This is a genomic window from Streptomyces mobaraensis, assembly GCF_020099395.1.
In the GTDB taxonomy this organism is placed as follows: domain Bacteria; phylum Actinomycetota; class Actinomycetes; order Streptomycetales; family Streptomycetaceae; genus Streptomyces.
This window is the reverse complement of the sequence record NZ_CP083590.1, coordinates 1,366,697-1,479,124: the sequence shown is the minus strand read 5'-3', so window position 1 is coordinate 1,479,124 and position 112,428 is coordinate 1,366,697. Positions and strand designations below refer to the sequence as shown.

Annotated in this window: 100 protein-coding genes, 4 pseudogenes and 1 CRISPR repeat array (2 of these 105 only partly in view); of the genes and pseudogenes, 52 read left to right on the top strand and 52 right to left on the bottom strand. The window is 72.7% G+C overall.

The features are described from left to right. A protein-coding gene (locus tag K7I03_RS06240) for a group-specific protein (protein ID WP_185945488.1) crosses the window boundary here: on the bottom strand, positions 1-63 show its 5' portion. The gene continues 1,767 nt to the left of window position 1, outside the view; only the first 63 of its 1,830 coding nucleotides appear in the window; the start codon lies at positions 61-63; its stop codon lies beyond the left edge, outside the window. A gap of 94 nt (positions 64-157) precedes the next feature. After that, on the bottom strand, positions 158-313 hold the full coding sequence (locus tag K7I03_RS06235) for a hypothetical protein (RefSeq protein WP_185945489.1): 156 nt from the start codon (positions 311-313) through the stop codon (positions 158-160). Positions 314-608: 295 nt separating this feature from the next. On the opposite strand from K7I03_RS06235, the gene K7I03_RS06230 reads away from it, so the two are divergent. Both K7I03_RS06230 and K7I03_RS06225 read left to right on the top strand, forming a co-directional pair. Beyond that, positions 609-1,787: a YcaO-like family protein gene (locus tag K7I03_RS06230; protein ID WP_224346916.1), complete on the top strand. Its 1,179-nt coding sequence runs from the start codon at positions 609-611 to the stop codon at positions 1,785-1,787. Further along, positions 1,784-3,178 carry a TfuA-like protein gene (locus tag K7I03_RS06225; RefSeq protein ID WP_185945491.1) on the top strand — a complete coding sequence of 465 codons (1,395 nt, stop codon included), beginning with the start codon at positions 1,784-1,786 and terminating at the stop codon, positions 3,176-3,178. Before K7I03_RS06230 ends, K7I03_RS06225 begins: the two co-directional genes overlap by 4 nt. An 11-nt stretch (positions 3,179-3,189) precedes the next feature. On the opposite strand, the gene K7I03_RS06220 is transcribed toward K7I03_RS06225, so the two are convergent. Both K7I03_RS06220 and K7I03_RS33760 read right to left on the bottom strand, forming a co-directional pair. After that, positions 3,190-3,858 (bottom strand): response regulator, encoded by a 669-nt coding sequence (locus tag K7I03_RS06220; RefSeq protein ID WP_185945492.1) that lies wholly within the window; start codon positions 3,856-3,858, stop codon positions 3,190-3,192. After that, positions 3,842-4,627 carry a sensor histidine kinase gene (locus tag K7I03_RS33760; RefSeq protein ID WP_185945493.1) on the bottom strand — a complete coding sequence of 262 codons (786 nt, stop codon included), beginning with the start codon at positions 4,625-4,627 and terminating at the stop codon, positions 3,842-3,844. The genes K7I03_RS06220 and K7I03_RS33760 overlap by 17 nt, the downstream gene beginning before the upstream one ends. Positions 4,628-4,965: 338 nt before the next feature. On the opposite strand from K7I03_RS33760, the gene K7I03_RS06205 reads away from it, so the two are divergent. The 7 genes and pseudogenes from K7I03_RS06205 to K7I03_RS06175 all read left to right on the top strand — a co-directional run bounded on the left by K7I03_RS06205 (position 4,966) and on the right by K7I03_RS06175 (position 14,833). Then, the gene (locus K7I03_RS06205; protein ID WP_185945494.1) at positions 4,966-5,736 is read left to right on the top strand and encodes a response regulator transcription factor; all 771 of its coding nucleotides are present in this window, start codon (positions 4,966-4,968) and stop codon (positions 5,734-5,736) included. A 770-nt stretch (positions 5,737-6,506) separates the two neighbouring features. Next, entirely contained in the window at positions 6,507-8,483 is a 1,977-nt protein-coding gene (locus tag K7I03_RS06200) for an APC family permease (protein ID WP_185945495.1), read from the top strand. A gap of 120 nt (positions 8,484-8,603) precedes the next feature. Then, positions 8,604-8,786, top strand: coding sequence for a hypothetical protein (locus K7I03_RS06195; RefSeq protein WP_185945496.1), 183 nt, complete (start codon positions 8,604-8,606; stop codon positions 8,784-8,786). A 19-nt stretch (positions 8,787-8,805) separates the two neighbouring features. After that, positions 8,806-9,738 (top strand): annotated as a pseudogene (locus tag K7I03_RS06190) (alpha/beta fold hydrolase); the annotation flags it as partial. Continuing rightward, complete coding sequence (locus K7I03_RS34020) at positions 9,736-13,329, top strand: carboxymuconolactone decarboxylase family protein (RefSeq protein ID WP_317988287.1); 3,594 nt, start codon at positions 9,736-9,738, stop codon at positions 13,327-13,329. The pseudogene K7I03_RS06190 and the gene K7I03_RS34020, both read left to right, overlap by 3 nt. 4 nt (positions 13,330-13,333) lie before the next feature. Continuing rightward, on the top strand, positions 13,334-13,978 hold the full coding sequence (locus tag K7I03_RS06180) for an MBL fold metallo-hydrolase (RefSeq protein WP_185945501.1): 645 nt from the start codon (positions 13,334-13,336) through the stop codon (positions 13,976-13,978). A gap of 75 nt (positions 13,979-14,053) precedes the next feature. Beyond that, a complete protein-coding gene (locus tag K7I03_RS06175) occupies positions 14,054-14,833 on the top strand; it encodes an exodeoxyribonuclease III (protein ID WP_185945502.1) in 780 nt (259 codons plus the stop codon). Positions 14,834-14,905: 72 nt separating this feature from the next. Here the strand turns inward: K7I03_RS06175 and K7I03_RS06170 are convergent, their stop codons facing one another. Beyond that, positions 14,906-15,421, bottom strand: coding sequence for a MarR family winged helix-turn-helix transcriptional regulator (locus tag K7I03_RS06170; protein ID WP_185945503.1), 516 nt, complete (start codon positions 15,419-15,421; stop codon positions 14,906-14,908). A 71-nt stretch (positions 15,422-15,492) separates the two neighbouring features. Beyond that, positions 15,493-15,981, bottom strand: a complete 489-nt coding sequence (locus tag K7I03_RS06165; RefSeq protein WP_224346915.1) for a MarR family winged helix-turn-helix transcriptional regulator — start codon at positions 15,979-15,981, stop codon at positions 15,493-15,495. On the opposite strand from K7I03_RS06165, the pseudogene K7I03_RS33755 reads away from it, so the two are divergent. From K7I03_RS33755 to K7I03_RS06155, 3 genes and pseudogenes are all read left to right on the top strand, one after another. After that, positions 15,871-16,275, top strand: a pseudogene (locus tag K7I03_RS33755) (NmrA family NAD(P)-binding protein); the annotation flags it as partial. The gene K7I03_RS06165 and the pseudogene K7I03_RS33755 sit on opposite strands and share 111 nt — an antisense overlap. Before the next feature lie 124 nt (positions 16,276-16,399). Beyond that, positions 16,400-16,984, top strand: a pseudogene (locus K7I03_RS33750) (NmrA family NAD(P)-binding protein); the annotation flags it as partial. A gap of 29 nt (positions 16,985-17,013) precedes the next feature. Then, positions 17,014-17,463: a MarR family transcriptional regulator gene (locus K7I03_RS06155; protein WP_224346914.1), complete on the top strand. Its 450-nt coding sequence runs from the start codon at positions 17,014-17,016 to the stop codon at positions 17,461-17,463. A 94-nt stretch (positions 17,464-17,557) separates the two neighbouring features. Here K7I03_RS06155 and K7I03_RS06150 read toward each other — a convergent pair whose 3' ends face one another. Further along, a complete protein-coding gene (locus K7I03_RS06150; protein WP_185945544.1) occupies positions 17,558-19,414 on the bottom strand; it encodes an SGNH/GDSL hydrolase family protein in 1,857 nt (618 codons plus the stop codon). A gap of 149 nt (positions 19,415-19,563) precedes the next feature. Between K7I03_RS06150 and K7I03_RS06145 the strand changes: the two genes are divergently transcribed. Continuing rightward, a complete protein-coding gene (locus K7I03_RS06145) occupies positions 19,564-20,004 on the top strand; it encodes a DUF6278 family protein (RefSeq protein ID WP_185945505.1) in 441 nt (146 codons plus the stop codon). 227 nt (positions 20,005-20,231) lie between these two features. Here the strand turns inward: K7I03_RS06145 and K7I03_RS06140 are convergent, their stop codons facing one another. After that, entirely contained in the window at positions 20,232-21,032 is an 801-nt protein-coding gene (locus K7I03_RS06140; RefSeq protein WP_185945506.1) for a GntR family transcriptional regulator, read from the bottom strand. A 347-nt stretch (positions 21,033-21,379) separates the two neighbouring features. On the opposite strand from K7I03_RS06140, the gene K7I03_RS06135 reads away from it, so the two are divergent. The 4 genes from K7I03_RS06135 to K7I03_RS06120 are packed head-to-tail and all read left to right on the top strand — an operon-like array spanning position 21,380 to position 24,618. Then, complete coding sequence (locus K7I03_RS06135) at positions 21,380-22,123, top strand: amino acid ABC transporter ATP-binding protein (RefSeq protein WP_185945507.1); 744 nt, start codon at positions 21,380-21,382, stop codon at positions 22,121-22,123. Between the two features lie 16 nt (positions 22,124-22,139). Beyond that, complete coding sequence (locus K7I03_RS06130) at positions 22,140-23,108, top strand: glutamate ABC transporter substrate-binding protein (RefSeq protein ID WP_224346913.1); 969 nt, start codon at positions 22,140-22,142, stop codon at positions 23,106-23,108. Beyond that, positions 23,105-23,749: an amino acid ABC transporter permease gene (locus tag K7I03_RS06125; protein WP_185945508.1), complete on the top strand. Its 645-nt coding sequence runs from the start codon at positions 23,105-23,107 to the stop codon at positions 23,747-23,749. Before K7I03_RS06130 ends, K7I03_RS06125 begins: the two co-directional genes overlap by 4 nt. Next, positions 23,746-24,618 (top strand): amino acid ABC transporter permease, encoded by an 873-nt coding sequence (locus K7I03_RS06120; protein ID WP_185945509.1) that lies wholly within the window; start codon positions 23,746-23,748, stop codon positions 24,616-24,618. The genes K7I03_RS06125 and K7I03_RS06120 overlap by 4 nt, the downstream gene beginning before the upstream one ends. Before the next feature lie 14 nt (positions 24,619-24,632). Here K7I03_RS06120 and K7I03_RS06115 read toward each other — a convergent pair whose 3' ends face one another. Further along, positions 24,633-25,823, bottom strand: a complete 1,191-nt coding sequence (locus tag K7I03_RS06115; protein WP_185945510.1) for a globin domain-containing protein — start codon at positions 25,821-25,823, stop codon at positions 24,633-24,635. A gap of 98 nt (positions 25,824-25,921) precedes the next feature. After that, positions 25,922-26,392 (bottom strand): RrF2 family transcriptional regulator, encoded by a 471-nt coding sequence (locus K7I03_RS06110; protein WP_185945511.1) that lies wholly within the window; start codon positions 26,390-26,392, stop codon positions 25,922-25,924. Between the two features lie 648 nt (positions 26,393-27,040). Between K7I03_RS06110 and K7I03_RS06105 the strand changes: the two genes are divergently transcribed. Further along, positions 27,041-27,931 carry an SGNH/GDSL hydrolase family protein gene (locus K7I03_RS06105; protein ID WP_185945512.1) on the top strand — a complete coding sequence of 297 codons (891 nt, stop codon included), beginning with the start codon at positions 27,041-27,043 and terminating at the stop codon, positions 27,929-27,931. Positions 27,932-28,047: 116 nt separating this feature from the next. Continuing rightward, complete coding sequence (gene ggt, locus K7I03_RS06100) at positions 28,048-29,877, top strand: gamma-glutamyltransferase (protein WP_185945513.1); 1,830 nt, start codon at positions 28,048-28,050, stop codon at positions 29,875-29,877. 101 nt (positions 29,878-29,978) lie between these two features. Here the strand turns inward: ggt and K7I03_RS06095 are convergent, their stop codons facing one another. Then, on the bottom strand, positions 29,979-30,530 hold the full coding sequence (locus K7I03_RS06095) for an isochorismatase family protein (RefSeq protein WP_185945514.1): 552 nt from the start codon (positions 30,528-30,530) through the stop codon (positions 29,979-29,981). A 246-nt stretch (positions 30,531-30,776) separates the two neighbouring features. On the opposite strand from K7I03_RS06095, the gene K7I03_RS06090 reads away from it, so the two are divergent. The 4 genes from K7I03_RS06090 to K7I03_RS06075 are packed head-to-tail and all read left to right on the top strand — an operon-like array spanning position 30,777 to position 35,426. Beyond that, a complete protein-coding gene (locus K7I03_RS06090; RefSeq protein WP_185945515.1) occupies positions 30,777-31,619 on the top strand; it encodes a nitrilase-related carbon-nitrogen hydrolase in 843 nt (280 codons plus the stop codon). 44 nt (positions 31,620-31,663) lie between these two features. Further along, positions 31,664-33,004 carry an aspartate aminotransferase family protein gene (locus tag K7I03_RS06085; RefSeq protein WP_221903576.1) on the top strand — a complete coding sequence of 447 codons (1,341 nt, stop codon included), beginning with the start codon at positions 31,664-31,666 and terminating at the stop codon, positions 33,002-33,004. After that, positions 33,001-34,401 (top strand): dihydropyrimidinase, encoded by a 1,401-nt coding sequence (gene hydA / locus K7I03_RS06080; protein WP_185945516.1) that lies wholly within the window; start codon positions 33,001-33,003, stop codon positions 34,399-34,401. The genes K7I03_RS06085 and hydA overlap by 4 nt, the downstream gene beginning before the upstream one ends. Positions 34,402-34,424: 23 nt before the next feature. Next, positions 34,425-35,426, top strand: coding sequence for a TIGR03842 family LLM class F420-dependent oxidoreductase (locus K7I03_RS06075; protein ID WP_185945517.1), 1,002 nt, complete (start codon positions 34,425-34,427; stop codon positions 35,424-35,426). 8 nt (positions 35,427-35,434) lie between these two features. Here the strand turns inward: K7I03_RS06075 and K7I03_RS06070 are convergent, their stop codons facing one another. After that, on the bottom strand, positions 35,435-35,815 hold the full coding sequence (locus tag K7I03_RS06070) for a winged helix-turn-helix transcriptional regulator (RefSeq protein ID WP_185945518.1): 381 nt from the start codon (positions 35,813-35,815) through the stop codon (positions 35,435-35,437). Between the two features lie 143 nt (positions 35,816-35,958). On the opposite strand from K7I03_RS06070, the gene K7I03_RS06065 reads away from it, so the two are divergent. Then, complete coding sequence (locus K7I03_RS06065; protein WP_185945519.1) at positions 35,959-36,582, top strand: NAD(P)-dependent oxidoreductase; 624 nt, start codon at positions 35,959-35,961, stop codon at positions 36,580-36,582. A 22-nt stretch (positions 36,583-36,604) separates the two neighbouring features. Here the strand turns inward: K7I03_RS06065 and K7I03_RS06060 are convergent, their stop codons facing one another. From K7I03_RS06060 to K7I03_RS06035, 6 genes are all read right to left on the bottom strand, one after another. Next, on the bottom strand, positions 36,605-37,315 hold the full coding sequence (locus K7I03_RS06060) for a type I-E CRISPR-associated protein Cas6/Cse3/CasE (protein WP_185945520.1): 711 nt from the start codon (positions 37,313-37,315) through the stop codon (positions 36,605-36,607). After that, positions 37,312-38,217, bottom strand: coding sequence for a CRISPR-associated protein Cas5 (gene cas5 / locus K7I03_RS06055; RefSeq protein WP_185945521.1), 906 nt, complete (start codon positions 38,215-38,217; stop codon positions 37,312-37,314). Before cas5 ends, K7I03_RS06060 begins: the two co-directional genes overlap by 4 nt. Then, on the bottom strand, positions 38,214-39,566 hold the full coding sequence (locus tag K7I03_RS06050) for a type I-E CRISPR-associated protein Cas7/Cse4/CasC (protein ID WP_185945522.1): 1,353 nt from the start codon (positions 39,564-39,566) through the stop codon (positions 38,214-38,216). The genes cas5 and K7I03_RS06050 overlap by 4 nt, the downstream gene beginning before the upstream one ends. Next, positions 39,563-40,138 carry a type I-E CRISPR-associated protein Cse2/CasB gene (gene casB, locus K7I03_RS06045; protein WP_185945523.1) on the bottom strand — a complete coding sequence of 192 codons (576 nt, stop codon included), beginning with the start codon at positions 40,136-40,138 and terminating at the stop codon, positions 39,563-39,565. Before casB ends, K7I03_RS06050 begins: the two co-directional genes overlap by 4 nt. Beyond that, the gene (locus tag K7I03_RS06040) at positions 40,135-41,736 is read right to left on the bottom strand and encodes a type I-E CRISPR-associated protein Cse1/CasA (protein WP_185945524.1); all 1,602 of its coding nucleotides are present in this window, start codon (positions 41,734-41,736) and stop codon (positions 40,135-40,137) included. The genes casB and K7I03_RS06040 overlap by 4 nt, the downstream gene beginning before the upstream one ends. Positions 41,737-42,393: 657 nt before the next feature. Next, positions 42,394-42,573, bottom strand: a complete 180-nt coding sequence (locus tag K7I03_RS06035) for a hypothetical protein (protein ID WP_185945525.1) — start codon at positions 42,571-42,573, stop codon at positions 42,394-42,396. Positions 42,574-42,749: 176 nt separating this feature from the next. Here K7I03_RS06035 and K7I03_RS34240 point away from each other — a divergent pair. After that, positions 42,750-42,956 (top strand): annotated as a pseudogene (locus K7I03_RS34240) (helix-turn-helix domain-containing protein); the annotation flags it as partial. Positions 42,957-43,904: 948 nt separating this feature from the next. Next, a complete protein-coding gene (locus tag K7I03_RS06025; protein ID WP_224347756.1) occupies positions 43,905-46,217 on the top strand; it encodes a hypothetical protein in 2,313 nt (770 codons plus the stop codon). A gap of 30 nt (positions 46,218-46,247) precedes the next feature. Here K7I03_RS06025 and K7I03_RS06020 read toward each other — a convergent pair whose 3' ends face one another. Beyond that, complete coding sequence (locus K7I03_RS06020; protein ID WP_185945527.1) at positions 46,248-47,303, bottom strand: lipoate--protein ligase family protein; 1,056 nt, start codon at positions 47,301-47,303, stop codon at positions 46,248-46,250. Between the two features lie 1,607 nt (positions 47,304-48,910). Here K7I03_RS06020 and K7I03_RS06015 point away from each other — a divergent pair. From K7I03_RS06015 to K7I03_RS06005, 3 genes are all read left to right on the top strand, one after another. Then, positions 48,911-49,732: an inositol monophosphatase family protein gene (locus tag K7I03_RS06015; protein ID WP_185945528.1), complete on the top strand. Its 822-nt coding sequence runs from the start codon at positions 48,911-48,913 to the stop codon at positions 49,730-49,732. A gap of 192 nt (positions 49,733-49,924) precedes the next feature. Continuing rightward, a complete protein-coding gene (locus tag K7I03_RS06010) occupies positions 49,925-51,346 on the top strand; it encodes a phytoene desaturase family protein (RefSeq protein WP_224346912.1) in 1,422 nt (473 codons plus the stop codon). Positions 51,347-51,780: 434 nt separating this feature from the next. Then, positions 51,781-52,239 (top strand): RICIN domain-containing protein, encoded by a 459-nt coding sequence (locus K7I03_RS06005; protein WP_078587674.1) that lies wholly within the window; start codon positions 51,781-51,783, stop codon positions 52,237-52,239. Positions 52,240-52,348: 109 nt separating this feature from the next. Here K7I03_RS06005 and K7I03_RS06000 read toward each other — a convergent pair whose 3' ends face one another. Both K7I03_RS06000 and K7I03_RS05995 read right to left on the bottom strand, forming a co-directional pair. After that, positions 52,349-52,954: a Clp protease N-terminal domain-containing protein gene (locus K7I03_RS06000; RefSeq protein WP_185945530.1), complete on the bottom strand. Its 606-nt coding sequence runs from the start codon at positions 52,952-52,954 to the stop codon at positions 52,349-52,351. A 6-nt stretch (positions 52,955-52,960) separates the two neighbouring features. Then, positions 52,961-53,185 (bottom strand): hypothetical protein, encoded by a 225-nt coding sequence (locus tag K7I03_RS05995; RefSeq protein WP_004939468.1) that lies wholly within the window; start codon positions 53,183-53,185, stop codon positions 52,961-52,963. A 119-nt stretch (positions 53,186-53,304) separates the two neighbouring features. On the opposite strand from K7I03_RS05995, the gene K7I03_RS05990 reads away from it, so the two are divergent. Both K7I03_RS05990 and K7I03_RS05985 read left to right on the top strand, forming a co-directional pair. Further along, on the top strand, positions 53,305-54,840 hold the full coding sequence (locus K7I03_RS05990; RefSeq protein WP_185945531.1) for a DNA-3-methyladenine glycosylase 2 family protein: 1,536 nt from the start codon (positions 53,305-53,307) through the stop codon (positions 54,838-54,840). Positions 54,841-55,580: 740 nt separating this feature from the next. Continuing rightward, positions 55,581-56,111 (top strand): methylated-DNA--[protein]-cysteine S-methyltransferase, encoded by a 531-nt coding sequence (locus K7I03_RS05985; protein WP_185945532.1) that lies wholly within the window; start codon positions 55,581-55,583, stop codon positions 56,109-56,111. Between the two features lie 41 nt (positions 56,112-56,152). On the opposite strand, the gene lanKC is transcribed toward K7I03_RS05985, so the two are convergent. The 6 genes from lanKC to K7I03_RS05955 all read right to left on the bottom strand — a co-directional run bounded on the left by lanKC (position 56,153) and on the right by K7I03_RS05955 (position 64,852). Next, positions 56,153-58,945 carry a class III lanthionine synthetase LanKC gene (lanKC, locus tag K7I03_RS05980; RefSeq protein ID WP_185945533.1) on the bottom strand — a complete coding sequence of 931 codons (2,793 nt, stop codon included), beginning with the start codon at positions 58,943-58,945 and terminating at the stop codon, positions 56,153-56,155. Between the two features lie 109 nt (positions 58,946-59,054). Next, positions 59,055-59,258, bottom strand: coding sequence for a hypothetical protein (locus tag K7I03_RS05975; protein WP_185945534.1), 204 nt, complete (start codon positions 59,256-59,258; stop codon positions 59,055-59,057). 251 nt (positions 59,259-59,509) lie between these two features. Continuing rightward, the gene (locus K7I03_RS05970) at positions 59,510-60,235 is read right to left on the bottom strand and encodes an SIR2 family NAD-dependent protein deacylase (protein ID WP_224347393.1); all 726 of its coding nucleotides are present in this window, start codon (positions 60,233-60,235) and stop codon (positions 59,510-59,512) included. A gap of 168 nt (positions 60,236-60,403) precedes the next feature. Then, on the bottom strand, positions 60,404-61,726 hold the full coding sequence (locus K7I03_RS05965) for a radical SAM protein (protein WP_185945536.1): 1,323 nt from the start codon (positions 61,724-61,726) through the stop codon (positions 60,404-60,406). A 281-nt stretch (positions 61,727-62,007) separates the two neighbouring features. Continuing rightward, the gene (locus K7I03_RS05960; RefSeq protein ID WP_224346911.1) at positions 62,008-63,057 is read right to left on the bottom strand and encodes a MerR family transcriptional regulator; all 1,050 of its coding nucleotides are present in this window, start codon (positions 63,055-63,057) and stop codon (positions 62,008-62,010) included. An 85-nt stretch (positions 63,058-63,142) separates the two neighbouring features. Then, positions 63,143-64,852, bottom strand: a complete 1,710-nt coding sequence (locus K7I03_RS05955) for a BCCT family transporter (protein ID WP_185945537.1) — start codon at positions 64,850-64,852, stop codon at positions 63,143-63,145. Positions 64,853-65,030: 178 nt separating this feature from the next. On the opposite strand from K7I03_RS05955, the gene K7I03_RS05950 reads away from it, so the two are divergent. Beyond that, positions 65,031-66,146, top strand: coding sequence for a glycerate kinase (locus K7I03_RS05950; protein WP_185945538.1), 1,116 nt, complete (start codon positions 65,031-65,033; stop codon positions 66,144-66,146). Positions 66,147-66,175: 29 nt separating this feature from the next. Here the strand turns inward: K7I03_RS05950 and K7I03_RS05945 are convergent, their stop codons facing one another. The 8 genes from K7I03_RS05945 to ccrA form a co-directional block, all read right to left on the bottom strand. Further along, positions 66,176-67,441, bottom strand: a complete 1,266-nt coding sequence (locus tag K7I03_RS05945) for an IS110 family RNA-guided transposase (RefSeq protein ID WP_398856255.1) — start codon at positions 67,439-67,441, stop codon at positions 66,176-66,178. A gap of 443 nt (positions 67,442-67,884) precedes the next feature. Continuing rightward, the gene (gene pssA, locus K7I03_RS05940) at positions 67,885-68,739 is read right to left on the bottom strand and encodes a CDP-diacylglycerol--serine O-phosphatidyltransferase (RefSeq protein WP_004945535.1); all 855 of its coding nucleotides are present in this window, start codon (positions 68,737-68,739) and stop codon (positions 67,885-67,887) included. Beyond that, entirely contained in the window at positions 68,726-69,382 is a 657-nt protein-coding gene (locus K7I03_RS05935; RefSeq protein ID WP_185943551.1) for a phosphatidylserine decarboxylase, read from the bottom strand. The genes pssA and K7I03_RS05935 overlap by 14 nt, the downstream gene beginning before the upstream one ends. A 191-nt stretch (positions 69,383-69,573) precedes the next feature. Then, the gene (locus K7I03_RS05930) at positions 69,574-70,779 is read right to left on the bottom strand and encodes an acyl-CoA dehydrogenase family protein (RefSeq protein WP_185943550.1); all 1,206 of its coding nucleotides are present in this window, start codon (positions 70,777-70,779) and stop codon (positions 69,574-69,576) included. Positions 70,780-70,786: 7 nt separating this feature from the next. Continuing rightward, positions 70,787-71,299 carry a MaoC family dehydratase gene (locus K7I03_RS05925; protein ID WP_185943597.1) on the bottom strand — a complete coding sequence of 171 codons (513 nt, stop codon included), beginning with the start codon at positions 71,297-71,299 and terminating at the stop codon, positions 70,787-70,789. Between the two features lie 5 nt (positions 71,300-71,304). Further along, on the bottom strand, positions 71,305-72,279 hold the full coding sequence (locus K7I03_RS05920) for an HpcH/HpaI aldolase/citrate lyase family protein (protein WP_224346910.1): 975 nt from the start codon (positions 72,277-72,279) through the stop codon (positions 71,305-71,307). Further along, complete coding sequence (locus K7I03_RS05915) at positions 72,276-74,291, bottom strand: protein meaA (protein WP_185943548.1); 2,016 nt, start codon at positions 74,289-74,291, stop codon at positions 72,276-72,278. Before K7I03_RS05915 ends, K7I03_RS05920 begins: the two co-directional genes overlap by 4 nt. Beyond that, the gene (gene ccrA, locus K7I03_RS05910; RefSeq protein ID WP_185943547.1) at positions 74,291-75,628 is read right to left on the bottom strand and encodes a crotonyl-CoA carboxylase/reductase; all 1,338 of its coding nucleotides are present in this window, start codon (positions 75,626-75,628) and stop codon (positions 74,291-74,293) included. Before ccrA ends, K7I03_RS05915 begins: the two co-directional genes overlap by 1 nt. Before the next feature lie 505 nt (positions 75,629-76,133). Here ccrA and K7I03_RS05905 point away from each other — a divergent pair. From K7I03_RS05905 to K7I03_RS05890, 4 genes are all read left to right on the top strand, one after another. After that, positions 76,134-76,778, top strand: a complete 645-nt coding sequence (locus K7I03_RS05905; protein ID WP_185943546.1) for a dihydrofolate reductase family protein — start codon at positions 76,134-76,136, stop codon at positions 76,776-76,778. Between the two features lie 167 nt (positions 76,779-76,945). Then, a complete protein-coding gene (locus K7I03_RS05900; protein ID WP_185943545.1) occupies positions 76,946-77,524 on the top strand; it encodes a class I SAM-dependent methyltransferase in 579 nt (192 codons plus the stop codon). A gap of 242 nt (positions 77,525-77,766) precedes the next feature. Continuing rightward, positions 77,767-78,675, top strand: a complete 909-nt coding sequence (locus tag K7I03_RS05895) for a zinc-binding dehydrogenase (protein ID WP_185943544.1) — start codon at positions 77,767-77,769, stop codon at positions 78,673-78,675. 26 nt (positions 78,676-78,701) lie between these two features. Then, a complete protein-coding gene (locus tag K7I03_RS05890; protein WP_185943543.1) occupies positions 78,702-79,619 on the top strand; it encodes an AraC family transcriptional regulator in 918 nt (305 codons plus the stop codon). 224 nt (positions 79,620-79,843) lie between these two features. Here the strand turns inward: K7I03_RS05890 and K7I03_RS05885 are convergent, their stop codons facing one another. Continuing rightward, complete coding sequence (locus K7I03_RS05885; protein WP_185943542.1) at positions 79,844-80,830, bottom strand: alpha/beta fold hydrolase; 987 nt, start codon at positions 80,828-80,830, stop codon at positions 79,844-79,846. Positions 80,831-80,974: 144 nt separating this feature from the next. Between K7I03_RS05885 and K7I03_RS05880 the strand changes: the two genes are divergently transcribed. Further along, positions 80,975-81,580, top strand: coding sequence for a helix-turn-helix domain-containing protein (locus K7I03_RS05880; protein ID WP_185943541.1), 606 nt, complete (start codon positions 80,975-80,977; stop codon positions 81,578-81,580). Between the two features lie 244 nt (positions 81,581-81,824). Here K7I03_RS05880 and K7I03_RS05875 read toward each other — a convergent pair whose 3' ends face one another. From K7I03_RS05875 to K7I03_RS05850, 6 genes are all read right to left on the bottom strand, one after another. Further along, on the bottom strand, positions 81,825-82,700 hold the full coding sequence (locus tag K7I03_RS05875; protein ID WP_185943540.1) for a geranyl diphosphate 2-C-methyltransferase: 876 nt from the start codon (positions 82,698-82,700) through the stop codon (positions 81,825-81,827). Between the two features lie 15 nt (positions 82,701-82,715). After that, the gene (locus K7I03_RS05870) at positions 82,716-84,110 is read right to left on the bottom strand and encodes a family 2 encapsulin nanocompartment cargo protein terpene cyclase (protein ID WP_185943539.1); all 1,395 of its coding nucleotides are present in this window, start codon (positions 84,108-84,110) and stop codon (positions 82,716-82,718) included. A gap of 82 nt (positions 84,111-84,192) precedes the next feature. After that, positions 84,193-85,608, bottom strand: a complete 1,416-nt coding sequence (locus K7I03_RS05865) for a family 2B encapsulin nanocompartment shell protein (RefSeq protein WP_185943538.1) — start codon at positions 85,606-85,608, stop codon at positions 84,193-84,195. A gap of 499 nt (positions 85,609-86,107) precedes the next feature. Next, positions 86,108-86,302, bottom strand: coding sequence for a DUF397 domain-containing protein (locus tag K7I03_RS05860; protein WP_185943537.1), 195 nt, complete (start codon positions 86,300-86,302; stop codon positions 86,108-86,110). Between the two features lie 15 nt (positions 86,303-86,317). Further along, positions 86,318-86,449: a DUF397 domain-containing protein gene (locus K7I03_RS05855; RefSeq protein WP_224347392.1), complete on the bottom strand. Its 132-nt coding sequence runs from the start codon at positions 86,447-86,449 to the stop codon at positions 86,318-86,320. After that, positions 86,406-87,362 carry a helix-turn-helix domain-containing protein gene (locus tag K7I03_RS05850; protein ID WP_185943536.1) on the bottom strand — a complete coding sequence of 319 codons (957 nt, stop codon included), beginning with the start codon at positions 87,360-87,362 and terminating at the stop codon, positions 86,406-86,408. The genes K7I03_RS05855 and K7I03_RS05850 overlap by 44 nt, the downstream gene beginning before the upstream one ends. Before the next feature lie 173 nt (positions 87,363-87,535). Here K7I03_RS05850 and K7I03_RS05845 point away from each other — a divergent pair, with 173 nt between their 5' ends. The 3 genes from K7I03_RS05845 to K7I03_RS05835 are packed head-to-tail and all read left to right on the top strand — an operon-like array spanning position 87,536 to position 88,096. Then, positions 87,536-87,718: a hypothetical protein gene (locus K7I03_RS05845; RefSeq protein ID WP_185943535.1), complete on the top strand. Its 183-nt coding sequence runs from the start codon at positions 87,536-87,538 to the stop codon at positions 87,716-87,718. Then, positions 87,711-87,929: a hypothetical protein gene (locus K7I03_RS05840; protein WP_185943534.1), complete on the top strand. Its 219-nt coding sequence runs from the start codon at positions 87,711-87,713 to the stop codon at positions 87,927-87,929. The genes K7I03_RS05845 and K7I03_RS05840 overlap by 8 nt, the downstream gene beginning before the upstream one ends. Continuing rightward, a complete protein-coding gene (locus K7I03_RS05835; RefSeq protein ID WP_185943533.1) occupies positions 87,923-88,096 on the top strand; it encodes a hypothetical protein in 174 nt (57 codons plus the stop codon). Before K7I03_RS05840 ends, K7I03_RS05835 begins: the two co-directional genes overlap by 7 nt. A 164-nt stretch (positions 88,097-88,260) precedes the next feature. On the opposite strand, the gene K7I03_RS05830 is transcribed toward K7I03_RS05835, so the two are convergent. Continuing rightward, complete coding sequence (locus K7I03_RS05830; protein WP_185943532.1) at positions 88,261-88,989, bottom strand: SDR family NAD(P)-dependent oxidoreductase; 729 nt, start codon at positions 88,987-88,989, stop codon at positions 88,261-88,263. A gap of 111 nt (positions 88,990-89,100) precedes the next feature. Here K7I03_RS05830 and K7I03_RS05825 point away from each other — a divergent pair, with 111 nt between their 5' ends. The 3 genes from K7I03_RS05825 to K7I03_RS05815 all read left to right on the top strand — a co-directional run bounded on the left by K7I03_RS05825 (position 89,101) and on the right by K7I03_RS05815 (position 92,176). Further along, entirely contained in the window at positions 89,101-90,132 is a 1,032-nt protein-coding gene (locus K7I03_RS05825; protein WP_224346909.1) for an Lrp/AsnC family transcriptional regulator, read from the top strand. A 135-nt stretch (positions 90,133-90,267) separates the two neighbouring features. Further along, positions 90,268-91,728 carry an MFS transporter gene (locus tag K7I03_RS05820; RefSeq protein WP_185943530.1) on the top strand — a complete coding sequence of 487 codons (1,461 nt, stop codon included), beginning with the start codon at positions 90,268-90,270 and terminating at the stop codon, positions 91,726-91,728. A 52-nt stretch (positions 91,729-91,780) separates the two neighbouring features. Next, positions 91,781-92,176, top strand: a complete 396-nt coding sequence (locus K7I03_RS05815; RefSeq protein WP_224346908.1) for a DUF6193 family natural product biosynthesis protein — start codon at positions 91,781-91,783, stop codon at positions 92,174-92,176. Positions 92,177-92,570: 394 nt separating this feature from the next. On the opposite strand, the gene K7I03_RS05810 is transcribed toward K7I03_RS05815, so the two are convergent. Next, positions 92,571-93,428 (bottom strand): TetR family transcriptional regulator, encoded by an 858-nt coding sequence (locus K7I03_RS05810; protein ID WP_185943529.1) that lies wholly within the window; start codon positions 93,426-93,428, stop codon positions 92,571-92,573. Between the two features lie 595 nt (positions 93,429-94,023). Next, positions 94,024-95,868 (bottom strand): 3-hydroxyacyl-CoA dehydrogenase family protein, encoded by a 1,845-nt coding sequence (locus tag K7I03_RS05805; protein WP_185943528.1) that lies wholly within the window; start codon positions 95,866-95,868, stop codon positions 94,024-94,026. A gap of 442 nt (positions 95,869-96,310) precedes the next feature. Between K7I03_RS05805 and K7I03_RS05800 the strand changes: the two genes are divergently transcribed. Then, positions 96,311-96,949 (top strand): HEAT repeat domain-containing protein, encoded by a 639-nt coding sequence (locus tag K7I03_RS05800; RefSeq protein WP_185943527.1) that lies wholly within the window; start codon positions 96,311-96,313, stop codon positions 96,947-96,949. Positions 96,950-97,640: 691 nt separating this feature from the next. On the opposite strand, the gene K7I03_RS05795 is transcribed toward K7I03_RS05800, so the two are convergent. Further along, positions 97,641-98,156 carry a GNAT family N-acetyltransferase gene (locus K7I03_RS05795; RefSeq protein WP_185943526.1) on the bottom strand — a complete coding sequence of 172 codons (516 nt, stop codon included), beginning with the start codon at positions 98,154-98,156 and terminating at the stop codon, positions 97,641-97,643. A gap of 171 nt (positions 98,157-98,327) precedes the next feature. Between K7I03_RS05795 and K7I03_RS05790 the strand changes: the two genes are divergently transcribed. Both K7I03_RS05790 and K7I03_RS05785 read left to right on the top strand, forming a co-directional pair. After that, complete coding sequence (locus K7I03_RS05790; RefSeq protein WP_185943525.1) at positions 98,328-98,774, top strand: SRPBCC family protein; 447 nt, start codon at positions 98,328-98,330, stop codon at positions 98,772-98,774. Positions 98,775-98,977: 203 nt separating this feature from the next. Continuing rightward, entirely contained in the window at positions 98,978-101,554 is a 2,577-nt protein-coding gene (locus K7I03_RS05785) for an MFS transporter (protein ID WP_185943524.1), read from the top strand. Positions 101,555-101,578: 24 nt separating this feature from the next. Here K7I03_RS05785 and K7I03_RS05780 read toward each other — a convergent pair whose 3' ends face one another. The 3 genes from K7I03_RS05780 to K7I03_RS05770 all read right to left on the bottom strand — a co-directional run bounded on the left by K7I03_RS05780 (position 101,579) and on the right by K7I03_RS05770 (position 103,320). Further along, entirely contained in the window at positions 101,579-102,058 is a 480-nt protein-coding gene (locus K7I03_RS05780; RefSeq protein ID WP_185943523.1) for a DUF6314 family protein, read from the bottom strand. A gap of 64 nt (positions 102,059-102,122) precedes the next feature. Then, positions 102,123-103,034: an NADP-dependent oxidoreductase gene (locus K7I03_RS05775; RefSeq protein ID WP_185943522.1), complete on the bottom strand. Its 912-nt coding sequence runs from the start codon at positions 103,032-103,034 to the stop codon at positions 102,123-102,125. A gap of 85 nt (positions 103,035-103,119) precedes the next feature. Then, positions 103,120-103,320, bottom strand: coding sequence for a hypothetical protein (locus tag K7I03_RS05770; protein WP_185943521.1), 201 nt, complete (start codon positions 103,318-103,320; stop codon positions 103,120-103,122). Here K7I03_RS05770 and K7I03_RS05765 point away from each other — a divergent pair. The 6 genes from K7I03_RS05765 (at position 103,319) to K7I03_RS05740 (ending at position 109,117) form a co-directional block, all read left to right on the top strand. Then, entirely contained in the window at positions 103,319-103,627 is a 309-nt protein-coding gene (locus K7I03_RS05765; protein ID WP_185943520.1) for a hypothetical protein, read from the top strand. The two genes, K7I03_RS05770 and K7I03_RS05765, sit on opposite strands and share 2 nt — an antisense overlap. Positions 103,628-104,090: 463 nt before the next feature. Beyond that, positions 104,091-104,876, top strand: a complete 786-nt coding sequence (locus tag K7I03_RS05760) for a 2,3-dihydro-2,3-dihydroxybenzoate dehydrogenase (protein WP_185943519.1) — start codon at positions 104,091-104,093, stop codon at positions 104,874-104,876. Positions 104,877-104,915: 39 nt separating this feature from the next. Beyond that, positions 104,916-105,566 (top strand): isochorismatase family protein, encoded by a 651-nt coding sequence (locus tag K7I03_RS05755; protein ID WP_185943518.1) that lies wholly within the window; start codon positions 104,916-104,918, stop codon positions 105,564-105,566. A gap of 203 nt (positions 105,567-105,769) precedes the next feature. Then, positions 105,770-106,699: an SAM-dependent methyltransferase gene (locus K7I03_RS05750; protein WP_185943517.1), complete on the top strand. Its 930-nt coding sequence runs from the start codon at positions 105,770-105,772 to the stop codon at positions 106,697-106,699. 63 nt (positions 106,700-106,762) lie between these two features. Beyond that, entirely contained in the window at positions 106,763-108,034 is a 1,272-nt protein-coding gene (locus K7I03_RS05745; protein WP_185943516.1) for an FAD-dependent monooxygenase, read from the top strand. A gap of 96 nt (positions 108,035-108,130) precedes the next feature. Beyond that, entirely contained in the window at positions 108,131-109,117 is a 987-nt protein-coding gene (locus K7I03_RS05740; protein WP_185943515.1) for an aldo/keto reductase, read from the top strand. 115 nt (positions 109,118-109,232) lie between these two features. Then, a CRISPR array of direct repeats spans positions 109,233-110,360; the repeat unit is 29 nt; unit sequence GGGACCACCCCCGCGTGCGCGGGGACCAC. Between the two features lie 118 nt (positions 110,361-110,478). Here the strand turns inward: K7I03_RS05740 and cas2e are convergent. The 3 genes in view from cas2e to cas6e are tightly spaced (each overlapping or abutting the next) and all read right to left on the bottom strand, a layout consistent with a single transcriptional unit that may run on beyond the window. Continuing rightward, positions 110,479-110,844, bottom strand: coding sequence for a type I-E CRISPR-associated endoribonuclease Cas2e (cas2e, locus tag K7I03_RS05735; RefSeq protein WP_185943514.1), 366 nt, complete (start codon positions 110,842-110,844; stop codon positions 110,479-110,481). Next, positions 110,841-111,797 carry a type I-E CRISPR-associated endonuclease Cas1e gene (gene cas1e / locus K7I03_RS05730; protein WP_185943513.1) on the bottom strand — a complete coding sequence of 319 codons (957 nt, stop codon included), beginning with the start codon at positions 111,795-111,797 and terminating at the stop codon, positions 110,841-110,843. The genes cas2e and cas1e overlap by 4 nt, the downstream gene beginning before the upstream one ends. After that, positions 111,794-112,428, bottom strand: partial view of a type I-E CRISPR-associated protein Cas6/Cse3/CasE gene (cas6e, locus tag K7I03_RS05725; protein ID WP_185943512.1) — the 3' portion only. It continues 91 nt past the right edge of the window; only the last 635 of its 726 coding nucleotides appear in the window; the start codon falls outside the window, past its right edge; the stop codon is at positions 111,794-111,796. Before cas6e ends, cas1e begins: the two co-directional genes overlap by 4 nt.

Below are 112,428 nucleotides of genomic sequence, written 5' to 3'. Positions count from 1 at the left end.
CGCGGCACCGTCGACGGTCGGCGCGTACCGCACCTGCGGTGCCAGTGTCAGTCGGCGGCCCACGGCCGGCTTCCTCCCCCAGATCTGTGGGCGGTTCGGGAGTGCGAGGCCGGGCCCCGGCGGCGCGTCCTCCGCGCCGCCGGGGCCCGGACCGGTATTACGACAGCGCGCAGGAGCTGCTGGCGCTGCGACAGCAGGCGTACGCCCAGGCGGCGTTGTCGTCGCTCTCGACAGCGTCGTCCCGCACGACCTCGAACATCTCGTCGCCGAGCTGCTCCAGGTCGAGGAGGGCTGCGTTCGCTGCGTTCTCCATGGACCGCTCCTTTCGTCCGATCAACGATGAACAGCGCATTGATAACCCGGGACGCGCGACAGCAGCCACCCATGCCGCATACTCGCGCGCCCCACCCCGTACTCGCCGCCGCACCCCATCCGACCTGCGTATTCACCGACGCCAACCTCCCTGCTTTCCCTACGCCTTCGATTCCTCTCACCTTCGCCTCCCGCACTTTTTCGGCAGTCTTCATGGCCCTCTTCCCGTCGCCTTCCATCACGTTGCGGTGCCGCGTCCGATGCTGAAGGCGGACCACCGAGCGGAGGAGGGCCGGGTGAGGAAGGTTCATTTCGACGGCACGCACCGGGTGCGGCGCCCCGAGGAGACGTGGGCCGTCATCGACGGCCGGCGGGGCGCCTTCGGCGTCACCCGGGTCGCCGACGTGACGGGGCTGGACCGGCTGGGCGTACCGGTGGTGATGGCGGTCCGCCCGGCGGCGAAGACGCTCACCGTCTCGCAGGGCAAGGGCACCTCGCCGCTGCTGGCCCGCATCTCCGCCGTCATGGAGAGCGTGGAGCTGTGGCACGCCGAGTACGCCTGCCCGGCCGCCGAGATGACGCGCGTCCCCGCCCGCGAGCTGGAACTGCCCTACGCCGTCACGGACCTCCAGCAGCACCACGGCAGCCTGCTGGGCGAGCACACCCCGCTGGACTGGCTGACCGGCAGGAACGCCGTGACCGGAGCGCCGACCTTCGTCCCCCGGTCGTACGTCGCCATGGACTACCAGGTGTCCGACGCCTGGGAGCCCCCGTTGTTGCACGGCTCGACCAACGGGCTGGCCGGCGGCAACAGTTATGACGAGGCCGTCACGCACGCGCTGTACGAGGTCGTCGAGCGCGACTGCACGGCGGCGATCGGCTCGGTGCCCGTCAGCGAGCGGCGGCACGTCGACCCGGCGAGCGTCGACGACCCGATGTGCGCCGGCGTCCTGGAGCGGATGGTCGACGCGGGGGCGTGGGTGGAGATCGTGGACGTGCCCAACCGCTGGGGGCTGCCCTGCTTCGTCACCTACGTGTGGTCCGAGGACTTCCCCGCGCTGGCCGTCGGCTCGGGCGTGCACAGTTCCGCCGCGGTGGCCCTCAGCCGGGCGGTCACGGAGTCGGCGCAGAGCCGGCTCACCGCCATCGCCGGCAGCCGCGACGACCTGGCCGACGCGCTGTTCCCGCACGAGCCGTCCGTCCCCGGTGAACCGCCCGTCACGGCGGGGGAGATCGTGCCGTGGAAGGACGTCTCCGCTGCCGGGCCCGACTTCGCCGAGGACACCGAGGAGACGCGGTGGCTGGCCGAGCGGGTGCGGGAGGTGACCGGCCGGCCGCCGGTGGTGGTCGACCTCAGCACCGAGGAGGACTTCAGCGTGGTCAAGGTGGTAGCCGCCGGGCTGGAGTTCGACGGACGGCACGAGATCACCCGACCCCTGTCCGCCCCCTCGCCGCTCCTGAAGGAGGCATCGTGACGATCCATGTGTTCCTCGGCCCCACGCTGTCCCCGGAGGAGGCCCGGCGGGCGGTCCCCGGCGCGGTCGTGCACCCGCCGATCCGCCACGGCCACCTGCTCGCCCTGCACTTGGGCCCCGGCGACACCGTCGTCGTCATCGACGGGGTGTTCCACCAGACCGCTCCCGTGCGGCACAAGGAGATCACCGACGCCCTGCGCCGCGGCGCGCGGGTGATCGGCGCCTCCAGCATGGGCGCGCTGCGCGCCGCCGAGCTGTGGCAGTGCGGCATGGAGGGCGTCGGCCTGGTCTTCGGCATGTACGCCCGGGGCGACCTGGACGCCGACGACGAGGTCGCCGTCGGCCACCTTCCGTCCGGCGACCACCGGGCGCTGACGGTACCGCTGGTCAACATCCGCTGGACGATCGCCAACGCGGTCGCCGAGGGCGCGCTGACCGCCGGCGACGGCGACGTGCTGCTGGAGGTGGCGCGTTCGCTGCACTACACCCAGCGGTCCTGGGGCGCGCTCGTGTACACCGCGCGTCGGACGCACCCGGAGGCGGCCGACGCCGCCGTCGCCCTGCGCGCGTTCGCCGAACGCCGGCCCGACCTGTCCGACCTCAAGCGCAGGGACGCCCTGCTGGCCCTGGCGCACGCCCGCGAGCCGCGCCCCGACGGACCGGTCCCGGCCGACATCCCGGCCTCGCTGGTGCCCCGGACGATGTACCTCGAACGGTGGCGCGCCCTGCACCGCCCGGCCACCGCCGCCCACGGCGGGCAGGTCGCGGACGTGGGCGAACTGGATCAGCTGCGCTTCCAGCAGCTGTACGCGCCGGACTTCCCGGGGCGCTACCGGCGGTTCGCGCTGCGCCGCATCGCCGGCGGCGGGGCGGCGCACGCCGACGTCGCGTCGACGGACGACGCCGCGCTGGCCGACGCCGCCCTCAAGGCGGCGGAGGAGCGCGGTATCACCGCCGACCGCCTGCCGGACGGCGTCTGGGCCTCCTGGCTCACGGAGGAGGAACGGGCCTCCGGCGACGCCCGGAGCCGGCTGCTCACCCTCCTCGTCCGGTCGTTCCGCGTCGGGCCCGGAGCCGCGCCGTTCAACGACGTGCCCGCCGAGCTGCGGGACGAGGACGGGGCGTGGGCGCTCAGCGCCGGCGCGGTGGCCGCCGCCGACCGGCTCAACGCGCGGATGGCCCGCACCGGCAGACGGCGCACCCCGCGGCACCTGCCCGGCGCCCTGGTGCGGCGCCACCTCGCGGACGTCTGGCGTGCCACCGGCCCGGACGGGCTCGCGGCCGCCGCCCACGACCGGGGCTTCTTCTCCCTGGAGGAGGCCGAGGAGGCCGCACGGCGCTTCGTCCTGCTGCACCGCGTCGGGGCCGAGCCCCGCACGGCCGCCGGCTGAGGGCCAGGGTGTCAGGTCCCGTCTCTCCGCAGGGGCGGCGGGATGAGGGAGGAGGTCACGGCCTTGTTCACCGCGTCCATGCGCGAGACCGCGCCCAGCTTGCCGTAGATGCTGCGCAGATGGCGTTTCACGGTGCCCTCGGCGATCGACAGGCGGCGCGCGATCTGGGCGTTGCTCAGCGCCTCCGCGGTCAGGGCGAGCACCTCGCGCTCCCGGGCCGACAGGCTCTCGCCGGGCGCCCGGTCGAGGCGGTCGAGCCCCTGCCGGGACACCGACAGGATCACGTGGCCGGGGCCCCGCTCGACCTGGACGCTGTGGATGGCGGCGATCAGCTCGTGCCGCGTCGACCCCTTCACCAGGTACGCCCCGGCGCCCAGGCCGAGCAGCTCCCGGGCCAGCGCGACGTCGTCGTGCATGGTGAGCACGACGACGCGGCAGCCCGGCGCGACGGCGCGCAGCTGCGCCAGCGTCTCCCGGACGCCCTGGCCCGGCATCTCGACGTCGAGGAGGACCACGTCGGGGCGCAGCTCGGCGGCCTTGTCGCACGCGCCCTTGCCGTCGTGGGCCTCGCCGACGACCTCCAGGCCGGGCGACGCGGCGAGGATCTCGGCGACGCCCTCGCGGAACAGCGTGTGGTCGTCGGCCAGCAGGATCCGGACGGGCCTAGCCGCGCTCGCCACTGGCGTTCCCGTGGGGCCCGTCGAGCGGGGCGAGCGGTACGCGGAGCCGGACGCGGGTGCCGTGCCCGGGGCGGCTGTCCACGGTCAGGCTGCCGCCGAGAAGCGCCGCACGCTCGCGCATGCCGAGGAGACCGCCGTGCCGGCCGGACGCGGCGGGATCCGGGTCCTGGAAGCCGCGGCCGTCGTCCTCCACGCCGGCGCGCACCTCGGCCTGGGTCACCTCCACGGTGACGGTGATGCGGCCGGCGTGGGCGTGGCGCAAGGCGTTGCGCTGGGCCTCGCGGAGTACGAGGCGGACCTCGCGGGCGGTGCGGGACGGCATCAGGGACTCGTCGCCGGTGACCAGGACGCGTACGGTGCCGGGGGTTCGGCCCGTGGTGCCGAGGTCGCGGGCCAGAGCGGCCGCGAGGGGGAGGGCGTCGGGGGTACCGGCTGTCGTGCCGGCGCCGGGCGTGTCGGCCTTGCCGGCCGTGCCGGCGGTCCGTGTGGTCCCGGTGGGTTCGGCAGGGGCGCGTAATCCGGCCATGACGGTGCGCAGGTTCTCCAGCGAGGCGCGGACCGCGTCCCGGGCCGCCGCGAGCTTGCGTTGTGCCAGCTCCGGGCGGGTGTCGCGGTACATGTCGTACAGCTCGAAGGAGGTGAGGGCCGAGCCGAGGCCGGCGGCGACCTCGTCGTGCAGATCCCGGGCGACGCGACGGCGTTCGCCGGCCAGGGTCCCGGCCTCCGTCGCGGCGTCCGGGGAACGGTCCACGAGGCGCTCCGTCACCATGCCCGGCACCCCCGCCACTCCGTACGCCCGCAGCCTTCCCGGCCTGAACTTCTGTTCGATCTGCGCAGCGTACCCCGCTGTCCGTGGGGGTGTGTCAGGAAACCGTCAAGATCACGCCATTGTGGTGGCGGCCTGTCCGGAGGGCCGGTGTGCGCCGAAAGAGGCACGTCCCGTTGTCCCCCTCGGTGCCGTCGGAATGCCCCGCGTTGAGCCCCGCCCGCCGGCTTGATAGACAGCGCTTCCGGAAACAATTGGGAAGCGTGGGGCGGGAGTTCCAGCGCACCACGGCGTGTCCGGGATAACGGCGGGGTGGTCCGTCAGCGGGGGAGGCTGATCGAATGAACGTGCTGATCGTCGAGGACGACGACGGAGTGGCCGAGGCGCTGGAGCGCACGCTGGCGGCGCACGGTTACGGGACGCACCGCGTCGGCACCGGCGCAGAGGCCCTGGACCGGCTCGGCGAGGAGCAGTTGGTCCTGCTCGACCTGGGCCTGCCCGACCTGGACGGCTTCGAGGTGTGCCGGCGGATGCGGAAGGCGTCCTGCGTACCGGTGATCGCCCTGAGCGGCCGGAGCCGGGAACTCGACCGGGTGCTGGCCCTGCACCTGGGAGCCGACGACTTCGTCGCCAAGCCCTTCAGCCGCTACGAGCTGGTGGCCCGCATCGAGGCCGTCCTTCGCCGGGCCGCGGGCTGCGTCCGGCACGGCACCGCGCCCGCCGTGGAGACGGCCCCGGACGCCGCCGCGCCGTCGGCCACCTGGTCGGGATCCGGGTCCGGGCCGGGGGCGCGCCGAGCCGGGGCCGACCCGCTGGAGGCCGGCCCTCTGCGGATCGACCCGCGCACACGGAAGGTATTCGTCCGCGACCAGGAGGTGCGGATCACGCGCAAGGAGTTCGATCTGCTGCTCCTGCTGATGCAGGAGCCCGGCACGGTGATGGAGCGCCAGGAGATCATGTCCCGGGTGTGGGACGAGAACTGGTTCGGCTCCAGCCGCACCCTCGACGTCCACGTGCGCTCCCTGCGCGGCAAGCTCGGCGACCGGCAGTGGATCGAGACGATCCGCGGCGTCGGCTACCGGCTGGCCGTGCCGGCGGCGGCCCAGGCGTGAGGCGGGGCGCCCGGGATGGACGGCGCGGTGTGCGGGGGCGCCGCCGGGGCGTACGCCTCGCCGGGGTCTCCGCCGGGGTCTCCGCCGGGGTCTCCGCCCGGGTCTCCGTCCGGGACCTTGACCGGGTCTCCGTCCGGGACCTTGACCGGGTCTCCGCCCGGGGCCTTGACCGGGTCTCCGCCCGGGGCCTTGACCGGTGCCGCCCCGGGCCGGAAGCACCGACGGCACGGAACCGGCCACGGAGGCCGTCGGCGCCCAGCCGGCCACCGGCCGCACCCGCGGCGTACGGCTCGGCCCGGACGGGAGCGCTGCCGTGGCCAACGCGGTCCACGCGGGTCGACGTCCTGCCCACAGCACCGCCCACGCCACGCCGGCCGGCCACGAATCCCCCTCGCCGTGCGGACCGCCGAACCGCGGGTACACGTGGCCATGTGCGACAGGGGGCCCGGCAGCACCGCCGCGGAGACCGCCCGCGCCCGCGCACCGTCACGGCGGCAGTGCCGCGGCCGGCCGGGCCCGGGTCCCGGCCCGGGCATCGCGGCGGCCCTCCCGCCTTCCCGCGGCGGCCACTTGGGGCTGGGCCGCGCCGCAGCCGGAAGGCCACGGGCGGTCGCGGGGATGCCGCTTCCGCGACCGGCCGGCGCCGCCCGCACGACGGGCCGGACGATGACCGGAAACGAAGCCGACCGGGCGTCGAACCCGGTTCCGGCATGGTGAATACTCGCTCCTCGTTGCCTCCCCACAGCGCGAAGAACGGCAGGGAAAGAGCCATGACTGTCACGCCGGTGAAACCCGCTCATACCGAGTCGGAGCGGCCGGTCCGCCGCCGCTGGCGCGCCTGGTTACTGGAGGGTCTGAGCGAGCAGTCGGCACGTCATCCGGGCCCCCACGGCACACCGCCGGAGGAGCACGAGGGACACAGCTGGTGGCGCGTCATGTGCCTGACCGGTGTCGACTACTTCTCCACCCTCGGGTACCAGCCGGGCATCGCCGCGCTCGCCGCCGGCCTGCTCTCGCCGCTGGCGACCCTCGTCCTCATCGCCCTCACGCTGCTGGGCGCGCTCCCCGTCTACCGCCGGGTGGCCAGGGAGAGCCCGCACGGCGAGGGCTCCATCGCCATGCTGGAACGGCTGCTGCCCTGGTGGGCGGGCAAGCTCTTCGTCCTCGTCCTGCTCGGCTTCGCCGCCACCGACTTCATGATCACCATCACGCTGTCGGCGGCCGACGCCTCCGCCCACGTGGTGGAGAATCCTTTCGCCCCGTCGTGGATGCGGCACGCCAACGTCTGGATCACGCTGCTGCTCCTTACCGGCCTCGGCGCCGTGTTCCTCAAGGGCTTCCGCGAGGCGATCCGGGTCGCCGTCCTCCTCGTCGGCGTCTACCTCGTGCTCAACCTGGTGGTCCTGGCCACCGCGGTGTGGCACGTGGCGGCCGGGCCCGAGGTGGTCGGCGACTGGTGGCGCTCCCTGACCACCGACTACTCGTCGCCGTTCGCCATGATCGGCGTGGCGCTGCTCGTCTTCCCACGGCTGGCGCTCGGCATGTCGGGCTTCGAGACGGGCGTCGCCGTGATGCCGCAGATCCGCGGCGGCACCGGCGACACGTACGACGACCCCGCCGGCCGCGTCCGGGGCACGCGTCGGCTGCTCACCACCGCCGCCCTGTTCATGAGCGGCTTCCTCCTGGTGAGCAGCCTGGCCACCACGTTCCTCATCCCGGCCAAGGAGTTCGAGAAGGGAGGCGAGGCCAACGGCCGCGCGCTCGCCTACCTCGCGCACCGCTACCTCGGCGAGGTCTTCGGCACGGTCTACGACGTCTCTACCATCGCCATCCTCTGGTTCGCCGGCGCGTCCGCGCTCGCCGGCCTGCTCAACCTCGTACCGCGGTTCCTGCCGCGCTACGGCATGGCCCCCGAGTGGACCCGGGCGGTGCGGCCTCTGGTGCTGCTCTTCATGGCCGTCTCCATCACGATCACCATCCTGTTCGACGCCGACGTCGACGCGCAGGGCGGCGCCTACGCCACGGGAGTGCTCGTCCTGATCCTCTCGGCGTCCTTCTCCGCGACCATCGCGGCCCGCCACCGCGGGCATACGGCGGCCACCGCCGGATTCGCCGTGATCACGGCGGTCTTCGCGTACACCCTGGTCACCAACGTCATCGAGCGGCCCGACGGCCTGAAGATCGCCTCGTTCTTCATCGCCGGCATCCTGCTGTCCTCCCTGGGCTCGCGGATCAGGCGCTCCTTCGAACTACGGGCCGTGAACGTGACGTTCGACGAGGGGGCCGAGCGCCTCATCGACGAGGTGGCCTCCGCCGGCCCGCTGCGGATCATCGCCAACGAGCCGGACGAACGCGACGAGGCCGCGTACCGCGAGAAGGAGTACAGCCAGCGCGAGGAGACCCACATACCCGACGGCTCGCCCGTCCTGTTCCTGGAGGTGACGGTCCAGGACTCCTCCGACTTCACCGCCGACCTCAAGGTCACCGGCGAACACCGCCACGGCGCGCGCATCCTGCGCGTCGAGGGCCCCGTCGTGCCCAACACGATCGCGGCCGTCCTGATGGAACTGCGCAACCGCACCGACCGGGTGCCGCACGCGTACTTCAACTGGACCGAGGGCCACCCGCTCAGCCACCTGCTGCGCTTCCTGGTCTTCGGCGACGGCGAGGTGGCCCCGGTCACCCGCGAGGTACTGCGCCGCGCGGAACCGAACCTGTCCCGGCGCCCGCGGATCCACGTGGGGTGACAGGTGGCGTGACGAGATCCGGTCAGGGGGCGTCGCGCGGGCCCGGGTCACGGCCGGGGCGCCGGTTCCGGTGACCTTGAGTGGTCTCCGTCGCGTACGCCTGTACGATGCCCGCGCCGCATGCCTCACGTACTCGGCGAACAAGGCGTGTTGGATCACATCCTTGCCCGGTGGGCCGGCCACACGAACGCCAAGACGACGAAGAAGTGGTACGTGAAGCCGGGCGTGGATGGCCTCCCTCCCGCGGCGGAAGCCTGGGGCGGCTTGGTGGAGGCCAGTACCCCCTTCCGTGAGATCGTGTGAGATGTGGGAGCGTGAGCGGGTGAGTGAGAGTACGCCGAACACCCTGCAATACCGCTTTGACGGGCCAGAAGACGCCCCCGTCCTGGTCTTGGGCCCAGCGTTGGGTACCACATGGCACATGTGGGACCGGCAGGTGCCGGAACTCACCCGCCAGTGGCGCGTCTTCCGCTACGACCTGCCGGGGCACGGCGGCGCGCCCGCCCATCCGGCGGCCACGGTCGGCGAGTTCACCGACCGGCTGCTCGCCACCCTCGACGCCCTCGGCGTCGAGCACTTCGGCTACGCGGGCTGCTGCATCGGCGGCGCGATCGGCGCCGACCTCGCCCTGCGCGGCCCGGAACGGCTCGGCTCCCTCGCCCTGATCGGGGCGGCCGCCCGCTTCGGCACGGCGGACGGCTGGGGCGTACGGGCCTCCGAGGCCCGTTCCCACGGCCTCGACCCCGCGGCGCGTGCCGCGCCCGAGAACTGGTTCAGCCCCGCCTTCGCCGCGGCCCAGCCCGCCATAGTGGACTGGGCCGTCCACATGGTGCGCACCACCGACGTCCCCTGCTACTCCGCCGCCTGCGAGGCGCTGGCCGCCTTCGACGTCCGCTCCGGCCTCGACCGGGTGGGCGTGCCCACGCTGGTGCTCGTCGGCGCCGAGGACCAGGTGACGCCGCCCGCCGACGCCCGCGTCCTGGTCGCCGGCATCCACGACGCCCGCCTGGCCGTCGTCCCCGGCACCCGCCACCTGGCCCCCGTCGAGCAACCCGCCGCCGTCACCGACCTGCTGGTGAGCCACTTCACGGCGGACTGGCAGCGGCGGGCCCCGCGGGGACGCGGCGCGGGTACGGGCCCCGGTACGCCGCCGGGCCCGGCGACCGATCCCACCGCTGTCACCGCCGCTCCCGCCCCCGCCGCGAGCGGACCGGGCGCGCCCGCCGGTCCGTCGGAGCCGGGCGGGCCGGGTATGCCTTCCGCCGGGGGTACGCCCGGCGGTTCAGCCCTGCACGCCGGCCCGTCCTCGATCCCTCCGGCCACGTCCACCGGCGCGTCCGCGGCCGGCGCGGGCGGTCCCGGGGGCCTGTCCTCCTCGGGTGCCTCGGGTCTGTCGACCGGCGCGGCCTCGGTTCCGCCGGTCGCGTCCAGCGGCTCGTTCGCGGCCGGCGCGGGTGCTTCCGCCGGCCTGTCGGAGCCCGGCGGGCCGGGCGTGCCGTCCGCTGGGGGTGTGGCCGCCGGTTCGGCCATGCACGGCGGTTTGTCGGTCGGCGCGGCCTCGGCTCCTCCGGCCACATCCACCGGCCCGTCCCCGGCCGGTGTGGGCGCCCCCGCTGGTCTTTCGGTGCCCGCGGGCGCGTCTGCGGCGGCCCCGCCCGGCGCGCCTTCGGCCGGGTTGGCTGCCACGGCCTCGGACTCCGGTGGGCCGTCTTCCGCGCCCCCGCCCGCGCCGCCAGGCGAGGCGCCGACGGCGCTGTTGCCGCCGATCGTGCTGGGGGACGGGCCGGTGCCGTCCGCCGCCTTCACCGAGGGGCCGCCCGCCGGCTGGCCGCCGTCCCGCGGCGCGGACGTGCCGCACGGCGTGTTCGGGCCACCTCTGGCGGGCGGCATACCGGGCCCTGCCCCGGATCCCGTGCCCTTCGGCGCGGCCCCCGACCCCTTCGGCCCCGCGAACGGCCCCCGGCCGGCCACACCCGCCACGCCCCACGGGCCCAAGGCCATGCTCCGTAACGGAACGCTGCGGGCCGACGTCTTCGGCCCGGTCGGCCCGCCGGTCGACAGCCCGTACGCGACGGCGGCCCCCGCCGCGGGCGCTTCCGCGGACGCGGGCGGCCCGAGGGCCGAGGGCGCGCCGACGGCGTACGGTCCTTCCGTCCCCGGCCGCGTCGAGGCCGAGGGGGGCTTCGGACCCTTCCCGGGTTCGTCCCCGGCAGGCGCGCCTACCGCAGCCGGCCCGGGCGAAGTCGCGTCCCAAATGCCTTATGCCGCAGGGGCCTTCGGTGCCCCGACCGCTCCGGTCCGGCCCGCTCCCGGCCCGTTCGCGGAAGCGGGCGGCAGCGGCGCCCAGGGGCCGGGAACAGGTTCTCGTACGGGCGCGGGGGCACCCCCGGCAGGACAGGGGAGCCCCGCACGGGTGGACGTGCCGACCACGGACATGTCCCCGGTGACCCCGTCCGTCCCGGGACCGCGGCGGTCCGAGGGCACCGGCATCGCGGCGGAGGGCTCGTCCTCGTCGACCGCCCCCGACCCCTCGGTCCGCCCGGGTGCTGGTGCGGCGACCTCCGCAGCGGGCGGGCCCGTCCCGGACCGGGCACGGGTGGACGTGCCGACCACGGACATGTCCCCGGTGACCCCGTCCGTCCCGGCACCGCGGTCCGGGGGCGCCGGTACCCCGGCGGAGGACTCGTCCTCGCCGACCGCCCCCGACCCCTCGGTCCGCCCGGGCGCTGGTGCGGCGACCTCCGCAGCGGACGGGCCCGTCCCGGACCGGGCTCGGGTCGACGTGCCGACGACGGACATGTCCCCGTTGACCGCATCGGCTCCGGCGAGCCGTCGCGAGGCCACTGCGAAGGTGAGTGGTGACGCGGTGGCGGATTCCGCTCGTGCGGACGTGCCCACCACCGACATGTCCTCGTTGTCCGCGCCCGATTCGGCGAGCCGTCATGGCGCCCGGTCCGGCGCGAACGGGAAGGCGGCGGCCCAGGCGGGTTCCTCCGGTGGATCCGGCGGGGACGCGCCTGCCGCTGACACGTCCCCGATGGGCGGGCGCCCCACGGCGGCGGGCGGCGACGAGGCGACGGCGCCGGGAGCCGGCCGCGTCGATGTGCCGACGACCGACATGGCGGTGCTCCCCGTGCCTGGTTCGGTGACGGCCGTCGCGGAGGCGCCCGGTGCGGGCGGCTCCACTCCGGACGTTGCCCGGGTGGACGTGCCGACGACCGACATGTCCGTGCTCTCCGCGCCCGATCCGGTGGCGGCTGCCGGCGGGGCGCCCGGCGCGGCTGGGCCGGCCCCCGACATCACGGGGGCGGACGCGTCGGCCGCCGACACGTCCGTGAGGTCCGCACCGGATACGGCGGCCCGTTCCAAGGAGGGTGCGTCGGCTCCGGAGCGGGCGCATGCGGAGGGGACCGTCATCGACGGGTCCACTGTCTCCGCACCGAGTGCGGCGGCCCGCTCGGGTGCCGCGGCGCCGATCGCGGAACGGGTCCGGGCGGACGTGCCCACCACCGATATGTCCGTCGTCTCCGCACCGAGTGCGGCGGCCCGCTCGGGTGCCGCGGCGCCGATCGCGGAACGGGTCCGGGCGGACGTGCCCACCACCGATATGTCCGTCGTCTCCGCACCGAGTGCGGCGGCCCGCTCGGGTGCCGCGGCGCCGATCGCGGAACGGGTCCGGGCGGACGTGCCCACCACCGATATGTCCGTCGTCTCCGCACAGAGTTCGGCGGCCCGCCCCGGCGCCGCGACGTCGGCCGCGGAAGCAGCCCGGGCGGACGTGCCGGCCAGTGGTGTGCCCCTGGGGGCCGCACCGGATGGGGCCGTCCACCCCGGTGCCGGAGGGCCAGCCGGGGAACGGGTCCGGGAATATGTGCCGCCGACTACCGACACATCCACGGCGTCCGCACCCGGTTCGGCCGTCCGCCCCGGCGCCGGAGCGCCGGCCGCGGAGCAGGCCCGCGTGGACGTGCCCACCGCCGGCACTTCCTCGGCCACCACCGCCACCGACCGTCCGAGTACTCGCCGCACCGCCGGGAGGACCGGTATCGGGGTGGGCGTGGGCCGGCAGGCCGCCTTCGGGGCGAGGGGGCCGGAGGCGGGGGCGGGCGCCCCTGGGGGCGACGGACGGCCCACCGGGGCGGAAACCCGGAGCCATACCGGCACCGGCCCTGACACCAGCACTGGCGTCGGCAACAGCCCCAGCAGCGACGCCCCCGCCGAAGTCGCCCGCCGGGAGGACGTCCGGCCCGCCGGTTCCGCGACCCTGCCCGCCGCCGCCACCACGCACGGAACGGAGGCGGCCGTATCCACCGGCGTACCCACCGACGTACCCACCGACACGCGCGCCCCGCGCGCCCGCCACCGTGCCGGAGGCGCGTACTCGGCGGACGCCCTGACCGTCGTCGAGCCGGGGGCCGACGCCGGGGGCGCGGGCGCTCCGGCGGGGGCGCTCGACGTGCGGCGGCGGGCGCTGGGGGAGGCGCACGGGGAGGCGTACGGTCAGGCGGCCGGCGCGGCGGATCCGTTCACGCGCGAGTTCGAGGACTTCGCGGCCCGCGTCACCTGGGACGAGAGCTGGTCCCGGGCCGGCCTCGACCCGCGGACGCGGGCGCTGCTCACCCTGACCGCGCTCACCGCCGGCGGCCACGTCCAGGAGCTCCCCGGCCACGCCCGGGCCGCGCTCCGGCTGGGGGTCACGCCGGGTGAGATCCAGGAGGCCCTGCGGCACACGGCCCTCTACGCCGGGCTGCCCGCCGCCCGGGCCGCCTTCGCCGCGATCCGGCCGGTCATGGGGGACGGGCCGGGCCGGCCGGACTCGTCCCCCGAGGGTGGCGCGTCATCATGAGGGCATGAAACTCACCAAGTACGGTCACGCCTGCGTCCGTCTGGAGAAGGAAGGCCGCGCCCTCGTCATCGACCCCGGCGGGTTCACGGAGGAGGACGCGGCCCTCGGGGCGGACGCCCTGCTGGTCACGCACGAGCACCCGGACCACTTCGACGCGAACCGGCTGCGGGCCGCCCTGGAGGCCAACCCGGCCGCCGAACTGTGGACGCTGCGGAGCGTCGCCGAGCGGCTCTCGGCCGCGTTCCCGGGGCGGGTGCACACCGTCGGCGAGGGCGACGCCTTCACGGCCGCGGGGTTCGACGTCGAGGTGCACGGGCAGCTGCACGCCGTGATCCACCCGGACCTCGAACGGATCACCAACGTCGGTTACTTCGTGGACGACACGCTCTTCCACCCCGGCGACGCCCTCACCGTCCCCGGCCGGCCGGTGGACACGCTGATGGTGCCGGTGATGGCGCCGTGGAACAGGGTCGGCGACGTCATCGACTACCTCCGCGAGGTCGCGCCGCGCCGGGCCGTCGACGTCCACGACGCGCTCCTCACCGACCTGGCGCGGCCCGTCTACGACCGCATGCTCGGCCCGGACGGCCCCGGCGTCGGCGGGGCGGAGCACTCCCGGCTGGAGTCGGGGGAGAGCGTCGAGCTCTGACGTCCACCAGCCTGAGGAACACCCCTCCCACCTGCGGAAACGGGCGTTGTCAGACCCTCCCGTTAGGGTGGCCGCATGCGCATCGCCACCTGGAACGTGAACTCGATCACCGCCCGTCTGCCCCGGCTGCTGGCCTGGCTGGAGAGCAGCCGTCCGGACGTGCTGTGCCTTCAGGAGGTCAAGTGCGCCGCGGACGCGTTCCCGTACGAGGAGCTGCGCGGCCTCGGCTACGAGGCCGCGGTCAACGCGACCGGCCGGTGGAACGGCGTGGCCGTGCTCTCCCGCGTCGGCATCGCCGACGTGGTGACCGGCCTCCCGGGCGGTCCCGACTTCGAGGGCGCGCAGGAGCCCCGGGCCATCTCGGCCACCTGCGGGGCCGCCCGCGTCTGGTCGGTCTACGTGCCGAACGGCCGGGACGTCGAGCACGACCACTACGGCTACAAGCTCCGCTGGTTCGAGGCGCTCCGCGACGCCGTGGCCGCCGACGCGACGGGCGACCGCCCGTTCGCCGTCCTCGGCGACTACAACGTGGCGCCGACGGACGACGACGTCTACGACCCGGCCGTCTTCGAGGGCGCCACCCACGTCACCCCGGCCGAGCGCGCCGCCCTCGCCGCCCTGCGCGACACCGGCCTGTCCGACGTCGTGCCCCGGCCGCTCAAGTACGACCGCCCGTACACCTACTGGGACTACCGGCAGCTGTGCTTCCCGAAGAACCGGGGCATGCGCATCGACCTCGTCTACGGCAACGCGGCGTTCTCCGGCGCGGTCAAGGACGCGTACGTCGACCGCGAGGAGCGCAAGGGCAAGGGCGCGTCCGACCACGCGCCGGTCGTCGTCGACCTGGACGTCTAGGTCCTGCCGCTCCGACTGGATCCTGTGGCCCCGATTGGATCCAGTCGGGACGTCGGCCGCGGCCCGGCCCGCTCAGGCGAGGTGGTCGGTGACGCGCCGGAGCACGGAGACCGCCGTCGCGTACTCCTCCTCCGTGATGTCGCCGACGATTTCCTCGCGCACCCGGGCCATGCGCTCCTTCGCCGTCGCGAGGCCCGCGAGGCCCCGGTCGGTGAGGGTCAGCCGGCCGTCGGCGTCGGCGGCGAGCCAGCCCCGGTGCACGAGCGCGTCGGCGGCGTGGGCCGTCACCTCGGTGCCCATGCCGTAGGGCACGTCTACGGCGCGGATCTCATCCCTGGTGAGGCCGTGCTCGGCCCGGACGACGTTGTTGAGCGCCCACCACTGGGGCTGGGTCAGGTCGATGCCCGCCAGGGCGGCCTGGGAATGCCGCAGGATCGCTTCCGTGGCGCGCGAGGCGACGAGGGCGATGGGCGGCTGGGCGGGTGCGGTGGGCGCGGCGGGTGCGGCGGTGCCGTTCCGCGAGGTGTTCACGGAGGCGTTCGCCGGGGTGTCCGCGGAGGTCTTCACGGAGGCGTTCTCGTGCGTCATGATCAAGAAGCTAGGACCTCAAGTGCGGTTGAGGGCAAGCCCCGCCCGGCCTCCGGCCCCCGCCCCTCGCCTCACTCCGGTTTCGGCCGCGACCGCAGGTACCGCATCTGCGCCTGGCTGAGATCGTGCGCCTTCCGCATATGGCGGGTGACCACCTCCAGTTCCTCCTCCGTGTGCTCGTCGAGCAGTGCCCGCCAGGCCCCGCCGAGGTCGTCCCACACCGCTTCGACGCGGGCGACCCGCTCCGGCACCGGGGTGACGAGCACCTTGCGGCGGTCCTTCGGGTCCGGGGTCCGGGCCACGTAGCCGTCCCGTTCGAGCCGGTCCACCAGCCGGGTGGCCGATCCCGTGGTCAGCCCCGTCATGTCGGCGATCTGCCGGACGGTGAGCGGCTCGGTCCCGGCCGTGAGCAGGCTCAGGCACTGCACGTCCGTCGGGTGCAGGCCGAGGTGGTCGGCGACGGCCTGGTTGAACAGCACGTACGCCGCCATGTAGCGGCGGGACTCCGCCGACAACTCCTCGTACAACCGGGCCCGTCGAGGGTCCGTCACCTGGATCACACTCCAAATCGCTGCGCGGCGCAGCAATATCCCGTAATCTCCTGCGTGGCGCAGCGACTGCGTCATGCAGCAAGTTTACGTGATCCACCACCCGTACCCCCGTCAGGAGAACCCGTGCCCACCATCGCCGTCACCGGAGCCACCGGAGCCCAGGGCGGAGCCACCGCCCGGGCCCTGCTCGCCGCCGGCCACCCCGTGCGCGCCCTCACCCGCCGCCCCGGATCGTCCGCCGCCGAGGCCCTCCGCCGCCTCGGCGCCGACGTCCGCCACGCCGACTTCGACGACCGCGCCTCCCTCGACGCCGCCCTCGCCGGCGCCGACTCCCTCTTCGCGGTCACCACCCCGTTCGGCACCGACGGACACCGAGACCCGGCAGGGCAGGACCCTCGTCGACGCCGCGGCGGCCGCCCGCCTCGGGCACGTCGTGTTCACCTCCGCCGCGCACGCCGACCGCGGCACCGGGATCCCGCACTACGAGAGCAAATACCTGATCGAACGACACCTGCGCGCGTCCGGTCTGCCCTGGACCGTGATCGCCCCGGCGGCCTTCATGGACAACTACGCCAGTGGCTGGACCCTCGACGGGCTCAGGGACGGCGTCTTCGCCTGGCCGATGCCCGCCGACCGGCCGCTCACCCTCATCCCCGCCACCGACATCGGCGCCTTCGCCGCGCTGGTCCTCGCGCGGCGCGAGGAGTTCGCCGGCCGCCGCGTCGACATCGCCTCCGACGAGCTCACCCCCGCCCGCATCGCGGAGACCCTCGCCGCGGCCGCCGGCCGCCCGGTCGTCCACCGGGAGGTACCGCTGGACCGGGTCCGGGAACACTCCGCCGACCTGGCGGCCATGTTCGCGTACTTCACCACCGCCGGCCTCGACGTCGACGTCGCCGGGCTGCGCCGCGCCTACCCCGAGGTCGGCTGGCACGGCTTCGCCGACTGGGCCGCCGGCGAGGACTGGGCGGCCCACCTGGCCGCCGACCCCGCGCCGGCACACCACCACTGACGACCACCGCATCGCTGAGGGAGACCCCCGTGACACTCGACGGCATGAAGCCCATCGGCTACTGGCTCAACCGCACCGACCGGGCCCTCACCCGCGCCATGGACGGCATCCTGGCGGAGCACGGCCTCACCAGGACCGCCTGGCAGATCCTCAACGTCGTCCGCGCCGGGCGCGGGACCGTCGCCGACGACGAGGTCCTGTCGGTCCTCGCCGCGAACGCCGACGCCGCCGCGCTGCGCGCCGCCGTCCGCGTCCTGCTCGACGACGGCTGGGTGAACCGTCCCGCGCCGGGGCGGCTCACCCTCACCCCGGAGGGCAACCGGCGGCTGGCGGCGGCCGCCGAACGCGTCGACGCGTTCCGCGCCGCCTCCGCCGCCGGCATCTCCCGGGACGAGTACCGCACGGCCGTCCTCGTCCTGGAGCGCATGACCCGCAACGCCGAGGGCCTCGGGGCCGCCGCGGCCCACGCCGGCCACTGAGCCCGCCGGCGGCCCCAGCCCGGCGGGCCCGTGCCCGGTTGCCTCTACGGAACCCGATCTCTACGGAACCCGATCTCTACGGAACCGCCGCTCCTCACCCCACCAGCCGCCGCAGATCCACCGCGTCCGCGAACGCCTTCATCCCCGCGTCGTTCGGATGCAGATGGTCCCCGCCGTCGAAGCGCGGCAGCATCCGTTCCGGGTGTTGCGGGTCACGGACGGCGGCGTCGAAGTCGAAGACCGCGTCGTACACGCCGCCGTTCTGCCGGATGTGCCGGTTGATGGCCGTCCGCTGGGCGTCGGCCGTCGCCGTGCAGTCGTAGAAGCCGCCGCAGGGCGCGATGGTCGCCGCGATGACCCGCAGGCCGCGTTCGTGCGCCCGTTCCGCGATCGACCGCAGGGCGGCGATCACCTGGGTGGCGGTGGTGCCGGCGCGGATGTCGTTGACGCCCTCGAAGACGATCACGGTCCGGGCCTGGGACTGTGCCAGTACGTCGCGTTCCAGCCGGTGGCCGGCGCTGACGCCGCTGAGCGTGGTGCTCGGGCCGCTGCCCTGGTAGCGGTCGTCGACCACCCGGTTGCCGGAGATCCCGCTGTTGAGGACGCCGTACGCGGGGACCGTGTGCTGGGCGCGCAGCCGCCGGGACAGCAGGTCGGGCCAGCGCCCGTTGGCGTCGGGGGTGGACCGTTCGCCGTCGGTGATCGAGTCGCCGAGCGCGACCACCGATCCCGGGCCGCCGCCGACGTCGACGCCGGTGAGCAGCGGCCAGGTGGCGAGCGTCCCGGTGTACGCGCCCGCGTCCCGGTCGGCGGTGCGGTCGCCGCCGCCGTCGGCGGTCAGGTAGGACCGCTGGTTGGTGTAGTTGTGCACGGGCAACGCCCGTACGGTGCCGGGCAGATGGATGCTCACCAGCAGGCTGGTGTCCGGCGGCACGGTGAATCCCAGCGGATCGCTGAACCGCTGGGTCCCGGCCGGCAGGACGGCCGCCTGCTTTCCCCCGAACGTGAGCGTCCGGGGCGCGGCCGCGGCCGTCGCGCCCTTCCCCTGTACGGCGACGGTCGCGTGGCCGATCCGCACCGGCTCGGCGGCGAACGTGTTCTCCAGCCGGATCCGGGTCCGCGGCCCGCCCGCGCTGCCGTGCACCACCAGCCGCAGCGTCCGGTCCTTCCACGGCCCGACGGCCGTGTACCCGGACGTGGGAGCCGCCCAGCTGCCGGTCCACTCGTTCGTGGGAGCGCGCAGCGCCATGGAGAAGACGTGCAGTCCGGTCGCCGCGCGGGGGGCCTGCGGCAGGACGACCGACTCCACCTCCCGGCCGCGGGCGACCGGCACGGTCACCGCGTGCAGCCGGGTGGTCTCCGTCCGGCGCCCGCCGGGGGTGTTGAGGTGGGGGAGGCCGACGGCCTTGGTGGTCAGCGGGCCGCGCCGCCAGTCGGGGGCGGTCAGCCGGTACGTGCTGCGGGAGCCGTCGAGGTAGCGGACGGTCCCGGTGCCGCTGACGTCACCGCCCGGCCCGGCGGCCGCGCTCCCCGCGACGAGGAAGGTGAGCGCGTCGCCCCGGCCGCGCAGCCGGACCGTCTGCCCGGCCGCGCGGACGTTGTCCGGCGTGCCCGGCGCGGAGCGCGGCCAGCGCAGCGCGGCGCCGTCGATCGGCAGTTCCTTGCCGGGGGTCCAGCCCGCCGCGGCGAGGTCCTGGGCGGAGAAGGAGCCGCCCGCTCCGTCGAAGTCCGCCTCCCGGGGCCGGGCGTCGTCGCTCACCGCCTTGTTGTCGAAGAGCCGCTCCAGAGGGAGCGGCTCCTTCGCCGGTTCGGCCGGTGCGGCGGGGCGGGCGAGCGCCGGGGCGTTCGCGAAGGCGACGGCGCAGACCGCCCCCACCACGACGGTTCCCGCCGCCGCCCGCCGTCTGTGCCGCCGTTCCGGGTGTGCCGTGCCGTGCGCTGTCCGGAGCATGCTTCTCATGCCTCCCGTGATTCCCCACGCCGAATGTGGCGGGATGAAGTTAGGGAGACCACGGAACCACGTCAAGGAGGCCGCCAGGTCACGTCGTCCCGCCGCGTGCGGGTGGTGGGGCCATCTGCACGAGTGCGATCCTTGCCGGTATGAACATTCCCTTTTTGGACGGCTGGCGCAGGCGGCACGACGCGGCACGCGGGGGCGTCGCGCACGGCACGGCCGACTGGGACCCGGAGGGCCTGGCCGAGCTGCTGTCGGAGTGCGAACTGCTGCGCGCGCAGGCGGAGTCGGCGGGCGTGGCGCTCGACGACGGGCCGTCCTCCCTGGAGGCCCTCGACCAGTTGCAGCCGCGCTGGCGCGGCGACGAGGAGCTCCAGTCCTGGCTGGGCAACGACGCGGGGCTGTACCTGGGGACGGTACTGGTCCGCACGGTCGGCGGCGCGGCCTGGCGGATCCGCTCCGACGGCCAGCCGGTGGTCCTGCTCGCCGGCGGCCGCGAGGTGGACGTGGTCGAGACCGGACACGCGTGGGCGGAGGACGGCGCCCCGGAGCTCTCCCAGGTGTACGCGGAGTTGTCCGAGAACTGAAGGCGGGGTGTGGAGCGTAGGGCGCGGGGCGCTGGGCGCTGGGCCTTGGAGGCTGGACGTGCGCTCCCGGCCGTCGTGGGGAACGTCTGTACTGGACCGTCTGGGAACGTCCGTACTGGACCGCCTCCTGCCCCCGCCTGCCGGCCGGCGCTCTGCGCGGCCCCGGCCGAGGTCGCCCCGGGCCGCCTCACCCGCCTCACCCGCCTCACCTGCCGGGAACCGGCCCCTCACCCCGTGAACGGAATCACGTACTCCAGCCGCCACCGGTCCGCCCGCACCACGATGTCCGACGTCTCCACCGCCCGTCCGTCCCCGTCGAAGTGCGTCCGCTCGACGACCGTCACGCACTGCCCGGCCGTGCAGCCCAGCGCCTCCGCCTCCGGTGTGGTGGCCGGGCGGGAGCCGACGAGTTCGCGGGCCCGGACGACCCGTACGCCGATGGCCGCCAGCCGGCCGCGCACGCCCCGGCGGGCGTACGGGCCGCGCTCGGGGTGGACGACGTCGGTGCCGGCGGTGACGGCCAGCGGCTCCCAGCTGGTGGCGAGCTGCACCGGGCGGCGGTCGGCCAGGTACTCGTACTCCGTGCACAGCACCGGGTCGCCCGCCGCGATGCCCAGCCGCTCGGCGATCCGCGCCGGCGCGGGCGCCTCGGCGGAGGTAGCCTCCCAGGTCAGCGCGGTTCCCTCGGACGGGCGGCCGCACGGCGGGTGCGGGTCCCTGATCGAGTGGTGGTCCCGGGCGGTGTGGATCTCCGCCGCGAACGGGGTGTCGACCGCGCCCGTGGTCCGCAGCAGGGTGCCCAGCGGTGCCCGGTCGGCGACGAACACCCCGCGCCCGAACTGCCCCTCCGCGTACCCCGCGGCCTTGAGCACCCGGACCGCCCGGTCGACGGTCTGGTCGCTGGCCGCGTAGGCCCGTTTGAGCTCGGAGCGGGAGGGGATCCGGGCGCCGACGGTCAGTGAACCGTCGTCGATGCGCCGCCGCAGGTCGTCCGCGATGCGCAGATATACGGGCCTGCTGTCGCCCACTCCGGGCTCCCTTCCCCCTGGTTCCCCCATTCGGACCCACAGGCTAGGTACCCAGGCTGGGTCTGTGTACCTAGGAAAGCCCAGGTGGACAGCGGGGAGGAGCGCGGAGGAGCGGGGGAGCGCGGCGGCCCCGCCGGAGGAAATGCCGACCTCGTACCGTTCCGTACGCGTGTCGGCGGTGACGTCCCGGAACGCCCCTGGATAGGTTGCTCCGACCGGCCGGTGCGGGCCTCCGGACTGGGCGAGCCTCCGGGCGCGACGAGCCTTCGGTTACGACGAGCCCCCGGGCACGACGAGCCTCCGGACAGGGCGGGCCTCCGACAGGGCGAGAGTGAGTTGGGCAGAGCATGGCCGTCGATCCGCTGATCGAACTGCGTGGTGTCAACAAGTACTACGGGAAGCTGCACGTCCTCCGGGACATCGACCTCACGGTCGGCCGGGGGGAGGTGGTGGTGATCATCGGTCCCTCGGGCTCCGGAAAGTCGACGCTGTGCCGGACGATCAACCGGCTCGAACCGATCGACTCCGGGACGATCACCCTGGCCGGGCAGCCGCTCCCGGCGGAGGGCCGGGCGCTCGCCCGGCTGCGGGCCGAGGTGGGGATGGTCTTCCAGTCCTTCAACCTGTTCGCGCACAAGACCGTCCTCGCCAACGTCTCGCTGGCCCAGACGAAGGTCCGCGGCCGGGGCAGGGAGGAGGCCGACCGGCGCTCCCGCGAACTCCTGGAGCGGGTGGGGCTCCTGGCCCACGCGGAGAAGTACCCGGCTCAGCTCTCCGGCGGCCAGCAGCAGCGCGTGGCCATCGCCCGCGCGCTGGCCATGGACCCCAAGGCGCTTCTCTTCGACGAGCCGACCTCCGCTCTCGACCCCGAGATGATCAACGAGGTGCTGGAGGTGATGCAGCAGCTCGCCCGCGAGGGCATGACGATGGTCGTCGTCACCCACGAGATGGGCTTCGCCCGCTCCGCCGCCAACCGCGTGGTCTTCATGGCCGACGGCCGCGTCGTCGAGGACCGCGTCCCCGAGGAGTTCTTCACGGCCCCCGAGAGCGACCGGGCCAAGGACTTCCTCTCCAAGATCCTCAAGCACTGAGCGGGTGACGCAGCACATGGCACACCGCACCGCCGGCCGGGTCCTGAGCGCCCTCGCCGCCTTCGCCTCTCCGGCCGCCCTCGCAGCCCTCGCCGTCCTCGCCCTGCTCACCGCCACCGCCGCATGCGGCAAGGAGGGCAGCCCGCCGATCAAGGGCCCCGCGCCCGGGGAGCTCCCCGCGTACCGCGTCGCCACCGGCTTCACGCCGCCGGACTCGCCCACCTGGCGCGCGGCCAAGGGCCGCGGCCACCTCACCGTCGGCGTCAAGGAGGACCAGCCCTACCTGGGCGAGAAGGACCCCGCCACCGGCGCGTACTCCGGCTTCGACATCGAGATCGCCCGGATGATGTCCGCCTCCCTCGGCTTCGACCCCAAGACCCTCGCCTTCCGCACCATCGCCTCCGCCAACCGCGAGACGGCCCTGCAGAACGGCCAGATCGACTACTACGTCGGCACCTACACCATCAACGACCTGCGCAAACGCCAGGTCGGCTTCGCCGGTCCGTACTACGTCGCCGGGCAGGGGCTGCTGGTGCGCAAGGACGAGAAGGACATCGAGGGCCCCCAGGACCTGGACGGCAAGCGGGTCTGCTCGGTCGCCGGGTCCACGCCGCTCCAGCGGCTCCAGCGGGAGTTCCCCAAGGCCCAGGCCGTCGCCTACGACACGTACTCCATCTGCGTCGACAACCTCCTCAGCCTCCAGGTCTCCGCCGTCACCACCGACGACACCATCCTCATGGGCTTCGCCGCGAAGGCCCCGGACGAGCTGAAGATCGCCGGGAAACCGTTCTCCAAGGAGCCGTACGGCATCGGCGTCCCGCGCGGCGACACCGCCCTGCGCCTGGCCCTCGACGACGCCATCGAGGAGCACGAGCGGAACGGCGACTGGAAGAAGGCGTACGACGCGACGCTCGGCCGGTCCGGCGTCCCCGCGCCCAAGCCGCCGGCCGTCGACCGCTACGGCACCGGGAGGTCCGCGCCGTGAACGTCCTGACCGACAACCTCTCCCTCTACGGCGACGGTCTGCTCGGCACCGTCGAACTCACCGTCTACGGCTCGCTGCTGGCCCTCGTCCTCGGCTTCCTGATGGCGTCCTTCCGCGTCGCGCCCGTCGCCTCGCTGCGTGCCTTCGGCACCGTGTGGGTGACGGTCCTGCGGAACACGCCGTTGACGCTGCTGTTCTTCGCGGTGGTGCTGGGCCTGCCGCGCTTCGGCGTGGTGCTGCCCTTCCAGCTCTTCGCGGTGCTCGCGCTCGGCTGCTACACCTCGGCCTTCATCTGCGAGGCGGTCCGCTCGGGCATCAACACCGTGCCCGTCGGCCAGGGCGAGGCCGCCCGCAGCCTGGGCATGACCTTCGGGCAGACGCTCGGCACGGTGATCCTGCCGCAGGCGTTCCGCTCGGTCATCCCGCCGATCGGCTCCACCCTCATCGCCCTCGCCAAGAACTCGGCCATCGCCGGCTCGTTCAGCGTCACCGAGCTGCTCGGCACCTACAAGACCCTCAACGAGCTCGGCTACGGCATCATCTGGACCTTCGTCTGGATCGCCGTCGGCTATCTGATCGTGACCCTGACCATCAGCGCGGTCTTCAACGTGCTGGAGAAGCGCTGGGGAGTGGCCCGGTGACCGGAACCGCCCTGTACGACATCCCCGGCCCGCACGCCCGCCGGCGCCACCGCCTCTACGGCCTGATCGCGAGCGTCGCCATCGCGGCCCTCGTCGGCTGGGTGGTCTACCTCCTCTTCGACACCGGGCAGTTCACGGCGCAGAAGTGGACCCCGTTCGAGTACGTCGGCATCCAGGAGATGCTGCTGCGCGGCCTCGCCAACACCCTCCGCGCCTTCGGCTACGCGGCCGCGTTCTCGCTCGTCCTCGGCGGGCTGCTGGCCGCCGGGCGGCTCTCCGACCACCGGCCGCTCCGCTGGGCGGCCACCGTGGTCGTGGAGTTCTTCCGGGCCATGCCCGTGCTGGTGATGATCTTCTTCGTCTTCGTCGCCCTCAAGGTCCAGCCGCTGCCCGCCCTCGTCACCGGCCTCACCCTCTACAACGGGTCGGTGCTCGCGGAGGTCTTCCGCACCGGCGTCGACTCCGTCGAGCGCGGCCAGCGGGAGGCCGCCTACGCGCTCGGGATGCACAAGACGCAGGTCATGACGTACGTCCTGGTGCCCCAGGCGGTCCGGGCGATGCTGCCGACCATCATCAGCCAGCTCGTCGTCGCCCTGAAGGACACCTCGCTCGGCTTCCTCATCACCTACGAGGAGTTCCTGCACGCCGGCAAGCTGATCGCGGGGAACCTGGACTACGGGCTGCCGTTCATCCCTGTCGTCATGATCATCGCGCCGGTGTACATCGGGATGTGCATGCTGCTGTCCTGGCTGGCCACCTGGGTCGCCAAACGGCAGCGGCGCAGCCTCAAGACGGAGGCGGTGGAGGTGGCACCGGCCGAGCCGGGAACGCTGCTCCCCGGCCCGGCCGGCCACCACACACAGCCTTAGCGCTCTTCGGCGGATCAGGTGTCGGCGCCCAGCCACAGGTCGGGGCCGAACACCTCGTAGTGCAGGTCCGCCGCGGCGACGCCCGCCGCCAGCAGCCGCGCCCGCGCCGCCCGCATGAAGGGGAGCGGCCCGCACAGGTACACCACGGCGTCGGCCGGGACGTCGATCACCGACAGGTCCGCGTAACCCGTGCGCTCGGCGGGCCACTCGCCCTCCGGGCGCTCGTACCAGAAGTGCGCCTCGGCGTCCGGCAGCTTCTCGACGAGCCGGCGCGTGTCCTCGCGGAAAGCGTGGTCCGCCTCGCTGCGGTCGGCGTGGACGACGATCACGCGGCGGGCCGAGCCGGTCGCGGCCAGGTGGGCGAGCATGCCCGTCATCGGGGTGCAGCCGATGCCCGCGGAGACGAGCACGACCGGGCGGTCGCCCTCCTCCAGCACCACGTCGCCGAAGGGCAGGCTGACCTGGAGCTCCGCGCCCACGTCCACATGGTCGTGGAGGTGGTTCGAGACCTCGCCCGCCGGGTCGCCCGGGACGCGCTTGACGGAGAACCGGAAGGCGTCGTCCGGCCACCCGGAGAGGCTGTACTGGCGGATCTGCCGGGCGCCGTCGGGCAGTTCGACGCGGACGGAGACGTACTGGCCGGGCCGGCCGGCGGGCAGCTCCCGGCCGTCGAGCGGGCGCACCTCGAAGGTGGCGACGTCCGCGGTCTCCCGGTGGCGGGCCACGACGCGGCACGGCACGAAGACCTCGCCGGCCGGGACGCCCGCGCCCTCGTACAGCCGCTGCTCCAGCGCGATCAGCGCGTTGGCCATCAGCCAGTAGACCTCGTCCCAGGCCGCGGCCACCTCGGGGGTGACCGCCTCGCCCAGCACCTCGGCTATCGCGGCGAAGAGGTGCCGCCGGACCAGCTCGTACTGCTCCGCGGTGACGCCGAGCGCGGCGTGCTTGTGCGCGATGCGGGACAGCATCGCGTCCGGCCGGACGTCCGGGTGCTCCACCAGCGCGGTGGCGAACGCGGCGATGGCGCCCGCGAGGGCCTGGCGCTGGCTGCCGTTGGCCTGGTTGCCACGGTTGAAGAGGTCGCGCAGCAGGTCGGGACGCTCGGCGAACAGCTTGTCGTAGAAGAGGGGCGTGATCTCGCCGATGGCCCCGCCCACGGCGGGCAGGGTCGCACGGACGATCTCGGTCGACTTCGGGGACAGCACGGCGGCTCCTTACGGTTCGCGCCCCGGACGGATAATGCGCATCCGAGACTCGCATTTCAGGGTGTGCGGACGCCGTGTGGCGGGCGGCGCCGGTTGTATCAGGGGTGTGGGTCGGGTCCGTCTTCGGGTCTGGTGGCCAGGCTCAGCAGAACCGGACCGGTGGGCTGCCTGACCAGGTCCTGGACGGTGATCGGGTCGAGCGCGGCGAAGAACGCCTCCTGCGCGTCGCGCAGCGCCCCCCGCAGCCGGCAGGCTCCGCGCAGCGGGCACGGCGGATCGTCCTCGCAGCCGACGACGTCCCCCGAGCCCTCCAGGGCACGCACCAGCCGGCCCACCGATCCCGTCAGCCCCAGGGTGGTGAGCGACAGCCCGCCGCCCCGGCCCCTCCGGGTCTCCACGACCCCCAGGTGCGTCATACGGCTGACCACTTTGGCCGCGTGCGTGTACGGCACCCCCACCGCGGCCGCCACCTCACGGGTGGTGGGCGCGGCGGTCTCGGTACCGCCGGACGTCACGGCCAGGCGCATGGCGATGCGCAGGGCGATGTCCGTGCTCTTGGTCAGTCGCACGTTTGTACTTTACCTAATCGGACTTTCGGAGTCGTATTAGGGGTGGGTCTGGGGGGTGGACCGGTTCGGCCGGTCTGGGGGGTGGACCGGTTCGGCCGGTCTGTCGGGTCTGCGGGGTCCGCGGGGTCCGCAGGGTCTGCCGGGCTGGCCGTGTGGTCCGGCTGCCCGGCACGGTCCGCGGGCGTTCGCCGCCACCCGCCGCGACGGCGTACGGGCGGGTGGGTGCCGGGGGCGCTCACCGGGACCCTGCCCGGCGGCGTCGACCGGGACCGGCCGGACCGGCGTGGCGCGGCACGATGCGGTACGCCACGGAGGGTGCCGTACGACACGAGCCGCCGGTGATCCGGCGTCACGTCCGCGCGGAGTCCCCGGCGCCGCGCGGCCGGGCCGCCGTTCCGCCGACCGGCTCGCCCCCGCGCGTACCCCCGCCCGCCCCGGCGGTCGGCGGAACGGCCGCTCGGACGGCCCCCGTTCGATACGTGCGGCCGAGTGACGGCCGGTACCAGTGGTTCGCATAACGCCTTGTGAGATTGACAGACGGTCAACGCGAGGCGAGTCTGACTGCCGTGTTCGACGGCCCCCGGTGACCTTTCCGGGGCGCGGGGGTGCGGTCGGCCTGGAACCATCACCGATTCTCCGGAGGCAGTAGTGGCAGACGCAGGCGCACACGGCGGGCGGTACGGCAAGGTGCTGGCGGCGGTCGGCGCCGCCACGGCCCTGGCGGCGGGGGCCGCCGCCCCCGCCACGGCCGCCACCCCGGCCCACGGCGGCGAGCGCTACGTCGCCCTCGGCGACTCGTACACCTCCGCGCCCGGCGTGCCCACCCAGAGCGGCGGCGACTGTGCCCGCTCCAGCGTCAACTACCCGTCGCTCACGGCGAAGGCGCTGCACCAGAAGTCGTTCAAGGACGTCAGCTGCAGCGGCGCCAAGACCGACGACATGTGGCGCGCGCAGGGTGCCAACGCCCCGCAGCTGAACGCCCTCGGCAGGAAGACCCGCCTGGTCACCGTCGGCATCGGCGGCAACGACATCGGCTTCGGCGAGATCATCGGCACCTGCGCCCAGCTCTCCGTCTCCGACCCGGCCGGCGCCCCCTGCCGCAAGAAGTACACCGCGGCCGACGGCGGCGACCTGCTGAACAAGCGCATCGCCGACGCCGCGCCCAAGGTCGCCCGCGTCCTCAAGGCCGTCCACCAGCGCGCCCCGCACGCCCGCGTCGTCCTCGTCGGCTACCCGTCGATCATGCCGGACAGCGGTGTCGGCTGCTTCCCCAACGTCCCGATCGCGGCCGGGGACACCCCGTACCTGCGGGACACCGAGAAGAAGCTCAACGCCATGCTGAAGCAGCAGGCGCGCAAGGCCCACGTCCGGTACGCCGACACCTACCGCGCCACCGTCGGCCACGACGTCTGCCGCCCGCAGGCCGACCGCTGGATCGAGGGCGCCCAGCCGGCCCGTCCGGCCGCGCCGTTCCACCCGAACGCCGACGGCGAGCGGGCGATGGCCAAGCCGGTGATCACCCAGGCGCGGGGCCGCTGAACGACGGGCTGAACAACCGGCTGAACGGAACGCCGGACAGGAGCCGTGTCGCGCCCTGTCGGCGGAGGGGTCCGGCGAGTAGGGTCCGGGGCCTCTCAGCCGACAGGGAGGTACCCATGGCAAGACCGCCAGCGCGCCGGCGAACGACCGTGCTCTGCGCGACGGCCGCACTCGTGGCCGGACTCGGGATCGTTCCGGCCGCAGCTCAGGCCGGCGCGTCCGATCCGGCCGCGGCCGGCCGCACCCCCGCCAAGACCCCGCTGGCCGTGGGCCGCGGCGGTGCCGTCGCGAGCGTCGACGCCGACGCCTCCGCCGCCGGCATCGAGGTGCTCAAGGGCGGTGGCAACGCCGTCGACGCGGCGGTGGCCACCGCCGCCGCCCTCGGCGTCACCGAGCCGTACTCCGGCGGCATCGGCGGTGGCGGCTACTTCGTCTACTACGACGCGAAGGCCCGCAAGGTCTTCACCATCGACGGCCGCGAACGGGCGCCGCTGAGCGCGGACAAGAACCTGTTCGTCGAGAAGGGGCACGCGATCCCCTCCGAGGAGGCCATCACCAGCGGCCGCGGCGTCGGCGTCCCCGGCGCCCCCGCCACCTGGGACGCGGCCCTGCGGTCCTGGGGCAGCAGATCGCTCGGGCAGGTGCTGAAGCCGGCCGAGCGGCTGGCCCGCAAGGGCTTCACCGTCGACGAGACCTTCCGGCAGCAGACCGCCGACAACGAGCGGCGCTTCCGCGACTTCCCCGCCACCGCCCGCCTGTTCCTCCCGGGCGGCAAGCTCCCGGCCGTCGGCGCCACCCTGAAGAACCCCGACCTCGCCCGCACCTACGAACTGGTGGGCAAGCGCGGCATCGGCGCGATGTACGGCGGCGACGTGGGCCGCGACGTCGTCCGTACCGTCCGCAAGCCCCCCGTCGCCCCCGGCGCGCACCGCGTCGTGCGCGCCGGTGACATGACCCAACGCGACCTGCGGGCGTACACCGTCAAGCGCCCCGGACCCACGCACACCACCTACCGGGGGCTCGACGTCTACGGGATGGGCCCCTCGGCCTCGGGCGGGATCGCCGTCGCCGAGGCGCTGAACGTCCTGGAGAAGAGCGACCTCCGCAAGCTCGACGACAAGACGTACCTGCACCGCTACCTGGAGGCGAGCCGGATCGCGTTCGCCGACCGCAACCGGTGGATCGGCGACCCCGCGCAGGAGAACGTGCCCACCGCGGCGCTGACGTCGAAGCGGTTCGCGGCCTCGCGGGCCTGTCTGATCAAGGACAGCCGGGCGCTGACCAGCCCGCTCGCCCCCGGCGACCCCCGGCATCCCAAGCCCTGCGGCACGACGGGCCGGGCCGCCCCCACCCCGTACGAGGGGCAGCAGACCACCCATATGACGGTGGCCGACAAGTGGGGGAACGTCGTCTCCTACACCTTCACCATCGAGCAGACCGGCGGCAGCGGCATCACCGTGCCCGGCCGCGGTTTCCTGCTCAATAACGAGCTGACCGACTTCTCGTTCACCCCGGTCAGCCCGGGCGTCCACGACCCGAACCTGCCCGGCCCGGGCAAGCGCCCGCGCTCGTCGATCTCGCCGACGATCGTCCTCGACCACGGGAAGCTGAAGTTCGCGCTGGGTTCGCCGGGCGGGGCGACGATCATCACCACCGTCCTCCAGACGCTGCTCAACCACGTGGACCGCGGGATGCCGCTGGTCGACGCCATCGCCGCGCCGCGCGCCAGCCAGCGCAACAGCGCGACGACGGACGTGGAACAGGCGCTCTGGGACAGTTCCGTCCGCCGCCAACTGGAGGCGAAGGGGCAGGTGTTCAAGCTGAACCCGTCCTTCATCGGCGCCGCTACGGGCGTCGAACGGCTGCCGGACGGGCGGTGGCTGGCAGCCGCGGAGAAGGTGCGGCGCGGCGGCGGGTCCGCGATGGTGGTGCGGCCGGGGCGGTGAGCCGCGGCGGGGTGGTGGGGCGCCTTTCGGGGCGCCCCGCCTTTCCCTGGTGTCCACCTTTCTCGGGCGCCCCGCCTTCCCCGGGTGTCCCACCGGGTGCGTCATGCGAGCAGTCGAAGGACCGCCTCCGTCGTATCCGTCTCGCCCAGCAGCGGGAACACCCGCTCGACGGCGTTCCGGTGCCGCTCCGGGTCGACGTCCGTGACCGCGTCCGTCACCACCGTCACGTGGTACCCGTGCTCGTGCGCGGCCCGGGCCGTGGACTCCACGCCCAGGCCGGTCGCGATCCCCGCGAGGACGAGCTGGGTGACGCCGCGCCGGCGCAGCAGGTCGTCGAGGTCCGTGCCGTGGAAGGCGCCCCAGGTGCGCTTGGGGACGACGATGTCGTCCTCCGCGCGGCCGAGTTCGGGGCGAAGCTCCGCGAAGCCGGCGGGGGGTTCGCCGGTGCGGCGCCCGGCCTCCGTACGGCCGGGTGCCGCGCCGACGACGCGGACCAGGACGACGGGGAGGCCGCGGTCACGGAAGGCCGCGGCCAGCCGGGCCGCGCGGGCGACGACCTCGTCGGCGGGGTGCGCGGTCGGGAGGGCGGTGATGCCCTTCTGGAGGTCGACGAGGACGAGGGCGGTCTTCGGGTCGAGCGTGGTGGCAGGCATGTCCTCACCCTAGGCACTGAACAGCCAAACTGACAAGGTTGTCTGTTTAATGCCGCCCGCATCCACAGACCGCGTCGGTCTTGCCTCGGCGGGTGCCGGGCCATACGGTCGCAGGCACGCGGATCTTCGCGCGTAGCTCGGCATTCCGTATGCCCGGCATTCCGTATGTCCGGCGTCGGGGTGCCCGGCGTCCCGTACGCCCGGCATCGCGTCGTCCGGCATCACGCCCCGGCGGAGGAGCAGCTCATGACCACTGTTGTGCGCGCCGCACTGGTCCAGGCCGGCTGGACCGGTGACACCGAATCGATGATCGCCAAACACGAGGAACACGCCCGCGCCGCCGCCGCGCAGGGCGCCCGGGTGATCGGCTTCCAGGAAGTCTTCAACGCCCCCTACTTCTGCCAGGTCCAGGAGAGCGAGCACTACCGCTGGGCCGAGCCGGTCCCCGACGGGCCGACCGTGCGCCGGATGCGCGAACTCGCCCGGGAGACGGGCATGGTGATCGTCGTGCCGGTCTTCGAGGTCGAGCAGTCCGGCTTCTACTACAACACCGCCGCCGTCATCGACGCCGACGGCAGCTACCTCGGCAAGTACCGCAAGCACCACATCCCGCAGGTCAAGGGCTTCTGGGAGAAGTACTACTTCAAACCCGGCAACCTCGGCTGGCCGGTCTTCGACACCGCCGTCGGCCGGATCGGCGTCTACATCTGCTACGACCGCCACTTCCCCGAGGGCTGGCGGCAACTCGGCCTCGCCGGCGCCCAGCTCGTCTACAACCCCTCGGCCACCCACCGCGGCCTCTCCGCGCACCTCTGGAAGCTCGAACAGCCCGCCGCCGCCGTCGCCAACGAGTACTTCGTCGCCGCGATCAACCGCGTCGGGCGGGAGGAGTACGGCGACAACGACTTCTACGGCACCTCGTACTTCGTCGACCCGCGCGGGCAGTTCGTCGGGGACGTCGCCAGTGACACGAAGGAGGAACTGGTCGTCCGGGACCTGGACTTCGCGCTGATCGACGAGGTCCGGCAGCAGTGGGCGTTCTACCGGGACCGGCGCCCCGACGCCTACGAGGGGCTGGTGCGGCCGTGAGTGGTGGTACGAGCGGGGGGCCGGGGCCGGAGTCCGCCCCCGGCCTGGAGGCACCCCCCGGCCCGGAGGCACCCCCCGGCCCGGTGACCGCCCCCGGCCTCCACGCCCGTCACCGGGCCGTCCTCCCCGCCTGGTTGTCCCTCTACTACGCCGAGCCCATCGAACTCACCCACGGCGAGGGCCGTCACGTCTGGGACGCCGACGGCCGCCGCTACCTCGACTTTTTCGGCGGCATCCTCACCACCATGACCGCCCACGCGCTGCCCGAGGTCACCAAGGCGGTCGCCGAACAGGCCGGCCGGATCCTCCACACGTCCACCCTCTACCTCGACCGGCACATGGTCGAACTGGCTGAGCGCGTCGCCGCCTTGAGCGGCATCTCCGACGCCCGCGTCTTCTTCACCACCTCCGGAACCGAGGCCAACGACGCCGCGCTGCTGCTGGCCACGACCTACCGGCGGTCCAACCAGATCCTGGCCATGCGCAACAGCTACCACGGCCGTTCCTTCTCCACCGTGGGCATCACCGGCAACTCCGCCTGGTCGCCCACCAGCCTCTCGCCGCTCCAGACGCTGTACGTGCACGGCGCCGTACGCTCCCAGGGCCCGTACGCGCACTTCTCCGACGCGGCGTTCACCGCCGCCTGCGTCCGCGACCTGGAGGACATGCTCGGGCAGGCGCACGGGACGGTGGCCGCGCTGATCGCCGAACCGGTGCAGGGTGTCGGCGGGTTCACCGCCCCGCCCGACGGGCTCTACGCGGCCTTCCGGGAGGTCCTGGACCGGCACGGCATCCTCTGGATCAGCGACGAGGTGCAGACCGGCTGGGGCCGCACCGGCGACCACTTCTGGGGCTGGCAGGCCCACGCCGAGAACGGCCCGCCCGACCTGCTCACCTTCGCCAAGGGCATCGGCAACGGCATGTCCGTCGGCGGCGTCGTCGCCCGCGCGGAGGTGATGGACTGCCTGGAGGCCAACTCCATCTCCACCTTCGGCGGCAGCCCGGTCACCATGGCCGCCGGCCTCGCCAACCTCACCTACCTCCTCGAACACGACCTCCAGGGCAACGCCCGGCGCGTCGGCGGCCTGCTGATCGAACGGCTCCGGGCCGTCGCCGCCGGACTGCCGGCCCCGGTCGTCCGGGAGGTACGCGGCCGGGGACTGATGATCGGCGTCGAACTCACCTCGTCCGAGGCGACGCACCAGGCCCTCGAACGGGCCCGCGAGGAGGGCCTGTTGATCGGTAAGGGCGGCCGGGACGGCACCGTCCTGCGCATCGCCCCGCCGCTGACCCTGACCGTCGCGGAGGCGGAGGAGGGCGCGGCGGCGCTCGAACGGGCGCTGCGGCGGGTGCGGCAGGACGCCGGAGCGGGAGGACGCTCGTGACCAGGACCCTCGTCAAGGGCGGCCTCGTCATCACCGCCGCCGAGGAGACGTACGCCGACGTCCTCGTCGAGGACGGGAAGGTGGCCGCGCTCGCGGCCGCCGGCAGCTCGGTCGCCCGGGGCTGGACGGCCGACCGGACGATCGACGCGGCCGGCAGGTACGTCGTGCCGGGCGGCGTGGACGCCCACACCCACTTCGACTTCCCCTTCGGCGGCACCTCCTCGTCCGACACCTTCGAGACCGGCACCCGGGCCGCCGCCTGGGGCGGCACCACGACCGTCGTCGACTTCGCGGTGCAGACGCGGGGCCGGGCGCTGCGCGAGGGGCTCGACGCGTGGCACGCCAAGGCGGAAGGGAAGTGCGCGGTCGACTACGCCTTCCACATGATCCTCTCCGATGTGAACGAGGACACCCTGAAGGAGATGGATCTGCTGGTGGGCGAAGGGCTGACGTCGTTCAAGCTCTTCATGGCCTACCCGGGGGTCCTCTACAGCGACGACGGGCAGATCCTGCGGGCCATGCAGCGCGCCGCCGGCAACGGTGGGCTGATCATGATGCACGCGGAGAACGGCATCGCGATCGACGTCCTGGTGCGGCAGGCCCTGGAGGCGGGGAAGACCGACCCCCGCTACCACGGCGAGGTCCGCAGGGCCCTGCTGGAGGCCGAGGCCACCCACCGCGCGATCCAGCTGGCCCGGGTCGCCGGCAGCCCGCTGTACGTCGTCCACGTCTCGGCGGAGGAGGCGGTCGCGGAGCTGGCCGCGGCCCGGGACAAGGGGCTTCCGGTCTTCGGCGAGACCTGCCCGCAGTACCTCTTCCTCTCGACCGACAACCTGGCGGAACCCGGCTTCGAGGGCGCGAAGTACGTGTGCTCGACGCCGCTCCGGCCCCGCGAGCACCAGGCGGCCCTCTGGCGCGGGCTGCGCACGGACGACCTCCAGGTCGTCTCCACCGACCACTGCCCGTTCTGCTTCTCGGGCCAGAAGGAGCTGGGCCGGGGCGACTTCTCGAAGATCCCCAACGGCCTGCCGGGCGTGGAGCACCGGATGGACCTCCTCCACCAGGCGGTCGTCGAGGGGCGCATCTCCCGCCGCCGCTGGATCGAGCTCGCGTGCGCCGCGCCGGCCCGGATGTTCGGCCTCGCCCCGCACAAGGGCACCATCGCCCCCGGCGCCGACGCCGACCTCGTCGTCTACGACCCGCGGGCCACACAGGTGCTCTCCGCCACCACCCACCACATGAACGTCGACTACTCGGCGTACGAGGGGAAGGAGGTCACCGGCCGCGTGGAGACGGTCCTGTCCCGCGGCGAGATCGTCATCGACGAACGGCGGTTCACGGGCCGTACCGGCCACGGCCGCTACGTGCCGCGGACCACCTGCCAGTACCTCTCTTGACCTTCGGATAAGGAGCACCGGCCTTGGACTTCGGCCTCGTCCTGCAAACCGACCCGCCCGCCACCGCCGTCGTCGAGCTGATGCGCCGCGCCGAGCGCCGCGGCTTCCGGTACGGCTGGACGTTCGACTCCGCCGTGCTGTGGCAGGAGCCGTTCGTCATCCACAGCCGCATCCTGGAACACACCGAACGGCTCGTCGTGGGCCCGATGGTCACCAACCCCTCCACTCGCACCCCGGAGGTCACGGCCTCCACGTTCGCCACGCTCAACGACATGTACGGCAACCGCACGGTCTGCGGCATCGGGCGCGGCGACTCGGCGATGCGGGTCGCGGGCCGCCGCCCCAACACCCTGGCCGCGCTGAGCGAATCGATGCGGATCATCCGCGACCTGGCCGAGGGCCGCGAGACGGACGTCGGCGGCACACCGCTGCGGCTGCCCTGGGTGCGCGATGGCCGGCTCCCGGTCTGGATGGGGGCCTACGGCCCGAAGGCCCTCGCCCTGGCCGGCCGCGAGGCCGACGGCTTTATCCTCCAGCTGGCCGACCCCTTCCTCACCGAGTGGATGGTCAAGGCCGTCCGCGGCGCGGCGGAGGAGGCCGGCCGCGACCCGGCGTCCGTCACGGTCTGCGTCGCCGCCCCCGCGTACGTGGGGGACGACCTCGCCCACGCCCGCGAACAGTGCCGCTGGTTCGGCGGCATGGTCGGCAACCACGTCGCCGACCTCGTCACCCGCTACGGCGCCCACTCGGGCCTGGTCCCCGAGGCCCTCACCACGTACATCGAACAGCGCCAGGGGTACGACTACAGCCACCACGGCCGCGCGGGCAACCCGTCGACGGACTTCGTCCCGGACGAGATCGTCGACCGCTTCTGCCTGCTGGGCCCGGTGGACGCGCACGTGGCGCGGCTGGAGGAGCTACGGGCCCTGGGGGTGGACCAGTTCGCGGTGTACGCGATGCACGACGCGAAGGAGGCGACGATCGACGCGTACGGGGAACGGGTGATCCCGGCGCTGACGGCGTGACCCTCCGCTCAACCGGCTTGCTGCCGCCCCTCCTCGTACGCCTCCCGGGCATCGAGCAACTCGTCCCAGTGCTCACCGGCCCAGGCGCAGGCGGCCTCCAACGGCCCGAGCAGGCTGCGCCCGAGCGGCGTCAAGGCGTACTCGACGCGCGGGAGGGCACCGGGATACACCGTCCGCTCGACGAACCCGTCCCGCTCCAGCGCACGCAGCGAGGCGGTGAGCACCTTGGGCGTGACGCGCCGCAGGGGAACCCGCAACTCGGAGAACCGCCGCGGCCCGCCCTCCAGACACCGAATGACCAGAGGCGCCCATTTGTCCCCGAACCGGATCGGATTGAGCGAGGAAGGACACAACTCGTCGAACATGTCGGCAGGCAGGGGTTCCCTCATGGCGTCACGATAACCGCACGCCGAGCGGTATCCGAGCGGTATCCGAGAGGTAACCGGTGCGGTGGCTACGGTCGCGGGCACAGGCCGGGGCGAAGGACTCCGGCCCGGCTGAGACCGGCTGAGACCGGCTGAGAGGCGTCCCCATGAACATCGTGATCTTCGGCGCGGGCGGCAGGGCAGGCCGTCAGGTGGTGGCGGAGGCGATCCGCCGCGGCCACACCGTCACCGCCGTGGTCCGCGACCCGTCCCGCCACCGCGACCTGCCGCCGGAGGCCCGGGTGGAGGCGGGCGACGTCACGGACGAGGCGACCGTGGCCCGCTTGGCCGCGGGTCACGAGGCGGCGATCTCCGCGGCCGTCGACCTGTCCGGCGACCCGCACGACTTCTTCACGACGTCGACCCGGGCCCTGACCGAAGGCCTGCGCAAGGCCGGCGTCCGCCGCCTGACGGTCGTCGGCCTCGCCCCCGTCCTCCCGGGCCCGTCCGGCACCCCGCTGATGGACGAACCGGGGTACCCCAACGCATACCGCCCCTTCTACCTCGCCCACGCCGCCGGCCTCGACCTCCTCCGCACCTCCCCCCTGCCCTGGACCTACGCGGCCCCGGCCGGCGACTTCGACCACGACGGCACCCCCGTCGGCCGCTATCGGGTGGCGGAACACGGCGACGCCGACGACCGCATCACGTACGCGGACTTCGCGCTGGGTCTGCTGGACGAGATGGAGAACGGTGGGGGCGGGGGCGAGGTGAGCTTCGGCGGGGCGTGACGCGCGGTTCGGACCCGGCTCCTCACCGCGTCAGTACGAGTCCGCAACTGTATGCGCGGGCGTGCCCGATACCGTCCGACAGCGCGGTGACGAACGCCGTGGGATCCACCACGGTGAGGGCGCCGCGCAGCTCGGCACGGGCGATCTTCAGCCCCTTGTGCGGTGCAGGGCTGGAGACCGCCGGCAGCAACCGCACCGCGACGGTCTCGGCGTCCGTCGTGACACCGAACCGGCTGGGCTCCGCACCGCCGCCCAGGTGGCGTACGACCCATTTCCGAACGCCCGCGGGCGTGGTGTGAGCCACCCGCTTGCCGCGCCTCATCCGCCCGTCCGGGCCCGACTGCGGCTTCACGTAGGTCGGGTTGACGACCGTCCGGAAGCTGACGCTGTCGCCGGCGCGGTAGGTGCGGTCGACGGTGATGAGGTGAGGCTTGTCCCGGAGAGCTCCTTTGGGGACGTGGCTCCAGTCACCGGGGACCCTGGACTGCACGACCAGCACGAGGGCGGCGTTCTTCAGGTCGATGGTCCAGGTGGACAGGATGCCCATTTGGGCCCTGGGGTCCCGGCTGCCGTCGTCGACCCAGCCCTTGAAGCCGCTCATCACCGTGCGGTGCATGTCCTGGGCGTCGACGAGCGCCTTGGCGGCGTAGGGATGCCGGGCGTCCAGGGTCAGGACGGAGTGGGTGGCGACGAACCGGGCGGTCGCGGTACGGGTGCGGGCGGAATCGGTCACAGGATGATGTCTTTCCACTGGGCGGCATCCGCGTCGATCGTGATGCGCCGGCGTGTCTCCCAGCGAGTGGTGTGCTCGGGCCGCAGCGCGTCGAAGCTCACCGGCTGGTCCTGGACGGGTGTGGCGCCGCGTTCGGTGGGCGGGACCTGGAACCACGCCCATGGCCTGCGCGTCGGGTCGGTGTCATCGTGGGCGACCGGCAGGAGCCGGTGAGTGCGGAACGCGGTGTCCAGGTCGCCGGGGACGACCCGCAGACCAAGGGTTCCGGACGGGGGGCAGGACTTGCGCCCCAGCCACAGCAGCCGCCGTGGGTGTTCGAGCGCCTGCCGCACCGTCTCCAGGAAACTGTCGCTTTCATGCTGGAGCCCCACGAGGAACGTCGCGTCCGCCAGGTACCACCGCTCGGTGATGAGGGCGGAACGGGTCAGCTCTCCGGAGATCAATACGCCGGAGTGCGGATCCGCGGCGATCTTCTTGGGGGCGCCGTACCAGCCGGTGAGCGTGTGGTGGCCGAACCGGTCCCCGGTGGCCGTGTCGAGGCTTGCCGCGACGGCGGCGGCCCGCCTGTGATCGGTGATGAGGTCGCGTGGGCGCAGCGGGTAGGTGCCCGCACCGACGGTGTGGTAGTCGCGGACGGGAGTACCGGGGTGGTCGGCACGCACGCCGAAAACGGTGCGTGCCAGTTCACCGAAGGCGGGGACCTTCCCCGGCTCGTCCGTTTCCGTAGGCTGCTTGGGCATCTCCAACCCCATGGACCTCGGCAGCCCCAGAGCGGCGGCGCACATTCCGATCACGGCCGACTTGGAAGGCCGGCTGTGCGAGTCGCGACGGGCCGCGAAGCGGGAGGCCGTTCCCCACGACTGCAATGGCCCGGCCAGTCGGATGAGGAGGACGTGCGTCACGAGATCAGCCCTTTGACGGTGTGCACACGGCGCAGGTCCGGCTTGCCGAGTCCGCCGAGGAACTCGTCGAGGAGCATGTCCACCTGCGGGTCATAGGTGAGGAGGCGGGACGTACGGATGTCCGGGCGGCGCTCGTCCACGTACGTGTGGTGCCGGAGCAGCCGCTTCACCCCGGCGAGTCCGGCAGGCCCTTCGCCTCCCTTGTCCTCCGGATTCTCGTCCACGGGCTTCTGGAACGCGGCGGCGTAGTTGTACGGGCGCTCGCCCTCGAAGGCCAGGACCAGGGCGGGCAAGGAACCGGTGGAGGCCGTGGAGTTCTTCTTCGCCTCGGGAAACGCTTCCACGAAGGCGGTCACGAACTCCTCTTCCGCGGCGGTGGCCGCCTCCACCGCTTCTTCCGCGGACATGCCCGCCGCCCGGAGGTTGACCTCCAGCTGGCGGCGGTCGAGCACGGCGTGCCGGTAGAAGGTGCCCGAGATGAGCGACTGGTACCCGGTCATGCCGGCTCCGGCGTCGTCTGCCGCGTCCAGGAAGTCCAGCGCGTTCTTCTTCCGCTCCAGCTTGGCGTCGTCGGCGGCGGCGTAGAAGTCGTCCACCTGCTCGGCCTCGTGGATGGTGAACGAGTGGGCGCTCTGCACGGCGCCGTCCACGTTGGGGGAGTCGGCGATCTCGGCGAGGAACCGGCCGTAGAGGGCGATGTCGATGGCGTCGCGAGGAGCCAGTGCGGTGAGTACGGCGGCGCGCGTCTCCCGGGGCAGCGGCGGGAGGTTCTTGGCCGCGCCCCCCTCGCTCTCCCCGTCCGCCGGCTCCTCGGCCGCCGCCTTGCGCGCTCCGCGCTTGGGCTTCGCCGTGGTGGCCTGTGCGGCGAGGTACTCGTCCCGCCACCGGAGCAGCCCGTCCGCCTCAGCGGCGATGTGCGCGGCGATCCGCTCGCCGGTGTCGGCGGGTGCGAACAGCAGCACCTTGGTGAGGTTGGCGACGGTCTTCTTCGAGGGGTCGCCGAACTTCAGCCCCGTCGCCTCGAGTACGGCCCGGGCCGTCGAGACCGCCTCGTCCCGCTCCCAGCCGTGAGCCGTCTCCAGCGCCCGCGCGGTAAGCAGGGCCCATTCCCGTGTCCGCAGCCCGGTGGTCCGCCCGGCGAGCGGCCCGACGCCCGCGTTGGCCCGGTTGCGGGCGTGGACACGCTCGGCGCGGCGGCGGGCCTGGCTGGTGATCATGTGGCGTTCGACGCCGCCGTAAACGATGCTTTTGGGTGAATTGTTCTCATCGCGTACTGGCAATGCGGCGACGAGAGTCTCCAGCAAATGGAGCGAGAGGAACTGACCGCGCGACGCGGGGACATCGGTCACGAACTGCTGCCCTTCTGAGTGGATTTCCTGCCGGAGTCGTACGGCGCGTGGAAGTCGACCGCCCAGTGATAGGCGATGCGGGCCTTCCGGTTGTGCCAGAGCATGAGGTCGTCGACGAGCTGTTGCCAGTTGGGCGGCGTCTGCTCACAGGCCCGCAGCCGGGCGATCGCGTGCTGGAGGTGCCGCCAGGGGACGCGGCGGCTGGTCACGACGCGGTCGACCAGCCGGGTGGCGCCGGGGTCGTTGGGGCCCCGGCCCGCCGGGCTGCCGATGCGGCGCATGGCCTCGCCAAGACTGCCGTGGCCGTAGGCGGGTCTGCTCACGCCTCGGTGGTAGACCGCGAACAGGAAGGCCACCTGTTCGTAGATCTCCCTCTCACCGGCGTCGTCGGGGTCCAGCACGTACCAGCTCGCCCGGATGTGCGCGTTGGTCCGCATGCTGGTGCGCCGGAGCTGGGCGAGCTGACCGTAGTCCCGGTTGCGTACGAGGGAGGTCAGCCAGGTGACAAGAGAGGCACTGCCCGACTCGTAGACGTCCGCCTCGGCGACTCCCGCCTCGGTCGCACTGCTCATGCGTTCCACCCCTTGAGGTCATCCGGTGCGCGGGAGCCACTGATGTCGTCGTCGAAGCGCCGCAGGGCCGCGGCACGGGCGCGCAGCCCCTGGGCGTTCCGGGACAGCGAGTCGAGGCGCTTTTCCAGAGCGTCACGAGCCATCGGTACGAGCCGTTCCACGTACTCCTCCATGCATTCCGTCACCAGGTACCCGTCGGCGACGTCCGAGAGCATGGTGTGGAAAGGCTCCTCCGTCGCCTTCCACTGCTCGCCGCGCGCGTCGAAGCGGGCCAGCTGGGCCTTCTTGTCGGCCGGTTTGGGGTTCGGATAGGCGATTTCCCACGCCGCGTACGCCGCTCGATCGAGGGTGCGGGCGATGTGCTCTGCCACCTCCGATCCGCGCGACGCCGCCTGGTAGAGCGCGGGTGCCATCCCGGGGGCGAAGGGGAAGACGCTGCTGACCCAGCTGATGGGCGTCGTCTTGTTGGAGACGAGCCCGACGGCGAACAGGTCGATGGGGTGACGCCCGGGCTCCTTTGCCTTCGGCAGCCGTGCCAGCCGGGAGTACAGCCCGCCGGCCTCCTCCTCCACCGCGGCGTAGAGAGCGTGGGCCTCACGCCACAGATCACGGGTGGCGGACGGCCAGAGGGGCTTCTTCTCGCCGGAGCGCGTGATGGACATGACGGCGTCCTGGAGGTGCAGCTCCGGGTCGAGAGCCAGGAGTTCACCGGCGCCGATCAGCACGCGGTCGACGGCCGCGGTGTCGCCGTCCGTACCGGACTTCGGTCTGAGAAGGACGGATCGTCCGAGGTAGCTGTGCAGATCCGCGAACCCCGTGACTGCCCGGCCGTCCGGCTTGGCCGCGAACCCCCGCCGCTCGATGGGCCCTTCGGTCCAGGAGAGGTTGAGGACACCGGGTTCGTCGGTGGTCGGGACGAGGTTCAGCCGCAGGGTGTCACCGAGCGTCGGACCGAGCGCCAGCACCCGGATCCGGCCGGCGAGACGCCCGGTCGCCAGGTTGGTGATGGCGGGACCCAGCGTCGCCTTGCCCGAGATCCGGGCACGGCCGGAGAGACCGAACGTGTGCTGGGTCAGCATGGCCCGGAAGGCGTCGGCCGCGGGGAGCGGGTCCGGGTGGTCGAGGTGGTGGTGGTCGGCGAACTGGTTGTAGTCCCCGACGCGTTCGATGACGAGCTGGGCGGGGCCGGTGCCGTGTTCCTCCAGGAACTCGGACAGGAGGATGTTCTGCCCGAGGGGGCGGGTGGGGCTGAAGAGGTCCCAGTCGTCGTCCGGTTGGTGAGCGAGCCATGACGCGGCTTCGTCGAGGGGCTGTTGCCCGAGAACCCACTCCGTCCACTCCTCGTCCGTGGACGGGTACGTGCGCGAGGCGTAGCAGACGGCGAGCAGGTACTCGACGAGGGCGACCTTCTCGCCGGGCGTGAGGCCGCCGACGTCCTTCAGCTCCTCGGCGTTCGCGAGCAACTCCACGAGGGTCTGCCCGGCGACTCCGCCGTCGAGGGTGAGGGCGCGGACGCAGGGGTGTTGGCGGGGGTCCCAGTGGGGGCGGGGGGTGGTGTCGGTGCCGGTGGGTCTCGCGGGTAGGTCGCGCAGGGGCATGGGAGTGGCCTCGCTGGATGTGGGGCGTTCGCTCAATCGGTGAAAGTCTTTGATTGCTGCATCAGTTGGATGACAAGAAGCAGCACGTGGCCCTCTTCGTCCCCGGCAGCGCGGGGAGTGGCGCAGTAGATGCGTCCGACGGTGCACCCCTGGCTGGCAGGGAGTGCCGGTCCTCGGTTCCTGCTGTCAGGTATCGTCCAAGGACCGGCCCACACACTGCCATGCCCCGAGGGCCGACCTCTGAACCGGAGGACAGGCCCGGGGGCGTGGCATCCGGTGGTCGCTCCCGGCACTTGGACTGTCGGGAGCGACCTCCCTACAGGAGGGTCACGAGGTGTGATGCCGCTGTGGAGACGATGGATTCGAGCAGCAGCTGTGCTGCGTCACCCCTGTGTTGCCATAGCCACCTCCCTGCGTCGGTGCCGCGCTGCTTCAGCCGGTTCCACGGGCCTTGAGCCATGCCGGTGCTCCTCCTGCGCCGCGCGTCCTGCGGTGTCGATCCCAGGACGCCCGGCTGCGGGAGGAGTGTGGTCGGCCGTGACGAGCACTGTCTCACGGCGCCGATCGGTGCCGTGTGCTTTCCGGACACTTGCCACAGTTGAGCATCCGAGTTGCCTTCCGAGAGGTTTCCGACGCGGGCCCCTGCCCATCGCTGGCTTAGCGGGACGGTCGGCGTCGCACCAGGATCGTGAGCGTGGCCCGGGCGTCCCGCCGGCGGTCGGGGTTGCGGGAGACGACCGAGACGAGCGCGACGGTCAGCAAGGTCGTGGTGTAGGTGAGACCCGTGGCGGCGGCCAGTGCGGTGGCGTCGGTCAACAAAGCAGGCAGCGTGGACAATCGAGGGTTCCTTCCCGGACTGAGGACGCCCAGTGAGCCGTGGGGCCGGGCGGCGTGCGAGACGGTTCTCCCCTGATGAGGCCGTGTCCGGCAACGTCCGGATGGCCGGAGCGTAGCGTTCTGCCTGCTCACAAGCCTGGAAGAAGTGTCCGGTGACTGTCCGGAGAGGAGACGCGATGGGCGACACCAGTGAGTCCCGAAAACAGCAGAGTGCCAAGGAGGAGTTGGCCGGCAGCCTGAGAGACCTGCGCGATGAAGTCCGGGCAGCGCGCGGAGGGCTGTCATACGGGGACCTGGAAGCCCGCCTGGGAATCCCCAGGCAGAGGCTCAGTGATTGGTTCAACGGGGTTTCGGCACCGACAGGAGAGCATTGCCGGGCCTTGGTCACCCACCTCGAAGGAAAGTTGCGGAGGTCACCGAAACCTCCAGCTTTTTGGGACATCCTGATCGCAAAGGCTGATGCGGAACGCAAGGCCAAGCAAGGGTGGCGATCGATAATAAAGGCGGACCTCGTCCCGCCTTTCCGTTACCTTCATACCGCCCCCAACCTGCGTGCGGCCAGATTGGAAGACCGGGACGCGGACCTTGCGATGCTGACTAGGGTTGTTCGAGAGGGGCCGGCTTATCTGTCGTTGGTGGCGCCCCCTTGGGCTGGCAAGTCTGTGTTGCTTGCCGATTTCGTCACCTTTCATATGCCTGATGAGGTGGACCTCATCAGCTATTTTGTCCGTTGGGGGTCCAGTGCTGATAGGGCAAAGAACTTCCACGAGGTGATGGTTACCCAACTCAGTCGGCTCGTCGGAGTCGAAGATCCGCCCCCTGGAGATCTCGTTGATGATGCCGTTCTCTTCGCTTTGTACGAAAGTGCGGCCCAGGTGAGCCGATCACGAGGACGAAACCTGGTGTTACTCGTTGATGGACTGGACGAGGATGCGGAAGCAGGGCGATTCAGATGGGACCAGAGCAGCGGTATCTGCCGTCCCCTGCGGAGTATCGCTTCCCTTCTGCCGAAGGTGACTCCACACGGCCTCCGGGTGGTGGTTGCCAGGCGCTGGCATCCTCCAGTCCCCGATGATGTGGGTGACGACCATCCTTTGCTCAACTCCGAGGTGCTCCCGGGCTTCCGACCGTCTCGTGCTGCAAACCGCCTGCGCAAATCAGCTTCCCGAGACTTGGAGGCGCTGCTTAGTACCCGTGAGGGTGCGGAGATAATTGGGCTCCTTGCTGTGTCTCGGCGAGGGCTCGGATACTCAGCTCTTGCTGAGCTGATGCGACTCGGTGGGCACCCTGAACTGCTGACCCCCGCTCATTTCGAGCGTATGTTGCGCAATGTGGCAGGCCGCAACGTGAGCTACGAGGAATTGGATCCGGACTCTTACGTTCTGGCCCACAAAGACTTGTACAGCACGGCTGCACAGAAGTTGGGCGACATCACGCTCGCTTCTCTGACGCAGCGGTTGCACGACTGGGCCGACAGCTACCGCAGCGAAGAATGGCCGTCGAACACCCCTCTCTACCTGCTCAACGGCTACCAGGAACTTCTCCGCGACTCCGGTGACGCCCCCCGCTTCCTCGCCTTCGCCCTGGACCACCGCCGCCACCTGCGCCTGGCCAACCTCTACCGAGCCGACCTCGCCTTGGCCTCGCTCGACGAAGTGGCGCGTATGAAGCCGACGCCTGAGGTGCTGGCGCAGGTCGCCGCCTCGCGGTATTTCCTGGAGCGTGAGGACCGGACGGCCCCGCGCGCCGTCGTGAAAGCCCTGGCACTGGTCGGGGACACGGCACGGGCGAGGGCGCTCGCCCTCACCCCCGCCGACCCAGCCTCGAAGGCCAAGCGGCTGATGGACGTCACACAGGTACTGCTGGACCGGGACGAGAAGAAGGCGCGGGAATTCGCGTGCGAGGCTGCCGGTTGGGCCGAACGGGCGCGGTACCAGAACGCCTTGACGGCCCCGGCCGAAGAGCTTGACGCCGACAAGGTCGTGCCGGAGGCCGCCGCCCTGCTTGCCGCCGCGGGGAAGCCGGAGGATGCGGTCCGACTGCTGAACATGGTCAATGTCTGTCATCCCAGCCACTTCTCCGCAGCGGCCGAAGCCGCGTCGCGACTGTGCGGCTCCCACCCCGACCGTGCCGCCGAGATCCTCGACGACGTGGCGGGTCAAGCCGACTATCTGGCCTTCATGGCGGAGGAACAGCACGCCGTCGCCGTGGAGATGTGGACTGCCGTGGCCCGCGCCGACCCGGCAAGGGCCGAGGCTCTGCACCGCCGGATGATGGAGTTCGCCCTTACGCTCGACGTGGAGACCGCCGGACCGGCGGCCGTGGACTGTGCCGCGCTGGCCGCTTCCGCGCTCGCGGAGACACTGCCGGACGATGCGCGGACCTTGGCCGATGCGGCACACGACAGGATGCGTGCGCTCCTGACAGGCCCAGCGGACGACCGTCTCGGCGAGACGCTGTCCAGAGTGGTGCGAAGCCTGCTCGACGTCGACAGTTCGTCGCGCCGAGCGCGTCGGCTGCTCGACGGGGCGCCCGCAGAAATCACCACACGGGCTCGGATCGTGCTCGACGGCCGGCCTGACGAAGCGAATCCGGTCGACCGGTTGCTGGCGGAGATGAAACATCACGCCGATCGCGGCGCCGGCCCCGAAGCGCGGGACTGCTTGGCCCGGCTCATCGAGTCGTCTCGAAACCAGAGCTGTGAACAGGCCATCACCTGGCTGCCGTTCCTTACCGAGGCGCTGGTGCGCGACGGTGATCAGGGTGCGGCGGAGGCCCGCGCCCTGGCGGCCGGGGAACCGGACGCAGTCATGCGGATTCGGATCCTCACGAGCGCCGCCGTCGCGCACGCCGACGTGGGGCGGCTCGACGAGGCGTCGCGGTGTGCGGAGGAGGCGGAGTCCGTAGCACGGGGGATCGCTGTCGCGGACGAGGAGACCGCGCGCATGCGGGGCCTGGTGGCGCAAGCCTTCGCTCACGCGGGTTTGGCCGAACGAGCGGCGGGTTGGGCCCAGCCTGACGCGCGCAGGAAGTCGAGTGGATGGGAACGCCGCTACCGACGGCGAGTCGGCTTGGCCGTTGAAGTGGGGCTCGCTCAGGAGGCCATCATCCCCGGCGTCGAGCGGCCCGGCCTGTTGAGTGGTTACGGCGCCGACATCGCCGGCGCCCTGCTCCGCCTCGCGGCCGGTACGCCCGTCGACGGCGCCTTGCTCACCGCCGAGGACGAGGCACGGACGCGCGGCGCCACCGAACCCGTCCTCGTCACCGGACTCGGCCTGCTGCATGCCGCGCGGGGTGACGTCAAAAACGCCCGACGGGTGGTCGACTACCTGACGGACCCGGTACAGCGAGCCACCGCCATGACCGCAGTGGCCGCCCAGATGCTGGGCGCCCCAGCCCGTCTGGACCTGGCCACCGGCGCGGACGACGAGTGGGCGATCTCCGTGCTCCGCGTGCTCGCCGGGCACGCCCTGTCGGTCAGCACGACCGACCACACCGCTGCCAAGGACCTCATCCACTCCGTCCTCGGAACGGCCGGCTGGTACCGGGCCCTGCCGGTGTTGGCCGGCAGGGTGCCCGACGCCCTGCACGCGGTCGTCGACGTCCTCGACCACCATCGGGAGATCAAAGGGGCAGCAGTATGACGGACAGCTGACCGCGGCGCGGAACGTCCCCTACGGCACCCGCGCCGTCCACTCCTCTGACGAGAACTTCGTCTGCGCGAGCTCGACCGCGCGGGCCATCTCCTCTTCGGTCACCGCGCCGGCCGAGCAGCCGTACCGGCTCCGGAAGGAGGCGATCATGCGGTCGATGACCTCGGCGCGGGGGAGGCCGGTCTGGCGGCGGAGGGGGTCTACGCGCTTTTTGGCGCTCTTGGTGCCCTTGTCGGAGAGTTTTTCGCGGCCGATGCGGAGGACCTCGAGCATCTTGTCGGCGTCGATGTCGTAGGCCATCGTCACGTGGTGCAGTACGGCGCCGTTGCCGCCGACCATGCGCTTCTGGGCGGCGCCGGCGATCTTGCCGGATTCGGTGGCGATGTCGTTCAGCGGCTGGTACCAGGCTTTGATGCCCATGTCGCCGAGGGCGGCCAGTACCCAGTCGTCGAGGTAGGCGTAGCTGTCGGCGAAGGAGAGTCCCTGGACGAGGGAGTCCGGGACGTAGAGCGAGTACGTGATCGTGCTCTGGGGCTCCACGAACATGGCTCCGCCACCGCTGATGCGGCGGACGACCGTCATGCCGTGGCGCTCGGCGGACTCCATGTCGACTTCGTTCCGCAGTGACTGGAAGCTGCCGATGATCACGGCCGGGGATTCCCACTCCCACACCCGCAGCGTCGGCGGTCGGCGGCCGGCGGCGACCTCGGCCGTCAGGACCTCGTCCAGGGCCATGTGGAGGGCGGGGGACTGAGGGCCCTCGTGGATGACCTGCCAGTCGTAGTCGTGCCAGTCGGTGGCGTTCGCGAGCGCGCGGCGGACCGCGACGCCGACGGCCTCCGAGGTGAGGCCGAACATGACGGTCCCCTCGGGGAGCGCCGCGTCGATGCGGGCGGCGAGTTCCGGGGCCGCCAGGTCGGCGTTGGCCCCTTCGAGCGCCCGGTTGATGGCGAACAACGCCTCGTCGGGCTCCAGGAAGAAGTCGCCCGCCACCCGGACGTCATGGAGGGCCCCCTCCGCGACGTCCAGGTCCACGACGACCAGCTTGCCGCCCGGCACCTTGTACTCCCCGTGCACTGTGCACCCTCCTGACGTCGCCGCTGAGCCGGTCTCCGCGGCGGATACAGTCACGGTACGTGCTGGGGGTACGGCCCGAGCGTCCGGTATACCCGGGCTGTGGCGTTTCCCGTGCTCCGGCAACGGGTGCCACGAGCGCCCATCCGACATCCTGCCCAAGGGCGGGGGCCGCTTTTCATGTGGCCGGTGGTTCGGGCGGCAGGTCGGGTGGTGTTCCCGCCGGTGGCTCCGGGGCGGGGTCCGGGGGGTTCTGCGGGCTGCCGTTCCGGGCCGCGCGGAGGGAACTCAGGCCCACGAGCGCGGTGATGAGCCCGGCCACTGCCGACACCAGTCCCGAGACCCCCGTCACGATCGCGACGGCGTCGCCCACCGGTTCCGCGACGGGCGGGTTCGGGGGCGGGCGGTCTGCGACGGGTGGGTCCGTGGAGTCGCCGGGCCGGCGCCTCACCGGGGAGGTACCGCCGGGCGGGCCGGCCGTGTCGGACCTGGTGGGGTGGCCTTTGGCGGGCGGGTGGGGCGTAGGTGTGGAGCCGGTGCGAGGCGGGACGTTCGTCGGACGCGTTTTCGAGGGCGGCGCGGGTGCGGTCACCCCGGCACTCGGTGGCCTGGACGTCGAAGGCGTGGCTGTGGGCGGCGCGGCTCCGTTCCGGTACGGCGTCGTCGCCCGCAACTGCATCGTCGTCGCCAGCAGCACCACGCCCACCGCGAGCAGCCCTGTCCCCGCCCACACCCAGCGGTGGGGTACGTGTCGAGGCGTCCGATTCCGGTGTGGAAGCTCATCCCGGGTGTCGGCCATCGCCCCAGGCTAGGGACTGGTTTCCGCCACAAGAGCGGGCACCGCGTTTTCTACGACGTAATGCGCAGCCGTGAGGCTTCGGAACGGCCCCGCGCACCGGGAGGAGACGGCTCGGGTCGCCGCCGAGCCCCGGGCGCGGGTGAGGAGGGCGAGCGGCTGCTCGGGGACGCCGGGAGGCCGTCCGCCGTCGGACGCTTGCCAGGTCACGGGCCGTCGAGGCGCCAGGTCCGTTCCGCCGCGTCCGCCTCCTCGTCGCACGGGCGTGGAAACGCCTACGGCCGAACAGCCGGCTGGAGGTGAACGGTGTGCCGTCGCCCGGGTGGAGCGTGCGGCCCGGGTCGTCGGCGTGGTCCGTGAGGGCCTCGGGGCGCGACCGGACCCGGGGGAGCACCGCGACGCCCAGGATCGGCCGCGGCAGCCGGCCGGTCCCGGTCCGGCGATGGCCGGGTCGTAGTGGTCGACCGCGGCGAGGTGCACCACCGTGGGCGGCTGTGGGTGGCTGCCGGTGGCCGTGGGCGGTATGCCGACGCGGCATGTGTCGCCTGGGGCAGGCGTTCCGGCGCCGGATCGGTCCGGAACGGTTTCGGTTCGTCGTCGGCCCGGGTTCCCGCCTTTACGCCGAGGACCGCGCGCCGAGGGCCACGACGCCGGGCCCCCACCACTGCCACTCCCGAGCGGGCGGTCTCCGATACGTCGCGTCGGCATGGTGTGGCCTTCCGCCAGGCGCGTCCCCGCGGCCCGTTCACCTCTCCGTCGGCCCCCGGCCACCTCCCCGGCCCCGGTTGTCGGTGGGGCATGGTTCGATGGGCGTATGATCGATGACTTTCTCGCAGGGGACCTGACCGACGTCGAGGAAGCGGTGCGCAAGGCCGCCGCTGCCGAGATCATGCCGCGCTTCCGGCAGCTCGCCGCCCACGAGGTCGTCGAGAAGAAGGGGCCGCACGATCTGGTGACGGTCGCCGACCGGCTGGCCGAGGAGCACCTGACGGCGTCGCTCACCGCGCTGCTGCCCGGGTCGCGGGTGGTCGGCGAGGAGGGTGTGCACGCCAACCCGGCCGTGCTGGAGGCGCTGCACGGGGACGATCCGGTGTGGATCGTGGACCCGGTCGACGGCACCCGGCAGTTCGTGCACGGTGACCCCGGCTTCGCCACGCTCGTCTGCCTCGCGCACCGCGGCGAGTTGCTCGCCTCCTGGACGTACGCGCCCGCGCTGGACGAGATGGCCACCGCCCGCAAGGGCGGCGGTGCCTTCCTCGACGGGACACCGCTGCGTCCCGGGCCCGCCGTGCCCGACGCCGAGCTGCGGGTGGCGATATCGCACTACGACTTCACCGACGACCACGAGAAGCGCGTGCTCGCGCGGCTCGACACGCCCGGCGTGGTGCCGCGGCCGTGCGGCTCGGCGGGGCTGGAGTACCTGAACGTGGCACGTGGGGCGGCCGACGCGGTCGCCTTCACGTGGCCCAATGCCTGGGATCACGCCGCCGGGCTGCTGCTGGTCGCCGAGGCGGGCGGGGCGAGTGCGACGGTGGCGGGCGTGCCGTTCCGGATCGGCGGGGGCAACACGATGCCGTTCTCCGCCGCGCGGGATGCGGGGACGCTCGCGCGTATCCTGGGGCTTCTGGCGGTCTGAGCAGGGGTTTCCGGGCGAGGCGTTCCGGCAGGGATCCCGGCAGGGGAATCCGGCCGGGGATTCCGGCAGGGGTTCCCGCGGAGGGCCGCCGCGCCCGTCCCGCCCGTCCCGCTTGTCCTGCCGCCCCGCTCGCGTCCTATTCGTCCCGTTCCGCCCCATCCCGGCCCACGCGCTCACGAGGGGAGTCCGCCGGTGCCCACCATGCTCGACGCCGTCGTCGTAGGGGCCGGCCCCAACGGGTTGACCGCCGCCGTGGAACTGGCCCGCCGCGGCCTGTCCGTCGAGGTCTTCGAGGCCGCCGACGGCATCGGCGGCGGTGCCCGCACCGAGGAGCTGACCCTCCCCGGCTTCCGCCACGACCCGTGCTCCGCCGTGCACCCGCTCGGCATCGGCTCGCCCGCGTTCGAGGGCATGCCGCTCGCCCGGCACGGTCTGGAGTGGCTCCACCCCGGGCTGCCGATGGCGCACCCCTTCCCCGACGGGTCGGCCGCCGTCCTCTCCCGGCGGGTGGGCGAGACGGCCGCCTCCCTCGGGGAGCACGACGCGGGCGTGTACCGGCGGGCCGTCGAGCCCTTCCACGGCAAGTGGGACGCCCTCGCCCGGGACTTCCTGCGCACCCAGTGGGACGGGCTGCCCGGCGACCCGGTGGGGTACGCCCGGTTCGGGCTGTCGGCGGGGCTGCCCGCGGCCGTCTACGTGCGCCGGTTCCGCGACGCCAAGGCGCGGGCGCTGTTCGCCGGGCTGGCCGCGCACGGCATCGCGCCGCTCACCGGCCTCGGCACGGCCGGGATGGCCCTGGTCTTCGCCCTGGCCGCGCACGAGCGCGGCTGGCCCGTGCCGCGCGGCGGCTCGCAGGCCATCGCCGACGCGCTGGCCTCGTACCTGCGCGAGTGCGGCGGCGCGATCCACACCGGCTTCGAGGTGCGGCGGCTCGACGAGCTGCCGCCCGCCCGCGCCTACGTCTTCGACACCTCGCCGACCGCCCTCGCCCGGATCGCCGGGCTGGGCGACGCCTACCGCGGCTTCCGCTACGGACCCTCCGTCTTCAAGATCGACTACGCGCTGTCCGGGCCCGTGCCGTGGCGCGCCGAGGCCGCGCGCCGCGCCGGGACGGTGCACGTCGGCCCGACGTACGGGGAGATCCGCGAGGCGCTGAGCGCCGCCGTCCACGGGCGGGACCCCTCCGTTCCCTTCCTCATCACCGCCCAGCCCAGCATCGTCGACCCCAGCCGTGCGCCGGAGGGCAAGCACACGTTCTGGGTGTACGGGCATGTGCCCAACGGCTGGCGCGGTGACGCGACGGAGGTGATCGAGCGTCAGGTCGAACGGTTCGCGCCCGGTTTCCGCGATCTGGTGCTGGCCCGGGCCGTCGCGGGGCCGCCGGCGCTCGCCGCTCGCAACGCCAACTACGTCGGCGGCGACATCGCGTGTGGCTCGGTGGCCGGATTGCGGCTGCTCGTCCGGCCCAAGCTTGCCCGGGTGCCGTACGCGACCGCCCATCCCGCCGTTTTCCTCTGCTCGTCGGCGGTGCCGCCGGGGCCGGGCGTGCATGGGATGTCGGGGCATCATGCGGCGCGGGTGGTGTGGGGGAGGTTGCGGGGCGGGCGGGGCTGATGAGATCGCGCCGGACCGGTGGGTGGACGGATGGATGGGCGGGCAGGGTGACTCCAGTCGTGTGACCAGGCCCGCCCCAGACGCGCCGTCGGCCGCCCGGTGGAGCCATGGGCCGCCCGGCGGGAGGGGCGACCGCCCGCCGGAGTCGGTGGTCGGTCCGTGGGCGGGCGGTGCGCGCCCGGTCGCCGTACCTCGCCCGGTCGCCGTACCCCGCCGCCCCCTCCGGCCCGGTGGCCTGATCCGTCCGGTCGCCCGGAAGCGCGAACGGCGTGTTGCCGCCAGTACGCCCCCGACTCGAGTGATCTCGCGGCCCCCGGGCAAGGCTGCGGCGGGTGGTGCCACGTGCCCGCCGGTTGCCGGTGGGGCCGTGGAGCCGCCTGGGGGAGCCGCCGCCCGGCGCTCCCTCCGGGGCACGCGAGAGAAACGGTTCCGTGATGAGACGAGCACTTGTGGCGGGGACACTGGCGCTGGGGCTGGCCGCGGCCGTGCCGGTCCTGGCCGCCACCCCCGCTTCGGCCCTGGACGCCTTCGAGATCCGCAACGACCGCAGTGGCAAGTGCCTGACCGTGAACGGCGACAACGTCGAGATCCGCACCTGCGGCAACGGTTCGTCCCAGTGGTGGATGTGGGACGGCAAGAAGCTCCGCAGCCTCGCGAACATGCACTGCCTCGACGTCCGCAACGGCGGCATCAACGAGGCCGTCCAGGCGGTCGGGGACTGTCACGGCAACGCCAACCAGCGCTGGTTCTTCTGGAACCGCGAGCTCCACACCGATCTGAACGGGCAGATCGCCCAGGTCCAGCGGGCGGACGACACCTGGGACGGTGCGGGGATCAACATGCACGACCCCAACGGCGGTTCCTGGCAGCACTGGTACACCACACAGGTCTGAGCTCGGCCTGGTCGAGTCGGTGGGGTCGGGGCCTCCTTCGCGCCTTCGGCGCGGTCGGTGCGCCCCGGCCCCTTCCTCAGAGGTGCGCTCCCAACGGGTCGGCTTCGCCTCAGGCCGCCGGCCGCAGATGGGCCAGCAGGTCGGCGCGCAGCGTCTGCGGGTCGGTACCGAGGGTCCGGAGGACCCGTACCACCGGCGGGTGGTCGAGGGCCAGGACGCCGAGGACGACGTGCTCGGTGCCGATCCAGTTCTCCTTGCGGGCGAGCGCCTCCCGCAGGGACTGTTCCAGGGCCCGCTTGGCCTCCACGGCGAACGGGACATGCGGCCGGGGCCCCTTCGCGGAGCGGAACGGCCACCACCGGGACGCCGTCTCGTCGGTCCCGCCCGTCCCGCTCGCCCCGCCCGGCGCGCGGTCCAGCGCCCCCGGCCCGAAGGCCCGCTCCGCGCGGGCCCGTACGGCCGAGAGGTCGATGCCCAGCGCGCGCAGCGCCTCCGCGTCGTCCTCGTCCAGATCCCCCGTCGAACGGATCGCCTCCCGGCACGCATCGGGGGTGATGCCGAGGCGGAAGAGGGCGGCGCCGCCCAGGGACTGCGGGCGGCCGGCGACGGCGGCGAGCAGGTGCTCGGCGCCGATCCGGGAGTGGCGGAGGATGCGTGCCTCCTCCTGGGCGCCGATCACCGTGAACCGGGCTTCCTTGGTGAACCTTTCGAACATCGTCGTCTACCTCCGGGCGTGCTTCTTGTGGACTGCCTGCCTGCTCACACCGAGTTGGGCGCCGATCTCCTCCCACGACCAGCCCAGCCTCCGGGCGTTGTCGACCTGGAGCGCCTCGAGTCGTTCGACCAGCCGCCGTAGCGCGGCGACGGCGCGCAGCCCCACGCGGGGGTCGGTGTCCATGGCGGCCTCGGTGGTGCCGACCGCGTCTTTCGCGTCTGTTCCGGCCATGTGTCAACCATGGATGACACGACCGCCCTCTGTCAACCATCATTGACACGCTCCCGTCGTCGACGCCCATGTCGGATTTCCGCCAGCCCCGGGCGCCGCCGGCACCGATGCTTGACCGCATGCACACCGACTTCGACCGTTGCGTACGGGCCGCGCGGTCCAAGGACCCCCGCTTCGACGGCTGGTTCTTCACCGCCGTCCTCACCACCCGTATCTACTGCCGCCCCAGCTGCCCCGCGGTCCTGCCCAAGGACCGGAACATGAGCTTCTATCCGAGCGCCGCCGCCGCGCAGCAGGCCGGGTTCCGGGCCTGCAAGCGCTGCCGGCCCGACGCGAGCCCCGGCTCGCCTCGGTGGAACGAACGGGCCGACGTCGTCGCCCGCGCCATGCGGCTCATCGCCGACGGGACGGTCGACCGCGAAGGCGTGCCCGGCCTCGCCGCCCGCCTCGGCTACAGCGCCCGCCAGATCGAACGCCAGCTCCTCGCCGAACTCGGCGCCGGACCGCTCGCCCTCGCCCGCGCCCAGCGCGCGCAGACCGCCCGCGTCCTCATCGAGACCAGCGAACTGCCCATGGCCGACGTCGCGTTCGCCGCCGGCTTCTCCTCGGTCCGCGCCTTCAACGAGACCGTGCGGGCCGTCTTCGCCCTGACCCCCACCGCGCTCCGGGCCCGCGCCGGGCGCGGCCGGCCGGCCGCCGCGTCCGGCGCCCTCACCCTCCGCCTGCCGTTCCGGGCCCCCTTCACCCCCGACAACCTCTTCGGCCACCTCGCCGCCACTGCCGTCCCCGGCGTGGAGGAGTGGCGCGACGGCGCGTACCACCGCACCCTGCGCCTGCCGTACGGCCACGGCACCGTCAGCCTCCGCCCCCTGCCCGACCACATCGCCTGCCGCCTCGCCCTCTCCGACCAGCGCGACCTCGCCGGGGCCATCAGCCGCTGCCGGCGCCTGCTCGACCTGGACGCCGACCCGGAGGCCGTCGACGCGCTGCTGCGCACCGACCCGCACCTCGCGCCGCTGATCGACAAGGCACCCGGGCGCAGGGTGCCGCGCACGGTCGACGCCGAGGAACTCGCGCTGCGGGCCGTCCTCGGCCAGCAGGTCTCCACCGCGGCCGCCCGCACGCTGGCCGGCCGGCTGGTCACCGCTCACGGCACGCCCGTCGAGACGTCCGCGCCGGCTGCCGGGCAGGCATCGGGGCAGATCTCAGGGCAGACCCCCGGCGGGCTCACCCACCTGTTCCCGTCCACCGAGGCCCTGGCCGCCCTCGACCCCGCCTCCCTGGCCATGCCGGCCGGCCGCCGCGCCGCCTTCACCCGCCTCGTCGCCGCCCTCGCCACCGGCGACCTCGACCTCGGCGTCGGCAGCGACCGGACCCGCGCCCGCGCCCGGCTCGCCGAGATACCCGGCATCGGCCCCTGGACCGCCGACATCGTCGCCATGCGCGGCCTCGGCGACCCCGACGCCTTCCTGCCGACGGACCTCGGCGTCCGCCGGGCGGCGGCCGCCCTCGGCCTGCCGTCCACCCCCGGCGCCCTCACCCGCCACGCGGCGGCCTGGCGGCCTTGGCGCGCCTACGCCGTCCAGTACCTGTGGTCCATGGACGACCATCCGGCGGCCCGGATGCCGGGGCGCCCCCGAGAGGGGCGCGTGTGACGGGGGGTGGGGCGCTGGGGGTGTGCGCCCGGTGTGTGGTGTGCCCCGGTCCCGCCCTTTCACCGTTTCTTCCAGGGCTCCGCCCCGGACCCCGGCATCGCGGCTCCGCGCCGCGGGGCCCGGGGCTGGGCGGCGGGGCCGCCCGCCGGAAGAGGACGCTGGGCCGTCGAAGGTCTGGCCCCCGGGTGGGCAGGCCCGCGCCTGCGACGCTTGGTCCGCTGCCTTGCCGCGCCCCGGGCAGCGGGGGCTTCCGCCGAAGCCGTCGGCCGTCCGCCGGGAACGCGATGCGGGGCCGCCCGCCGGGAGGGGACGCTGGGCCGCCGAAGGTCCGGCACCTGGGCGGGCAGGCCCGTGCCTGCGACGTCTCGGTTCCGCTGAGGGCCTCACCGGAACCGGGTTGGCTGCTCTGCCGCGCCCCGGGCAGCGGGGGCTTCCGCCGAAGTCGTCGGCCGACTGCCCGGAACGCGATGCGGGGCCGGCGGAAACGGCTTCGACGGTGGCACGTCGGCTGTCTCCGCGGCCGGAGCGGGTCAGGCGGCCGACAGCGACGTGTCCGCGTTCCGCCCCCACCGTCGGCCGGAGCGCACCCAACGTGGGGCCTCTGGTGACGGCGGCCGGGTCCGGCGGCGTACCCTCCGGCAGTACGAGCCCCCGCCCGCCCACGGAGCGCCCTGAAACGACCACCACCCCACCCACCAACCGTCTGTCCCCGACAACGAACGGAAGCGAACGGATCCCCTATGTCCGCCGTAGACACCGTCGCCGTACACACCGTCATCGACAGCCCCTACGGGCCCCTCACCCTGGTGGCCGCCGACGGCGCCACGCTCTCCGGGCTCTACGTCCTCGACCAGCGGCACCGGCCGGGGGACGAGGGGTTCGGGCACCCCGATCCCGCGCCGTTCGCCGAGGTCGCGCGCCAGATGGCGGCGTACTTCGAGGGGAGACTCACCCGCTTCGACGTGCCGCTGGACCTGCGCGGGACCCCGTTCCAGCGCCGGGTCTGGGCCGGGCTCCTGGAGATCCCCTACGGGGAGACGATGTCCTACGGGGAGCTGGCGCGGCACATCGGTGCGCCCAACGCCTCCCGCGCGGTCGGACTGGCGAACGGGAAGAACCCCGTGTCGATCATCGTGCCCTGCCATCGCGTGATCGGCGCCGACGGCAGCCTCACCGGGTACGGCGGTGGGGTGGACCGGAAGCGGCGGCTGCTGGAGCTGGAGGGGGCGCTGCCGTCGGGGGCGGGGGACCGGCAGGACGCGCTGTTCTGAGATCGCGCTGTTCTGTGCTGACACCGCGCGGCGTGTAGGGGTCAGTGCGCCGGGAGCGGTATCAGGTCGTCGACGACGAAGTCCGGGCTCTGCGCCGGGTCGGGATCCGTGTCCGCCCTGATCAGGCGGTCCAGGAAGGCGACGACGCCCGCCGTCCCGGTGGCGAAGTCGGCGCTCTCGCGGAGCGCCTGCTCCCCGGGGAAGCCCGTCCCCTCCGTGCTGTCCACGCGGAAGAGGAGGACGCCTTCCGCCACCTTCCAGGCCGCTTCCCGGTACCGGGGGTCGCCGGTGAACCGCCATACGTCGAGCAGCGCGTTGCCCATCCCCGACAGCCCGTGGAAGAACTGCGGGAGGACGGCGTACTTGTGGTGGACGTTCTCGACGAGGGGATCCAGCCACCGTCCGAGTCCGTCGTCGGGCCGCACGGCCAGGTAGCGGATGAGCGTGGTGAGGATCCCTGCCGAGCCGAAGTCCCAGTAGCAGCGCGGCACGATGGCGGTGTCCGCTTCGGTCTCCAGGGGCACCATGGCCGGGAATCCCTCGAACTCCGTCCCGTGCCGGACCGCGTACGTCAGGTCGTGTTCGAGGGCGGAGTGGCCGAGGGCGTAGGCGCGTTCGTCGTGCGTCGCCTGGGAGAGGCAGAGCAGGAACAGCGCGATCCCGCTGCCGCCGGCCGCGTAACCCAGCGGTACGTTCCCTTCCGCGTCCGGCCAGTACGGGCCCCGGGGGCCGCGGACCCGGGTTTCCGCGAGCCGTTCGCCGGCCCGGGCGGCGGCGTCGAGGAAGTCCTCGCCGAACCCGTCCAGCCAGAACCGGAGGCAGGCGGTCCCGTAGCCCGCCAGCCCGTGCAGCACGTCGGCCGAGGCGTCGCGCAGGGGGTGCCGGCCGGCGCGCCGCAGGAGTTCGACGGCGGCCTCCGGCCGGTCCAGCTCGCGCAGGACCCAGGCGATGCCGGCCTGTCCGAGGTAGAGGCCCGGCGGGTACGCGTCGTCGGTGATGCTCCGGGCGGTCATCCAGGCGGTCAGGCGGGGCGGGACCGCGTCCGCGCCCCCGGCGCGGTGCAGCGTGTGCAGGACGCCCGCGGCACCGTAGGCGACGGAGAGGGGGTTGGTCTCGAACACGCTGGGGTCCGCGGGGAACAGCCTGTCCTCGCGCTCCGGCGTGGCGGTGCGCTCGAGGTAGCGGAGGGCAGCGCTCCGCGTCTCGCGGGCGAGTTCGCGCGTGTCGTGTCGTGGTGGCCCCGGTGACGGGTGGGGCGCGGGGTGACCGGTCGCCGGGTCCGAAGCCGGATCCAGGGCTCGAACCGGCGCCGGCGCCATGACGGGTACGGTGTCCAACGCCGCGATGACGTCGTCGATGTCGGGCGCGCGCCCGGCCTCCGGCCGTTCCATCAGCGCGTCCAGCAGCTCGACGAAGGCGCCGGACAGGCCCAACTCCCCGGTGAGGTCGGTGAGGAAGCGGCGGCGCGACGGCGCGTACAGCTCGGTCATCGCGTTCGCCAGCACGACGCTGCCGAACACCACCGCGCCCAGCGCGTAAAGGTCGTTGGCCCGGTCCGCGACCCCCGACCGCACCGCCTCCGGCAGCGCCATGCCCGGTGTGTGGAGGCCGACGGGCGGGTCGACGCCCTCCTCGACGGCGCATTCCAGGTCGATGACGCGAAGCCCGCCCGAGTCCGGGACGATGACGTTGCCGAAGGAGAGGTCCCCCAGCACGACGCCGCGGCGGTGGGCCGCCCCGATCGCCCGGGCCAGCCGCTCCCAGACCGGGCGGACGCCCGCGTAGTAGCCGTCCAGGGCGGCTCGGGTCAGGCCCGCCCGGTACAGCGGGTTCTTCCGAATGGTGTGCCGGCCCAGGTGCTCTCCCGGCAGGTACTCCTCCACGAGGAAGGTGTGTCCGCCCTCCTCGAAGAGGCCGAGGGGGCGCACGTAGAACTCGCAGTCGGAGGAGAGGTCGCGCAGGATGCGGTACTCCTTCTCCAGCAGTCCCACGGCGTCGAGGCGGCCGGGTCCCACCTCGATGTGGGGCCGCGCCTCCTTCAGAACGACGAACCGGCCGGTCGAGCGGTCGTCGGCGAGGTAGACCCCGCCGCGGTTGGAGAAGTTCAGCGCCGACGTCACGCGGTAGCGCCCGTCGTGCAGTTCCGGTGCCGTCCCCGTCTTCCGCCCCGGGGGCCCGTCCGGGACGAGGGGGTCGGTCAGCCACTCCGGGAGCTGCCAGTAGGGGAGGCGGGCGTCGGGCACCTCCGCTCCCCGCTGGTCGGCGATGACGAACCGGCGGCTGCCGTCCGGCCGCAGCAGCGCCCGCGCACTGAAGCCGCCGTACCGGTAGTACACGCACGAGGACCGCGGCCACCTCCGGTCGGAGAGGATGTACGGGCCGTCGAAACCGCGCAGTTCGTCCGTCAGAAGGTGCCCGAGACGGAGGAACGCCCCGTCGTCGGGCGGGTAGAAGGTCATGAACTTGCCACTTGAACCGCGGGGCCACAGCTTGCCGTTGACCTCGGCGACCGTCCGCGCGTCCAGCAGGAACTTGAACGGCACGGCGGCGTCCAGCGCACACCCGGCCGCGCGCTCCAGGCAGGCGGGGGAGTCCTGCGAACGCACCGCCACATGGATTTTCCAGCCTTGCTCGGGCGCGGGCGCCGGGGTCGGCGCGACGTCCCCGGACGGCTCGGCGACGAACCACAGGCCGCTGCGGCGGAGCGCCCAGCCGGGAGGCGCGAGCTTCTCGAATACCTCGGTGTGCTCCGTGGCCGGCGTGTACGCGTCCGCGCTCTCGAACCACCTGGGGTGGTACCGCGCGTAGGCGTTGAGGAGTTCCCAGTCGTGCATGACGTTCGCCTCGTGCGGTCGTCCGGGAAGGGGGCTCGGGGCTCGTCGACGGCAGTGCGCCGTCCCGTACGGGACGGCCCCCGGAGGGGCCGTCCCCGTGGGGGTGCTGTCACATCACGGTGGGGTGGGTACCGCCACCGCCGGGGCCGCAGCTGAGGTACTGACAGGACGTGAGGCTGATGTAGCCCCTCACTTCCTGGGCCTCAGAGGCCACCGTGTGGGGACGGAGAACCCTCTGCAGTTCGAGGATCGCGGGCATCACCTGCTTGGCGAGGTCCTCCGCTGATTTTCCGGCCGAGGTCGGTTCGGTCATGTCGTTCACTCCTCGACAACTGACCGGTTTTTCTTGAAGGTGTACCGAGAATGGTCGGTCCAGTGGCGCACGGCCCCCCCACGGGGCCGGTGGCTCACCGGCTCCGGGCCGGGCGCTCGACAGGCGCGGGCCGCCGCGCGGACGCGGCGCCACTTCCAGCGTGCGCCGGGTACTCTGCGCTCGCAATCCCGGCCCGCGCCCCGGCCGCGCCCTCGCCCGGTCCCCGCCTCCGGGGCGCCGCCCCCGGCCCGTCAGCCCGCTGTACCGCTCTCCCACCGCCGCAGCAGCGCCGGCAGCGCCGTCCCGATCGGCTCGCGGATCACCTCGTCCGCCCGTTCGTCGTACGGCGTCGGCTCCGCGTTGACGATGATCAGGCGGGCGCCGTGGTCGGCCGCCACCCCGGCGAGCGCCGCCGCCGGGTTGACCATCAGGCTGGTGCCGACCGCGAGGAAGACGTCGCACGCCTTGGTCACCGTCAGGGCGTCACCGAGCACGGCGGGGTCCAGCGGCTGCCCGAACATGACCGTCGCGGACTTCAGGATGCCGCCGCACGCCTCGCACGCCGGGTCCGGGTCGCCCGCCGCGACGCGGGCCAGCGCGGCCTCCATCGTCGACCGCGCGCCGCACTCCGTGCACACCACCGAGCGGGCGGAGCCGTGCAGTTCGAGCACCTTGCGGTCGGGCAGCCCGGCCGCCTGGTGCAGGCCGTCCACGTTCTGGGTGATGACCCGGACCGGTGTCCCCGAGCGTTCCAGGCGCACGATCGCCTCATGGGCCGCGTTCGGGCGGGCCCGCAGGGTGGGCGCGTCGCGGCGCATCAGCCAGGAGCGGCGCCGGATCTCCGGGTCGCGCATGTAGTACTCGTAGGTGACGAGCTTCTCCGCCTCCGGGTCGCGGCGCCAGAGGCCGTTGGGGCCTCGGTAGTCGGGGATGCCCGAGTCCGTGGAGACGCCTGCTCCGGTGAGGATCGCGACCAGGGGGTTTTTTCGCCATGCGGTGAGGGTACGGAGCGGTGGCGCGCGGGGTGAGCGGAAATTGCCGGGCGCGCTGCGCGCGCCCGTGTGAGGCGCCCCTGTCCCGCCCTTTCACCGTTTCTTGCAGGGGCTCCGCCCCCGCACCCCCGAAAGCGGCTTCGCCGCTTGTCCTCAAACGCCGGACGGGCTGTCAGGGAGCAGGCTGTCCATGAACGAGCTCACCGAGAACACCGCCCGCCCCGGCCCCGCCGGCCCGTACCCGGGCGGCGACGACAGCCCGAACTCGTCCATCGTCGCCCGGTAGGTCTCCAGCAGCCGGATGTGGTACTCCAGCGGCGCGCCCTGCGGGTTGGAGCGGCCGAGCGGTGTCGTGGGCTCCGGGCACCAGGTGGTGAAGCGCGGGGTGATGCCGCGGGACATGAAGAACCGCAGCCCCTCCGCCGTCGAGTCGACGGCCTCGCCGACCGTCGTGAACCCGGCCGGCGCCGCCATCTCCACGCCCGCCACGAAGTTGGGGATGACGTTCCGCGGGCCGAAGACCTCGGCCGAGTCCAGGATGCGGCGGTGCCACTCGTCCCGGCCGACGTAGCGCTCCTTGCCCGGGCAGTACAGCTCGAACAGCCGCCGGTCCCACACCTCGTAGTTGGGGTGGTAGATGCGGATCCCGTAGTCGTGGAACCGCTGGACGTCCGCCCGGGGCAGCGCCTGGGCGACGACCTTCCCGGTCCAGCGCCCGGGGAAGCGCTCCTCGATCGCCTGCGCGTAACGCCCGTAGAAGTCCGCCTCGGTGAGCCCGTCCACCCGGGAGGTGATGGAGCCGCCGGTGAGGGTGTACGCGCGGGAGGCGCCGGCCGTGTCGTGCCTGTCGATGATCTCCAGTGCCTCCAGCACCTCCTCCACCGACTTCACGCCCGTGTACGGGCGGCCGGCCGCCTTGTGCTGGCGCCAGTTGTGGTTGATGTCGCAGTACTGGCACTCCTCCTTGGCGCCGAAGTACTGGCAGACCCGGAACACCGTCAGGTAGATCAGGTAGCCCCACTGGATGGTCGGGGCGACCTCCATCACCGACTTGCCGTTGGCGAGCGTGTGCCGGTAGTAGTCCGGCATCGGCGGCAGGCCCACGTCCGCGATGTGCCGGCCGTCGAGCATCAGGCCGAGCGCCCCCTCCGGGGTGACCCCGACCCGGTACGGGGACTGGGGGTTGACCCGTACGGAGACGACGGTGCGCCGGAGCCCGTAGGGGCCGCCGGTCAGGACGATCTCCTCCGGCGGCCGGCGCAGGGCGGCGGCGCCGAGCTCGGGGAGGGTGCGGTGGTCGAAGGAGAAGATGAAGTAGGACTTCGGTTTGACGTCGCCGCCCTCCTCCCCGGTGAGCGCGGACTCGTCGAAGGCGATCCCGCCCCGCAGCAGGTCCTCCTTGATGACGGCTTCCCGCGGCACCCCGGGGAAGCGGCCCATCAGGTCCTCGACCTCTTCCGTACGGCTGCGTCCCATGACCGCTCCCTCTCCCCGTCCCGCTTCGTCCCGCGCTGCCCGGCACCCGCCCCGCTCCATCGGAACGGGCCGGCAAGGTGCCGCCCCGGCGCGGGCAACGACGCGCAACGGAGTGCGCCGGGGCGGCACTTGCGCCGCCAGGACGTCCCTCGGCGGGGCCGACGGCGACCGGGCGGCACCCCGCCGATGCTAGCGCGCGGGTGCGGGACGCCCGGGTCCTAGGTCTTTCGGCCGACATGGCGGATACGACGGGTCATACCGGTCGGGTACCGGACCTTTCGTCACCGGGCCGGGTGGGCGGTCCCCGACACCCCGTCGCCCGCCGCGGCGCGCTCCCGCACGGGGTGGTTCCGTACGGGGTGGTCGCGCAGCCAGTCCAGCACCTGCTCCGCGTGCCGGTCCGGCGGGAACACCGGGTAGAAGACGTGCTCCACCAGCCCGTCCAGGACGATCAGCGTGAGCCGGGTGAACAACCGCCGCCCGCCCGCCTCGAACGTCGGCAGCCGCAACTCGTCCGCCAGCCTCAGCCCCGGGTCGGAGAGGACGGCGAACGGCAGCCGCAGCCGCTCGACGACCTCCCGCTGGTACGCGGTGTCCTGGCCGGACAGGCCGTAGACCCGGGCCGCGCCGGCGGCCGTGAGCTCCTCGTGGTGGTCCCGGAAGCCGCACGCCTCCGGGGTGCAGCCGCGGGCTCCCGGGATGCTGTTCCAGCCGTCGGGGAGATCGGTGCCGGGCTGTCCGGTGAGCGGGTAGACGTAGATCACGGACCGGCCGGGTCCGAGTGCGTCCAGGCGGACGGTCCGGCCGTCCGTGCCCGGGAGTTCGAGGGGCGGCAGGGCCTGGCCGGGCAGGGTGTCGCAGGCGCCGTCGTCCTCGGGGACGGGCAGGCCGGCGGGCAGGCGGGCGAAGTCGTGCATGGCGTCTCCCTCATTCGTGGCGTGTCCGGGGTGTTCCCGCGGGAGGGCGGGAGGGCCGCCGTCGCGGTGGGCGGCCTCGTGCAGCCGGGCGGCCAGCGCCGCCCTGCGCGCGGCGAGGGCGTCGATGCGCCGGGTCAGGTCGTCGATCGCCGCCCGGTAACCGGCCAGCGAGGCCGGGCAGTCGTCGGCGTGCGGGCGCCCGGCCGCCAGGCAGTCGAGGAAGGGGCGGGTGCGCTCGACGGGGATGCCGAGTCCGTTGAGGTCCTTGATCTCGCGGATGACCCGGACGTCGTGCTCGGCGTAGTCGCGGTAGCCGTTCGCCAGCCGGGCGGGGGTGACCAGCCCCAGGGCCTCGTAGTACCGCACCGCCTTGACCGTCACGCCCGCCCGCCGGGCGGCGTCGCCGATCCTCATGACCCCGTCCCCATGATCCCCATGACCCGCCTCCGCTCTCGTCCCCCGGAGGCTAAACCCTGCCCTCAGGGGCAGGGTCAACCCGTCACGGCGACGGCCGCCCGTCGTCCCCCTCCCCCCGCTCCCGGGCGCTCTCCGCCACCCGCCGCAGCCGGGGATGCCGGACCGGTCCCGGCCCCTGCTCGGTCATCGCCTCCCCGACCATCGTCCGCAGGGCGTCCCGCAGTCCGTGCAGCGCGTGGTGCCGGGCCGGGCCCGCGCCCGGGTCCGCGCGCAGCTCGGTCAGCAGCGACCAGCACAGGGCGAGCATCACCAGGACGAACGGCAGGGCGACGAGGATCGTCGCGGACTGCAGCGACTTCAGCCCGCCGGCCACCAGCAGCACCGCCGCCACGGCGGCCATCAGCACGCCCCACGTGACCACCAGCCAGTTCCGGGGGTGCAGGGCGCCGCGGCTGGTGAGGGAGCCCATCACCAGGGAGGCGGAGTCGGCGCTGGTGATGAAGTACGTCATCACCAGCAGCATGGCGACCCACGAGACCAGGGTGGCGATCGGCAGCGTGTCGAGCAGGGCGAACAGCGACGCCTCCGCGCCCTGCGCGACGGTCCCGGCCATGTCGGCGGCGCCGGTCATGTCCAGGCGCAGGGCGCTGCCGCCCATGACGCAGAACCAGACGATCGTCGCGCCGCTGGGCACGAGCAGGACGCCGATCAGGAACTCGCGGATGGTCCGGCCGTGCGAGATCCGGGCGATGAACGTGCCGACGAACGGCGCCCAGGACAGCCACCACGCCCAGTAGAACACCGTCCAGGCGCCCAGCCACGCGGAGTCGGTGAAGGCGCCGGTGCGGGTGGCGAGGGTGACCAGGTCGTGCAGGTACGAACCGGTGGCGGCGGGGACGGTGTTGAGGATGAAGACGGTGGGGCCGAGGAGGAAGACGAACAGCATCAGACAGGCGGCCAGCGCGATGTTGAGCGTGCTCAGCCACTTCACGCCCTTGTGCAGGCCGGAGAAGGCGGACAGCACGAACGCGGCGGAGAGGGCGCCGATGACGACGAGTTCGACGGACGTCGAGTCCTTGATCCCGGTGGTGATGTTCAGCCCCTTGGCCACCTGGAGGGCGCCGAGGCCCAGGCTGGTGGCGGTGCCGAAGACCGTCGCGAACACGGCCAGCAGGTCGATGATCCGGCCCGGCCAGCCGTCCGCCCGCTGCGCCCCCAGCAGCGGGACGAAGACGGAGCTCAGCCGGTTGCCGCGGCCCTTGCGGAAGCCGGCGTAGGCGAGGGCGAGCCCGGCCATGCCGTAGATGGCCCAGGGATGCAGGGTCCAGTGGAAGAACGAGTACTCCAGCGCGGTACGGGCGGCGCCCGGCGAGTCCGGGGCGACGCCACTGCCCGGCGGGGGCGAGACGAAGTGCTGGAGCGGTTCGCCGACGCCGTAGAACATCAGGCCGATGCCCATGCCGGCGCTGAACATCATCGCGATCCAGGCGAGGTTGCCGAACTCCGGCCGGTCGTCGTCCGCGCCGAGCCGGATCCGGCCGAAGCGGCTGAGCGCGATGACCACGCACAGCACGAGGAACACGTCGGCCGCGATGACGAACAGCCACGCGAAGTTCGACAGCACCCAGCCGAGGGCGGCGGTGGAGACCCGGTCGAAGGAGCGCTTGCCGAGCGCCGCCCAGGCGACCACCGCCAGAACGGCGACGGCGCCGACGGCGACCAGGGGCGGGTCCGGGCGGTCGTCCCGCGACGAGGGGGGCGAGGGGGACGCGTCGGTGGTCTCGGTGCTCATGACGCCCCACTATGGCCGGATTCGCGGCATTCCCCGGGCTGGCACGCCGCCCGGGGGAATGCCGAGGGGATGGCGAGAGGATGCCGAGGGGATGGGCACCGCCCCGGCCGCCCGGATAGGGTGCGCGGGCGCGGCGCGGCGCGGCACCGGACGACACCTGGAGACAGAGGGGCAGCGGATGACCGACGCACATGTGCTCATCGCCGCGGACAAGTTCAAGGGCTCGCTGACGGCCGTCGAGGTAGCCGCCCACCTCACGGCGGGGCTGCGGCGCGCGGCGCCCGGCCTGGACGTGACGGCGCTGCCGGTCGCGGACGGGGGCGACGGGACGGTGGACGCGGTCGTCGCGGCCGGGTTCGCCCGGCGTACGGCCCGGGTGACCGGCCCCCTCGGCGAGCCCGTCGAGGCGGCGTGGGCCCTGAGCGGTTCCACGGCCGTCGTCGAGATGGCCGAGGCGTCCGGCCTCCGCCACGTACCGCCGGGGCGGCGGGCGCCCCTGACCGCCACCACGTACGGCACCGGGGAGCTGGTGCGGGCCGCCCTCGACGCGGGCGCCCGGCGGATCGTGCTGGGCGTGGGCGGCAGCGCCACCACCGACGGCGGGGCCGGCATGCTCGCCGCGCTGGGCGCGCGGTTCCTCGACGGGGCCGGGCGGCCCCTGGGGCCCGGGGGCGGCGCGCTCGCCGCGCTCGCGCGGGCGGATCTCTCCGGGCTGGACGGGCGGCTGGCGCGGACGGACGTCGTCCTCGCCTCCGATGTCGACAATCCGCTGACGGGGCCGTCGGGGGCGGCGGCTGTCTACGGCCCGCAGAAGGGGGCCTCTCCGGAAGATGTCGCCGTGCTGGACGCCGCTCTCGGGCGGCTCGCGCGCGCCCTGGACCCCGCCCGGGCCTCCGCCCCGGGGGCCGGCGCCGCCGGGGGGCTGGGGTACGGCGCCCTCGTCGGGCTCGGGGCCGGTTTCCGGCCCGGGATCGAGGTGCTGCTCGACGTCGTCGGGTTCGGGGAGGCGCTGACGCGGGCGGATCTGGTGATCACGGGAGAGGGGTCGCTGGACGCGCAGACGCTGTACGGGAAGGCGGTGCAGGGGGTCGCCACGGCGGCGCGGGCGCGGGGGGCGCGGGTGGTGGCCGTGTGCGGGCGGCTGGAGCTGGGGTGGGGGGATCTTGTGGTGCTCGGTGTCGGGCGGGCGTACGCGCTGTCCGAGCTCGAACCGGACCCGGAGCGGTCCATGGCGGAGGCCGGGCCGTTGCTGGAGCGGGTGGGGGAGCGGATCGCTCGCGAGGCGCTCGGCTGAGGCCGAGGGGGGTGCCTCTATGTCCTTCGTCAAGTGAGGCGTGGGGCTCGGGGTTCGTAGAAGGTGCCGTCGCGGAGCATCGCGAACAGCACGCTGATGCGGTGGCGGGCGAGGCGGAGGAGAGCCTGGGTGTGGGTCTTTCCGCGGGCTCGGCATTTGTCGTAGTAGGTGCGGGAGGCTGGGTCGTGCAGGGCAGCGAACGCGGAGAGGAACATCGCGCGTTTGAGCTGGCGGTTTCCGCCCCGGGGTGCGTGTTCGCCGTGGATCGAGGTGCCGGACGACTTGGTGGCCGGGGCGAGGCCGGCGTAGGAGGCGAGGTGAGCGGCGGTGGGGAAGCTGGTTCCGTCGCCGACGGTGACCAGCAGGACGGCGGCGGTCCTGACCGCGACCCCGGGCATCGAGGTCAGGACCTTGGCAAGAGGGTGGGCCTCCAGCAGGGTCTGGATCTGTGCTTCCAGAGCACGTCGTTGCTCGTGGACGGCGGCCAGGGAACGGGCCAGAGACGGGATCACGATGTCGAGCGTGCCCGTGCCCGGGACCACGACGGTCTGCTCGTCGAGCGCGTCGAAGACCTCGTCGATCAGCCGCTGGGCCATGCGCGGGGCCTTCGGCCGCACCAGCTCGACGAGCCTGCGGCGTCCGGCTTTGCGCAGGGCGGCCGGGGAGCCGTGGCGTTCGAGCAGCCAGGTGACGGCCTGGTGGTCGAGCCGGGGGCCGAGCACGCGCTCCAGCGAGGGGTGGAACTGGGTGAGCAGGCCGCGGATGCGGTTGGAGGTGCGGGTGGCCTCGGAGGCAAGGTCCTGGTCGAAGCCGGCCAGCACGGTCAGCTCGGCGGTGATCTCGTCGGTCAGCTCCAGCGACCGCAGGGTGTGCGGCATGGTGCGGGCGGCGTCCGCGATGACGGCGGCGTCCTTCGCGTCGGTCTTGGCCTCGCCCGGGTAGAGGTCGGCGATCCGCCGCATCGCCAGTCCGGGCAGGTAGGCGACCTTGCAGCCCGCGTCGCGGGCGACCGTCAGGGGCAGGGCGCCGATCGAGGCGGGCTGGTCCACCACGACGAGCACGGTCCCGAACTTCGCGGCCAGCTTGTCGAACACGGCTCGCAGTTTCGGCTCGCTGTTGGGCAGGGGCTTGTCGAAGACCTTCTTGCCGGCCGGGGTCAGCCCGTGGCCGTGGTGAGCGGTCTTTCCGACGTCCAGGCCGAGGAAGACACCCACGCCGTCGCTGTCGTGCAACCCATCCTCCCGAACGGGGGCTCGTGCCGTGCCGGCCTTGACGTCGGCGCCGTACTCGCGCATCCACGTTATGCAGACCTGCCGCCCGCGAACGGCTCAGCGTTGCACCGGGCCAGGCGGTGGTCGGACCTCTCATCAGCGTCTTCGACGGCACCCCTCGGGCCCGGTGACACCACCCCCCAGGTCATCCGTTCGACAGGGGGGAACAGTCATGCCGGGCCCGGAGGCCAGCGGCCCTCTTGCAGGACCGCGAAGAACATAACGGGGGTGCCCCGGTCCCGCCCTTTCACCGTTTCTTGCGGGAGGGCCCGCACCCCGGCAAGCACCTTCGGTGCTTGTCCTCAAACGCCGGACGGGCTAAATCCAGCCCGTCCGGCGTTTGAGGACAGCGCGCGCAGCGCGCTTCGGGGGTGCGGGGGCTTGCCCCCGCAAGAAACGGTGAAAGGGCGGGACCGGGGCACGAAAAAGGCCCCGGGCTTCCGCCCGGGGCCTCAAACGAAAAACGACTACGGCAGCTGCGCCGCCCGCGCCTCCCGCCGGTTATCCCGGAACGTATTCACCCGCCGCGCCGTCGCGAACAGCGGAATCACCGCCCCGAGCACAACCTGCAAAGCACACCCCGTCTGCAGCAGCAGCTCCCCGCCCGGCGCGTCGAACGCCCAAGCGGCCAGCAGTCCCATGCTGAGAACGATCCAGCTGAGCATGGCGACGGCCAGTCGCCCGCGCGGCTTCGGGTACTCGACGCGGCTCACCATGAGCCACGCGACCCCCACGATCGCCAGCAGGGTCGGCACGAAGGGCAGCTCCAGCAGCACCACGGAGACGACCGTCAGCGCGCCGAACGGGCTCGGCATGCCCTGGAAGATCCCGTCCCGCAGCGTGACGCAGGAGAAGCGGGCGAGCCGTAGGACGACCGCCAGCAGCACGACCACCGCGGCCACCGCGGAGACCTTCTGGTGCGCGCCCTGGGCGACGACGCCCCAGACGACCACGAAGTACGCGGGGGCGAGGCCGAAGCTGATCAGGTCGGAGAGGTTGTCCAGCTCCGCGCCCATCGCCGAGCTGCGCAGCTTCCGCGCCACCAGGCCGTCGAACAGGTCGAAGACGGAGGCGAGCAGCATCAGCATCACCGCGGTGGCGGCGTTGTTGCGCGCCATGCCGCCGTCCTCGTTGTTGGTGAGGTGCGGGATGAGGATGCCGGTGGTGGTGAAGTACACCGCCATGAAGCCGCAGATCGCGTTGCCCAGGGTGAGGGTGTCCGCTATCGACAGCCGCGTGGAGAGCGGCATGTCGTCGACGTCGTCCTCGGGTTCCGCCTCCGGAACCCAGGTGGCCTGTGTATCGGGATCAATCACGGTCAAGGCGGGTCACTCCTGCTGTCGTGGCCTGTCCCACCTCGACGGCCGCCTCGACGCCCTCCGGCAGGTAGACGTCGACGCGCGAGCCGAAGCGGATCAGGCCGATGCGCTCGCCCTGCTCCACCTTGGTGCCCTGCGGCACGTAGGGGACGATGCGGCGGGCGACGGCGCCGGCGATCTGCACCATCTCGATGTCACCGATCTCGGTGTCGAAGTGCCAGACGACGCGCTCGTTGTTCTCGCTCTCCTTGTTGAACGCCGGAACGAACCCGCCGGGGATGTGCTCGACCGACGTCACGGTGCCGGCCAGCGGCGCGCGGTTGACGTGGACGTTGAGCGGGCTCATGAAGATCGCGACGCGGGTGCGGCCGTCCTTCCAGGGCATGATGCTCTGCACCACGCCGTCGGCCGGGGAGATCACCCGGCCCTGGGCGATCTCGCGTTCCGGGTCGCGGAAGAACCACAGCATGCCGGCGGCCAGCGCGGTCGTCGGCACGGCGAGCGCGGCCCAGCGCCCGGAGCGGCGGGCGCGCGTGAGGCTGACCGCCGCCGTGGCGACGGTGGGGAGGAGCCACGGCGATGCTCCGCGCGCGAGGCGTACACCGAGGAGGCTGTCGCGTGGTGCAGAGGTAGAGCTGTGGGGCATGGGTGACCTTCGTAGCGGAGGGTGCCGCATAGCGATCGGGGGACGGCGGCTTTCCGGCGATGCTATCGGTTGCGACCGACAACTGGCTAAGCGCCAGGGCCAGTAGGTGGCCGGACATCGATGACAGAGTGTGATCTACTTCTCGACAAATCCTCTACGAAAGCCCCTCATTTCGGACAATTCCTACTGCTTCACCCCTGAATTCGGTACTCCTCCAGGAGTCGCCGACCGATGATCATTTTCTGGATCTCGGCCGTTCCCTCCCCGATCAGGAGCATCGGGGCCTCCCGGTAGAGGCGCTCGATCTCGTACTCCTTGGAGAAGCCGTAGCCCCCGTGGATGCGGAAGGCGTCCTCCACGACCTCCTTGCAGTACTCGGAGGCGAGGTATTTGGCCATCCCGGCCTCCAGGTCGTTGCGCTGACCGGAGTCCTTGGTGCGGGCGGCTCTCACCATCATCGCATGGGCCGCTTCGACCTTTGTCCCCATTTCGGCCAACTTGAACTGAATGGCCTGGTGCTGGGCGATGGCCTTCCCGAATGTGTGACGCTGCTGTGCGTAGGCGACGCCCAGTTCGAACGCACGCTGTGCGACGCCGCAGCCACGCGCCGCGACGTTCACGCGGCCCACCTCGACGCCGTCCATCATTTGGTAAAAGCCACGCCCGGTGGTCCCGCCGAGCACGCGGTCGGCCGGCACCCGCAGGCCGTCCATGATCAGCTCAGTGGTGTCGACGCCCTTGTAGCCCATCTTGTCGATCTTGCCGGGGATGGTGAGACCCGGTTTGACCTGCCCGAATCCGGGCTCCTTCTCCACCAGGAAGGTCGTCATCGACTTGTGCGGCGCCGAGCCCTCCGGCAGCCCCTCGTCCGTCCGGCAGAGCACCGCCACCAGCGTCGACGAGCCGCCGTTGGTCAGCCACATCTTCTGGCCGGTGAGGACGTACTCGTCCCCGTCCCGGACGCCCTTCGACGTGATGGCCGACACATCGGAGCCCAGCCCCGGCTCGGACATCGAGAACGCGCCCCGCACCTCGCCGGTGGCCATCCGCGGCAGGAAGTACTCCCGCTGCTCCTGCGTCCCGTGCTGCTTGAGCATGTAGGCGACGATGAAATGGGTGTTGATGATCCCCGACACGCTCATCCAGCCGCGGGCGATCTCCTCCACGCAGAGCGCGTATGTGAGAAGCGACTCACCGAGCCCGCCGTACTCCTCCGGGATCATCAGCCCGAAGAGGCCGAGTTCCTTGAGGCCCTCGACTATCTCGGTCGGATATTCGTCGCGGTGCTCCAGGTCCGTCGCGACCGGAATGATCTCCTTGTCGACGAAGTCCCGGACCGTGGCGAGGATCTCCCGCTGGACGTCCGTCAGTCCCTCGGTCTGTGCGAGGCGGCCCATGCCCATCTCACTTCTCCCGGACGATCGGCTCGGGGCGGCCGGGCTGCTCGCCGCCGCGCTCCTTGATGTACGTGGCGGTGGGCACCATCACCTTGCGCCGGAAGACGCAGACGAGCGTGCCGTCCTGCTTGTAGCCGCGGGTCTCGACGTACACGATTCCCCGGTCGTTCTTCGACTTCGACGGCGTCTTGTCCAGCACCGTCGTCTCGCCGTAGATCGTGTCGCCGTGGAACGTCGGCGCCACGTGCTTCAGCGACTCGACCTCCAGGTTGGCGATCGCCTTTCCCGACACGTCCGGCACCGACATGCCCAGCAGCAGCGAATAGACGTAATTGCCGACGACGACGTTCTTCCCGAAATCCGTCGTCCGCTCCGCGTAGTTGCTGTCCATGTGCAGCGGGTGGTGATTCATCGTGAGCAGACAGAAGAGGTGGTCGTCGTATTCGGTGACCGTCTTCCCGGGCCAGTGCTTGTAGACGTCGCCGACGGTGAACTCTTCGTAGGTCCGGCCGAACTGCATACCGCTCACGCCTCCGGGATCTCGAACTTGGACGTACGGGACATGCCGGCCGCACGGCCCTTGCCCGCGATCACCAGCGCCATCTTCCGGCTGGCCTCGTCGATCATCTCGTCGCCGAGCATCGCCGAGCCCTTGGCGCCGCCCGCCTCCGAGGTGTAGTACGCGTAGGCGTCGAGGATCAGCTCGGCGTGGTCGTAGTCCTCCTGCGACGGCGAGAAGATCTCGTTGGCGAGCGCCACCTGGTCCGGGTGCAGCACCCACTTGCCGTCGAAGCCCAGCGCCGCCGACCGCGCCGCCACCTCGCGGTAGCCCTCGGGGTTGCGGATCTGGAGGTAGGGGCCGTCGATCGCCTGGAGGTCGTGGGCGCGGGCCGCCATCAGGATGCGCATCAGGATGTAGTGGTAGGCGTCGGCGCCGTAACCGGGCGGCTGCTCGCCGACGACCAGGGACTTCATGTTGATGGAGGCCATGAAGTCGGCCGGCCCGAAGACGATGGTCTCCATGCGCGGCGACGCGGCGGCGATGGCGTCCACGTTCACCAGGCCCTTGGCGTTCTCGATCTGCGCCTCGATGCCGATCCGGCCGACCTCGAAGCCCATGGTCTTCTCGATCTGCGTCAGCAGCAGGTCCAGGGCGACGACCTGCTGGGCGTCCTGGACCTTGGGCAGCATGATGCAGTCCAGGTTCGGGCCCGCGCCCTCGACGACCGTGACGACGTCCCGGTACGTCCAGTGGGTGGTCCAGTCGTTGACGCGCACGACCCGGGTCTTGCCCGTCCAGTCGCCGTTGTTGAGCGCGTCCACGATCGTGTGGCGGGCGCCCTCCTTGGCGATCGGCGCGCAGGCGTCCTCCAGGTCGAGGAAGACCTGGTCGGCGGGGAGGCCCTGGGCCTTCTCCAGGAAGCGGGGGTTGCTGCCGGGGACGGCGAGGCAGGAGCGGCGGGGGCGGAGCCGGTTGACGGTGAGGGGGGTGCCGGTCATGCGGAGACCTCCAGGGGGTCGAGCGCGTTCGCTGTGCGGATCTCATCGACGATACGGCCGATGATCTCGGTGATACCGAAGTCCTTCGGGGTGAAGACCGCCGCCACCCCGGCCTCCCGGAGCGCGGCGGCGTCGGCGGACGGGATGATCCCGCCCACGATCACGGGCACCTCGCCCGCCCCCGCCGCCCGCATCCGGGCCAGCACGTCGGGGACGAGCTCGGCGTGCGAGCCGGAGAGGATGGACAGGCCGACGCAGTGCACGTCCTCCGCGACGGCCGCCGCGACGATCTGCTCGGGGGTCAGCCGGATCCCCTGGTAGACCACCTCGAAGCCGGCGTCGCGGGCCCGTACGGCGATCTGCTCGGCGCCGTTGGAGTGCCCGTCCAGGCCGGGCTTGCCGACCAGTAGCCGCAGCCGGCCGGTACCCAGGTCCGACGCGGTCCGGGTGACCTTCTCCCGGACGGCGGCCAGCGGAGTGCCCGCCTCCGCCGTGACGGCCAGCGGCGCGCCGCTGACGCCCGTCGGGGCGCGGAACTCGCCGAAGACGTCGCGGAGCGCCCAGGCCCACTCCCCGGTCGTCACCCCGGCGCGGACGCACTCCAGGGTGGCGGGCATCAGGTTCTCGGAGCCGGCCGCGGTCTTCTTCAGGACGGACAGCGCCTCCTGCGCGCGGAACTCGTCCCGGTCGTCCCGCCACCGGTGCAGCGCCGCCACCACCCGTGCCTCGTTGTCCGGGTCCACCGTCATGATCGCGGTGTCCAGGTCGGCGGTGAGCGGGTTGGGCTCGGTGGTCTCGAAGCAGTTGACCCCGACGATCTTCTCCTCGCCCGACTCGATCCGCGCCCGCCGCTCGGCGTGCGAGGAGACGAGCTGCGCCTTGAGGTAGCCGGACTCGACGGCGGCCATCGCGCCGCCCATCTCCTGGATGCGGTCGATCTCGGCCAGGCTGTCGGTGACCAGCCCGGCCACCTTCTCCTCGATCACGTGCGAGCCGGCGAAGATGTCGTCGTACTCCAGCAGGTCGCTCTCGTGCGCCAGCACCTGCTGGATGCGCAGCGACCACTGCTGGTCCCAGGGGCGCGGCAGGCCCAGCGCCTCGTTCCAGGCGGGCAGCTGGACGGCGCGGGCGCGGGCGTCCTTGGAGAGGGTGACGGCCAGCATCTCCAGGACGATCCGCTGGACGTTGTTCTCCGGCTGCGCCTCGGTCAGGCCGAGGGAGTTGACCTGGACGCCGTAGCGGAAGCGGCGCTGCTTGGCGTCCTCGATGCCGTACCGCTCCCGGGTGACCTGGTCCCAGATGCGGCCGAACGCCCGCATCTTGCACATCTCCTCGACGAAGCGGACGCCCGCGTTCACGAAGAACGAGATGCGGGCGACGACGTCCCCGAACCGCTCGGCCGGCACCTGCCCGGAGTCGCGCACCGCGTCCAGCACCGCGATGGCGGTGGACATGGCGTACGCGATCTCCTGCACCGGGGTGGCCCCGGCCTCCTGGAGGTGGTAGCTGCAGATGTTGATCGGGTTCCACTTGGGGATGTGGGCGACCGTGTACGCGATCATGTCGGTGGTCAGCCGGAGCGACGGACCCGGCGGGAAGACGTGCGTCCCGCGCGACAGGTACTCCTTGACGATGTCGTTCTGCGTCGTCCCCTGGAGCGTGGTGACGTCCGCGCCCTGCTCCTCCGCGACCACCTGGTACATCGCCAGCAGCCACATGGCGGTGGCGTTGATGGTCATGGAGGTGTTCATCCGCTCCAGCGGGATGTCCTGGAACAGCCGCCGCATGTCGCCCAGTTGCGATACGGGCACCCCGACCCGGCCGACCTCGCCGCGGGCGAGGACGTGGTCCGGGTCGTAGCCGGTCTGCGTCGGCAGGTCGAACGCGACGGACAGGCCCGTCTGGCCCTTGGCGAGGTTGCGGCGGTAGAGCTCGTTGGACGCCTCGGCGGTGGAGTGGCCGGCGTACGTCCGCATCAGCCAGGGGCGGTCCTTCTCGCGGCCGGAACCCATCAGACGTTCCGGAAGCGGTTGATGGCCTCGATGTGCCGGGCCCGCATCTCCTCGTCGCGCACGCCCATGCCTTCCTCCGGGGCCAGCGCCAGCACGCCGACCTTGCCCTGGTGGAGGTTGCGGTGGACGTCGTACGCGGCCTGGCCGGTCTCCTCCAGCCGGTACGTCTTCGACAGCGTCGGGTGGATCTTCCCCTTGGCGACCAGCCGGTTGGCCTCCCACGCCTCGCGGTAGTTGGCGAAGTGCGAGCCGACGATCCGCTTGAGCGACATCCACAGGTAGCGGTTGTCGTACTGGTGGTCGTAGCCGGAGGTGGAGGCGCAGGTGACGATCGTGCCGCCCTTGCGGGTGACGTAGACGGAGGCGCCGAACGTCTCGCGGCCGGGGTGCTCGAAGACGATGTCCACGTCCTCGCCGCCGGTCAGCTCGCGGATGCGCTTGCCGAACCGCTTCCACTCGCGCGGGTCCTGGCTGTGCTCGTCCTTCCAGAACCGGTACCCCTCGGCGTTCCGGTCGATGATCGCCTCGGCGCCCATCCGCCGGCAGATCTCCGCCTTCTGCTCGCTGGAGACGACACAGATCGGGTTGGCGCCGCCGGCCAGCGCGAACTGCGTGGCGTACGAGCCGAGTCCGCCGCTCGCGCCCCAGATCAGCACGTTGTCGCCCTGCTTCATCCCGGCGCCGTTGCGCGACACCAGCTGCCGGTACGCGGTCGAGTTGACCAGGCCCGGAGCCGCGGCCTCCTCCCAGCTGAGATGGTCCGGCTTGGGCATCAGCTGGTTGGACTTCACCAGCGCGATCTCCGCCAGGCCGCCGAAGTTGGTCTCGAAGCCCCAGATCCGCTGCTGCGGGTCGAGCATCGTGTCGTTGTGCCCGTCGGCCGACTCCAGCTCGACGGAGAGGCAGTGCGCGACGACCTCGTCCCCCGGCTTCCAGGCGTTGACGCCGGGGCCGGTGCGCAGCACGACGCCCGCGAGGTCGGAGCCGATGACGTGGTACGGCAGGTCGTGGCGGGCGGCGAGCGGCGAGAGCCGGCCGTAGCGCTCCAGGAAGGAGAAGGTCGAGACGGGCTCGAAGATCGAGGTCCACACGGAGTTGTAGTTCACCGAGCTGGCCATCACGGCCACCAGCGCCTCGCCGGGCCCGAGTTCGGGCACCGGCACCTCCTCGACGTGCAGGGACTTGCGCGGGTCCTTCTCCCGGGTCTCCAGCCCGGCGAACATGTCCGCCTCGTCCTTGTGCACGGTGACCGCGCGATACGACTCGGGGATCGGCAGGGCGGCGAAGTCCTCGCTGGTGGTGTCGGTGGCGAGGATGGCGTCGAGTATCTGGTTCACGGTAGTGCCTCCGGCGAAGCGCGTTCTCGGGGAAACGGCTTGAGGGAACGTCGGGGGATGGTGCCGTCGGTTCGGTGGGGTGGCGCGGGAGCGCGCGGGGTGGCCGCGCAGGCGGTACGTGTGCCTGGTGACGCAGGCGGTCCGGGCGCACAGGTGGTGCTTGTGGGGACAGCCGGCACACGACGTGTGGTGTCTGTGCGCCGGCCGCCCGGACGCCATCAAGGTATGGCACGGCGTGCCACTCGACAAGACACTCGGTGCCAGAAAATTGAGACACCTGTCACCGGGGGTTCACAGATGAGCGGGCGTTGTCGGCAGGAATGGTGGATATGCCCGATTGTGGACGCCATCGGTGACGGTCGGAGGACCGGCCGCTGGGCTGGGGCGTCCCCCTTCCGCCTTCCGGAGCGCCGTGCAAGGGGACGGGGGGTTGCCCGGCCGATTCGTTGATCGGCAGGTGGCGTCCCGCGTAGGTTGACGCGCACCGACAGCACGGGAGGAAAGCGTGGCCCAGCTACTGAGAGTCCAGAACTTCAATGTCTCAAGTGACGGCATCGCCGCCGGGGAGGACCAGAGCCTGGAGCGCCCGTTCGGCCACGTCGAGCCCGAGCGGCTGTTCGCCTGGGCCGGTGCCACGGCGAGCTGGCCCATGCGTACCGACCCCGGCGGCAGCCGGGGCCTCGACGACTACCTCACACGGGACTTCTCCCGCAACATCGGTGCCGAGATCATGGGCCGCAACAAGTTCGGTCCCCAGCGAGGGCCCTGGCAGGACCACGAGTGGCGCGGCTGGTGGGGCGAGGAGCCGCCCTTCCACACCCCGGTGTTCGTCATGACCCACCACGAACGCCCCTCCTTCACCCTCTCCGACACCACGTTCCACTTCGTCGCCGGCGACCCGGCCACGGTCCTGGAGCGGGCACGGGAGGCGGCGCGGGGCAAGGACGTCCGGCTCGGCGGCGGGGCCACCACCATCCGGCAGTTCCTCGACGCCGGCCTCGTCGACACGATGCATGTGGCGGTCTCGCCGGTGAAACTCGGGACCGGGGTACGGCTCTGGGAGTCCCCCGACGAGCTCCTCGACCGGTTCCACCTCGATGTCGTGCCCAGCCCGAGCGGCGTGACGCACCACTTGTTCTGGCGGAAGTGACGCGAGGCGGTTCTCGGTTCGCGTGGGTCCGGGCGTCGGGGCGCCCGGACCATGAGCGTATGAGCTTGGTCCCTTTTCGCTCCGGTTCCGCTCCGGCCACCGGCCGGTGACGTGGGAGCGGCTGAGAATGGGGGATGACGTCAAGCCCCGCATCTCACGGAGAGCCGATGGACCCGCTGACCGAATCCGTCGCCGTCTACAGCGACCACGCCGACGCGTACGCGGCCGAGCACGCGCCGAAGATGGCCGATCGTGTCGAACGGTTCGCGGGCTCCCTGCCCGTGCCTTCGCTGATCCTCGACGCGGGGTGCGGCCCTGGTCGTGACCTCGCGCGGTTCCGGAAGTACGGGCACGTGGCGCGCGGCGTCGACCTCAACCCGGTGTTCGTGGAGATGGCCAACGCCCACGCGCCGGCCTCCGCATGCGACCTGCGCGAGGTCGGGACGCGGTTCCCGGCCGGGACCTTCGACGGAATCTGGTCCTCCGCGTCGCTCGTCCACCTCGACACGGCGGACGTGGTGAACGTGCTCGGGCAGTTCGCCCGACTGCTGCGCCCCGGGGGCCGCCTGTACGCGTGCCTGAAGGCCGACGGCCGGACGGGCTGGCTCGACGAACCCGACGGCCGGCGGTGGTACAGGGTCTGGGACCCGGACGAGTTCGCCGCCGCGGTGGCCGGTGCGGGCTTCACGGTCGACGCCGTGGACCCGGGTCCGTATGTCGAGGTCTGGGCGACGCGCGGCAGTTGATCACCGGGCCGGGCGGCGGCGGGCTCGGCGTACTCGAGGGTCTTTGGTTCGACGCCGCGCGCGAGCCGCACCGCTACAGATCGTCGCTGCTACAGATCGTCAACTGATCGACTCACACGGGGCTGGTCGCTGTGCTGGGCCTGCATAGGGTTTCGAGGAGGCGGCAGTGCGCGGCATTCGCGCACTCCGTCCACTGCCGCGCCGCCCGTTGAGGCGCATCCTCGAACGAAGGAAACACACCCATGCGCGCCCTTGTGGTCGATCACGGCGAGGCCGGGCCCGTCCGGTTCGCCGATGTCGATGAGCCCGTGCCGTCCTGCGACGAGGCGTTGGTCGAGGTACGGCACATCGGTCTCAACTTCGGAGAGCTGAACTATCTGCACCGGTGGCCGGCCGGCGCTGTGCACGGTCATGACGCGGCCGGCGTCGTGGTGCGTGCCGCGTCCGACGGCTCGGGGCCACCCGAAGGGACGCGCGTCGCGCTGGGGATGTCCGCCCACGCGTGGGCGGAGCGGGTGGCGGTCCGCCCCGCCTCGCTCGCCACCGTCCCCGAGGGCGTGGATCTGGCCGACGCCGCCGCGCTGGGGATCGCGGGAGTCACCGCGCTGCGGGTGCTGCGCAAGCGTTCCCTGCTGGCGCGCGACGTGCTGGTCACCGGCGCCAGCGGGGGCGTGGGGCACTTCGCCGTGCAGTTGGCGGCGTTGGCGGGCGCCCGGGTGACGGCGCTCGTGGGCTCGCCGGAACGGGCCGCCGGCCTCCGCGAGCTCGGGGCCGACCAGGTCCTGACCGACCTGGCCCGGACCGAGCGCCGGTTCGACCTCGTCCTGGACACGGTCGGCGGGCCGCTGGTGGCCCAGGCGTGGGGTTGCCTCGCCGAGGGCGGCACCCTCCACCTGGTCGGATACTCCTCGGGGCGGGACACCACGTTCCCGTCAGGGACCTTGTTCGGCTTCGGCGAACCCCGCACCATCGCCACCTACGGCGACATGACGCCGACCAGCGGGGAACTGACGGACCTGCTGGGCCTCATGGCCGCCGGAAGGCTCTCGGCACCGGTCGGACTGCGCGGCGACTGGCAGGACGTGGACGACGCCGTCCGGGCGCTGTTCGCGCGCACGGTGCACGGAAAGATCGTTCTCGACGTGGCCTGACACCCGCCGACGACGAGGACGGAACGATGGACGTACTCGCACAAGCCCTGCGTGTATCGGGTGCGCGAGGCGCGCTCGGGGTCGTGCTGAAAGCCGGAGGAACCTGGGGCCTGTGGCTGGAGCCCTCCCCGGCAGCGGCACTGCACGTGGTCTCCCGCGGCACGATGTGGCTCCATCTTCCGGGCGGGAAACCCCTGGAGGTACGGGCAGGAGACGCCGTCCTGCTGGCACCGGGCACCGCCCACGGCATAGCCGCCGGATCCGGTACGACGATGAGCCCCTGTGACCGCAAGGCGACGGACCAGGCCCTCACCGACGGCAGCCCCCTGCACCTGGGCTCGACGCCGGCGCGGACGGAAGTGCTCGTCCTGCGCTACGAGCAGGACCCGGAGGTGACCACGCCGGTACTCACCTCCCTCGCCCGGCCGATGCACGTCACAAGCCGGGAGAACGCACAGCTCCGCAACACCGTCGAACTGCTCACGGCCGAGCTCGCACAGCCGCAGATCGGCACCACCGCCGCCGTCAACAGCATCGTCGACCTCCTGCTCATCCAGTTCATACGCGTCTGGCTGGCCCGCCACCCGCAGGAGCGGACCGGCTCATGGCCGGCCGCGACGCGCGATCCGGTCGTGCGCGACGCCCTGACACGCATCCACGCCCGGCCGGAACACCCCTGGACCACCGCATCCCTGGCGGCCGCGACGGCGGTCTCCCGAACGACACTGTCCAGACACTTCCGCTCCGCGCTCGGACAGACGCCGGGTGCGTACGTGACGCAGTGGCGCATGGACCTGGCATCCGTCCGCCTCCGCGACACCGACGAGCCCGTCGAGTCGATCGCCGACGCGGTCGGCTACGCCTCCCCGCACGCTTTCAGCCGCGCCTTCCGACGGGCCCGAGGCATGCCCCCGGGCGAGTACCGTTCCCGGCTTCGCAAGTGACCGCAGGCGGCCGATCACCGGCGGCACATGAGCACCCCCTCGGACTGCCGGTCGCCCCTCGATGCGGATGGCGACCTGCGGATTCGTGAGCGGTTCCGGGGTGTTCGCAGGATCCTCGCAACTGGTCATGAGTGAGAATCACGCGGCACCCGGCCGTAGCCGCTGCGCGTGGACAGGCGGGCCGAACTGTTCCGTGTGCAGAAGCCGCGGCCGCGCCCGGCGGTTCAGCCCGTGAGGCTGTTGAGCCAGCCGGTCAGCAGACGGTTGATCTCCTCGGGGCGTTCCTGCTGGATCCAGTGGCCGCAGCCCTCTACGAGGTGGGAGGCGGTCAGACCGGGGAGGGTGGTGGGGAAGGCGTCGATAGCGTCGGACATCCAGGTGGTGGAGGCGTCCAGGGTGCCGCCGATGAACAGGGACGGCTGCTTGATCGGGGCGTCGCGGTGGGGGGCGAGATCTTCCCAGTCGCGGTCCATGTTGCGGTAGCGGTTGAGGGCGCCGGTCAGACCCGTGCGCTCGAACTCTCCGGCGTAGACGTCGAGGTCGTCCTCGGTCAGCCAGGCCGGGAGGATGCCGGCGGGAAAACGGTCACGCAGCCGGCCGCCGTGGGCGACGAAGTGCGGGTCGGGCTCGCCCTGGGCGGGCATGGTGTCGGCGGACAGGGCGGCGTAGAAGCCCGCGAGCCAGCCTCGCACGTCAGGCTCGATCTCCGTCTCGGCGCGGCCGGGCTCCTGGAAGTAGGAGACGTAGAACTCCCGCTCGGGGCCGCCGATCCGGCCGAAGATGTCGGTGGGGCGCGGGCCGCCGGGTGGCGCGTACGGGACGCTCAGCAGGGCGACGGCCCGGAAGACCTCGGGGTGGAGCAGGGCGGAGGTGGCGGCGATGTTGGAGCCCCAGTCGTGACCGACGACCACCGCGTTCTCCTCGCCGAGGGCGTGGACGAGGGCGACGTTGTCCTCCACCAGGTCCAGCATCCGGTAGGCGTCGGTCTCCGCAGGCTTGGAGGAGCGACCGTAGCCGCGCACGTCGATCGCCACCGCCCGGTAGCCGGCCGCGGCGAGGGCCGGGAGCTGGCGGCGCCAGGAGTACCAGGACTCGGGGAAGCCGTGCACGAGCAGGACCAGCGGGCCGGTGCCCTGCTCGACCAGGTGAAGGCGCCCGGCCGGGGCGTCGACGATGCGGTGACGGAGTGCGGCGGACGGCTCGGGCTGCATGGGGGCTTCTCCTCGGTTCGCGGGTGGACGCGGGTACGCACCGATCATGCGGCGCAGCGACCGTCCACCGCGATGACCCTTGCCAATCTGGCAAACTCGCGGGACAGGATGGTGGAGCGGCACGTCCGGAAGGGGACAGGGCGGGTGACAGGCGACGACGTGGCCGACACGCTGGCGGCGATGGGCCCCCGGCTGCGGGCCGCGCGTGAACACCGCGGCTCCACGCTCGCCGGCGTCAGCTGCGCGACCGGCATCTCCCCGAGCACGCTGTCGCGGATCGAGACCGGCCGACGCAAGCCCACCCTGGAAGTGGTGCTGCAGTTGGCGAAGGAGTACGGCGTCTCCTTGGACGAGCTGGCCGGCACCGCCCCCGCCGCCGAGCCCCGCACCTCCGCGCTCCAGCGTTTCGGCGACGACAAGGCGGTGCTGCCGCTGACCCGGTACGTCGGGGGCCTGCACGCCCACAAACACGTCCTCCCCGCCGTCCAGGAGCCGCCCGCGCGGCCCCGGCAGGTCTCCCACGACGGCTGGGAGTGGCTGTGCGTCCTGTACGGGCGGCTGTGGCTCGCACTCGGCACTCGGGACCTCGTCCTGAGTGCCGGGGACGTCGCCGAGTTCGACACCCGCGATCCCCACGGGGTCGCGAACGCCGGCCCCGGCGGCCCGGTCGAGTACCTGATCATGTTCGGGCCGCAGGGAGAGCGCCTGCGACCGCGCACCCCGCCCGCCCCCGGCCCCAGGGCCCGGTAGCAAGCAGCGAACGAACGGCCTGACGTCCCGGATACACCTAGGGTGCCCGCCACGCCGGCCACGGCGGTGATCACTGAGCTGAGGTGCGCCAGGGAACTCATGGCCGGGTTGCTGCCCGTCCCCGGCCGCCGCGATATCAGGGTTCACCCCTGGCACTGCCGTGCGAACTCCGGTCGGGAGTCTCCGCCGTGGAGTCCCCGGCCGTGGACTCCGCCGTGGGGGCGTTCCTGACGGTGCCGCCGGGTCAGACGCGGTCGGCCGCGATCAGCACGTACTGGAAGGAGCCGTCCCGGTACGACTCGATGAACGCCTTCTCGATCCCGGTCACCAGCGAGGACGTGGCCCGCAGCTCCCAGTACGGCAGGGTGTCGGGGGTCAGGTCGATCACGGTCTGCGGCACCAGCCGGTTGTCGGCCATGGCCCGCAGGTACTCACGGCGGGAGTGGATGTTGCACTCGAAGTGGGCGTTGATCTGGGAGACCCACTTCGACGGCTGGCCGTAGCGGGGGTTCCAGCAACCGGTGATGGTCACGTACCGGCCGCCCACCTTGAGGAAGCGGGAGTGCTCCGCGAACAGGTCGTGGAGGTCCACGTACATGGTCGACTCGTTGTTCCACGAGGCGGCCACGCTGCCCTTCTCGAACGGGGTGTCGAGCATGTTGCACACGCGGGAGCGCACGTGGTCCTGGATCCGCAGGTCCCGTGCCCGGTTGTTGCCGAAGTCGGCCTGGGTGGCGGACAGGGTGACGCCCTCGACCCTGCAGCCGAAGCGCCGGTGAGCCATGACCATGCATCCGCCGCGCCCGCAGCCGGCGTCGACGAGGATGTCGTCGCTCTTGACGGGGCCGAGGTGGTCCAGGAGGAAGTCGGCCTGAGCGGACTCGAGCCGGTGCAGCTCGGCGATCAGCTTCTTCTCGTACTCGCTGTGTTCCGGGTCGCCCAGGGCGTCGTGGTTGACGGCGCCGATGCCGTAGTGATGGTGGTAGAGCCCGTCCACGTCGCCGAGGCGCAGGTTCACCGGCCTCGCCTCGTTGTTCCAGTACCGGGCGATGTCCTTCTGGTAGGGGGTCGCCGGGGCCGGGATCGTCGCGGCGGCGGTGGGGACGATTTCCGTGGTCATAGAGGTGTCCGTTCTTTACCAGAAGTCGGGCAGGCTGTAGCGGTAGGTGTTGGTGCGGTGCCAGTCGTGGTTGCCGTCGACCCAGGTGGCCACACCCTTGAGGAAGCGCACCACGGTGGGCAGCGGGCACGCCGCGGCGAGCTCGGCCGCCGCCGCCTCGAAGGCGTGCATGAGGTCGTTGTGGATCTCGACCGCCTTGAGGTAGGCGTCGCGCTCCGAGAGCTGTTGGCGTTCGGCGAGGACAACGGGCAGGTTCAAGTGCCTGCCGGGGCTGGCGAGTTCCTTGGTGTACGAGTACAGGTCGTTGACGATGGTGGTCGCGTTCCCGGCCAGCGCGATGACCCGCTGCATCTCCGGGCGTGCGTGCAGGTCCGCCGGGAGCTCGTAGCCTCCGACAAGGTCGGTGATGGTGGGGCAGGGGCGGAAGTTGTTGAACTGGCGCATGGCCAGGTACTCCCACACCTCCGGGTCGTGGTCGGTCTCGGCCCAGGCGGCCTCGGCCAGGTAACCCAGGTGCAGCCGGGCCATGTCGTGGCGGAAGCGGTCGGCCTGGGAGGGCGTGGCCATGCGGACGAAGTAGTCCATCGCGCTGCGATAGGCGCGCCGCGGGGCGTCCGAGCCGAGCGACTCCTCCCACGCCGCCGCGTACTCCGGGGTCGTGTGGAGCGGGTCCAGCGCGGTGTGGGCCAGGAGAAGGCGTCCACCGAGGCCGACGGGCGAGCCGCCGTGGTCCTCGCAGTAGCAGTCGTCGACGGCGTTCTCCGCGACCATCATCCGGGTGGCGATCATCAAGTGATCGACCGTGGGGGCGTCGGGGTGGCAGCCGACCATGTACCGCCCGACCGAGAAGCCGTCGAACTGGCCCTCCCACTCCTCGGGGTAGAGCCGCACCTCGTCCTCGGCCCAGCGCTTGATCCGGCGGCTCACCTCCTCCACGCGGACGGGGTCGGGCTCCGGGATGGGATGGTGGTACAGCCCGGGTACGGCCTGTCCTTCGGCGGGCGGGGCCGGGACGGGCTCCGGCGGCAGCCGGGGCGAGGCGAGGGCCGAGGACAGGGCCAGGGACAGCGCGGCGGTGCCCAGGCCGCTCGGCCCACCCAGGATCCGTTGGGGATCCGGTCCGGCTGCCGGTTCGGGTGGTGTGACCGCTCCCGCGCCGGGGACCGGCGGAGGCGGGGGCGAAGGGGGAGGCGGCGAAGGCGCGGGGGCCGGTTGCGAACGGCCGGCCAGGGACAGGGCGGTCGTGCCCAGCCCGGTGGGCCCGCCCAGGACACGCCGAACGGGTTCGGCGGCGGCTTCGGCGGCGGGTACGGAGGGCGGGGCAGGCGGCGCGGGGACGTCCGACACTGTGCCGGCCGGCCTCGACGGCTGAGCGGGGACGGATGGTCCACGGGGCCCGGGAACGGGCATCTGCTACTCCTCGTTGCGGTGGGGTGAGCGCTCGTGCGGCGTGGACGGGCGCGTCGGCCCGCTTCGCGCGGCGGGCGTGCCCTCAGTCGCGTCCGCGGGCGATCTGCACGTTCTCCATGACCCCGAGTGCGTCGGGTACGAGCACCGCGGCGGAGTAGTACGTGCTGACGAGGTACGAGGCGACCGCCTGCTCGTTGATGCCCATGAAGCGCGCCGAGAGGCCCGGCTCGACCTCGTCCGGCAGCCCCGTCTGCCACAGGCCGATGACCCCTTGGTTCTTCTCGCCCGTGCGCATGGCGATGATGGAGCTGGTCTGCTCCTTGCTGATCGGGATCTTGTTGCAGGGCAGGATCGGGACCCCGCGCCAGGCCGGGACGGACTGTCCGCCGAGATCGACGTGGTCCGGGTAGAGACCGTAGGCGTTGAAGCCGCGTCCGATCGCGGCGATCGTCCTCGGGTGGGCGAGGAAGAGCTTGGTGCCACGGCGGCGGCAGAGCAGATCGTCCATGTCGTCCGGGGTCGGCCGGCCGGAGTGGGGCTGGATGCGCTGCTTGAAGTCAGCGTTGTGCAGCAGCCCGAACTCACGGTTGTTGACGAGCTCGTACTCCTGGCGTTCGCGCAGCGCCTCGATGGTCAGCCGGAGCTGCTCCTCCGTCTGGTCCATCGGCCCGTTGAAGAGATCCGCGACCCGCGTGTGGACCCGCAGAATGGTCTGGGCCACCGACAGTTCGTACTCACGCGGCGTGAGCTCGTAGTCGACGAAGGCCTTCGGCAGATCGGCCTCGCCGACGTGCCCGGCAGACATGGCGATCTCGGCCTCACCGTGCTTGTTCTGCCGTCGCTGCGCGGCGGCGGCGAACTCGGTGACGTGGGCGCGAAGACCGGGCACGGAGTCCTGTACGGCGGCGAAGTCCGCACGGGAGAGCGTGAGAAGGGTGCCGGAGGTCTCGGCGGTGGCCGTGTAGTCGTAGCGGGCGTCGGAGTCCAGCAGGGCGTCCGCACCGAAGTGGCCGCCGTCCGCGAGCACCGCGAGGGAGGTCTCTCCGCCGTACTTGCCCTCACCGAGCTGCCGGACACGTCCATGGGCGATCAGATGGATCCGGTCCGCCGGGCTGCCGCGTTCGACGATCACCTCACCGGCCGTGAAGTCCCGCTGTTCGCAGCGATCCGCGAGAGCGGTGAGGGCGGCCACGTCCTCGAAGCCTCGCAGCAGGGCCAGTTCACCGAGTTCGCGGGGGATCACACGGACCGTGGCACCCTCCTGCACGAACTCGATGCACCCGTCGCCGACGGTATGACGCAACCGTCGGTTGACCCGGTAGGTGCCGCCCTTGGTCTCGACCCAGGGGAGCATCCGCAGCAGCCAGCGGGAGGTGATCTCCTGCATCTGCGGGGCGGACTTGGTGGTGGTGGTGAGGTTGCGCGCGGCGGAGGTACTCAGCGACTGCTGCGGCGCGTCCGGCGCGGCCTCGGGTCCCGGGCTGCTGTCCACGGTCATCGGGGTGGGCTCCTTGCCTGGCCGGGCGGCCGGCGCACCGGTGTGCGCCGATGACGGAAGACGCGGAGGATCCGGCAAGAGGGAGGGACGATTGCGGTGATCCATCCGCCAATCAGCACGGTAATGGCCGGTCGGGTCGACTGGCCCGGGTAGCCCAGCAGTTTCCTTCGAAGCGGTGATATTCTTTCGAATCCGGTTTATCTGATCATGAAGCGATATCGCGCCGCCTTCATCGGCCGGCGGCGGACCACGCAGGCCGGGTGCCGCACCCGATCGACGCCTCACGCCGACGCGGACACGCAGGATGCCGTTCTGTTCGAGAGCAGGGTGCCGGAGCCGGCCGGGCAGGTGGCCGGCTTCGGCGGGCATCGCCGCGAGATCGACCGCGATCCGTCCCCGGCCACTCCACGCCCGTCGAGTCGGGACGACAGGCCGGGGACGCGATCCGGCGGCCCGCACGGGGAAAGTGCCTTCCTGCCGGGCGGGTTGAGGCCGCAGGCTAGGCGCTGAAGGCTCCGCCCTTGATGGCGGAGACCAGGTCCGCGAAGGCGCTCGCGGGGATGTGCAGTAGGGGGCCGGTGGGGCGTTTGCTGTCGCGGAGGGGGATGATGCCGGACGTTGCGGAGGCGGGGGCCCATTCGACGCAGTTTGCGCCATCACGGTCGCTGTAGCTGCTCTTGACCCATGTGTTCATGTCGGCGGCCTCCCGTCAGGATTTGAGGCTTCCGTCTTTGACGGAGGATATGAATCCAGTGAACGCGGCTGCGGGGAACCGCAGGGCGGGACCGTTCGGCGTTTTACTGTCCCGGACGGGGGTGGAGCCGGGGGTACCTAGGCCGATTTCGATGCAGTTTCCGCCGTCCTGATGACTGTGGCTGCTTTTCACCCAGCGTACGACGCTTGTGGCGAGTGTCATGGCCTCTCCCATACTCTTCCATCACATCTCTGATGAACGCAGCGGAATCCCTTGTCGACAGGCTGTCCGCCCTGAGCACATCATAGGTCCGTGAGTGGCGTGCGACGACTGCCGGATCATCGCTGAAATGTCCGCGGTCCAGGGACTCGCTGTACACCCACTGGTGACCGTCAGGCAGTTGGATGAGAGAGATCGGCGTCTTGGGCCGGATGAGTTTCGGGTCATGCACAGGTGCCACTTGAATGCGAACGTTCGGGAGTTCCCCGGCCTTCAGGAGGAAAGCGCACTGTCCGTACATCACTTGTGCGCTCCCCATAACGCTGCGGATTGCGCTCTCGTCCAGCACGGCGACAAGGAGGGGGCCGGAGGGATCCCAGAATCGCTGCTGTCTGGCCAGGCGGGCGCGGACGCGCTCTTCGATCACAGGAGCGTCCGCTGCTCCCGTGCCCCGCGAGAAGAGCGCGCGCGAATACTCTTCCGACTGCAACAGCCCGGGTACGACCTGCGTCTCGAATTCGCGAATCGCCACCGCTTTGGCGTCCATTTCCCTGCGACGCTTGAACCAGTCCGGGAATGCCTCGTCGGGATACCAGTCGGTCTCCCGCCACAACTTGTACAGCGCACCGCCGGTGCCAAGCTTCTTGTCGCACCTCTTCACCAACTGTTCGCTCGGCACCCTGTCGCCGGTCTCGATGCGGCTCAGCACCGACCGTTCGCAGAGGATCTGCGGAGCCAGCGACTCCTGCGTCTCGTTGGCTGCTCGCCGGTAGTGGGCGAGCAGTTGGCCAAACGCGCGGCGCCCTCCCGGGGCGGAACTGGCGGCGTTGCGGGCGGACATGCCCCCTCCAACCCATGATCGCGTGTCGTGCCAGTGCGTCACTGGCACGACACGAAGTGTTGCGTGTCCACTGTGACCCACGCAACTCTCCTGGTGGGGCGTGCAGTTGCGCCCCGTGGCAAGGAGGAAGGCGCACAAATGATCGAGTTCGTGTATCGCGTGGGCGGTGCCGCATGACGCACATGTTCTTCGGGGTCGGGGCCCGGACGGTGCTCGTACCCAACCCCCATGTGCCGTGCACCGCGTGCACGCGCCTCACCGACGCGCGGCGCGCCGCCGAACGTGCGGGTGACTGGCCCCGCGCGGAGCGGCTGCGCCGCGAGGGCCTGCGGCACGCGGAGGCGCACCGTGGCTGACTGGATCCCCCAGCCGCTCGAACTCGTCCTCGACACCGAGCGCGACCGGTTCGGCGTCGTCGTCGGCTGGGACCACGACACCCGCCGGATCACCCTCCGCCCGCCGGAGGGCGGACGCACCTGGCACCCGACGCGGTACCGCCGCGCCACCACCACCGACAAGCTGCGCGCCCGCGTGAACAAGCTGAACAAGGAGGGACGCCCATGGTGACGCCGTGCGAGGCGTGCCAGTGGTGGGACGCCGTGATCGGGAGGACGGAGGCGCGGGTGCGCACCGCGCCGGACCGCTGGGAGCGGGCCACCGCCGAGGAGCACCGGGCCCAGTACGTCGCCAACCGGGCGGAGCACATTCACCGGGCCCACGCGGGACAGCGGTGAGGCATCACCGCCCCGTCCGGCGCTTGAGGACAAGCGGCGAGCCGCTCTCAGGGGGCGCGGGCCCTCCCGCAAGAAACGGTGAAAGGGCGGGACCGGGGCACCAGCCCGCCGCAGGCGCCCCCCCCCGCTCACCCCCCCCCGCTCAGAGCCGATACCGGCAGGGCCTACCACGGCACCGTCCGGCCCGAGCGGTCCAGATACGCCAGGCCGGACGTGCCCAGCCGGGACAGCAGGACGTCCACCAGCAGCGGTGCGCTCTCCTCGACGGTGTACGGCGCGTCGGGACCCCCGAGCGCCGTGCGGATCCAGCCCGGCGCCAGGAGGACGAAGCCGCGCCGGGGGTGCGTCCGGGCCTGCCGGACCGCGAAGCCGCGCAGGAACATGTTCAACGCCGCTTTGCTGCCCCGGTAGAGCTCGCGGCCGGCGGTCGTGTTGTTGGTGATGCTGCCCTGTCCGGAGGACATCGCTCCGATGAGGCCGGTGGGGGACACGAGGTCTTCGAGCGCCTCGATCGCGCGCAGGGGGCCGAGGGCGTTGGTGGTCATCACCGTGACGAAGTGGTCCGTGGCCACCTCGCCGATGGGCGTCCACTCGTCGCTCGTGGTACCGGCGTTGACGAAGAGGAGGTCGAGCGGGCCCCGTTCCGCGAGGCGCGCGTGCAGGGGCGGCAGATGGCCGGGCTCGTTGACGTCGAGGCGCTCGACGGCGACGCGGCCGTCGGTCCGCTCGGCGAGCTCGTGCAGGGGCGTGCGCACGGCGGTGTCGCGGACCGTGCCGGTGACGTTCCAGCCCCGCCGGATGAACTCGGCCGCCATCGCGTGGCCGAGGCCTCGCGAGGCTCCGATGATGAGGGCGGTCGGGGCGGGCCGCTCCGCGCTGCTGGTCGATGACATACGGCGGTGTCTCCGTTCTTCGGCGGTACGGAGTGAGTCTGCTCGCCGTGCCGCTCCGGGGACGGTCGGGGCGGGCCGGTTCGTAGGATTCCCGCTGTGAAAGGTGCCTCTGTGTCCGGATCCTTCGCCATCCGGCCCGATGACGTCCGCATCATCCGCGCGCTCCAGATCGCTCCGCGCGCCTCCTTCGCCTCGATGGCGGCCGCGCTCGGCCTCACCGAGAGCACCGTCAACCGCCGGTACCGGCAGCTGTGCGCCGAGGGCGTCATCCGGGTCGCCGGCGTGGTGAACCCGGGGGCGTTGGGGCAGAGCAGGTGGCTGGTGCGGCTGCGCTGCCGGCCGGGCAGCGTCGAGGCGATCGCGGGCGCGCTCGCCCAGCGGGACGACGTCAACTGGGTGGCCGTGGGCGCGGCGGGATCCGAGGTCACGTGCGCGACCCAGTCGCGGGACGAGGCGCAGCGCGAAGAGCTGCTCGGCCGTCGGCTTCCGCGCACCGCCGCGGTGCTCGACGTCAACGCCTACGCCATGCTGCGCCAGTTCATGGGAGGCCGCGGCCACTACTGGGCCGCGCTCCACGGCACGCTGTCCCCCGAGCAGGAGGCCATGCTCGCCGGCGAGGAGCCGCCGTTCACGGAGTCCTCGGTGGTCGCCGGCGACCCCGTACGCCTCACGACTGAGGACGAGCGGCTGCTCGCCGCTCTCGCCGCGGACGGCCGGGCCGGCCTCGCCGGCCTCGCCAAGGCGGCGGGCTCCACGCCGGGCCGCGTGTCCCGCCGCCTCCGCACCCTGCTCCGGCAGCGCGTCGTGTACGTCGACGTCGAGATCGCCCCGGCGGCCCTGGGCTTTCACGCGCGGGCCAATCTGTGGCTGCGCGTGCATCCGTCGGAGGTGAAGAACGCCGGGCGTGCGCTGGCGCGAGAGCCCGAGATCGCCTTCGCGGCGGCCATTTCCGGCCCCTTCAACGTGCATGCCGTCGCCCACTGCCGGGATTTCGACGAACTCTTCGAGTTCACCTCGGATCGCATCGGGGCGCTGCCGGGCTTGCAGAGCATGGAGGTGTCACCGGTCCTGCGGCACGTCAAGCAGGCGGGCACGCTCGTGTCCGGTGACCGCCTCGTCGGACCGTACCGCCCCCGAACGTGAACGTGATCTGCGTCGCGATTCGGCCACCGGCCGTTTCGCGGGCCCGCCCGGTGTGAAGGCGCGCCGCGAAAACCGGGCCCCGTGTGGGAAACGCCTGCCGCCGGGCCCGCGCTCCGCAGGAAAGGAAACCGAGCCTTGCCCAGAGGCAGCAGCGTCGAGGTCGGGCGCGACGGCAGTGACCCGGGGGCGGCCGAACGCACGGATGCCACGGTCGCGGACGTTACGGTCGCGGATGTCACGGTCACGGACGAGCGGCTGGTCAGACGCGCGGTGAAGGCGGCGGCGCTCGGCAACGCCATGGAGTGGTTCGACTTCGGCGTCTACAGCTATCTCGCGGTGACGATCGGCGACGTGTTCTTCCCGTCCGGCGACGGCGCGGTGCGGTTGCTGTCGTCTCTCGCGACCTTCGCCGTGGCGTTTCTCGTCCGGCCGCTCGGCGGCCTGTTCTTCGGCCCGCTCGGCGACCGCGTCGGCCGCAAACGGGTGCTCGCACTGACGATGGTGCTGATGGCCGCCGGCACGTTCGCCATCGGGCTGATCCCGTCGTACGCGGCCGTCGGATTCTGGTCCCCGGTGCTGCTGATCGTCTTCCGGATGCTCCAGGGTTTCTCCACCGGGGGTGAATACGGCGGCGCGTCCACCTTCATCGCCGAGTACGCGCCCGACAAACGCCGTGGCTATTACGGAAGTTTCCTGGAATTCGGCACCCTCGCCGGCTACGTCGGCGCCGCCGGCCTCGTCACCGTCATGAGCACGTGGCTCGGCGGCGACGGGATGCGGGAGTGGGGATGGCGCGTCCCCTTCCTCGTCGCCGGGCCGCTCGGCCTCGTCGGCCTGTACCTGCGGCTGAGGCTGGAGGACACGCCGGCCTTCCGGAAGCTGGCCGAGGAGCCGACCGCCCGGACGGCCACCCGGGAGCCGGCCGGCCTGCGGGAGATCTTCGCTACGCAAGGGTCCCGGCTGGTCCTGTGTGTCGTCCTGGCCGGCGCCTACGGCATCACCGACTACATGCTGCTCTCCTACCTGCCCACCTACCTCACCGACCGCTTGGGGTACGACGAGGCGCACGGCATCGTCGTCCTGATCGTCACCATGCTGCTGCTGATGTGCCTCATCACCTTCGTGGGGCGGCTCAGCGACCGTGCCGGCCGCAAACCGCTGCTGATGGCGGGGATGGGCGGATTCGTGGTCCTGTCGGTGCCCGCGTTCCTGCTGATCGGGCAGGGCGGCGTCGCCGCCGTGCTCGGCGGGACGCTGCTGCTCGGCCTCTCCCTCGTCTGCCTGCTCGGGACGATGTCGGCCGCCCTCCCTGCCCTCTTCCCCACCCGCGTCCGCTACGGCTCCCTCTCCATCGGCTACAACCTCTCCACCTCCCTTTTCGGCGGCACCACGCCCTTGATCACCACCGGGCTGATCCACGCCACCGGCAGCGATCTGGCTCCGGCCTGGTACGCCATGGGTGCGGCGCTGGTCGGCGTGGCGGCGGTGGCCTGCATGAAGGAGACGGCCGGGCGGCCGCTGGAGGGCTCGCCGCCGTCGGTGTCGACGGAGGAGGAGGCAGCGGAGCTCACGGGCTCGCGGGGCGGCGGGGCTTGATCGCCGGGCTGCCGTTCGCCGTACCCCCCCCCGCGTCGTGCACGATGACGCCGTGAACAGGGATACGAGGGATACGGCGGGCGACGCCGTCGTCGAAGCGGGCTGGCAGGCGGTACGCGACGACGGACGCGTACGGGACGAACTCCTGGCGGTGGCCTACGCGGAGCCCCGCCTGCGGCAGTTGTTTCCCTGGACCGGAATGGGAGAACTCCACTTCAGCCGCTGCACCGAACAGCGGTGGACCTGGGACATCCCCTACATCCAGCGCGCGGCCGGAGGCACCTACCTCGTCGCCGGCCCCTCCCGAGGCGACACCGTGGGCCCGGCGGCCACGGCGGAGGAAGCCGTCACCATGGTGGTCCGGCGCCTCCCACCGGGCTGCGGCCCCGCCTTCCACGGCACCCCGGACGAACTCGCGGCCCACGAAGCCGCGGTGCGGGAGCGGTAGTTCTGAAGCGACGGGTGGGGGAACATCCGTGGCTCCCGCGCCGGACGAGCCGCTCGCCGTCCGCGCGGGGTGGGCCCGGAACACGACCGCCGTCGCGGAGGACGTGGTGGACGCCGTCGTCGCCCACCCACAGCCCGGCCACGGTCGGGTTGGACGCAAGGCGGATCCGAGATCCTCAAGGCCGACTTCTGCGACCGGGCGGTCCTCATGTCCGCCCGGCCGCCCCCGGAGTTCTCTCTCGGCGGCCGGACCTCGCCGTCCACGACCGTCGAGGTCGTCTGACCGGGTTCGTCCGATGTCCGGGGGCCGGGGGTGTTCCGCTTCGAGGGGAGACGGGGCATCCCTCCCCCGGGGCGTCCTTCCCCAGGGCGCCTGCGCCCGGGGACGCCTCCCCTCAACGGCTCCTGAGCACCTTCTCGATCGCCGCCATCACGTCCCCCAGCGGCGCGTCCGTCCGCGCCACCGTCACCAGGACCTCGCCCTCCGTCCGCGCGGTGACCGCCGGTTCGGGCGGGAGCGGGGCGCGGCCCGCGCCGATGCCCTTGCCGAAGGTTTCGCGGACGATGGCGAACGCGTGGTCGAGCTGGGTCTCGACGTCGCCCTCGCCGCCGCTGCGGAGCCAGCGGCGGAGGACGTGGTTGTGGGCGGTGACGACGGCGGAGGCGGCGACCTCGGCGAGGAGGGGGTCGTCGTCGTGGTGGGTGCCCTCCTCGAAGTGGCCCAGGAGGTAGCGGGTGAAGAGGCGTTCGTAGCGGGCGACGGAGGCGATCTCGCGCTCGCGGAGGGTGGGGACCTCGCGGGTGAGGCGGTAGCGGGCGACGGAGACGGCGGGGGAGGCCGCGTACATGCGCATGACCTCCTTGATGCCGCGGCACACCGTGTCCAGCGGGTTCTCGTGCGCGGGCGCCGCGTCGAGGACCCCGGCCGCGCGGACGAGGGTGTCGTCGTGATCGGGGAAGATGGCCTCTTCCTTGGAGCGGAAGTGGCGGAAGAAGGTGCGGCGGGCGACCCCGGCCGCCGCCGCGATCTCGTCGACGGTGGTGGCCTCGTAGCCCTTGGTCGCGAACAACTCCATGGCCGCGGCCGCGAGTTTGCGGCGCATGGTGAGGCGCTGGGCGGCGGCGCGCCGGGAGCCGGCGGCCTCCGGGGCGGGGGAGGACGGCGACGGGCGCGGTCCGGGCGGTCCGGGCTCCTCGGAGCCCCTGGTGGCGGTCCCGCGCGGGGAGCGGACGGACTTGGCGGGCTGGGACATGTGGGGAACGTAACACGCCCCCGCGCGGGCGTGCCGGGACGGACCGCCGACCGGTTCCAGCAGGCCGCCCCAGCCTTCCGTCGCGCTCCGTACCCCTGGGTCGCTCCGTACCCCTGGGCCCCTGGGCCGCTCGACCGCGTACCGCGGGTCCGGGTCCCGGGAGCCTTCGCCCGAGCCACGGGTGCCCGGGCTGCCGGAGCCTTCCGCCGCCGTGCCCCGCGTCCCTGGGCTTCCGGAGCGTTCCGTCGCGGCCGGGGCACCCGGGCTCTCGGAGCCTTCCGTCGCGGCCCGCGCGTCCGGCCCCTCGGAGCCTTTCGCTGCGGCCCGCGAACCCGGGCCCCCGGAGCCTTCCTTTGGGCCGCGCCCGGTCAGGTTCCGGGAGTCCTCCGCTGCGCTCCGCGTTCCCGGGCTCCCGGAGCCTTCCGTCGAGGCCCGGGTTCCCGGGCTGCCGAAGCGTTCCGTCGCCGCGGCCCGCGCGTCCGGGCCTCCGGAACCGCGCGCCGGGCCGCGCCCGGCCGAATTCCCGGAGTCCTCCACCGCGCCCCGCGTCCCCGGCCCCCCGGAGCCTTCCGCCGCGCCCCGCGCGGCCGGGGCGTCAGGCCCGCGCATACTCGCGGAAGCCACGCCCCGTCTTGCGGCCGAGGCAGCCCGCCGCGACCAGGTGCTCCAGCAGCGGCGCGGGCGCGAGGCCCGGGTCGCGGAACTCGCGGTGCAGGACGCGCTCGATGGCGAGCGAGACGTCCAGCCCGACCACGTCGAGGAGTTCGAAGGGTCCCATCGGGTAGCCGCCGCCGAGCTTCATGGCGGTGTCGATGTCGTCCGGCGAGGCGTAGTGCTCCTGCACCATCTTCACCGCGTTGTTGAGGTACGGGAACAGCAGCGCGTTGACGATGAACCCGGCGCGGTCCCCGCAGTCCACCGGGTGCTTGCGGACGGCCGCGCAGATCTCGCGGACCGTGGCGTGGGCGTCGTCCGCCGTCAGCACCGTCCGCACCACCTCCACCAGCTTCATCGCGGGCGCCGGGTTGAAGAAGTGCATGCCCACGACGTCCTGGGGACGGGACGTCGCCCGGGCGCAGGCGATCACCGGCAGCGAGGAGGTGGTGGTGGCCAGGACGGCTCCTGGGCGGCAGATCTTGTCGAGCGCCGTGAACAACTCCCGCTTGACGGCGAGGTCCTCGGCCACGGCCTCGACGGCCAGGTCTACCTCCGCGAGGGCGTCCAGGGCCCCGGCCGGGGTGATCAGTCCGAGGGCCGCGTCGCGCTGCCCGGCGGTCAGCCTGCCCTTCTTCACCGAGCGGGCCAGTGATGACGCCACCCGGTCCCGGGCGGAGTCCGCCTTCGCCGGCGTACGGGCGGCGAGCACCACCGGGAGGCCCGCCCGGGCGAAGACCTCGGCGATGCCGCTCGCCATCGTCCCGGAACCGACGACGCCGACGGAGCGCACGGGCCGGCCGGCCGTCCGGCCGGTGGAGGACTCCGGCGTCTCCGCGTCCGGGACCGTCTCCGACGAGCCCGGGGCCGCGTACGTGTAGAAGCCGCGGCCCGCCTTGCGGCCGGTCAGCCCGGCCGCGGCCAGCTGCCCGAGGATCGGCGCGGGCGCGTGCAGCCGGTCGCGCGAGGCCGCGTACATGGCCTCCAGGACGGTCCGGGCGGTGTCGACGCCGATCAGGTCCAGGAGCGCCAGCGGGCCCATCGGCAGGCCGCAGCCCAGCTTCATCGCGGCGTCGATGTCCTCGCGGGACGCGTACCGCGACTCGTACATGGCGGCGGCCTGGTTGAGGTAGCCGAACAGCAGCCCGTCCGCGACGAATCCGGGCCGGTCGCCGACCGCGACCGGCTCCTTGCCCAGTTCGCGGGCGAGTTCGGTGACGGCGGCGACGGCGCTCGGCGCGGTGAGCACCGAGGAGACCACCTCCACCAGCTTCATCGCCGGGGCGGGGTTGAAGAAGTGCAGGCCGAGCACCCGTTCGGGATGGGCGGAGTCGGCGGCGAGGCGGGTGACGGACAGCGCGTTGGTGCCGGTGGCCAGGATCGCCGTGGGCGCGACGATCCCGTCGAGGGCGGTGAAGACGTCGTGCTTGAGCGCGTAGTCCTCGGGCACGACCTCGATCACCAGGTCCGCGCCGGCGGCGTCGGCGAGGTCGGCCGAGGTGCGGAACCGGCCCAGCGCGGCCCGGCGTTCGTCCTCGGTCAGCTTGCCGCGCGCGACCGCGCGGGCGGTGGCGGCGGTGAGCGCCTCGACGGCCCGGGCGGCCGCGTCGGCGCTGACGTCGATGCCGACGACCTCGCGGCCGGCCCGCACGAGGGCCTCGGCGATGCCGGATCCCATGGTGCCGAGGCCGATGACGGCGACGGACCGGAGCGGGCCGGTGGGGGCGGTGTTCTCAGCGGTAGGGCCGGCGGCGGGGGACGGTGGGACGGCGGACTGACGGTCCATGACGGGACTCCAGAGGGTGTTTTCCGGCGCGGGGGCCCGCCGGGAGCGACGGCGGGCGTGTCCCGGGCGCGGGGAGCTCGACGGGAGCTGCCTCGACGGAAGCGACGGGAGCTACGGGGTATCGACCCGGCGACGCTGCCGGGTGCGGGAGCGCGGCACGGCCCTGCGCGGGCGCGGCGCCTTAAGGATTGCCGCGGACGGGTAAAGGGCGTCCACGGGGAGGGAGTCGTGCGAGCGGCCGGCCCTGTCCCGGGGCCGTGCCGTACTGGAGTGCCGAACCGGCGGACGGCACCGGGAACTCCGGTGCCACGACGGCCGCGTCACCGGCCGCCCGAGCCGGGGTGCGGCTCGTGCCGGGAGATTAACTCACCGGTAACCGCGAGCGCCAGGGGGCGGGGGCCCGAATTAGTATGTGGTACAGGCCACTCGGGGAGGAGCGGGAATGGAAGAGGAATTCCGCGTACTGCTGAAGCGGGTGCGGGCCGAACTGGTCTCCCCGGCCGAGTTCACGGCGTACGAGCGGCTGCTGGCCCTGGCACGCACCGACAGCCGGGCCGCCCGCGACGAGCTCGCGGACGTCCTGGTCGCCCCCGAACGGCCGCTCTGGGCCCGGGAGATCGCCGCCTTCGCGCTCGGCGTCCAGGGCGACCGGCGGGCCTTCGAGACGCTGGTGCTGCTCCTCAACTACCGGGAGCCGGTGCGGTGCGCCACGGCGGCGCACGTCCTCGCGCGGCTCCGGGACCCGCGGACGGCCCGCGCCGCCGCCGCCCTCGCCACCAACCCGCTGCGGACCGCCTACGCCGTCCACCCCGTCCGCCTGCTGACCGAGCTGCGCGCGCCCGAGTCCGTGCCCGCTCTCCTCTCCACGCTGGAGCGGCTGTTGGCTGCCCGGGACCACTGCTGGCCGGTCGCCCGGGCGTGTGTGGAGGGGCTGGGGCTGCTCGGCGACCGGCGGGCCGAGGCGACGCTGGTCGCCGCGCGCGAGCACGAACGGTTGCGGCCGGCGGCGGTGGTGGCGCTCGCCCGGCTGAACGGGCGGCCGCTGCCGACGGTGCGGGCGCGCGGTGGGCCGCGCGGCTGAGGGGGGCGCCTGCGGCGGGCTGTGCCCCGGTCCCTCCCTTTCACCGTTTCTTACGGGGGCGAGCCCCCGCACCCCCGAAACCGCGCTCCGCGCGGTTGTCCTCAAGCGCCGGACGGGCTGATCCGGGCGTCCGTAAAACATCACCTGACCGAGCGAATTCCCTTCACGGGACGTGAGTTGATGTCGACAGGCAGTAGTGTGTGCGACGGCGTCCTTCGGGGCGCCCCCCTTCATGGAGGGACCGGCGTCGTCGGTTCGCGGGGGACCCCGGCCACCGGGTTCCTCCGGTAGCGGTCACCGGAACTTGGCCGCGTTGAAAGGGGGCGCTCCGATGACAGGACGCCACCGCAGGCCACGCCCGTCGATCTGGAAGCGTTTCACGCGGAAGGTGAGGGGGTGGCGGCGGAAGGGCTGACCCTCGGCTCGCGCAAGCCAAGCCGAGGGCCGTAAAGCCCTTGGGTCCCGTCTGGAAATCCGGTCCGGGCGGGGCCCTTTTTCGTGCCGGTGGCCACCGACGGGCATTAGGTTAGCGTCCCTGTGGCGCGGGCGCATAGGGACGGCGCCACAGCTTCCGCTTCCGCGTACAGGACGTGCGCCGCAGGCGCGCCGCGGTGGGGTGTGGGCGGTTCCCACCCCGCGAGAAACAGTGAAACGGGGGTGCCCCCTTTGGGGGAGGGGTCGGGCCGATCCCCTACACCCCCCGCACATACCGCACCTCCACCACCTGCTCCCCCTCCACCACATCCACCCGCTCCGCCCCATCCGCCGCGAACCCCGCCCGCGCGTAGAAGCGACGGGCGCGCGCGTTCTCGCGCAGCACCCACAAGCCCAAACGCGCATCCCCGCGCTCCCGCGCGCTCTCCAGCGCGCCGGCGCACAAGGTCCGCCCCACGCCCGTACCGACGAGCGCGGGCCGTACGTAGAGGGCGTACAACTCGCCCGCGGGCGCCGGGATGTCCTCGTCGCGGCAGGGGCCCAGGCAGGCCCAGCCCACGACGCCGTCGGCGGGGGACTCGGCGACCAGCTCCGCCATCGGGTACTCGGCCGCCGCCCGGCGGGCCCGGTGGGCGGCGGCGTCCGCGGCCGGGTCCATGGCGTCGAGGTACGCGTCGGGGACGAGGCCCCGGTACGCCGTCCGCCAGCCGGCGATCCGGATCTCCGCCACGGCGTCCACATCGTCGTCGGTCATCTTCCGTATGCGCACCATGCACGCACGTTAGCGGTCCCGGGACGCCCGCAGACGGAAACGTCGGGATGTACGCGGAACGAGCGCACCCCGATTTGGGCAGGTGGGGCGTTGGTGATTGGCTTTGCCCGCACCCGCGGGACGCGCGGACTGCTGCACATATCGTCATCCCGGAATCCCGGAGGGCAAGTCATGGGCCAGGTCGAGGCCACCACCGAGCGGATCATCGCGGCGGACCCGGAGGAGGTGTTCGACACGCTCGCCGACTACAGCGGCACCCGTGCCAAGCTGCTGCCCGAGCAGTACAGCGAGTACGAGGTCCGGGAGGGCGGCGACGGCGAGGGCACGCTGGTGCACTGGAAGCTCCAGGCCACCAGCAAGCGCGTCCGGGACTGCCTGCTGGAGGTCACCGAGCCGTCCGCCGGGCAGCTGGTGGAGAAGGACCGCAACTCCAGCATGGTGACCACCTGGACGGTCACCCCCGCCGGCGAGGGCCGCGCCAAGGTCGTCGTCAGCACCACGTGGACCGGCGCCACCGGCATCGGCGGCTTCTTCGAGCGGACCTTCGCGCCCAAGGGGCTGGCCCGGATCCACGACGCCGTCCTCGCCCGGCTCGCCGGTGAGGTGGAGAAGGGCTGAGCCCCTGGTGGCCTGAGCCCCTGGCGGCCTCTCACCTGTTCGAGTGGTTTTCCCGGCCCCGCACCGGGCCGTCGCAACGCCTCCGACCGGCGGAAAGCCGTCACGGCCGTACTCCCGGGTAAAACGTCGCGCTTGCTCCCCGTTGTCGCGTAATGCGAAAAAAGGGCGGCCGGACGACCAGGCGCGACGACGGGAGCACACACGTGGGCGGATCCATCTCCGAGGCCATCGTGGTGACGAGCGGTCCACCCGCCCTGCCCGCGAGCGGCCCCGTCCCGGCCGGGACCCCCGACCGGGACCCCCGGCCGGGACGGGGGCGGGTCCGCGTCGTCTTCATCGCGCTGATGCTCACCCTGCTCCTCGCGGCGCTCGACCAGACGATCGTGGCCACCGCCCTCCCGCGGATCGTCGGCGACCTGCACGGCGTGGACCGGATGCCCTGGGCCGTCACCGCCTACCTGCTCACCTCCACGGTGGTGCTGCCGCTCTACGGCAAGGTCGGCGACCTCCTCGGCCGCAAGACCGTCTTCGTCTTCGCGATCGTCGTCTTCGTCCTCGGCTCCGGACTGGCCGGCTGGTCGCGGACCATGGACCAGTTCATCGCCTTCCGCGCGCTCCAGGGCGTCGGCGCCGGCGGGCTGCTGATCGGCGTGCAGGCGATCATCGCCGACATCGTCCCGCCCCGCGAGCGCGGCCGCTTCATGGGCGTCATCAGCGCCGCCTTCGGGCTCGCCTCCGTCGCCGGGCCGCTGCTGGGCGGGTTCTTCACCGACCACACCTCCTGGCGCTGGTGCTTCTACGTCAACGTGCCCTTCGGGCTGGTCACCCTCGCTGTCGTCCTCAAGGCCCTGGACCTGCCCCGGCCCACCGCCCGCGGCCGGTTCGACGTCCTCGGTGCGCTGCTGCTCAGCACCTCCGCCACCTGCCTGGTGCTGCTGACCAGTTGGGGCGGCACCGAGTACGCGTGGACCGACCGCGTGACCCTCGGCCTCGCCGCCGGCGCGCTCGGCACGGCCCTGCTGTTCCTCGTCGTCGAGCAGTACGCGGCCGAACCCATCATCCCGCCGCACCTGTTCCGCGACTCCGTCTTCCTCGTCACCGGCCTGATCGGCGCGGTGGTCGGCGTCGGCCTCTTCGGCGCCGCCAGCTACCTGCCGACCTTCCTGCAGATGGTCGACGGGGCCGGCGCCACCGAGTCCGGGCTGCTGATGCTGCCGATGATGGGCGGCGTCGTGGCCGCCTCCCTCGTCGCCGGCCAACTCGTCAGCCGCACCGGCCACTACAAGCTGCTGCCCGTCCTCGGCTGCGCCCTCGCCGCCGAAGGCATGTACCTGCTGTCGCACCTGGACGCCGGGACGGGCCGGCTGGTCTACAGCCTCTGGATGGCCGTCCTCGGCACCGGCATCGGCCTCTGCCTGCCCGTGCTGATCCTCGCCGTGCAGAACTCCGTCCACCCCGCCGACCTCGGCACCGCGACCAGCGCCAACAACTTCTTCCGGCAGATCGGCGGTTCGGCCGGCGCGGCCGTCTTCGGCACCCTCTTCGCCCACCGGCTGGCCCACCGCCTCGCCGGTGAACTGCCGCGGCGCGCCGGGCTCCCGGACGCCGACTCCCTGACACCCGGCCTGGTGCACGCCCTCCCGGCGGCGCTGCGGGACGGCTACATCCGGGCGTACGCGGACGCCATGCCGCGGATCTTCCTCTACCTGGTGCCGGTGTTCGTCCTCGGCTTCCTGCTCGCCTTCCTGCTGAAGGAGAAACCACTGGTGTCCCACAACGCCCCCGAAGCGCCCACCATCCCGCCCGCCCGCAACGAGCCGGCCCCACCGTCGCCCGCACCGCTGATCACCGAGCCGGATCCGGGGCGTGAGGCGTACGGCCGGGAGGGCGCCTATGCGCGTGAGGGCGCATACGTCCGTGAGGGCGCGTACGTCCGTGAGCGTGAGGGTGGGTACGTCTCCGACGACACGTCGTACGCCGCCGCCGGGGTGCCCGTCGCCGGCGCCGTGCAGCACCAGGACGGCACCACCGTCGCCCGCGCCGCCCTCACCCTGATCGACGCCCAGGGGCGGCAGATCGGGCGCGGCTCCAGCGGCGACGACGGCCGGTACGCGCTGAACACGCCCGGCGCGGGCTCGTACGTCCTCATCGCCGCGGCCGGGGGCCACCAGCCGCAGGCGGTCACCGTGACCGTCGGCGACCGGCCGGTCGAGCTCGACGTCGTCCTCGGCGGCGCCGGCCGGCTCGCGGGCACCGTCCGCGCCGCCGACGGCAGCCCGGTGTGCGAGGCGCTGGTGACGCTCACCAGCGTCCAGGGCGAGGTCGTCGCCTCCACCCGGACCGGGCACGAGGGCGGCTACGTCATCGGCGAACTCGTCGCCGGCGAGTACACCCTGGCCGCCAGCGCCCCCGCCTACCGCCCGGCCGCGCTCCCCGTCACCGTCCAGTCCGCCCGCGAGACCCGGCAGGACGTCGAGCTGGCGGGCGGCGCGGTACTGCGCGGGACGGTCCGCGCCGGGGGCGGCCGGCCGGTCGAGGACGCCCGCGTCACCCTGCTCGACGCGGGCGGGAACGTCGTCGACTCCGCGATCACGGGCGCCGACGGCACGTTCCGCTTCGTCGACCTGTCCGCGGGGGAGTACACCGTGGTCGCGGCCGGGTACCCGCCGGTGGCGACGGTGCTCCAGGTCGCCGGGGGCGGCAGGACCGAGCGGGACCTGCAGCTGGGCCACGCGGACCAGGGGATGACGGACATGTTCCGGGAGCGGCACGGGAGGTGAGAGTCCCGTTGGCGCGGGCCGAGTTCAGGGGCTCTCGGCGCGGCGGTACACCGAGTGCTGGAGCTGGTCCTTGGCCGGTCCCGTGGTGCGCCAGGCGAGCCGCCACTCGTCGGCCGAGACGACGGTGAACGTCCCGTCGTAGCGGTCCCGGCCGCAAGGGTGGCGGGTGGTCCAGTGCCCGGACCGCAGGTCCAGGGGGTGGAAGGGACGGCCGTCGGCGAAGCGGACGTCGGCCGTGCCGTCCGGCCGGCCGTACAGCAGGAGCGTCCGGCCCGCCCGCCCCGTGGTGCCGTTCCAGGTGAGCCCGCCGTCCTCGACGTGCAGGAGGTGCGTCGCGCCGGCGGCCGGACGGAACACGGCCGTGCCGGTGAAGGTGCCCTCCTGGCCGGTGGCCAGGTCGCGGAGGACGCGGTGGACCGTCCACCGCCCGGTGAGGTACGCGACGGCGTCGGGGACGGGGTGGAGGGTGCCCGGGGTCGTCGGGGCGGGGGCGGTGGGGCTCATGGGAGGCATTATCGCGCGGGGAGGGGCGGTCCTCCTTCTCCGCTCTCCGCGCGACAGCCCACCGTCAGCCCATCACCAGCGCGATCTTGCCCCGCCCGTGCCCCGTCTCGATCGCGCGGTGCGCGTCCGCGGCGCGTTCCAAGGGAAAGGTGCGGGAGACCTCGACGCGCAGCCGGCCCTCCGCCCAGAGGCCGGTCAGCGTGGACAGCCGCGCGGCCGACCGCTGGGTGGTGAGGGCCCGTACCCCCAGGGCGGGGGCGCGGCCGTGGTCGACGATCGTGCCGATCCGCTCCCGGTCCGCGACCAGTTCGACGGAGGCGTCCAGCGCCGCGCCGCCGGCCGCGTCGAGGGCGACGGTGACCCCCTGCGGCGCCAGCGCGCGGACCCGCTCCACCAGGCCGTCGCCGTACGCCACCGGGACGGCGCCCAGGGAGCGCAGGTAGTCGTGGTTGCGGGGGCTCGCGGTGCCGATCACCGTGGCGCCGTACGCCCGGGCGAGCTGGACGGCGACCGTGCCCACGCCGCCGGCCGCCGCGTGGACCAGCAGGGTGTCGCCGGCGCCCACCCCGAGCAGTTCGAGGGCCGTGTGCGCGGTCTGCGCGGACGCGGAGAAGGCGCCGGCCACCTCCCACGGCATGCCCGCGGGCTTGGCGACGAGCTGGTCGGCGGGGACCACGACGTACTCGGCGTGGCACGCCATCAGGGCCCAGCCCAGCACCTCGGCGCCGGCCGGGAAGGCGTCCGCGCCGTCGCCGGTCCGGTCGACCACCCCGGCGAAGTCGTTGCCGATCGTCAGCGGGAACGCCGGCGCGGCGCCGGCGTGCAGCAGGCCGCGCCGGACCGCGCCGTCGACGGGCTGCACCCCGGCCGCCCGCACGCGGACCCGCACCTGCCCGGGGCCGGGCTCCGGGGTCGGGAGGTCGAGCGGTTCCACGACCTCGGGGCCGCCGAACGCGTTGATCGCCGCTGCCTTCATGCGCTGTTTCCTCGTCTCGCGCGGGTTCCGAGGGGGCTTCCCCCTCCGATGCGCGCTCATCGTCCGACCTCAACCGCGGTCGAGGTCAAGCCCGGGACGCCGCCGCGCTCCCCACCGCGCTCCCCACCGTGCTCACGGAGCCGCGCAGATGCCGGATCAGCGCGCCGGCCGCCGGGTTCGCGGCGCCGGTCCCGCGCCAGGCGAAGACGATCGAGCCGCGCATCGGCGGGTCGTACCCCGCGTCGGTCGGCTTCATCGCCGTGTTCGCCGTGGCCGGCTTCAGCATGAGCGCACCGCAGCAGCACCGGCTGATCGGCCTCAACCCGCCGCTGGCCTCGGTGCTGGTGTCCCTGCACGCGTCGATCCTCTACCTGGCCATCGCCCTGGCCGGGGCGGTCGGCGGACTGGCGGTCAAGGCCGGCGGCCCGGACACCCTCGGCTTCGTGGCCGCCGCCATCGCCCTCCTCGGCCTCCTGACCTCCGAACTCGCCCACCGGCTCGTACGACGCCGGGAGACGCGGCGGCCGGTGCCGGGCGGCACGGCCGCGGGTGCCGGGGGAGCGGTGGCGGAGGGGGCGCGGCAGGCGGGGTGACGGGGGTACGGGGTGACGGGGCGTCGGGGGGACGGTGCCGGCCCTCGGGGGGGGGCGCCCGCCGCGTACTCCCGGGCTGTCCGGATCGCGCCCCAGCCCGCCCCTCCGGTCCGCCACCCGGACCGCGTCCCCGCACGGATACCGCCCCGCACCGAAACCGCCCCGCACCCCAAACCCCGCCCGCCCCAAGGGATTGCGCCCGGACGACGCGATCGGCAGCCTGGGAACCGGCAAGCGGGGCGGCCTCGTCACCCTTCCCGTCGACGGCCGGCGCGCCTCTCCCGGCCCGAGCCCGCCGGAGAGCAGCCCTGGCGCCTCCGGGGGCGGCAGTCCCCGGCAAGCGTGCCCCGACGTGCGACGGCTCCACGGTGAACTGCCCCGAAGCGTCCGGCTCCCGCTCCGCCCGGAGTCCGGGCACCGCCCCGGACGGCGTCCGGGCCCGCCGACGAAGGAGACCCCACACATGACGGTGTTCGGACTGCACGGCACGGCGCTCGTCACCGGCGCCGCGGGCGGCATAGGCGAGGCCGTGGCCCGCGCCCTGGCCGCCGAGGGTGTGGCCGTGGCCCTGCTGGACCGGGACGAGGACGCGCTGGCGGCCCTGGCCGCCGACCTGGCCGGTGCCGGCCGGCGGGTCCTCGCCCTGCCCGCCGACGTCACCTCCGCCGCCGGGGTCGCGGCGGCCGTCGACACGGCGGAGCGCGAACTCGGGCCGCTCACCCACCTTGTCAACGGTGCCGGAATCCTGCGCTCCGGCAGCGTCCGCGAGCTCACCGAGGCCGACTGGAACGCCGTGCTCGGCGTCAACGCCACCGGCGTCTTCCACGTCAGCCGGGCCGTCGCCGACCGGATGGCCCGCCGCCGCTCCGGCGCCATCGTCACCATCGCCTCCAACGCCGGCCGCACCCCGCGCATGAACCTCGCCGCCTACGCCGCCTCCAAGGCCGCCGCGAGCATGTTCACCGCCTGCCTCGGCCTGGAGCTCGCCGCCTGCGGCGTCCGGTGCAACGTGGTCGGCCCCGGCTCGACGGACACCGCCATGCTCACGGCCCTCTGGGACGACGCGGACGCCGCCCGCGCGCACTCGGTCGACGGCGTGCCGGAGGAGTACCGCCTCGGCATCCCGCTCCGGAAGGTCGCCCGCCCCGAGGACATCGCCGACGCGGTCCTGTTCCTGCTCTCCGACCGCGCCGCGCACATCACGATGCACCACCTCACCGTCGACGGCGGAGCCACCCTCGGCGCCTGACGCCACGCCGCCGCCACTCCCTCATGGAAAGGACGCACCGTGGCCATCCCGCCGATAGCCCCGTACCCCATGCCGACCCCCGGCTCCCTCCCGGAGAACACCGCGGGCTGGACCGTCGACCCCCGGCGCGCGGTGCTGCTCGTCCACGACATGCAGCACTACTTCCTGCGCCCGTTCCCCGCTGGGCAGTCCCCGGCCGCCGAGCTCGTCACCAACGTCGCGGCGCTGCGCGGGGCGTGGGCCGGCGCCGGCGCGCCCGTCGTCTACACGGCGCAGCCCGGCGGGATGACCGACGAGCAGCGCGGCCTGCTGAAGGACATCTGGGGCGCCGGGATGCCGGCGGGGGAGGAGCACCGGGCGGTCGTCCCCGAGGTGGCGCCCGCGGAGGGGGACGTGGTGCTGACCAAGTGGCGGCCCTCCGCGTTCTGCCGCACCGGCCTGCTCGATCTGATGCGTCGTCAAGAACGTGACCAGCTGGTCATCTGCGGCGTTTACGCGCACGTCGGCATCCTGATGTCCGCCCACGAGGCGTTCTCGAACGACATCGAGACGTTCGTGGTCGCCGACGCCGTCGCCGACTTCACGGCCGGGTACCACCGCATGGCCCTGGAGTACGCGGCGACGCGCTGCGCCGTCGTCCTCCCCACCGCCGCCGCGCTGGCCGCCGTCGCCCCGGAGCGGGCCGCGTGACCGCGCGGTGGAGCTGCTGGGGGCGGTGGTGAGTGAACTCCTGACCTCGTCCACACCACCCGTCCCGTAGGGAACACCCGCCACACGGTCCCCTTATCCGCTTGTTCCCGTGCGTGGTAGTACGGGAGGGCTGCACCAAACGGGGGTGAGTCACCGGGCGCCCGGCGCCCGTACCAGCGACCGACGAACGGAGCCTCACCGCGATGCACGACTCGACCGCCGACCGCCCCGATGTGCCCGTTGACGGTGCCGACGCCCCCTCCGACCGCCTCGACCCCGTCGCCGCCACCGCCCGGATGACGGCCGCCCTGCGCGCCCGCGAGTCCGAGCGGCCTGACCGGCTCTTCGACGACCCGTTCGCCGCCGTCCTCGCCGGCGAGACGGGCCGGAGACTGGCCGACCGGGCCGGCGTGGTGGAGGCCATATCCGTCCGCACCCGCTACTTCGACGACCACCTCCTGACGGTCACGGGCGGGGCTGCCGCCGCCCCCGGAGTCCCCGGAGCCCCCGCCCCCTCCGGCACCCCCGCCCCCTCCGGAGCCCCCAGCACCCCCGGCACCCCCGGCGCACCCCGCCAACTCGTCCTCCTCGCCGCGGGCATGGACAGCCGCGCCTACCGCCTCCCCCTCCCCACGACCGTCCTCTACGAGGTCGACCGCCCGGACCTGCTGCGGCTGAAGGAGTCGCTGCTCGGCGACGCCGCGCCGCGCTGCGCCCGCCGGGTGCCGGTCGGCGCCGACCTCGCCGCCGACTGGGCCGGGCCGCTCACGGCGGCCGGTTTCCGCCCCGGCGAGCCCGCCTGCTGGCTGGTCGAGGGTCTCACCCAGTACCTGGAGGAGGGGGACGTCCTCCGTCTCCTCGACCGCATCACCGAACTCTCCGCTCCCGGCAGCCACCTCCTCACCGACTTCGTCGCGGGCTCCCTGTTCCACGACCCGGCCGTCCGCCCGATGCTGAGCTTCCTCGAACGCTCGGGCGCCGGGTGGCGGTACGGCACCGACGAGGCCGCTCCGCTGTTCACCGAGCGGGGCTGGCGGCCGGAGACGGCGACCTACGCGGCGGTGGGCAAGGCCCTCGGACGGTGGCCGGAGGCGGGGCCGCGCGGCGGCGAACTCGTCCACGCCGTGCGCTGAACCGCGGCGCGGCGACGCCGGGGGCTCGCCCCCTCCCTCCCCTCGATGAGGAGACATGACGACATGACCCCACCCCGCCCTGCCCAAGTACCGGAAAGGGACGTCGTGATAGCCGGCGGCGGCATTGGCGGCCTCACCACCGCCCTCAGCCTGCACGCCGTCGGCATCCGGCCGCTCGTCCTGGAGTCCTCGCGCCGGATCTCCCCGCTCGGCGTGGGCATCAACCTGCAGCCCGCCGCCGTCCGGGAGCTGCACGAACTCGGCCTGGCCGACGAGCTGGCCGCGATCGGTGTCCCCGCCGTCGCCCACGTCTTCACGGACCGGTACGGCACCGTCCGCTACAGCGACCCGCGCGGCACGGCCGCCGGTTACCGCTGGCCGCAGTACTCTGTGCACCGCGGCGACTTACAGATGATGCTGCTGAGAACGGTGAGAGAGCGGATCGGCCCGGAGGCCGTCCGGACCGGCATCCGCGTCGAGGACTTCACCCAGACCCCCGACGCCGTCCACGTCCACGCCCTCGACCGGACCACCGACCGGCACGAGCGCCACGCCGCCCGGGTCCTCGTCGCCGCCGACGGCATCCACTCCCGGCTCCGCGCCCGCCTCCACCCCGCCCAGGGCCCGCTCCGGTGGAGCGGCGTCACCATGTGGCGGGGCGTCACCGAGACCGACGCCTTTCCGCCGGGCAACGCGCTGCTCCTCGCCTCCGACGAGCGGAACACCCAGTTCGTCGCCTACCAGATCTCGCCCGCGGCCCTCGCGCGCGGCCGTACGCTCCTCAACTGGGTGTGCGCGGTGCCGACGGGCGCCCCCGGCCCGCTCGCCGGCGACGCGCTCTGGAACCGCCCCGGCCGCCTGGCGGACGTCCTCCCGTACTACGCGGACTGGCGGTTCGACTGGACGGACCTGCCCGCGCTGCTCGCCGGCGCCGAGCGGATCCTCGAATACCCCATGGCCGACCGCGACCCCCTCCCGTCCTGGGGCGAGGGCCGCGTCACCCTCCTCGGCGACGCCGCCCACCCCGCGTACCCCTCCGGCGCCAACGGCGGCTCCCAGGCGGTGCTCGACGCCCGCGTCCTCGCCCACCGCCTCGCCACCGAACCGGACCCCGTCCGGGCGCTGGCGGCGTACGAGGACGAGCGCAAGGCCCCCACCGCGGCCGTCGTCCTCGCCAACCGCGAGATGGACCGCGCCGCCCGGGCCCGCACGGCCGCCGGAGGCCCGGACGCGCGACGCGACCTGGAACGCGCCGCGGCCGCCCACCGGAGGGCGGCCGGCGGGGCCGCCGCCCTCAACTCCCGCCCCTCGTACACCCCACGGGCCCGGCCCTGACCCCTGCACACGTCTTCAATTCCACCGGCCCGGGCCGCAGGATGCCTCTGTGAGCTGAGCGGCAAGGACCGATCACCGCGAGGAACGGGAGACGACGTGCGCTACGTACAACTGGGTGGCTCGGACCTGAAGGTGTCCCGGATATGCCTGGGCATGATGAGCTACGGCGGCGGCCCCACCGCGCAGAAGTGGTTCCTGGACGAGGAGGCCGCCGAACCCGTCGTCCGCCGCGCGGCCGAGGCGGGCGTCACGTTCTTCGACACGGCCGACATGTACTCGTCCGGCCTCAGCGAGGAGATCACGGGACGCCTGCTCTCCCGCCTCTTCCCGCGCCGTGAGGACTACGTCCTCGCCACCAAGGTCTACTTCCCGATGGGCCCGGGCCCCGACGACCGCGGCCTGTCCCGCAAACACATCGTCAAGGCCATCGACGCCTCCCTCCGCCGCCTCGGCACCGACCACGTCGACCTCTACCAGATCCACCGCTGGGACTACGACACGCCCATCGAGGAGACCCTGGAGGCGCTGCACGAACTCGTCGTCGCCGGCAAGGTGCGGGCCCTGGGCGCCTCCAGCATGTGGGCCTGGCAGTTCGCCAAGGCGCAACACCTGGCCCGGGCCAACGGCTGGACCCCGTTCATATCCATGCAGAACTACTACAACCTCCTCTACCGCGAGGAGGAGCGCGAAATGATCCCCCTCTGCCGCGACGAGAACGTCAGCTGCATCCCCTGGAGCCCCCTGGCCCGCGGCATGCTCACCGGCACCCGCGACCGCGCCGGCACCCACCGCACCCTCCGCTCCGGCAACGACGAACTCGCCCGCCGCCTCTACGAGGAAGCGGACTTCGACGTGGTGGACGCCGTCCGCGCGGTGGCCACCACCCGCGCCCTCCCCCCGGCCCGCGTGGCCCTCGCCTGGCTCCTCGCCAAACCGGTCGTGGCGGCCCCGATCATCGGCGCCACCCGCACCTCCCACGTGGACGACGCGGTCGCCGCCGTCGACCTGACCCTGACGGACGACGAGACCGCCCGCCTGGAGGCGCCGTACCGGCCGCACCGGGTGCTGGGGTTGCGGCGGTAGGCGAAGCTCCGAGCGCACGGGGCATCCGCCTCCGGCGGTGCGGGGTCCCGGCTACCGGGGTCCCCCCAGCGTGACGGGGCCACCGCGGTGATCGTCATCTGCTTGCTGCTGGACATGGGACCACCCCGCGTGCGCGGGGACCACGCCATGGAGCTGGAGGACGCCTACGCCGAGGTGGGACCACCCCCGCGTGCGCGGGGACCACAGCACGATCCGCTGCTCCCGAGGCAGCGTCGTTGGACCACCCCCGCGTGCGCGGGGACCACCAGCTCACCTGTGCCTTGTCCGGCCCATCACCAGGGACCACCCCCGCGTGCGCGGGGACCACTCCTGGCGGTGCGGGGCGCGTACGGCGAGCAGGGGACCACCCCCGCGTGCGCGGGGACCACCGGCGTCGTACCCGAACGCGGTCGTGATCTTGTGGACCACCCCCGCGTGCGCGGGGACCACGGCGGGGATCTGAATGAGCATGCCGGGCCACAGGGACCACCCCCGCGTGCGCGGGGACCACCGCTCCAGCAGGACGTCGAAGAATCGTTTCGTGGGACCACCCCCGCGTGCGCGGGGACCACATCAGCCAGCCATCGGGCGAGCAGAACCGAGCGGGACCACCCCCGCGTGCGCGGGGACCACACGGTGTCGTCGGGGACGGAGACGGTGAGCTGGGGACCACCCCCGCGTGCGCGGGGACCACATGGGGCTCCTCGGATGGTGTGACCTTGCACCGGGACCACCCCCGCGTGCGCGGGGACCACATGGCCTGGTGCTCCGTCTTCGTGAGCTGGGTGGGACCACCCCCGCGTGCGCGGGGACCACTCGACAACGCCGTTGACGTGGTACTCCAGCGCGGGACCACCCCCGCGTGCGCGGGGACCACCAGGGCTAGCAGGGGGCGTTCGGGCATGGCCTGGGACCACCCCCGCGTGCGCGGGGACCACCAGTTCACCGACAGCTCCTACTACGTCCCTCGGGGACCACCCCCGCGTGCGCGGGGACCACCGGGAATGGGTGGGGGAACTGCGGTGGGCGGTGGGACCACCCCCGCGTGCGCGGGGACCACCAGCCGACGCAGCTCCCGCCGCGCCGCCCGCTCGGACCACCCCCGCGTGCGCGGGGACCACATTCTGGCAAGGTCCCGGCAACGACCAACAGCGGGACCACCCCCGCGTGCGCGGGGACCACGCCAGGATCGCCGCGACGATGGCCACGACAGGGGGACCACCCCCGCGTGCGCGGGGACCACAGGAGCTGACCTGCACCCTTATCCGCTCCGCACCCAGTTTTTACTCATCTTCACGGAGACAGACTTTACGGGCATAGCTCTCATTTCGCTCGGCAGGGCAACGCCACCACCCGGCACCTCAACGCCCCCCGAACCGTCGCCGCTTAGAGGCATTGCTCCACCCCTGCCGGGGCACAGACCGCTGCTCTGCGGAAGTTTCGCTGCGAGTCGTGGTCGAAGGGCGGTGGATGAGGGTGAGGCCCTCGTGGTCCGTGGGATGCCAGGCGTGGTCGTGTGTGAGGAAGGTGTAGCCCTGCTCGTTGTTCGTCTGGTGGGCCAGGAGGGCGCGCCCGTGGCCTGAGTACTGGCGGACCTCGGCCCAGAGGATGTCGCGCACGCGGGCTGAGGGCGAGCCGATGAAGACGCCGGGGGAGATCTCCAGCAGCCAGCGGGTGAGGAATCCGCGTAGTCCGGCCGGACAGTTGGTGAGGATGATGACGGTCACCAGATCGGCTCGTCCCCGTAGTTCCGTCCGCTTTCCACCAGGGCTCCGCCGTCCGACTGCAGCGTCACCCGGTCCAACTCCGCCTGCTCCTCGGGGGAGTCCACGTCGGCATCAAGTGTCAAGAGCTGTTTGATGTCCTTCACGCATCGCCCCAGCAACCCTGTCTCGTTGATGCGGTCTCGGAGAGCTCTCCGCGTGCGGGAGGCGACGTCCTCCGGGCCCTCGGCCGCCGCGTCGAAAGCCGCGGGAATCCCGACCTCCGTTTTGTAGAGGTCCGCGATGTCGAGGACGAAGGACCGCTCGTGACCGGAGTGGACGAATCCCAGCGCGGGCGAGCACCCGAGTGCCGCAACGACCGCATGAGCGATGCCGTACATGCACTGGGCGGCGGCCGTGATCCCCTGGTTGGGCGCGTCGCCGGCCGAGAAGTCGTCGCGGTGGTACTCGCGGCGGCGCCAGGGAACCCCGGTGCGGATCGACTCCTGGCGGTAGCGCTGCTTGACCCTTCGACCCTCCATCCTCAAGAGTTCGTCGCGGCTGCGTCCGGCAGGGTCCTCGTCCGGGAAGCGCAGGCGATACATCGCCCGCGCGACTTCCAGGCGGCTGCGCTGATTGGCCCATACCAGTGCCTGCGCCTCGGCGAGTGCAGAAGAGCGCGTCAGCGCCCGCCCGCCCGCGTAATACCGCACCCCGTGCTCGCCCACCCACACCGCACCGGCGCCGCACTCCCCGAGGACGGACATCGCCTGGTGCGTCACCTTCGTTCCGGGCCCGAGGAGCAGGGTTCCGATGGTGGCGGACGGAATGTGGGTGACTCCGTCCGCGTCGGTCGCGGTGATCGCATTGTCCTCGCGGTGCACGACACACCGCTCCAGGTAGACGAACGACATCCGGTCCGCGACGCGGTTGAGCTCCCGCGGCGACGAGGCGCCCCGACGGCTGACGGTCGTCATCGGCCGCTCCTCACCGGAGCGAGGGTCATCAGGCCGCAGCCGTACGCCTTCGCCTTGCCGATACCGTGTGTGAGCGTTCGCCGGAAGGTGCCAGGGTCCGTGACGCGCAGCAGACCGTCGTAGGTGACCCGGGTGAAGCGGACGTCCGCCCCTGCGCGAGGAGCCGGAGGACGGCGGAACTGCAGGGGGACCTGGTCCCGCACGATGAGCTCGTGCTCGTCACCGAACTGGGTCAGCCGACGCTCGGGTGCCTTCCGCATCACCTCGAATCCTGACTTGTCCTGTCGGTCCAGCAGCCAGCGCGTCTGGTGAAAGGGCGTCTTGTGAGCGGCCCTCTTCGTCGGTGAGCCCTTGGGATCCTGGGCGCGCCGGATGTGGTGCACCGGGTTGGCGGTGAGCCGGAAGCCCCACATGTCCCCGGCGGACAGGTCGTCGAGGAACTTGCCGTACGCGAACGTCGACCACCCCGGCTGGTCGAGCGTGGGCCAACCGGCCTGCTCCACCAGATGTGTAAGGTCCGGGCGGGTGGGACTGACGATGAAGAGCTTGGTGTCCGCCCGGTGGTCGGCGTCCACACGCCACAGCACCCGGGGCCCCTGCCCGTCGCGGGGCGGAGGCTCGGGAAAGGACA

What these genes read in the sequence shown, in the direction of transcription:
- K7I03_RS06235 (WP_185945489.1), bottom strand. Translation starts at nt 313, where the DNA reads ATGGAGAACGCAGCGAACGCAGCCCTCCTCGACCTGGAGCAGCTCGGC.
- K7I03_RS33760 (WP_185945493.1), bottom strand. Translation starts at nt 4,627, where the DNA reads ATGGTGACGGAGCGCCTCGTGGACCGTTCCCCGGACGCCGCGACGGAG.
- K7I03_RS06205 (WP_185945494.1), top strand. Translation starts at nt 4,966, where the DNA reads ATGAACGTGCTGATCGTCGAGGACGACGACGGAGTGGCCGAGGCGCTG.
- K7I03_RS06200 (WP_185945495.1), top strand. Translation starts at nt 6,507, where the DNA reads ATGACTGTCACGCCGGTGAAACCCGCTCATACCGAGTCGGAGCGGCCG.
- K7I03_RS06195 (WP_185945496.1), top strand. Translation starts at nt 8,604, where the DNA reads ATGCCTCACGTACTCGGCGAACAAGGCGTGTTGGATCACATCCTTGCC.
- K7I03_RS34020 (WP_317988287.1), top strand. Translation starts at nt 9,736, where the DNA reads ATGCCTTCCGCCGGGGGTACGCCCGGCGGTTCAGCCCTGCACGCCGGC.
- K7I03_RS06180 (WP_185945501.1), top strand. Translation starts at nt 13,334, where the DNA reads ATGAAACTCACCAAGTACGGTCACGCCTGCGTCCGTCTGGAGAAGGAA.
- K7I03_RS06175 (WP_185945502.1), top strand. Translation starts at nt 14,054, where the DNA reads ATGCGCATCGCCACCTGGAACGTGAACTCGATCACCGCCCGTCTGCCC.
- K7I03_RS06170 (WP_185945503.1), bottom strand. Translation starts at nt 15,421, where the DNA reads ATGACGCACGAGAACGCCTCCGTGAAGACCTCCGCGGACACCCCGGCG.
- K7I03_RS06150 (WP_185945544.1), bottom strand. Translation starts at nt 19,414, where the DNA reads ATGCTCCGGACAGCGCACGGCACGGCACACCCGGAACGGCGGCACAGA.
- K7I03_RS06145 (WP_185945505.1), top strand. Translation starts at nt 19,564, where the DNA reads ATGAACATTCCCTTTTTGGACGGCTGGCGCAGGCGGCACGACGCGGCA.
- K7I03_RS06135 (WP_185945507.1), top strand. Translation starts at nt 21,380, where the DNA reads ATGGCCGTCGATCCGCTGATCGAACTGCGTGGTGTCAACAAGTACTAC.
- K7I03_RS06130 (WP_224346913.1), top strand. Translation starts at nt 22,140, where the DNA reads ATGGCACACCGCACCGCCGGCCGGGTCCTGAGCGCCCTCGCCGCCTTC.
- ggt (WP_185945513.1), top strand. Translation starts at nt 28,048, where the DNA reads ATGGCAAGACCGCCAGCGCGCCGGCGAACGACCGTGCTCTGCGCGACG.
- K7I03_RS06095 (WP_185945514.1), bottom strand. Translation starts at nt 30,530, where the DNA reads ATGCCTGCCACCACGCTCGACCCGAAGACCGCCCTCGTCCTCGTCGAC.
- K7I03_RS06090 (WP_185945515.1), top strand. Translation starts at nt 30,777, where the DNA reads ATGACCACTGTTGTGCGCGCCGCACTGGTCCAGGCCGGCTGGACCGGT.
- K7I03_RS06070 (WP_185945518.1), bottom strand. Translation starts at nt 35,815, where the DNA reads ATGAGGGAACCCCTGCCTGCCGACATGTTCGACGAGTTGTGTCCTTCC.
- K7I03_RS06065 (WP_185945519.1), top strand. Translation starts at nt 35,959, where the DNA reads ATGAACATCGTGATCTTCGGCGCGGGCGGCAGGGCAGGCCGTCAGGTG.
- casB (WP_185945523.1), bottom strand. Translation starts at nt 40,138, where the DNA reads ATGAGCAGTGCGACCGAGGCGGGAGTCGCCGAGGCGGACGTCTACGAG.
- K7I03_RS06040 (WP_185945524.1), bottom strand. Translation starts at nt 41,736, where the DNA reads ATGCCCCTGCGCGACCTACCCGCGAGACCCACCGGCACCGACACCACC.
- K7I03_RS06015 (WP_185945528.1), top strand. Translation starts at nt 48,911, where the DNA reads ATGATCGATGACTTTCTCGCAGGGGACCTGACCGACGTCGAGGAAGCG.
- K7I03_RS06005 (WP_078587674.1), top strand. Translation starts at nt 51,781, where the DNA reads ATGAGACGAGCACTTGTGGCGGGGACACTGGCGCTGGGGCTGGCCGCG.
- K7I03_RS06000 (WP_185945530.1), bottom strand. Translation starts at nt 52,954, where the DNA reads ATGTTCGAAAGGTTCACCAAGGAAGCCCGGTTCACGGTGATCGGCGCC.
- K7I03_RS05995 (WP_004939468.1), bottom strand. Translation starts at nt 53,185, where the DNA reads ATGGCCGGAACAGACGCGAAAGACGCGGTCGGCACCACCGAGGCCGCC.
- K7I03_RS05990 (WP_185945531.1), top strand. Translation starts at nt 53,305, where the DNA reads ATGCACACCGACTTCGACCGTTGCGTACGGGCCGCGCGGTCCAAGGAC.
- K7I03_RS05985 (WP_185945532.1), top strand. Translation starts at nt 55,581, where the DNA reads ATGTCCGCCGTAGACACCGTCGCCGTACACACCGTCATCGACAGCCCC.
- lanKC (WP_185945533.1), bottom strand. Translation starts at nt 58,945, where the DNA reads ATGCACGACTGGGAACTCCTCAACGCCTACGCGCGGTACCACCCCAGG.
- K7I03_RS05975 (WP_185945534.1), bottom strand. Translation starts at nt 59,258, where the DNA reads ATGACCGAACCGACCTCGGCCGGAAAATCAGCGGAGGACCTCGCCAAG.
- K7I03_RS05965 (WP_185945536.1), bottom strand. Translation starts at nt 61,726, where the DNA reads ATGGGACGCAGCCGTACGGAAGAGGTCGAGGACCTGATGGGCCGCTTC.
- K7I03_RS05960 (WP_224346911.1), bottom strand. Translation starts at nt 63,057, where the DNA reads ATGAGGATCGGCGACGCCGCCCGGCGGGCGGGCGTGACGGTCAAGGCG.
- K7I03_RS05955 (WP_185945537.1), bottom strand. Translation starts at nt 64,852, where the DNA reads ATGAGCACCGAGACCACCGACGCGTCCCCCTCGCCCCCCTCGTCGCGG.
- K7I03_RS05950 (WP_185945538.1), top strand. Translation starts at nt 65,031, where the DNA reads ATGACCGACGCACATGTGCTCATCGCCGCGGACAAGTTCAAGGGCTCG.
- K7I03_RS05945 (WP_398856255.1), bottom strand. Translation starts at nt 67,441, where the DNA reads ATGCGCGAGTACGGCGCCGACGTCAAGGCCGGCACGGCACGAGCCCCC.
- K7I03_RS05935 (WP_185943551.1), bottom strand. Translation starts at nt 69,382, where the DNA reads ATGCCCCACAGCTCTACCTCTGCACCACGCGACAGCCTCCTCGGTGTA.
- K7I03_RS05930 (WP_185943550.1), bottom strand. Translation starts at nt 70,779, where the DNA reads ATGGGCCGCCTCGCACAGACCGAGGGACTGACGGACGTCCAGCGGGAG.
- K7I03_RS05925 (WP_185943597.1), bottom strand. Translation starts at nt 71,299, where the DNA reads ATGCAGTTCGGCCGGACCTACGAAGAGTTCACCGTCGGCGACGTCTAC.
- K7I03_RS05920 (WP_224346910.1), bottom strand. Translation starts at nt 72,279, where the DNA reads ATGACCGGCACCCCCCTCACCGTCAACCGGCTCCGCCCCCGCCGCTCC.
- K7I03_RS05915 (WP_185943548.1), bottom strand. Translation starts at nt 74,291, where the DNA reads ATGGGTTCCGGCCGCGAGAAGGACCGCCCCTGGCTGATGCGGACGTAC.
- K7I03_RS05900 (WP_185943545.1), top strand. Translation starts at nt 76,946, where the DNA reads ATGGACCCGCTGACCGAATCCGTCGCCGTCTACAGCGACCACGCCGAC.
- K7I03_RS05895 (WP_185943544.1), top strand. Translation starts at nt 77,767, where the DNA reads ATGCGCGCCCTTGTGGTCGATCACGGCGAGGCCGGGCCCGTCCGGTTC.
- K7I03_RS05890 (WP_185943543.1), top strand. Translation starts at nt 78,702, where the DNA reads ATGGACGTACTCGCACAAGCCCTGCGTGTATCGGGTGCGCGAGGCGCG.
- K7I03_RS05885 (WP_185943542.1), bottom strand. Translation starts at nt 80,830, where the DNA reads ATGCAGCCCGAGCCGTCCGCCGCACTCCGTCACCGCATCGTCGACGCC.
- K7I03_RS05875 (WP_185943540.1), bottom strand. Translation starts at nt 82,700, where the DNA reads ATGACCACGGAAATCGTCCCCACCGCCGCCGCGACGATCCCGGCCCCG.
- K7I03_RS05870 (WP_185943539.1), bottom strand. Translation starts at nt 84,110, where the DNA reads ATGCCCGTTCCCGGGCCCCGTGGACCATCCGTCCCCGCTCAGCCGTCG.
- K7I03_RS05865 (WP_185943538.1), bottom strand. Translation starts at nt 85,608, where the DNA reads ATGACCGTGGACAGCAGCCCGGGACCCGAGGCCGCGCCGGACGCGCCG.
- K7I03_RS05860 (WP_185943537.1), bottom strand. Translation starts at nt 86,302, where the DNA reads ATGAACACATGGGTCAAGAGCAGCTACAGCGACCGTGATGGCGCAAAC.
- K7I03_RS05850 (WP_185943536.1), bottom strand. Translation starts at nt 87,362, where the DNA reads ATGTCCGCCCGCAACGCCGCCAGTTCCGCCCCGGGAGGGCGCCGCGCG.
- K7I03_RS05845 (WP_185943535.1), top strand. Translation starts at nt 87,536, where the DNA reads ATGACGCACATGTTCTTCGGGGTCGGGGCCCGGACGGTGCTCGTACCC.
- K7I03_RS05835 (WP_185943533.1), top strand. Translation starts at nt 87,923, where the DNA reads ATGGTGACGCCGTGCGAGGCGTGCCAGTGGTGGGACGCCGTGATCGGG.
- K7I03_RS05830 (WP_185943532.1), bottom strand. Translation starts at nt 88,989, where the DNA reads ATGTCATCGACCAGCAGCGCGGAGCGGCCCGCCCCGACCGCCCTCATC.
- K7I03_RS05810 (WP_185943529.1), bottom strand. Translation starts at nt 93,428, where the DNA reads ATGTCCCAGCCCGCCAAGTCCGTCCGCTCCCCGCGCGGGACCGCCACC.
- K7I03_RS05805 (WP_185943528.1), bottom strand. Translation starts at nt 95,868, where the DNA reads ATGGACCGTCAGTCCGCCGTCCCACCGTCCCCCGCCGCCGGCCCTACC.
- K7I03_RS05800 (WP_185943527.1), top strand. Translation starts at nt 96,311, where the DNA reads ATGGAAGAGGAATTCCGCGTACTGCTGAAGCGGGTGCGGGCCGAACTG.
- K7I03_RS05795 (WP_185943526.1), bottom strand. Translation starts at nt 98,156, where the DNA reads ATGGTGCGCATACGGAAGATGACCGACGACGATGTGGACGCCGTGGCG.
- K7I03_RS05790 (WP_185943525.1), top strand. Translation starts at nt 98,328, where the DNA reads ATGGGCCAGGTCGAGGCCACCACCGAGCGGATCATCGCGGCGGACCCG.
- K7I03_RS05780 (WP_185943523.1), bottom strand. Translation starts at nt 102,058, where the DNA reads ATGAGCCCCACCGCCCCCGCCCCGACGACCCCGGGCACCCTCCACCCC.
- K7I03_RS05775 (WP_185943522.1), bottom strand. Translation starts at nt 103,034, where the DNA reads ATGAAGGCAGCGGCGATCAACGCGTTCGGCGGCCCCGAGGTCGTGGAA.
- K7I03_RS05765 (WP_185943520.1), top strand. Translation starts at nt 103,319, where the DNA reads ATGAGCGCACCGCAGCAGCACCGGCTGATCGGCCTCAACCCGCCGCTG.
- K7I03_RS05770 (WP_185943521.1), bottom strand. Translation starts at nt 103,320, where the DNA reads ATGCTGAAGCCGGCCACGGCGAACACGGCGATGAAGCCGACCGACGCG.
- K7I03_RS05760 (WP_185943519.1), top strand. Translation starts at nt 104,091, where the DNA reads ATGACGGTGTTCGGACTGCACGGCACGGCGCTCGTCACCGGCGCCGCG.
- K7I03_RS05750 (WP_185943517.1), top strand. Translation starts at nt 105,770, where the DNA reads ATGCACGACTCGACCGCCGACCGCCCCGATGTGCCCGTTGACGGTGCC.
- K7I03_RS05745 (WP_185943516.1), top strand. Translation starts at nt 106,763, where the DNA reads ATGACCCCACCCCGCCCTGCCCAAGTACCGGAAAGGGACGTCGTGATA.
- cas1e (WP_185943513.1), bottom strand. Translation starts at nt 111,797, where the DNA reads ATGACGACCGTCAGCCGTCGGGGCGCCTCGTCGCCGCGGGAGCTCAAC.